This is a genomic window from Antarctobacter sp., from assembly GCF_034670325.1.
GTDB lineage: Bacteria > Pseudomonadota > Alphaproteobacteria > Rhodobacterales > Rhodobacteraceae > Antarctobacter.
Genome location: NZ_JAXMNR010000002.1, coordinates 1 through 115,343, shown reverse-complemented (window position 1 = coordinate 115,343; position 115,343 = coordinate 1). Strand labels below are relative to the sequence as shown.

Sequence of the window (115,343 nt, the reverse complement as noted above, 5' to 3'; positions counted from 1 at the left end):
TGAAGGTGGAACATTCCGACATGCCGTAGGCCTCATAGATCTCTGTGCCGGTTGCTGAGCGCCAACTGTCGCGCAGCGCGGTCGACAGCTTTTCACCCGCCGCCAGCCCATGTCGCAGGGCGGGCATCGGGGGGATCGGGAACTTCAGCATCTGCCGGTAGACGCCCGGAGCCGCGGCAAAGATCGTCGCTTCGAACCGTTTCATCAACAGGGCCAGTTGCGCGGGATCGCTGCCAGCGGCGGGGATCAGTGCGGTGGCGCCGCGTGTCCAGGGGTCCATCAACCCGGTGCCCAGCGTGTAGGTCCAGTTAAACGCCCCGGCGTGCAGCAGCCTGTCCTCGGCGTTCAGGCCGTACCAGCCGTCCATCATCATCTGCCGCGCCCAGATCGCGCGGTGCGCATGGCCCACCGCGCGCGGCGTCCCGGAGGTGCCAGAGGTGTAGATGATATAGGCCAGCCGCTCCGGGTCGCCCTGCGCATAGTCGGCGGCGGGCAGATCATGCCAGGCCTCATAGGTTTCTGGTCCGAACACAGGCAAATCCGTATCCGGGCAGGGGACGTTTTCGGCACGAAGTATGGCCTTTGGGGCTAGATGGTCGATGATCTTGGTCACTTCCGGCGCGGTTAGCTGTGACGAGGTCGGAACCGGCACGATGCCTGCGGCGATGGCGCCAAGGTAGGCGATCGGGAAATCGACCGTATTGCCCAGCCGCATGAGCAGGATGTCTCCGGGGACAAGCCCCGCCTGCAGCAATCCGGTAGCGGTGCCGCGCACCGCCGCTGTCAGCCGACCGTAGGACCAACGCTGCGCCCCGGTCGGACGCACCACCGCCAGCGCGATCTTGTCGGGCACGGCAGCGCCAGCAGCCAGAACATGGGCGGCCAGGTTGAAGTTGGTCGGGCAGGGGGCACAGGGCCCCTCATCAAAGAGCGAATGGGTCATGGACATGAACCTTCGCCTAGCCCGCTGCGCCCCGGCCTGCAAGAGGCGCGCTTGCAACAGCCCGGACCGCATCCTATAGCACCTGACTATGTCGCGAGATCCCAAATCCCTGATCCGCATCGCCCGCGAGTCCGGCGATGCGCCCCAGCCAGAACCGCTGGACCTTGGCCACCGCGTGCGCGAATTGCGCAAGGAGCGCAAATGGACGCTGGAACAGGCTGCCCGTCAGGCGGGGCTGGCCCGGTCCACCCTGTCCAAGATCGAGAATGGGCAGATGTCGCCCACCTACGATGCGCTGAAAAAGCTGGCCGTGGGGTTGGAGATTTCGGTTCCGCAGCTATTTACGCCGCCGCAGCAGGAAAAGGTCAATGGCCGGATGGCAGTGACCCGCTCGGACGAGGGGCAAAGCCATGCCACCGCGACCTATGAGCATGAATTGCTGGCCGAAAGCCTGACGCGCAAAAAGATGCTGCCGTACCGGGCGCGGGTCCGGGCCCGCAGCATGGAGGAATTCGACGGCTGGGTGCGCCACGATGGCGAGGAATTTCTTTATGTCCTGACCGGCGTCGTCAAGCTGTTCACCGAGTTCTACGAACCCATCGAGATGAAGCGCGGCGACAGCGCCTATTACGACGCGACCATGGGGCACAACGTCGTGTCGGTTTCCCCCGAGGACGCAACGATCCTCTGGGTGACATCGCTGGGCTGACCCCGCTACTGGCTGGACAATTCTGTCGCCCGTCGGGCGAGGTCCTCGCGGTGCATGAAATCCTGAAGCGCGTCGCGGGCCTCTTCGACGGTCAGTTCATGCATGTCTGCGATGTGGCGGGTCAACGCGCGGCTGTCACGGGGTGGATCTGCCAGACGGCTACGATCCAGCCGTGGAAACCGCGACTGCAACCCGACGACCATGTTGTCCCAGTTGGCCGATAGTTCATGCCAGTTCATGTCAGGCGCTCCTTCATGTCCGCCTAATCTGAAATGTATCTTTTTTGACAACGTCAAAAAAGAGGCCAAGCCGCCGCAGGTCAGGTCGCGGTGCACGCGCCCCAAGAGCCTTGGCGTTTCGCGCCGACCTGTCCGTTTGCGGTGGACGGTCGGCGCCGGTGGCAAAGGGGCTCAGCGTTCCGGCAATAGCCCGCGGGGCGAGAAGCGCAGCACCATCAACAGGATCACCCCCATGGTCAGCAGGCGCATGTGCTGCACGCTGTCCAGAAGATGCGCCTTGAGATTGGAATCGTCGGGCATCCAGCTGGTGACCCAGGTCATGAAACCGGGGCCAAGCGTTTCCACCTGCACCCAGAGGAACCAGATCAGAAAGCCGCCCAGCACCGCACCCAGGTTGTTGCCCGACCCACCCACGATCACCATCACCCAGATCAGAAAGGTATAGCGCAGCGGTTGGTAGGAGGTGGGGATCAACTGTCCGTCCAGCGTGGTCATCATCGCACCTGCAATGCCGCAGATGGCAGAGCCAAGGATAAAGACCTGAAGGTGGCGATAGGTGACGTCCTTGCCCATGGCGCGCGATGAGGTCTCATTGTCACGGATCGCCCGCATCATCCGGCCCCAAGGCGAATTCAGCGCGAGTTGCGCCAACACCAGCAGGATCACCAGCACCACGGCGAACATCAGGCCGTAGCTGATCTTGATATAGAGCGTCGACGCCGCCGTTGGCTCCAGTCCGAACCCCGCCGCACGCTCTACAAATGTGGGATCGTTTTGCAGGTCGATGGCGTCGCGGACCGGGCGCGGGAGGCCGGTGACGTTCTTGACGCCACGGGTCAGCCATTCCTCGTTCTTCATGATCGCGATGATGATCTCGGAGATGCCCAGCGTGGCGATGGCCAGATAGTCAGACCGCAGCCCCAGCGCCGTCTTGCCGATGATCCACGCCGCCCCGGCGGCAAGGAAACCGCCGACAACCCAGCCGATGACCACCGGCAGACCCAGCCCGCCCAGAAAGCCGGTGCCGGCAGGGTTCACCGCCTCGATCGCGTCCACGGCGGGATCACGCACCATCCGGTAGAGGACAAAACCGGCGATCAGCAGCGCAGCCGCCAAATAGCGGTTCTTGGTCTTTTTCCATGCAAAGAAGGTCACGATGATGGTGCCCGCGCCAAGGATCAGCGCAAACAGCGCCCGCACGCCCCCTGCGGCCCATGCCTCTTGCACCGGGTCGACAGAGGTCAGCACCACCGCCATGCCGCCAAGGGCGACAAACCCCATGACGCCGACGTTGAACAGACCGGCGATGCCCCATTGCAGGTTCACGCCAAGCGCCATGATGGCGCTGATCAGGCCCATGTTCAGGATGACCAGCGCAAGATCCCAGCTTTGGAACAGGCCGGTGCCGATGATCAGCAGGGCGACAAGGCCAAACAGCGCGGCGGTTCGGATCTGGTTGCTCATACCGATTTCCCTTTGAACAGGCCCGTGGGCTTGAACAGCAGCACCACCACGAGGATCATAAAGCTGACCGCGAATTTGTATTCCGTGGCCATGAGTTGCACGAGGCCGGACGGCTCCAGCGCGTCAGGCATCAGGTAGACCAACACCTTTTTCCACGCGTAGGTGATTGTCACCTCGGAAAAGGCGATGACAAAGCCGCCGGCGATGGCCCCCAGCGGTGAGCCCAACCCGCCGACGATGGCGGCGGCAAAGATCGGCAGCAAGAGCTGGAAATAGGTGAAGGGTTTGTACGACTTGTCCAGCCCATACAGCGTGCCGGCGATTGTGATCAGCGCCGCCACGATCAGCCATGTCACCATGACCACCCGCTCCGGGTTGATCCCCGACAGCAGCGCCAGATCCTCATTGTCGGAATAGGCGCGCATGGATTTGCCGGTGCGGGTCTTGTTCAGGAACCAGAACAGCGCGATCACTACAAGGATCGCGGTGATCACCGTCAGCCCCTGTGTCGTCTTGATGCCCAGGCCCTCTGCGAGGCCGGTCATCTCCTTGAATTCGCGCACGTTGATGATGAACCGCTCACCATCGTCGAACCGCTGGTCATCGGTGCCAAGGATAAAACGCGTCAGCCCGTTGTAGATGAACATCACCCCGATGGAGACGATCACAAAGACCACCGGCTTGGCCTTTTGGCCACGGTAAAAGCGATAGATCCCCCGGTCGGTGATCAGCATCAGCGCGGCTGTTCCGGCGATCCCGAAGGGAATGGCCAGCAGCGCGGTGGGCAGCGGTCCCAGACTGATGCCCCACGACTGGAACAGCCAGGTGAACAGGATCACAACCATCGTGCCAAAGGCCATGGTGTCGCCGTGCGCAAAGTTGGAAAAGCGCAGGATGCCATAGATCAGCGTCACCCCCAGCGCCCCAAGCGCCAGCTGGCTGCCATAGGTCATCGCCGGGATGAGAACGAAGTTGGATAGCGCCACGATGGCGTTGATAAAATCCATCAGGTGTTGCCCTCGTTGGTCGGCCGCGCGGTTGCTCCGGCGGCTCTTGTTGTGTGTATGTCGGTCATGCGCCCAGTCATTTGAACTGTCACTCTGTGACCACGCAATCGCCGTGATAGGTCACGACCATCAGCGGTTCGGCGAAATGGACGCTCAGTTTGGCGATGCCTTCGGGTGTCTGGCTCAGAAGGTAGCTGGCATAGGCATCAGAGGCGTCGATCACCAGCACACCATTGACGACACGCGCGGTGCCCTTGGCCGGGCCGGTGCCCATGTCCAGCACCGCGTCGCCGGGCATCTGTTTAGGCAGATCGACGTCGTGGCCGAACTGGGCAAAGGTGCAGGCCTCTTCTTCCAGACATTCCACCGTGTAGTTGCACGACATCAGCGCCGCGCCCTGTTTTTCGATGATATCGGCGGCGGCCGTCGTTGCGCATCCCGTCAGGGCCATTGCCAGAACCGTTTTTCGCATCACCCGGTCTCCTTGCATCTGCCGAGCCACGGCGCCTGGTCAGCATCGCTCAGCCGCGCCGCGCCGTCCCGGTCCATCGTCAGCAGCCAGCCCCGGTCCGGCGACCAAAACCCGCGCTGCCCGTTCTCGGACAGGATCGCCTCGGCGGTGAAGCCATCGTCGCCAAGGGTCACCCGGCTGACACGCCTGCGCGGTGGCTCATTCGGGTCAAGTGGCGGGGCAAAGCTGGCGGTGTCCAGATCGAACCGCAGCGACAGCCTGTCACCGCCCCGCGCCAGATCACAGTCATATGCCTCGACCGCCGCCCGCGCGGGACTGTGCAGCGCGCCCAGCAAGAGCGAACCCAGTACCGCGTGTTCCACGGCCCGCACCGCTCAGCCCCCCAGAAAGCTCTTGCGCACTTCCGGATCGGCCAAAAGCTCTTTGCCCGTTCCGGTAAAGGCGTTGCGTCCCTGAACCAGAACATAGCCCTTGTCCGCGATCTCCAGCGCCTGCCGTGCGTTCTGTTCCACCATCAGGATGGAAATACCGGTGCGCGCCACTTCGATGATGCGGTCGAACAGTTCATCCATCACGATGGGTGAGACCCCGGCGGTGGGCTCATCCAGCATCAGAACCTTGGGTTTGGTCATCAGCGCGCGGCCCACGGCGACCTGCTGACGCTGACCGCCCGACAGTTCGCCCGCCGGCTGCCGGCGCTTTTCGCGCAGGATCGGGAACAGGTCATAGACCTGCTCCATCGTGGTGCGGAAATCATCCAGCCGGATGAACGCGCCCATCTCAAGGTTTTCCTCGACGGTCATCGAGGTGAAGATATTGCTGGTCTGCGGGACAAAGCCCATGCCCTGCGCCACCCGGTCTTGGGGCGTCAGCGCGGTGATGTCTTGGCCGTCCAGGCGCACACTGCCGGATCGCACATCCAGCATCCCGAACACCGCCTTCATCGCGGTGGATTTGCCTGCGCCGTTGGGGCCGACGATCACCGCGATTTCGCCCTTGTCGACGGCGATGGTGCAATCGTGCAGGATGTCCGGTCCCTTGCCGTAGCCGCCGGTCATTGTGTCGCCGATCAGGAATGGCCCGCCGGGCGCGTCCTTGATCGGGCCGGACTTGCGGGTCGAGTCGATCTCGCTGGGCTTGCTGGCCTTGGTGATCGAGGCGTCCTTGTTGCCGCGGTCGTTGTGGTATGGGTTGTCGCTCATGCCTGCGCCACCTGGTCCTTGTTCTTCAGTCCGGTGCCCAGATAGGCCTCGATCACCGCCTCGTTGGCCTTGATCTCGTCCAGCGTGCCCTCGGCCAGTTTCTTGCCCTCGGCCATGACGATGACCGGGTCGCAGATGCGGCCGATGAAATCCATGTCGTGTTCGATCACGCAGAAGGTGTAGTCGCGTTCCTGATTAAGCCGGACAATGGTATCCGCGATGGTGTTCAGCAGCGTGCGGTTAACACCGGCGCCGACCTCATCCAGAAACACGATCTTGGCGTCGACCATCATCGTGCGGCCCAGTTCCAACAGCTTTTTCTGGCCGCCGGAAATGGCCCCGGCGGGGTGATCCGCCAGATGCGAAATCGTCAGGAAATCGAGGACTTCGTCCGCCTTGGCCCGCAAGGCGCGTTCTTCCTCGGCGATGCGTTTTCGGCCAAACCATGTGTTCCACAGCGCCTCGCCGGATTGCCCGCCCGGCACCATCATCAGGTTCTCGCGGCAGGTCATCGAGTGGAACTCATGCGCGATCTGAAAGGTGCGCAGCAGGCCCTTGTGAAACAGCTCATGCGGCGGCAGGCCGGTGATGTCCTCACCGTCCATCGTTACCGTGCCACTGGTCGGTTCCAGCGCCCCGGCGATCACGTTGAAAAGTGTCGTCTTGCCCGCGCCATTCGGCCCGACAAGCCCGGTGATAGAGCCGGTTGCGATCTCAAGCGACGCGCCGTCTACAGCTCTGAAAGCACCGAAATGCCGGTGCAGGTTGTCCACCTTGATCAAGGATTGTCCCCCAAGCACGCCACCCGCTCGGGCGGCGTCCTCAAATAGAGAAAAGAGCAGCCCGACGGGTGTCGGGCTGCTCTTGTCACGGTTCCGGTTTACTTGAACTCGACGGTTTCCGCAGCGCCACCGGTTATGGCGTAATACTTATAGGAACCAGCAGCTTCGCCGGGTCCGATAAGTTCGACGCCCGATGCACCGACATAGTCGATGTCGCCGCCTGCGGCGAGGATTTCCAGCGCCTTGCCCAGTTCACCCGGCAGGATTTCTTCACCCGGAGCGTTGGCCACGTCCAGCAGGTTGGCGGCAATCGCCTCGGAAGAGGCTGCGCCGCCTTTCATCATCGCCAGTGCCAGCAGCGCCGCGGCGTCATAGGACTCACGCGTGTAAGAGCTGTCACCGTTGATGCCCGCTGCTGCGGTGATCGTCGCAAAGGCATCTGCGCCAGCGCCCTCGGCCCATGGAACCGTGCCAATCGACCCTTCAAGCGCATCGGCGAGTTCGGTGAACAGCGTATCGCCGTACATGCCGTCGCCCATGACATAGGTGTCAAAGGCACCGGTGTCATAAGAGGCCTGAATGATGCCTTTACCGCCTTGGTCGGTATAGCCCAGAACGACCAGAGCCTGACCACCCGCTGACGCCAGTGCGCCGATCTCGGCCGAGTAGTCGGCCTTGCCGTCGTCATGCGGTGCCGACAGGGTGATGGTGCCGTCAAATGACGAGGCGAAGGCATCTGCAAAGCCCTTGCCATAGTCGTTGTTGGTGTAGGTCACGGCAACTTCGGTGATGCCCTTATCGGCGAGTATCTCAGCCAGAACAGCACCCTGACGCGCATCAGACGGCGCGGTGCGGAAGAACAGACCGTTGTCTTCGGCGGTCGACAGCGCCGGCGAGGTGGCGGAGGGCGATACCATCGGCACACCGTTGGCCACGGCCACGTTCGACAGGATCGCGCCGGTCACACCGGAACAGTCCGCGCCCATGATGCCGACCACGCCTTCGGTGGTGACAAGACGTTCCGCCGCGGCAGTGGCGGCGGCGGCGTCGATGCAGGTCGAATCCGCGCGGGTCGGTGCCAGAGACACGCCGTCAAGGAACTTACCGGACGCGTTGATCTCGGTGAGCGCCAGTTCGGCGGCGTCTGCCATTGCGGGTGTGATCGATTCAATCGGCCCGGTGAACCCGAGGATGATGCCGATCTTGGCTTCGGACGCGTGGCTTTCGGCCACTGCGGCAGAGGCGACGAGGGTGCAGGCCGTTGTGGCCATAAGCAGTTTTTTCATTGTTTGTCTCCCGTGTTGGATCTGGTGTCCTGGCGCGAGCCTAAGGAGGGTTTTGGGAAAAGGGAAGGGGCCATGCGTGCAATGGTTTTCCACTTTATCCCCCTTGTTAGACTTGGCTGTGCGGCCATATCGCAAAGGGAACAGGAGGTGAAATCATGATTTTCAAACCTGCCGTAACGGCACTTGCAGTCGGTCTCGCGGGCCCACTTGCCGCAGAGGCGATCCAGACCTCTGCCGGCCCCATGATCGCGGAACCGATGGTCGCGGACCTGGACACACCTTGGGCATTCGACTTCCTTCCGGATGGGGCCATTCTGGTCACCGAAAGGGACGGCCAACTGCTGCTGATCCGGGGCGACACCCGGACAGAGGTGCGAGGCGTGCCCAAGGTCGTGTCGGACGGGCAGGGCGGCCTTTTGGACATCCTCGTGCCGCGCGATTTCGCCACCAGCCGAGAGCTGTTCTTTACCTACGCCAAACGGCAGGGCTTTCGCGGATCGGGAACGGCGGTCTACCGCGCGCGGCTGTCAGAGGATGGCACGCGCCTGCAAAGCGGCACCACCATCTTTGAAATCGCGCGCGGAACGGGGGGCGGCTACCACTTTGGCTCTCGTCTGGTCGAGGCCCCCGACGGGCACCTCTTTGTGACGGTGGGCGACCGGGGAGACGGACCAAAGGCGCAGGACCTGTCGATGCACAACGGGTCGGTTCTGCGGATCACCCGCGACGGCGCGCCCGCGCCGGGCAACCCCCTGATCGACACCGACGGCGCGCTGGCCGAGATTTGGTCCTGGGGCCACCGCAATCCACAGGGCGCGGCGCTGGACGCCAGCGGTCAGCTTTGGGCCGTGGAACACGGTGCCAAAGGCGGCGATGAGGTGAACCGGATCGATCCGGGCGTGAACTACGGCTGGCCGGTGATCTCCTACGGGGTGAATTACGATGGTCGCAAGCTGGGCGAAGGCACGGCCAAAGAGGGCATGGCGCAGCCAATCCATTATTGGGACCCGTCCATAGCGCCCTCGGGCATGACCTTTTACGATGGCTCTGTCGTGGATTGGTCGGGCAATGCCTTTATCGGGTCGCTCAAGTTCGACTATATCTCGCGCCTTTCGGGCGACCCGCTGGCTGAGGTCGAACAGATCAAGGGGGAAGAGACCCTGCGCGTCCGTGATGTGGATCAGGGACCGGACGGGGCATTGTGGTTCCTCAGCGTCGGCAATGGCGCGCTGTACCGACTGGTGCCTGCCGGGGACTGACCTGCGCGCGGTGCGTTTCAATTTGGTCAATCCCTGCGCTGCATCTTCGCCTTTGGTACCAGCGAAAACCGGATCAACGCCCCTCTTGGGGGTCTTTCGATCTGCGCAGACCGAGGGGGCGACGCCCCAAGGGGCCGGGTTTGACAGCCCGGCGGCATGATCCGACCGGCGGCCGCCGTTCTTCGGAACCATTCCAGAGCAAAAACGGACAAACCCGCCCAAGGCCCCGGCCTTGTGGCGGGCGTTAGGCCCGCGCGGGCATCGCCAGACTGTAATAGGCGCTGTCGCAGACCTCATACCCGCCATAGAGGTAATCGCCGATCACCGTGCGATCATGGGTGAAGCCCAGCTTTTCCAGCAGCCGGATCGATCCGGTATTGCGTGGGTCCAGATCGGCGGTCAGCCTAGTCAGATCGGGGCGGCGGCGGGCGATTTCGGTCAGGATGGCGGACATCGCCTCAAAAGCCAGCCCTTGGCCCCAATAGTCGGGATTCAGGATGTAACCAACCTCCGGGTCGCGCCACATCCCCGCTTTACCGATGCAGCGCCCGTCGTATTCAAGAATGAACTCGACCCGCCCGTCGGTGCCATAGCCGTCCATGAAATAGCGCAGAAACTCCGCTGTCTGAGCGATGTCGTCATGCGCAGGACGCGACCAGTAGCGCATGACACTGGGGTCCGACAGAATCCTGTGCAGCGGCTCCAGATCGGTCAACCGACCGGGCCGCAGCAACAGCCGTTCCGTCCGGATCATACCGACAGGCGCGAGGCCTGTGCGCCGCGTTCCCGGTATGGTGTTGTCTTGTAGTGCGCGCGGTAGCATTTCGAGAAATGCGAGGGTGAGGCAAATCCGCAGGCCAGCGCCACGTTGATCACGCTCATTTCTGTCTGCATTAACAGGTTGCGCGCCTTTTGCAGGCGCAACTCCATGTAATACCGTTTGGGCGAGCGGTTCAGGTAGCGCCGGAACAGCCGCTCCAGCTGGCGGGTCGACATACCCACCTCTTTGGCAAGGATCGCGGGGCTGATCGGTTCCTCGATATTGGTCTCCATCATCTGGATGACCTGACTCAGCTTGGGGTGGCGCACGCCGATGCGGGTGGGCACCGACAGCCGCTGGGTGTCCTGATCGGTCCGGATAGAGGAATAAATCTGCTGGTCGGCGACGGCGGTGGCCAGTTCCTCGCCGTGATCGTTGGCGATGATCTGCAGGAACAGGTCAATAGAAGACGTACCGCCCGCGGTGGTGACCCGATTGCCGTCGATGGTGAAGACCGATTTGGTCAGCTCGACCTCGTCGAACTCTTCCGAGAAACTGTCCTGATTTTCCCAGTGGATCGTCGCACGCTTGCCGTCCATCAGCCCGGCCTTGGCCAGAGCATAGGTGGCCGTGCACAGCCCGCCCATGGTCAGGCCCTTGCGGGCCTCGCGCCGCAGCCAGCTGAGCAACCGCTTGGTCGTGGCCTTTTGAACCTCGGCCCCGCCACAGATCACAACGGTATCATCGCGGTGCAACTCGTCCAGCCCGCCGTCCAGATGGAACACCGTTCCGGTGGAACAGGTCGCGGTTTCAACACCCTCGCCAACCACCCGCCATTCATACAGCTTTTTCTGCGACATGCGGTTGGCCAGCCGCAGGCAGTCCAGCGCGGCGGCAAACGACAGCATGGTGAAGTTATCCAGCAGAACAAAGACAAAGCGGCGCGGCTTGGGCGGGACGCTGTCGAGTTCGATGACCTGGCGCTGCGGCGGGGGAAACATGGAAAGCCACCTTCGTGATCGGGTTGCGGTATCCTGTCCGCAATTTTATCGTGGCACATGGGCAGAACTCCCCCGCAGCGTCAAGACATGTCGCAAACTAATGTCCGCCCTACGCGGATGTGCGCGACTCTCCAACCGGACCGGCCTTGTCGATGCCGGTTGCCGAAAAACCTGCAACCGTCTCAGAAACCAGATGCGCCGGGGCCAATTGCCGAAGGAAGAGGCAAAGGAAAAACACGTCTGGTCAGGGGAGGGGACGTGACGTATACCCCTTGACCGTTAGCGCTCAAATTGATGACCGGAGAGAACAGATGACCGAGTGGCAGAAATCGAACTGGCGTGCCAAGCCGCGGGTTCAGATGCCCGAGTATACGGACGCCGAAGCCCTGACCGCTGTCGAGGCGCAAATGGCCAAGTATCCGCCGCTCGTCTTTGCCGGCGAAGCACGCAGGCTGAAACAACATCTTGCCGCCGCTGGCCGGGGTGAGGCGTTCCTGTTGCAGGGCGGCGATTGTGCTGAAAGCTTTGACCAATTCTCGGCCGATGCGATCCGCGACACCTTTAAGGTGATGTTGCAGATGGCGATGGTGCTGACCTATGGCGCCAAGGTGCCGGTGGTCAAGGTTGGCCGCATGGCGGGCCAGTTCGCCAAGCCGCGCAGCGCGCCGACGGAGGTGCAGAATGGCGTCGAGCTGCCCAGCTACCGGGGCGACATCATCAACAAGCTGGCCTTCACGCCAGAGGCGCGCATCCCCGATCCGCGCAACATGTTGCAGGCCTACACGCAGGCGGCCGCGACGCTGAACCTGCTGCGCGCCTTTTCGACCGGCGGTTATGCGGACGTGCACAAGGTCCACCAGTGGACTCTGGGCTTTACCGAAAGCGAAAAGGCCGCGCGCTACCGCGAGATGTCGATGCGCATTCAGGACGCGCTGGATTTCCTGACGGCAGCGGGTGTCACCGGCGATCAGGCGCATACCCTGCACACGGTCGAATTCTACACCAGCCACGAGTCGCTGCTGCTGGAATACGAAGAGGCGCTGTGCCGTCAGGATTCCACATCCGGCAACTGGCTGGCGGGGTCGGGTCACATGATCTGGATCGGCGACCGCACCCGGCAGCCGGACGGCGCGCATGTGGAATACGCCCGCGGCGTGCTGAATCCGGTCGGCCTGAAATGCGGCCCGACGACCACCTCTGAGGATCTCAAGGTCCTGATGCAAACGCTGAACCCGAAGAACGAAGAGGGCAAGCTAACCCTGATCGCACGCTTCGGCGCGGGCAAGGTAGGTGAAAACCTGCCGCGCCTGATCAAGGCGGTGCAGGAGGAAGGTGCCAATGTGACTTGGGTCTGCGACCCGATGCACGGCAACGTCATCAAGTCGGCGACCGGCTACAAGACACGGCCCTTCGACTCGATCCTGCGCGAAGTGCGCGAGTTCTTCTCGATCCACGAGGCCGAGGGCACCATCCCCGGCGGCGTGCACTTCGAGATGACGGGCCTCGACGTGACCGAATGCACCGGCGGCGTGCGCGAAGTCACCGACGAGGATCTGTCGGACCGTTACCACACCGCCTGCGATCCGCGTCTGAACGCATCGCAGTCGCTGGAACTGGCGTTCCTCGTGGCCGAGGAACTGGTGGCGCGCCGGGCCAAGGCGGCAGAGGCGGCCAGCGCCTGATTTCAGCGTTCCAGTTGAACGAATAAATACGCCTCCGCAGGACACTGCGGGGGCGTCTTTCGTTTCTGGGAACTGAGGCTGACGATAGACCTCTAGGTGTCTGGGAGCATCGTTTGTCCAATGCGGGGGACGGCCGACGCTCACCGGCAACAGCCGCTTGCGCCGCCTTCGGAAACAAAAAAGCCCCGACCTTTCGGTCGGGACTTTCCCTCTCTCGCGTCCCTGTCAGAGCCGCAAAATCAGTCGTTGCTAACCACGAGGCGCAGATGGCCCTGCGATCCTTTCGCCGGTTCGGCCAGGGGCGGCGTCGCGGGCGGGCGCGACACAAAACGCGCGGGTTCTTCCTGCAGGGTCTGCGTTTCGGGCTGTTTCACAGGGGCAGGCACAGCGGAGATTTCCTTGCCCGACAGCGCCGGGGTCACTTCGACGTGGCGCAGGGTGAACCGGCGCGGCGTTCGGCCGATGCGGCCTTGGCTGACCAATGCGCCAAGCGCGCGGGTCTGGTCGCCAAAATCAGAGCGCAGCGGCAACAAGATCATATGCGCCTCAAGGTCCGGTTTCCCAAATCCACCCTCGGCTGCCAGATCAAGTCGCACGATGGCCGGGTCGGCAAAAAGTCTGGTCACCGCTTCGCCAAAACGTTCCCGGTCCGTCGGGGCGATCAGGCAGGACAGCGGCATCCCGGCGATCTGCATCCCCATGATGTCATTCAGATGCGTGCCAGCCACGCGAATCTTGGCCATGCTGGCCGCAATGCGCTCCATCAAAAAGGCGTTCTCCAGCGCGTCTTCCATACCGCGCGGGTCGATCTGGCTGCGCATCGGCACCGCATCCTTGGCGCACAGCCCGTGCCAATAGGCCTCAACCTGTCGCAGCGGCGCCAATCGGCGCATTTTCTCGCGCTCCGTCATCGAAACGATGCCCTTGCCCTTACCGCCTTTGCCCAACATGCCTGACTCCTGTCGTCCGGTGCGGCATGGCAAGGCCCGTTGGCCATCCAGCCTGCTTAATTGAAGTTACTGAAACGTTACTAGCAGAGGTTCTTCTCAAATTCGTCCCAATTCTTCGGCGAAGGTTAACGGATCGCCCAAAAACTAACCCTGACTTGCACCCGGCAGCGTCTGCCGATACCCCGGTTCGCAAGACTGCGGAGGGTGCTTGATGCGGCAATCTATGACGGGCTTTGCAAGCCAGAGCGGACAGGGACTGGGCCGCAGCTGGACATGGGAACTGCGCGGGGTCAACGGCAAGGGGCTGGACCTGCGGCTGCGGATACCCGACGGGATCGACGGGCTGGAGGCCGGGGTGCGGGCGCGCTGTGCGGCGGACCTCAAACGCGGCAATCTGCAAATTTCGTTGAAACTGGCCGCCGAAGAGGCCGAGGGCGGCCTGCGGCTGGATGAGGCGCAGTTGAAGGCCGTTTTGGCCGCCATGCACCGAATCGAGGCGGACGCCATGACCGAGGGCCTGTCGCTGGCCCCCTCGACGGCGGCGGACATCGTCGGGTTGCGCGGGGTGCTGACGGCAGAGGTGCCAGAGGCGGACCCGGCGGCGCTGGCCACCGCGCTGTTGGCGGATTTCGATGGTGCGCTGGCAGAGTTTATCGCCATGCGCCGCTCCGAAGGCGCGGCGCTCAGTGCCATTCTGACCGGGCAGTTGGCCGAAATCGCGGCGCTGGTCGATGAGGCGGCCTTGGCCGTGACCGACCGCCAGCCGCAACAGGCGGACCGCCTGCGCGAACAACTGCGCCGTGTCACTGAAAATGCCGATAGTGTCGACGCGGCGCGCATCGCGCAGGAACTGGCGGTCATCGCCGTCAAATCCGACATCACCGAGGAAATCGACCGGCTGCGCGCCCATATCGCCGCCGCGCGCGATCTGCTGGCGGCTGAGGGCGCCGTGGGCCGCAAGTTCGACTTTCTCATGCAAGAGTTCAACCGCGAGGCAAACACGCTATGCGCCAAGTCCGGCGACACGCGGCTGACGCAGGCGGGACTGGCGCTGAAGACGGTCATCGACCAGATGCGCGAACAGGTTCAGAACGTGGAGTGACCCGGACATGAACATGACCCAGACACGGCGCGGCCTGCTGATCATCCTGTCCTCGCCCTCTGGCGCGGGCAAATCCACCCTGTCGCGCCGCCTGCTGGAATGGGACCCGTCGCTCAGCTTTTCGGTCTCGGCCACCACGCGCAAGCCACGCCCGGGAGAGATGGACGGCAAGGACTATCACTTCATGTTCGAGGACGCCTTCAAACGCACCGTCAATGAGGGCGGGATGCTGGAGCACGCGCACGTCTTTGGCCATTTCTACGGCTCGCCCCGCGCGCCTGTAGAAACCGCCATCGGACAAGGGCGGGACGTGCTGTTCGACATTGACTGGCAAGGCGCGCAGCAGATCGTGAACTCCGGTCTGGGGCCGCACACGCTGTCGGTCTTTATCCTGCCGCCCTCGATTGCCGAATTGCGCCGCCGTCTGGTGGGCCGGGGGCAGGACGCCGCCGATGTGATCGCCAAGCGGATGCAGAAAAGCTGGGATGAGATCAGCCATTGGGGCAGCTACGATTACGTTCTGGTCAACGATGATCTGGAGGCGACGCTGGAGCGGCTCAAGACCATCGTGATCGCGACGCGGCTGCGCCGCTCACAGCAACCGGGGCTGGTGGACCACGTCCGCAGCCTGCAAACCGAATTCGAGGAACTGTCATGACGTTGTACGCTTTGGACGGGGTCGCCCCGCAACTGGCTGATGATGCATGGGCCGCACCGGACGCCAATCTGATCGGCAAGGTTGTGCTGGAGGCGCGTGCCTCGGTCTGGTTCGGCTGCACCCTGCGCGGCGACAATGAGGAAATCCGCGTCGGCGTTGGCTCCAACGTGCAAGAGAACGTCGTTTGCCACACCGACATGGGCTATCCGCTGGTGATCGGGCAGGGCTGCACCATCGGGCACAAGGTCATGCTGCACGGCTGCACCATCGGCGACAACAGCCTGATCGGCATGGGGGCCACGATCCTGAACGGCGCGAAGATCGGCAAGAACTGCCTGATCGGGGCCGGATCTCTGATCACCGAGGGCAAGGAAATCCCCGACGGCAGCCTTGTGATGGGGATGCCCGGCAAGGTGGTGCGGCAACTGGACGAGGCCGCCATAGAGGGGCTGCGCAAATCGGCGCTGGGGTATCAAGCGAACGCCGCGCGCTTTGCCGCCGGACTGAAGGCGGTTTAGCACCAGCCTGTCTAAAAAACGGGCCGCAACAGCCCTTGGTCAGTCCCGCGCCTGAACGATCTGATCCGCATGGATCGTCGGCAGCAGGGCCTCGCGCTGTTCGGTGTGCAACCCCTCGGACCGCCACCTGCCATCCCGCAAGACCATCCGCATAAAGCCTTTGAAACGGGGCACGGCAAGCACGCATCCCCGCAGGATATAGGTCTCGTGAAAGCCGACGATCTGCTGTTCATCGAGGTCCACAAAATAGGCACCACGGCAGACGCGATGGTATTCGGAAATGCCCATGGTGTTAAAGCCATGCCGCGCCGCACGGGCCACTGTCAGCCATTCCTCATGGGTGTCGATCAGCCGCGCAGCGTCTAGCGCGGTGATGCGGTTCGGCACGGAAATGCGGGTCGTCAGAGCGGTCCAGTCCCGGTTCCAGAAGTGCTCATTGATCTCGTCAATCACCGCCTGATAGTGGGCCATGGCCTCAGGGACCGAGCTTTCCAGAATCTCTTCACTGGAAAGTCCGTTGTGGATAGGAGTGATCCCTTTGAAGTCTGTTGTCATCCGCAAGGAGTACTCCGAATTCTGTGTCGGCTGGGTCGTAGTTGCTATTCATATTCAAAGATAGACAATCATCGTGATAAATTATGTCGCAGGAGGGGCGGGGCTGGCGGGATCACGCCTATCGACCGTTGCAGGTCGATGCGATAAGGAGCCGTCGCAACGACGGATCCTTCGGGGGATGAGATGAACGTGACACAGCACTGTCCTGCGGACAGGCCGGGACCGGTGTGTATGACCTTGTCTGTAAAGAATTTCTCATGTTCACGGTGCGTCACCGCCGGTCCGGGGAAGCCCTGAAGTGCCGGCGTTTATCTCTGGCTTTGTGGATGCGGTGCCATTGCCCGCGCTGGTGATCCGTTCTGATGAACGGATTGAGGCCGCCAATCCTCTGGCCCAGACCTTGCTGGGATCGGGGATTGTCGGGCGGCATTTCATCACCGCCCTGCGTCAGCCGCAGCTGCTGGACGCGATCGAGAACAGCTTGCGGGACCGCGCACCGCGCGCTGCCGACTACATGGGCAACGACGGGCGGCAGGACACCACCTTTCGAGTGGCGGTGCGCCCGGTGGAGCTGCCCATCGGGGCGGCGGTGCTGGTCAGCTTTGAGGATGTGACCCATGCCGAACAACTGATCCAGATGCGGCGCGACTTTGTGGCCAACGTCAGCCACGAACTGAAAACGCCGCTGACCGCGCTGATCGGCTTTATCGAGACGCTGAAAGGCCCGGCGCGCAACGATCCGGTGGGGCAGGCGCGGTTCCTGAACATCATGGAGGCCGAGGCCCACCGGATGAACCGGCTGGTCAGCGACCTGCTGTCCCTCAGCCGGGTCGAGGCAGATGAACGTGTCCGCCCGACAGAACGTCTGAACCTAGCCGATTTGATCCTTGCCACCATCAGCGGGCTGTCACCGCTGGCGCAAGAGGCGGATGTCACGCTACAGCACGATCTGCCCGACACCCGTGTGGTGATCCCCGGAGATCAGGACCAATTGCATCAGGTGCTGACCAATCTGGTCGAGAACGCGATCAAATATTGCGGTGCGGGCACCAGCGTAACGGTGCGGCTGGGGGCACCGGACTATGCTCCGGGCCTGCGCGAGCAGGCCGTGACGCTGGTCATTCAGGACACGGGGCCGGGGATCGACCCGATCCATCTGCCGCGCCTGACGGAACGGTTCTACCGCATCGACAACCACCGCTCACGCGAGATGGGTGGCACCGGACTGGGGCTGGCCATCGTCAAGCACATCATCAACCGTCATCGCGGGCGGCTGAAGATCGAAAGCGCATTGGGGCAGGGAACCCGATTCACCATCACATTGCCGGTGAAATGACCTCGCTTGCGGGCGTCTCGATCCCAACCATGTAACAGTCTCTGGCCGGTGGGTCCGGGACCGTGTCCTGTCAGATATGGTAGTGCAGGGTCACATGAGGTTGCATTGAGGCTCCCGACACCCGCTGTGGATGAAATTCTTGGGTGACATAACGTCAACTTCGGTGACGTCATAAAACCGTTACATGAACGTCACAAAAGCATAGCGTCGGGCCTTTAGCGGTCCGGGACAAGGTCATCGTGGGGATGATCGATTCCTAAGTTCACGGAGCTTTCCATGAAATTCGCTAAACTGACCGCCTCCACTCTGGCGATTGCCGCTGTGTCCGCCACCTCTGCTGTCGCGCGTGACAACATTCAGGTTGCTGGATCTTCGACCGTTCTGCCCTATGCCTCGATCGTGGCAGAAGCCTTTGGTGACAATACCGACTTCCCGACACCCGTCGTTGAATCGGGTGGCTCCTCCGCCGGGCTCAAGCGTTTCTGCCAGGGCGTTGGCGAAGAGCACACCGACGTTGCCAACGCGTCGCGCAAGATCCGCGAAAAAGAGATCAAGGCCTGCGCCGAAAACGGCGTGACCGACATCATCGAAGTGCGCATCGGCTATGACGGCATCGTCTTCGCCTCGCAGCAAGGCGGCCCCGCCTACACCGCCTTCACCCAGTCCGACATCTTCAACGCTCTGGCCCCCAAGGTCATGGTTGACGGCGCGCTGGTCGACAACCCCTACACCAAATGGTCCGACTTCAACGCTGATCTGCCCGACGCCGAAATCCTCGCTTTCATTCCCGGCACCAAGCACGGCACCCGCGAAGTCTTTGAGGAAAAAGTCATCGCGGTCGGCTGTGAAGCCACCGGCGCAATGGCGGCCATGATCGACGCTGGCATGTCCGAAGACGATGCCGAAGATGCCTGCCTTGAGGTCCGCACCGACGGCCGTTCGGTCGACATCGACGGCGACTACACCGAAACGCTGGCCTCCATCGACGCCAACGTGAACGGCATCGGCGTGTTCGGTCTGGCGTTCTACGAGAACAACACCGACAAGCTGAAGGTCGCCACCATGGCCGGTGTCGCACCCTCGACCGAGACCATCGCATCGGGCGACTATCCGGTGTCGCGTCCGCTGTATTTCTACGTGAAGAAAGCGCACATCGGCGTGATCCCCGGCCTGAAAGAGTATGCCCAGTTCTTCATCTCCGACGAACTGGCAGGCCCCTCCGGCCCGCTTGCCAACTATGGCCTCGTGTCCGACCCCGAGCTGGGCAAGATCCAGCAGATCGTCGCGGACGAAGTCGTCATGGGCGGCGGCATGTAATCGACCCGTACAGGGTCGATAACGCCAGAGATGATCGGAGGCGGCATATTTTCGCCGCCTCCCTTTCCTTTTAGGACCTTTTCACAACTACAGACTTCGGGGGGCATATGCCTGTTTTCTGGCTCATCGTGATCGTGCTCGCGCTGGCGGTCGTAGGATTTATCCTCGGCCGGTCTCGCGCGATGCAAAGCGCCGGGGGCGACAGACGAGAGCTGCACTCGCTGCCGACCTACTATGGCTCGAACGTGGCGCTGAAATCGCTGGTTCCGGCCATGCTGCTGATGATCGTCTGGCTGATCGCTCAGCCCTTTGTCGTCAACAATATCGTGTCCGGCATGATCCCGGACAGCCAGATTTCCGAAGGCTCCAGCCGCGGGCTGGTGCTGGCCGAGGTGCGCCGCACCGCCGACGGGCTGGACAATGCGGTTGCTCTGGGTGCCATGTCCAAAGACATGGCCGATCGCGGCAACGCGGATCTCACCGACATCACCGCCCGTCTGAAAGAGGCGGGGCAGGTTGTGACCAACCAGATCACGCAGCCGGTTCTGCACGCCGCGCAGCGGTATCGCGCGCTGAATGCCACCGGCAACTGGATCATGACCGCGCTTGTCCTGCTGGTCACCGTCGCGGGCGGTCTATGGGGGCTGCGCGAAACCAATGCCGACTTCCGGGCCCGCAACGTGGTGGAACAGGGCGTCATGGCGCTGTTGATGGCCGCCGCCTCTATCGCGGTGCTGACCACCATCGGCATCGTGTTCTCGCTGATCGGCAACACATGGGTGTTCTTCAAGCTCTATCCCGCCGGCGACTTCTTTACCCTGCTGGAATGGGCGCCCAGCTTTTCGGGCCGGGGTGGATCGTCCAGCCTGGGGGTGCTGCCGCTGCTCTGGGGGACGTTCTATATCTCGATCGTGGCGCTGCTGGTGGCGGTGCCCGTGGGCCTGTTCGCCGCCGTCTACCTGTCGGAATATGCCTCTCCGGCGGTGCGCAGCATTGCCAAGCCGATGCTGGAGGTGCTGGCCGGTATCCCGACCATCGTCTACGGTCTCTTTGCCCTGCTGACCATCGGCCCGATGCTGCTGACGGTCTTTGGCCCGGACGCCGCCGGATGGATGGGCGGGCAGCGCGCGGTGATCACCGCCGGTCTGGCGATGGGCATCATGCTGATCCCCTTTGTCAGTTCGCTGTCCGACGACATCATCAACGCGGTGCCACAGGCGATGCGCGACGGCTCTTACGGGCTGGGCGCGACGAAATCGGAAACCATCAAGCAGGTGATCCTGCCCGCCGCCTTGCCGGGCATCGTGGGGGCGATCCTGCTGGCCGCCAGCCGGGCCATCGGTGAAACCATGATCGTGGTGCTGGGGGCAGGGGCCGCCGCGCGGCTGTCGCTCAACCCCTTCGAGGCGATGACCACCGTGACCGCCAAGATCGTCAGCCAGTTGACCGGCGACAGTGACTTTGCCTCGCCAGAGGCGCTGGTGGCCTTCGCCCTTGGTATGACCCTCTTTATCCTGACGCTGGGGCTGAACGTCTTCGCCCTCTTCATCGTGCGCAAATATCGGGAGCAGTACGACTAATGACCGACGCAAGCATGGACACACCGACCCCGCGCCGGAAGAAGATCTCGCTGGTCGCCGAGGACGCGCGCACGAAAAAGCGCAACGCGGCGGAAAAGCGGTTTCAGGCCTACGGCATCGGGGCCATCGCCATCGGCCTTTTCTTCCTGCTGGTGCTGGCCGTCTCGATCCTGCGGTCGGGTATCCCGGCCTTCACCACCACGGTGGTCAGTGTCGAGTTCACCCTGCAACAGGAGGAATACGACGCCGCCGAAAAACAGCTGTTCAAGACCAAGGCCTATTCGAACTACTTCATCACTGCCTTGCAGGCCAACCTTGAAGGGCAGGGCATCAAGGTCTCTTTCGACGAGGCCGCGATCGAGCGCATCATGGGCAAGATCGGCAGCACGCTGCGCGAATACTACCGCGCCAATCCCGACAAGCTGGGAGAGCCGGTCGACTTCAGCCTCAGCGCATCGTCGCGCGTGGATGGCTATTTCAAGGGCCGCGTGACCCGCGAGGGTATGAAGGACAGCCGCTTTCTGATGAAGGCCGACCTTGATCTGGTCGACGCGCTGGCCGAGGCCGGGATCGTCACCACCACCTTTGACTGGAACTTCATCACCGGGGCGGACTCGGGCGTGGACAACCCCGGCGGGGCCGGTATCGGCGCCTCGGTCGTGGGATCGTTCTTCATGATGCTGGTGGTGCTGTTTCTGTCGCTGCCCATCGGTGTCGCCGCCTCTATCTACCTAGAGGAGTTCGCCCCGCAGAACCGCTGGACCGATCTGGTCGAGGTCAATATCTCGAACCTCGCCGCCGTGCCGTCGATTGTCTTTGGTATCCTTGGTCTGGCGGTGTTCATCCAGTTCGCGCACCTGCCGCAGTCCGCGCCGCTGGTGGGTGGTCTGGTGCTGACGCTGATGACCCTGCCAACCATCATCATCTCGACCCGCGCCTCGCTCAAGGCGGTTCCGCCGTCGATCCGCGACGCGGCGCTGGGGGTGGGTGCCTCCAAGATGCAGTCGGTCTTTCACCACGTGCTGCCCTTGGCGATGCCGGGTATCCTGACCGGCACCATCATCGGTCTGGCGCAGGCGCTGGGGGAAACCGCGCCGCTGCTGCTGATCGGCATGGTGGGCTTTGTCGCCCGTGGCTATCCCGACGGGTTCATCAGCGGGTTCATCGATCCCAACTCGGCGATGCCTGCCCAGATCTACACATGGGCCGCGCGCGCCGACGCCAGCTTTTATGAAAAGGCCTGGGGCGGTATCATCATCCTGCTGATCTTTCTGCTGACCATGAACATTATCGCCATCATTCTGCGCCGCCGCTTTGAGCGCCGCTGGTAAGCGCCGGGTGGCAGGACTAGGAGAACACACAATGTACGACGTTTCGAATACGGAGAGCCGCGTGGATCAGCAGGACATCAAGATCAGCGCCCGCAATGTGCAGGTCTACTATGGCACCAGCCAAGCCATCAAAGACGTGAACTGCGAGATTGAGGACAAGACCGTGACCGCCTTTATCGGTCCCTCGGGCTGTGGCAAATCCACCTTCCTGCGCTGCCTGAACCGGATGAACGACACCATCGACATCTGCCGCGTCGAGGGCGACATCTCGATCGACGGTGAGGACATCTACGACAAGCGTGTCGATCCGGTGCAGTTGCGCGCCAAGGTCGGGATGGTGTTTCAAAAGCCGAACCCGTTCCCCAAGTCGATCTACGACAACATCGCCTATGGCCCGCGCATCCACGGTCTGGCCAGAAACAAGGCCGATCTGGACGAGATCGTGGAACGGTCTCTGCGCCGCGGTGCCATCTGGGATGAGGTCAAGGACCGGCTGGACGCGCCGGGCACCGGCCTGTCCGGCGGTCAGCAACAGCGTCTGTGCATCGCGCGCGCCATTGCCACCGAACCCGAGGTTCTGCTGATGGACGAGCCGTGCTCGGCGCTGGACCCCATCGCCACCAGTCAGGTCGAGGAACTGATCGACGAATTGCGGCAGGAGTATTCGGTGGTCATCGTCACCCACTCGATGCAACAGGCCGCACGAGTCAGCCAGAAGACCGCGTTCTTTCACCTTGGACATCTGGTGGAATACGGCGACACCAGCAAGATCTTTACCAACCCGGTGGACAGCCGCACCGAAAGCTACATCACAGGGCGGATCGGATAATGAAAGAGCTCAAGCAACATATCGCCAGCGCGTTTGACCGTGATCTCGAAGGCATTCAGGCCAAGATCATGAAGATGGGTGGCCTTGCCGAGGCCGCCATCATGAGCGCCGCCAAATCGCTGGAAACACGCGACGAGGATCTGGCCAATGAGGTGCGCCGGGGCGACGCCGCCATCGACGCGCTGGAGGAAAGCCTCAACGAAGAGGCCGCCCGCGTGATCGCCCTGCGCGCGCCCACCGCCTCGGACCTGCGGATTGTCCTGTCGGTGATGCGCATGTCGGCCAACCTTGAACGGATCGGCGATCTGTCCAAGAACATGGCCAAGCGCACGACCGTTCTGGTGCAGATGCAACAGATCGGCGGCACCTCGCAATCGCTGCGCCGGATGGCGCGCGAGGTCGAACTGATGCTCAAGGACGCATTGGATTCCTACATTCAGCGTGACGAGGCCAAGGCGCTGGACGTGATCGAACGCGACCGCGACGTCGACCAGATGTACAACACGCTGTTCCGCGAGTTCCTGACCTTCATGCTGGAGGACCCGCGCAACATCACCGCCTGCATGCACCTGCATTTCATCGCCAAGAACATCGAGCGGATGGGCGACCATGTGACGTCGATTGCCGAACAGGTCGTGTTCCTGACCTCCGGGCGCAAGCCCGAGGATATCCGCATCAAAGATGACCGCACCTCGACCGACGTCAGCCTATCCATGGACGCGCTGGACGACGGCGGGGACAGTGAGGACTGAACATATGCCCGCAGATCAGCCAACGGTTCTGGTGGTCGAGGATGAGGCCGCCCAGCGAGAGGTGCTGACCTACAACCTCGAAGCAGAGGGTTTTCGCGTCGCGCGTGCCGAAAACGGGGAAGAGGCGCTTGTCCTGATCGAAGAGGAAAACCCGGACATCATCGTGCTGGATTGGATGCTGCCCAATGTGTCCGGGATCGAGGTCTGTCGCCAGATCAAGACCCGGCCAGATACGCGCAACGTGCCGATCATCATGCTCTCGGCCCGCTCGGAAGAGGTGGACCGGGTGCGCGGGCTGGAAACCGGGGCGGATGATTATGTGGTCAAGCCGTACTCGGTGATCGAACTGATGGCCCGCGTCCGCGCGCAACTGCGCCGCGCGCGGCCTGCGGCGGCGGGTTTGCGGCTGGAGTATGAGGACATCATGCTCGATTCCGAAACCCACCGGGTCACCCGCAACGACAAGCCGCTAAAGCTGGGCCCGACCGAATTTCGCCTGCTGACCACCTTTATGGAAAAACCGGGCCGGGTCTGGTCGCGTGAGCAGCTGCTGGACCGCGTCTGGGGCCGCGACATCTATGTCGATACGCGCACCGTGGACGTCCACATCGGGCGGCTGCGCAAGGCGCTGTGCCAGCAAGGCGGCACCGACCCGCTGCGCACGGTGCGTGGCGCGGGGTATGCACTTGGCTGAGGGCTGATCCCGGAAACGACTAGGGGCCGGACCGCGCGCGGTCCGGCCTTTTGCATTTTTGCCCGTCCACGGTCAGCATTTGCTTGAACTCAGCGGCCACTGCGTCATCTTGCAGGGAAATCCGCTTTTTCGAGGCTCTCATGGTACGCTTTCTTTTCGCTGTTTTCGCACTGCTTGTTTCGATCTCTACCGCCTCCGCGCATGAGGTCCGCCCCGCCATCGGCGATCTGTCCACCAAGGAGGGCGCGGTCTCGCTGGTCCTGCGTCTGAGCATGGAGCCGGTGCTTGCGGGCGTCGATCTGGAGGGCGTCGAGGATACCAACGACACCGACCGCGCCGACGCGGTCGACCGGATGCGCGAACTGGACCCGGCGGCGCTGAAGGCCGAGATCGAGACCGCCATGGACGGCGTGCTGAACCAGATTGGCGTTGCGGCGGACGGAACCGACCTGTCCCTGACGGTGACAGAGATTCAGGTCGACGACGTGCCGCAGATCGACCTGCCGCGCGAATCCCGGCTGTTCCTGACCGGCGACCTGCCCGGCGATGCACAGGTCCTGACCGTCACATGGCCGTCGGACTATGGCACCCTGATCCTGCGCCAGATCGATGTCGAAGACGGCTTTACCGGCTATCTGACCGGCGGCACCTCCGATCCCATCGCCATTGGCGGCGGCGACGCGATGTCCGGTATCGGCACCTTTGGTTACTACATCCCCGTCGGGTTCGAACACATCCTGCCGATGGGTCTGGACCATATCCTGTTTGTGCTGGGGCTGTTCTTTCTGTCCACCCGGCTTGGCCCGCTGCTCTGGCAGATCTCGGCCTTTACGCTGGCCCATACCGTCACGCTTGCGCTTGGCGCGCTGGGATATGTCACCATCCCCGGCAGCATCGTAGAGCCGATCATCGCCGCCTCCATCGTCTATGTCGCGGTCGAAAACATCGTCTCGGACAAGCTGCACCGCTGGCGGCCCTTGGTGATCTTTGTCTTTGGCCTGCTGCACGGACTGGGCTTTGCCTCGGTTCTGGGGGAGTTCGGCCTGCCTGCGGATCAGTTCATCCCGGCGCTCATCGGCTTTAACGTCGGTGTCGAACTGGGCCAGTTGACGGTGATCGCCATCGCCTTTCTGCTGGTGTTCCTCGCGCAGCGTGTCGATGAGGGGCGCACCGACCTGCGCACCGGCCAAGTGGTCTATGGCATCCTTGCGCTGGCCTTTGTCGGCTTTGGCTTTGTGCTGAACGGACCGGGATTCACCGAAACCATGGGCGCGGGCGCACCAGTGTTCCTGTGGCCGCTGGCCGGTCTCAGCGTGCTGTGCCTGCTGTCCGCGACCTTTGTCAACGACGTGCGCGCCTATCGTCATTTCGTCGCTGTTCCGGCCTCTCTGGCCATTGCCTGCGTCGGGGCCTACTGGTTCGTCGAACGGGTTTTCCTGTAATCCGACCGTCGATCGACACTAGCCGGGGCAGGGGGCTTGCGCCCTGCCCGGACCTGCTGTAAAGGCCGCTCCACGTACTCCGCAGGCGGGGGCGGGCGCTTTGGGGGAGACATCCCCAAACGTCCACCGGTTGAGGCATCCGCCTTGATCCCCCGCCAAGGCATAAACCGGAAAGGATAGAAGCATGGCTCTTCCCGAGTTCAACATGCGTCAGCTGCTCGAAGCTGGCGTTCACTTTGGCCACCAGACGCAGCGCTGGAACCCCCGCATGGGTGAGTTCATCTACGGCGCGCGCAACGGCATCCACATCATGGACCTGACGCAGACCGTTCCGATGCTGGACGCGGCGCTGAACGCGATCCGTGACTGCGTTGCCAAAAACGGCCGCGTGCTGTTTGTCGGCACCAAGCGTCAGGCCGCTGTTCCGATCGCCGAAGCCGCTGAAAAATGCGCCCAGTATTACATGAACCACCGTTGGCTGGGCGGTACGCTCACCAACTGGCAGACCGTTTCCAAATCGATCAACCGCCTGCGGGAAATCGACGAAAAGATGGAAACCGGCGCCGAGGGCCTGACCAAGAAAGAGCGTCTTGGCATGGAACGCGATCAGGCAAAGCTGCAGGCGTCGCTGGGCGGTATCCGTGAAATGGGCGGCGTGCCGGACATGCTGTTTGTCATCGACGTCAAGAAAGAAGCATTGGCCGTGGCCGAGGCGAACAAACTGGGCATCCCGGTTGTCGCCATCGTCGACACCAACTGCTCGCCCGCTGGCATCGACTACATCATCCCCGGCAACGACGACGCGGCCCGCGCCATTGCGCTGTACTGCGACCTTGTCAGCCGCGCTGCGCTGGACGGCATGACCGGCCAGATGGAAGCCGCAGGCATCGACCTTGGCGCGCTCGAAGACGCACCTGTCGAAGAGACGCTGGTTGAGGCTGGCGAGAAGGCGGAAGGCTGATAGCCTTTCCCGGGCCGTGTCGCAAAAGCGATACACGCCCATGACATGAGGGGTGGCCAAAGCCGCGGGTTTCAGACCGGCGGCGGCCACCCGACCTCCTGCAATGAGACGATGAGGAGAGCCAACCATGGCGATCACTGCTGCACAGGTTAAAGAACTGCGCGAAATGACTGGCGCAGGCATGATGGATGCCAAGAAGGCGCTGGTAGAAACTGACGGCGACATGGAAGCGGCCATTGACTGGCTGCGCACCAAGGGTCTGGCCAAGGCGGCCAAGAAATCCGGTCGTACCGCAGCCGAGGGCCTTGTGGCCGTCGAGGTTGCCGGTGGCAAGGGTGTGGCTGTCGAGGTCAACTCGGAAACCGACTTTGTCGCCAAGAACGCCGACTTCCAGAAGATGGTTGGCGGAATCGCCAAGGCCGCGCTGGGTGTTGCGGACGTCGAGGCGCTCAAGACCGCCGACATGGGTGGCAAGCCCGTGGCCGACGTGATCACCGACAAGATCGCCACCATCGGCGAGAACATGTCCCTGCGCCGCATGGCGTTGGTCGAGGGTGACGTTGTGGCGGCCTATGTCCACAACGCGGCCACCGACGGCATGGGCCAGATCGGTGTTCTGGTTGCGCTCAAGGGCGGCACCGAAGAGTTCGGCAAGCAGGTCGGCATGCACATCGCAGCCATGAACCCGGCGGCCCTGAACGAATCCTCGCTCGACCCGGCTGTGGTCGAGAAGGAAAAGCAGATCCAGATCGACATCGCCAAGGAATCGGGCAAGCCCGACGCCGTGATCGAAAAGATGATCGTTGGCCGCATGAAGAAATTCATGGCCGAAGTGACCCTGATGGGCCAGCAGTTCGCGCTGGACACCGACAAGACCGTCGAGCAGGCCGCCAAGGACGCGGGCGCAGAGGTTCTCGGCTTTGTCCGTATGCAGGTCGGCGAAGGCATCGAAAAGGTCCAAGAGGACTTTGCCGCCGAAGTGGCCAAGGCCGCACAGGGCTAAGCCTGAGGCTGCAACCTGCCTGATCTTTGAAAAACCAAAAGCGCCCCGGACATGGTCCGGGGCGTTTTTGAGTCCGGGTCAGATCGAACTGCGCAAGCGCTAGGCAATCTCCCGCCGGTATGTGGCTCTGCGGCAAAGCAGGGTTGCGGGACGGCCTGTGGCCCATCATGTTGACTGTAACAGCGTTGGAAATTGACCGGACCCCGGACCGGCCAACAGGCGCAAAGGACAGGGCAGGGCGCAGGAATTGGATTCGGGGCCCCCGGTGAGACATTGGGGATGAGATCCAGGGACCCCGAAAAGGTGCTGGCCGACGGAAGCGGTAATTGCCCCGTCGAACCAGCGTCCGGCTTACACCGGTGGCGCCACATGGCCCGGAAATTCGCGGGTTGCGGCTCCTTCGTTCCATGGCCAAAGCCACCACTCACGGAACAAGTGAACAATCGCAATTAACCTTTGGTAAAGGAAGTACGGATTTCCTGACCAAAGAGTAAACTGCCCTGAGTCACGCAAAAATCACGCAACGGCGCCGGATAAAGCCCCATTGTGTCAAGGGATTACCCCTAAGTTCGCCCTGTTCCACCGCACGCGCGGTCACAGACCGCTTATTGTGCTGCGAGGATATACATTTGGTTGTGAAACGCCGCTTTGGCCACAGCCTGCGCCGTTGTCTCGACGTTCAGCGTCTCTCGCGCAAGGCGCAGGTGCTTTTCGATGGTGGCCTGCGTCAGCCCCATGATCGTCGCGATGTCCTGCATCGTCTTGCCGTCGCCGACCCATTCCAGCGCCTCGCGCTGGCGCGGCGTCAGGTTCTGTCCCGCCAACGGCAGCGGCAGAGTCATGATCTTGAGATGCACCAGATTGTTCAGCAGGATGATGTCCTGCCCATGCTTCTCCCAGATCGCATCGGCCTCATCCTGATTGAGTTCCGGTCGCGTGGTCAGTGAGATCGCCCCCTTGGCGCGGTGTGACACCGACTGAAAGCTGATCGTATAGCCCGCGTGGACCTTGTGCTGCAGGTTGAAGGCGACAACCTTGGCCGCCTTGTCGTCCAGCGTGCCCTTGTTGATCTGCTCGGCCAGCGCGCGCCAGCTACAGTGGCCTTCGTTCTCCAGAGCCCAGCGGACCATTGGCGCGTACCGATACAGCCCGTCCTCGACAAAGCCCTTGCGGTAGGCGGGCGTGTGGTTGGTCAGCACGATAAAATCGTTCGGATCGCCAAAGCTGGTCGCCGTCATGAAACGCGTAAAGCCATAGATCAGCCGATCAAAGCCATAGCTGTCCATCCGCGCGCAGTGCATTTCCCATAGTTCCTGCACGTCATGGGCGTTGGTCACTTCGATCAGGTAATCTCTCAGCTCGGGGGTCATGACCGCGTCTCCAGAAAGCCCAGCAGGGCGTCGATGGCCAGCTTATAGCCGTTTGCACCAAATCCCGCTATGACGCCGATGGCCACGGGCGCGATATAGGATGTGTGGCGAAAACTCTCGCGGGCATGAACGTTCGACAGGTGCAATTCCACCGTCGGCATGTCCGTTCCTTTGATCGCGTCCATCAGTGCAATCGAGGTGTGCGTATAGGCACCGGCATTCAACACGACGCCGGCGTGTTTACCGCGCGCCTCGTGGATATGAGTCACCAGAGCGCCCTCATGGTTGGATTGCGCGCAGGTCACATCGACACCCAGCGTCTTGCCATGGGCGACACACATCGCTTCGACATCGGCAAGGGTTGTATGCCCGTAGATCTCCGGCTGGCGCGTCCCCAGCAGGTTGAGATTGGGGCCATTCAGGACAAGGATCGAGGTCATGCGCGTCTCCGGTGTTTCACAGTCTGGTAAAGACTGCGGGACGGGGCTGTCCAGTGTCCCGCTTGGGTCCGGTTCGATCTGCTGTCAATCGTTGCGCTGGTGTCGCGAAATTTTTCGTATTTCCTGCTTCTTTTCAGTCGCTTCGCTACCATTCAACCCTAGAGATAAACTTGGGCCGTCAATGCACGCTGGTTTTGGCGCGACCCGGCGGTGCGCTGGCGATTCTCGAAGGTATCAACAACCATGCACTAAGGTCAGGAAACGAGCGTCCGGGGGGCTCTCCGGACGCATCCAATATTTACATAATACTGATTATAAGAGTTCCTGACATCACCTTGGCGCCATCTCCTCTACCTGCCGCTTGCGCAAGGCAACCACATCCAGATCCTCGGTGAACCGGACATCGGACATGCGCACGATCTGATCGCGCGGCACGTCCCGGACCAATTGCACATGATGCGCCAGCCCCATCGGCAAGGCATCCACCGCCACCGATTGCGCCGCCGGGATCGCCTTGGCCCATGTGGCAAAGCCGCCTTCGCCGTCCAGGTATTCGCCAGCTTTCAGATCGCGCTTGGCTGTGGCAACGGCGTCGCCCCGGAAGGTCATGGAACTGCCTGTCGGTTCCCCCCGCAACACGGCAGACAGCACCGAAACGCTGGTTTCCAGCCCGATCAGGTGGAACGGCCGCCACATAGAGCCATACCACCCGCTGTCATCGGTCAGCAGCCCGTATTGCTCGAAACAGCCGCGCGCATAGTTATCCGGTGCGCGGAACGTCACGAACATGCCGTACTGGATGTTGTTCATCACGCGGCGGCCGTCCGGCTCCATGCTGGCGGCAATGTCCACAAGCCCCGCTTTCGGCAGTCGCCCGCCCTCGCTGGCCGGTTTGAAAACGCCCGCCAGATCGTGCAGCCCGGACGGGTAAAACGCCAACCCGTCATCAGGGCAATCCAGCCCGGTGCCATTGGCCACCGCGGCCATTTCGATCGCCGCCTTGGTGCCGTCGGTGAACGAATTGTACATCTTGGGGTTAAAGTCGCCCTTGGCGACAAACTCTTCGGACCAGCCGAAATAGCCCCAGACCGTATCGGGCGTACTATAACGGTATTCCGGTCTAAAATTCATACCCTTACCGGCGGATGTTAATTCAAACCCGCAGGACCGGACCCAATCCACCAGCTCACAGATAAAGGCGGGTTGATCGCCGTAGGCCATGGAATAGACCAGCCCCCGCTCCCGTGCCATGCGTCCAAGGATCGGGCCGACCATCACGTCTGCCTCGACGTTGACCATGACGATATGCTTCATCCCCTCGATGGCCGCCAGCGCATGGCGCGTGCCCGCCAGCGGATGGCCGGTCGCCTCGATGATGCAGTCGATCCCGTCGAAATCGCAGAGCGCCTTGGCGTCATCCGTCACAAAGGTGCGTCCGGTATCCATCGCGTCGGACAAGGAGGTGGCGGCGTATTCCTCGGCCTCCCAACCGGTGCGCGCCAGCGATGCGCGCACCTTGCCCGGATCAAGATCGGCCACGCCGACAACGTGATAGCCGTCGATCTTGCGCGCCTGCGCCAGCACCATCGACCCGAACTTTCCGGCGCCGATCAGGCCCACACGCACCGGTTTTCCCTGACCCGCCCGCGCGGTCAGCATTGCATGCAAATTCATCGCCTGTCCTCCCTGTGGCAGGCCGATAACACGCCCTCAAACGCAAAAGGGCAAGGCCTGCGCCCTGCCCTTTTTTCAACGAACCACGCGCACCGAGGTCAGAAAAACGCCTGCAACCCGGTTTGTGCCCGGCCAAGGATCAGCGCATGCACGTCATGGGTGCCCTCGTAGGTATTCACGGTCTCTAGGTTCATCATGTGGCGGATCACCTGAAACTCGCCAGAGATGCCGTTGCCGCCGTGCATGTCCCGCGCCATCCGCGCGATGTCCAGCGCCTTGCCGCAGTTGTTGCGCTTCAGGATCGAGATCATCTCGGGTGCGGCCTTGGCCTCATCCATCAGTCGGCCCAGCCGCAGGCAGCCTTGCAGCCCAAGCGCGATTTCGGTCTGCATGTCGGCCAGTTTCTTCTGGAACAATTGCGTCTGCGCCAGCGGTTTGCCGAACTGTTTGCGGTCCAGACCGTATTGCCGCGCCGCGTGCCAGCAGAACTCCGCCGCGCCCAGAGCGCCCCAACTGATGCCGTAACGGGCTCGGTTGAGACATCCAAAAGGCCCTTTAAGCCCTTGAACATGCGGCAACAACGCCTCTTCACCCACCTCGACGCCTTCCAACACCACTTCGCCGGTCACAGAGGCGCGCAGGCTGAGTTTGTTGCCCACCTTGGGCGCGGACAGACCTTTGGTGCCTTTCTCCAGCACAAAGCCGCGGATCTTGCCGTCATGGGCGTCGGATTTGGCCCAGATCACAAAGACATCCGCGATCGGGCTGTTGGAAATCCACATCTTGGAGCCGGTCAGACGATAGCCGCCGTCGATCTTTTCAGCGCGGGTCTTCATGCTGCCCGGATCGCTGCCAGCGTCCGGTTCAGTCAGGCCAAAGCAGCCGATCCATTCGCCGCTGGCCAGTTTGGGCAGGTATTTTTTGCGCTGCTCCTCGGACCCGTAGGCATAGATCGGATACATCACGAGGCTGGACTGCACCGACATCATCGACCGATAGCCGGAATCCACCCGCTCGATTTCTCGCGCGACAAGGCCGTAGGACACGTAGGAACTGCCCAGCCCGCCGTATTCCTCGGGCACGGTGATGCCCAGCAGGCCCATTTCCCCCATCTCGGCAAAGATGCCGGGGTCGACGGTTTCCTGCGCAAAGGCATCAATGATGCGCGGCGCCAGTTTCTCTTGCGCAAAGCTGCGCGCGCCCTCGGCCAGCATCCGCTCTTCGTCCGTCAGTTGATCCGTCAGGCGAAATGGGTCCTGCCAGTCGAACCCGGCCAGATCCGGTGCGTCCTTGGCTTTCAGGGTCGGTTTGGTGGCTGTCATCTCATTCATCGCGGGCTCCTCATGTCCATGTTGCCCGCAGTATAGCTTGCGCGGGCGGAATGAAAAAACGACATTATTGCAGGAATACATGAGGAATCGGAATGCATCTGCCCTCCCTGCCTGCCTTGCGCGCGCTAGAGGCGCTGGACCGTCTGGGCAGCGCCACCGCCGTCGCGCAAGAGTTGAACCTGACGCAAAGCGCCGTCTCGCGGCAGCTCAAGACCCTTGAGGAGCAACTGGGTGCATCGCTTTTCTTGCGCGGAAACAGGGCCTTGCGGCTGACACCTCAGGCGCGCGCCTTTGCCGGGACGGTGCGCGAAACGCTGGACCGGCTGACAGAGGCGGCGATGGCGCTGCGGCTGGACCCGACCGGAGGCGCGCTGAACCTTGCGATCCTGCCCAGTTTCGGGATGCGCTGGCTGGTGCCGCGCCTGCCGGACTTCACCCGCCGCCATCCAGAGGTGACGGTGAACATGACCACCCGCCTGCGGCCTTTCAGCTTCACCACGGAACCCTTTGATGCGGCGCTCCATTTCGGAACCCCGGACTGGCCCGACACCCATCACCTGAGGCTGATGACAGAGACCGTGCAACCGCTGGCCGCGCCCTCACTGCTGCCGGACGGCCCCCTGCCGCTGGAGGCGCTGCGCCGCCTTCCACTGTTGCACATCCAGACCCGGCCAGAGGCCTGGGCGGGCTGGTTCGCGGCGCAGGGCCTACCCCCCGGACCGCTGCCCGGGGCCAGCTTCGACCAGTTCACCGCCATCCTTCAGGCGGCGCTGCACGGCCTCGGCGTGGCGCTGCTGCCCGACTATCTCAGCACGCAGGAACGCGCCGCAGGCACCCTGCGGCCCACGCACCACGCCGCGCCGGTCAGTCTTGGGGCCTATTACCTCGTCTGGCCCGCCGACCGCCCGACGCCCCCGGCGCTGGTGGTTTTCCGCGACTGGCTGGGCCTGTGCGCCGACGAAGACGACCTGTTGCCGCGATGACAGGTCGGATGCGGCTTGCACCGCCCTGCCCTTCGCGCCAAAACCACGCAGTATGACAACCCCTGACCCGGATATCCTTTGCATCGGCTCCGTCCTCTGGGACGTGATTGGCCGTTGCGCAGACCCGATGCTGCAAGGCAATGACAAGCCCGGCCGCATCACCCGTGTGCCCGGTGGCGTGGCGCTGAACATCGCGATGACGCTGGCGGGGCTGGGGATGCGGCCCGCGCTGCTGTCGGTGGTGGGCCGCGATGCCGAGGGCGCGGAACTGGCGCAGGAATGCCGCCGTTTGGGTCTGGACACCACCCACCTGACCTTTGCCGACGATCTGCCCACCGACCGTTACATGGCGATCGAGGCGCCGGGCGGTCTGGTGGCCGCCATCGCCGATGCCCATTCGCTGGAGGCGGCGGGCGCGCGGATCCTGTCGCCGCTGACCCATGGCCCGCTGGGGCACGCGGACAGGCCCTATACCGGGCTGATCGCGCTGGACGGCAACCTGACAGAGGCACTGCTGACAGAGATCGCCGCCCTGCCCGCCTTTGCGATGGCCGACCTGCGCATCGCCCCCGCCAGTCCGGGCAAGGCGACGCGGCTGCACCCCTTTCTGGGCGCCGGGCGCGGCACGTTGTACGTCAACCTCGAAGAGGCCTGCCTGCTCTGTGCAGAGCCGTTTACCAGCGCCGCGCAGGCCGCCGCCGCCTTGGTGGCGCGGGGCGCATCGCGCGCCCTTGTGACCCACGGCGGCAACACCTGTTGCGATGCCTGCGCCGCCATGACCGTCACCCAAACCCCGCCCGCCGTCACCGTGACCCGCATCACCGGCGCGGGCGACACCTTTATGGCGGCGCATATTGCCGCTGAACGGGTTGGCATGGACCGCCCGACCGCCCTGCGCCGCGCGCTGGACGCCGCCGCCACCTATGTATCCGGAGACCTTTCCACATGACCCAGTACACCCGCTCTGCCGCCGTTGCTCAGGCGCTTGACGCCGGTCGCCCCGTTGTCGCGCTGGAAAGCACCATCGTCACTCACGGTATGCCTTGGCCGCAAAACCTCGAGGTGGCCCGCCGGGTCGAGGCGACGATCCGCGACGCCGGGGCCACCCCGGCGACGATTGCCGTGCTGGACGGCACCCTGCATGTCGGGCTTGAGGACGACCAGCTGGAACAGCTTGCGCAGGCAAAACAGGTGGCCAAACTGTCGCGCGCCGACATGGCGGTCTGCATGGCGCGGGGCGGCACCGGATCGACCACCGTCGCCGCGACGATGATCGCCGCAAAGCTCGCCGGGGTCGAGGTGTTTGCCACCGGCGGCATCGGCGGCGTGCATCGCGGGGCGGAAAATTCCTTTGACATCTCCGCCGATCTTCAGGAACTGGCGCAGACCGCCGTGACGGTCGTGGCCGCCGGGGCCAAGGCGATCCTCGACCTGCCCAAGACGCTGGAAGTGCTGGAAACGCTGGGCGTGCCCGTCATGGCCTACGGGCAGGACCAACTGCCCGCCTTCTGGTCGCGAGAGGCGGGGCTGCGCGCCCCGCTGCGCGCCGACACCGCCTTGCAGATCGCACAGGCGCACCGGATGCGCGCGCGTCTTGGCCTGCCCGGCGGGCAGCTCATCGCCAACCCGATCCCCGCCGAGGCAGAGATCCCCCGCGCCACGCTGGCCCCGATCATCGCCGAGGCGACCCGTGACGCGCAGACCCACGGAATCGCCGGCAAGGCGCTGACACCCTACCTGTTGCAGCGCATCTATGAATTGTCCGATGGCCGCTCGCTCGAGGCGAATATCGCGCTGGTTCTGAACAATGCGCGTCTGGCTGCGGCAATTGCGCTGGAATTGAGCAGCCTGCCCGCCTGATCGCCCGGATTGCGCTTCCGCCCATTGTAGACCGGGCGCGATCCGCCTACCTTCAAACGGATCGTCCCGGGACCTGCGATGACAACGCCATTTGACTCGACTTCCTCTCCGAAACGCGCGGGGCTGCTGACGCGGCTGCGCAATTCGTTCCTGACCGGTATCGTGGTGATCGCGCCGGTTGGCCTGACCGTCTGGCTGATCTGGACGGTCGTCGGCTGGGTCGATGGCTTTGTCTGGCCGTTTGTGCCGGACTCCTATCAGCCCAACGCCCTGCTCAATCGCTGGATGACCGGGCCGGACGGGCCGCGTGTGCCATGGCTGTTTGACCTGCTGGACCGCAATAACGATGGCCGGATAGAGGTCAACGTGCGCGGCCTTGGCGTTGTTGTCTTCCTGATCTTCACCGTGCTGGTCGGCTGGATCGCCAAGGGGCTGATCGGCCGGTCAATGATCACCTTCGCCGAAAGCCTTGTTCAGCGGACACCCGTGGTGCGCTCGATCTATTCCGGGCTCAAGCAACTGGCCGAAACCATCTTTGCACAGAGCGAGCGCAGCTTTGAAAAGGCTTGCCTGATCGAATACCCGCGTACCGGAATCTGGGTGATTGGATTCATTTCGACCCAGGCCAAGGGCGAGGTGGCGAAAAAGGTGCTCCCCGAGGGTGAGCTTATGTCGATCTTCATTCCGACCACGCCCAACCCGACCTCGGGGTTCCTGTTGTTCCTCCCCAAGGAAGACGTGATCGAACTGGAGATGTCGCTGGAGGATGCGGCCAAGCTGGTGATCTCTGCCGGGCTGGTCTACCCCAACGGGCAGGACGCCAAACAGGCGCTGGAGGCGCAGTTCCGACAGGCGTCCTGAGCGGCCATTTCCTAACAGTTTGTGAATCCGTCTCTGGAAGCCATTGATTTTATTCAGGTGGCTTGCTGTCCACATGTGGACAGCAACCAAGGCTGCTCAATTGAACATGGCCCGCAGGTCCGCCGTTTGACGTGCCCCCAGATCGCCCAGATGGACCTCCAGAAACCACCCCGCCGCCCGCCGCCCCGCCTCTTTCAGCTGAGCAATCACCGTGGGCACCGGCACCGATTTCGTGGCCACCGACAGCGAATTCATCAGCGCATCATCTGCGATCATATGGACCCGCACGTCCTTCATCGTGCCCGGCTGCAAGGCTCCGCTGTGCAACAGCCGCTGAACAAATTCGATCGCCCTCAGATCGCGCAGCAACGCCGAATTAAAGCTGATCTCATTGATCCTGTTCTGGATCTCCGGCGGGCTGACCGGCGGCTTGTCCCGCAGCAGAGGGTTGATGTTCACCACCACCACATCATCCGGCAGATGCGGCGCAAAAAACGGAAACAGCGCGGGATTGCCGGTGTAGCCGCCGTCCCAAAAGGGTTCGATATTGCCAGTCAGCGGGTCCTCAAGCTCGACCGCCTGAAACATCGTCGGCAGACAGGCCGAGGCAAGGATCGCCTGCGTGGTGATCGCCTCGCCTTTGAAGACGCGGATCTTGCCGTCTCGGACCTGCGTGGCGCAGACAAAGAACTCTGGCTCGCTGTGGGCGCAGACCTTGCCGAAATCCAGCCGCTCGACAATCCGTTCCAGCGGGTTGCGATAAAGCGGCCCCCAGGCATAGGGCGACACCATACGCGTCATGGCGTCGCCAACGCTGTAGGGCAGCGAATATTCAAGGCTCTTGCTGATCAGGCCGGGCTGCGGCAGCCATGCCTGCATCCAGTCCGGCAGCGCCTCATCCTTGAGCGCGCCGATCTGCTCCCAGACCCAGTCGAGGTTGTCCTTTGCGGCCGTTGCACCGCCACTCAGCAGCCCCGCCTTGACCGCAGCCCCGTTGAGCGCCCCCGCTGAGGTGCCAGAGATAGCCGCGATCTCTATCTCCGGCGCTTCCAGCAGCCGGTCCAGCACGCCCCAAGTGAACGCGCCATGCGCGCCGCCACCCTGAAGGGCGAGATTGATCCTCACCGGCTTTGCCATTGCGCGCTCCACTGTATGTCTGAGTTTTTTATGTCGATCTGCAAACCGGGAGGGATGGACCAAGCGCCCCATCCCCCTGCCCGTTTCAGATCAAAGTGCGGTCCAGCCGCCGTCCACGCTGATCGTGGTGCCGGTGATCTGCGCCGCTGCGTCGGAGCACAGGAAGACCGCCGTGCCGCCCATCTGTGCGACCGTGGCGAACTCCTTGGAGGGCTGCCGCTTCAGCATGACCTCACGGATCACCGTTTCCCGGTCCATGCCGTATTCCTTCATCGTGTCGGGGATCTGCGCCTCGACCAGCGGGGTCAGAACATAGCCCGGACAGATCGCATTGGCGGTAATCGGCTCTTCTGCCGTCTCCAACGCCACGGCTTTGGTCATGCCGACGATGCCGTGTTTGGCGGCGATATAGGCGCTCTTGTAGGGTGACGCCGTCAGGCCATGCGCCGAGGCGATGTTGACCACCCGGCCCCAGCCCGCCTTGCGCATCATCGGCAGTGCTGCGGCGGTGGTGTGAAAGGCGGAATTGAGGTTGATGGCGATGATCGCGTCCCATTTCGCGACCGGGAATTCGTCAATCGGCGCGACATGCTGGATGCCCGCGTTGTTGATCAGGATATCGCAGGTGCCCGCCTTTTCGATCAGCGCGCGCGCCTCGTCGCCCTTGGACATGTCGGCCTGAATATAGCGGACCTCGACGCCATGTTCTTCGGCGATGCTCTTGGCCAGATCGTGATCCTCGGCCCGGTCGGTGAAGGAGTTGATCACCACCGAGGCCCCGGCGCGGGCCATTTCATGCGCGATACCCAGACCGATGCCTGAGTTCGATCCGGTGATGACGGCGGTTTTTCCCTGAAGCGACATGTATGCCCCCGATGTAGTTGAGTTTGCATGTGCAGCATAGGCCCGCGGGCGACGGTATGCACCTGCTCAATCCATGCCCGCTGACACAAAATAGTCAGCGCACTGGCGGGTTGCCGCGGATCGGTCGGCAGTGCGTCACAGACTGCGTTTTGTGGGGGACGGTTGCCTGCCATTTAGGCAGGACGCCGAACAAAAAAAGACCCCGGCACAAGGCCGGGGTTCAGTCATTGAGGCAGGTTTCATACAGGCAAGAAACCTATCGAGCAGTGCCCTTGTTATAAGCGTTTCGTGGTTTGAGTCCAAGCTAAAAGTTTGAAAAGGCGTAAAAGCAGCGGTACGCTTGGCTTCAAGAAAACAAGGGCGGACAAGGATCGTTGCCGAAATGTACATAAATTCTTTCCGAAATCTGACTGCGAAAATCGTCGCTGTCGGAGCGATTCTATCCGCAGGCAGCCTGTGGGCCGAACCGCAGCATGGCATAGCTATGTATGGGGCGCCGCAGCTTCCACCTGATTTTGTGTCACTCCCTTATGCAAATCCGGACGCGCCGACCGGCGGCAAGATCATCACGGGCGAGCTTGGCAGTTATGACAGCCTCAATCCGCTGATCCTCAAGGGCTCTGCGCCCTGGCAATTGCGCTTTCTGGTTTACGAAAGTCTGATGGGCCGGAATTGGGATGAACCATTCGCTTTGTACGGCCTTCTTGCCGAATCGATAGAGGTTGGCCCGAATCGGGAATGGGTCGAATTCACCTTGCGGCCAGAGGCACGGTTCTCCGACGGAAGCCCGGTCACGGTTGAAGACGTGATGTGGTCTTATCAAACCTTGGCCACCAAAGGGCACCCGCGCTACCGCGGTCTTTGGGACAAGATCGAGAGCATGGAGCAGACGGGCGACGCCTCTGTCCAGTTCACCTTTAACGAAGAGAACCCGGAACTGGCGCTGATCGTCGGCATCCGTCCGATCCTGCAAAAAGCGCAGTGGGAGGGACTGGATTTCGAGAACTCCAGCCTCGATCTGGTGCCGATCACCTCTGCGCCCTATGTGATCGGCGATTATGAGGCCGGCCGCTACGTCGAACTGACCCGCAACCCAGACTACTGGGGCAAGGATCTGCCGTTCCGCCGTGGCACCAACAACCTTGATGCGATCCGGCTGGAGTTTTTCGCTGACGACACGGCGCTGTTCGAGGCGTTCAAGGCCGGAATCATCAATACCATCCGCGAGACCAACGCCGAAAAGTGGAAGACACAGTATGACTTCCCGGCGGTTCGCAGCGGTGACATCGTGCTGTCCGAAGTTGGCCATGAGCGCCCCACCGGCATCACCGGGTTCGTGATGAACACCCGCCTGCCGCAATTTGCGGATTGGCGCGTGCGCGAGGCGATGATCCATGCCTTCAACTTTGAGTACATCAACGACACCCTGACCGGCGGCGCGCAGCCGCGCATCACCTCGTATTTCGGCAACTCATTGCTGGGGATGCGCGAGGGCCCGGCGACGGGTCTGGTGAAGGACCTGTTGACGCCCTTCGCCGATGACCTGCTGCCCGGCGCGCTGGAAGGCTATACCCTGCCCGTTTCGGACGGCACCGCCCGCAACCGCAAGAACCTTGCCCGTGCGATCGACCTGATGGCCGAGGCTGGTTGGACGGTGCAAGACGGCGTGATGAAAAATGCCGACGGGACGCCCTTTACCTTCGAGATCCTGCTGCAACAGGGTCAGGGGGAAAATGTCTCGATGGCAGAGATCTTTATCCGGGCGCTGGAACGCATGGGGATCACCGCCGAAGTGAACATGATCGACCCGGCGCAGTACAAGGAGCGCACCACCCGGTTCGAATTCCAGATGACCACCTATCGGCGCGGTCTGTCGCTGAGTCCCGGCAACGAACAAACCTCTTACTGGGGCATTGACGCGGCCGATCAGGAAGGGTCGATGAACTGGATGGGAGTGAAAAGCCCGGCAATCGAGGCGATGATCGCCGCCCTGCTGGGCGCGGAATCCCGCGATGATTTTCTGGCTGCGACCCGCGCGCTGGACCGGGTTCTGACCACCGGACGCTATGTGATCCCGGTGCAGGACAGATACGCCGTCAGCCGGATCGCCCACGCCAAGGAACTGACCTATCCCGACAGCTTGCCGATCTATGGCGACTGGCTGGGCTTTCAGCCCGATGTCTGGTGGTGGGAGGACAAGTAACCCTGCCCCAGTCTGGGCAAGTCAGAGGTGATCGCGCGCGGGGCAGCCCCCCGCGCGCGTTTTACTTTTGGGCCTGTGCCGGGTTCAAAGCATGGCTTTGCAGTGGCTAGGTGAGGCGGGCCTGCCAATGTGATGCGGGTTCTGCACGATGATCCAACGTGCCGGGTGGCCCGGTGCCTGCGTGCGCCGATAGGTACATCCTTTGGGCGTGGTCATGTAGTCACCCTGCGGGCCTGATATGCCTTGGGTGGTGATGAAGGGTTGCGCCTGCGCCATGAACAGCGCCTCTGGCGTGTCCGCCAACGGCGTGGTGAAGGTGGCAAGGCCGATGGTAGCGGCGGCGAGGGTCATGAGGGCCATCTGGGGTCTCCCTTGGAACAACGTTTGACGGGGCCGCTTTGGCGAGCGGCGTGATATTGGCAAATTGCCCCATCGACCTTTCGGCGGGGTGGCCGTGACGCGGCGAAATCGTGGCACCTGCGGTGAATTTTTCGAAAATACCCAGCGTCAGGCGCCGGGACGACGTCAGAGCGCGATGACGATATCGGCCCGCAGCCCGCCCAACGCCTCGCTTTCGCCAAGGCGCAGAACGCCGCCATGCGCCCGGGCTATGTCGGCGGCAATGGCAAGCCCCAATCCAACCCCGGACCCCTTGTCCTGATTGCGCGCCGGGTCCAGCCTGACAAAGGGGCGCAAGGCGTCTTCGCGGCGGTCGGGCGGAATGCCGGGGCCGTCGTCTTCTACCCGCAGTCGCAGGGACCGCTCTGTCAGTTGAACGGAGACCTGACAGGAGGTGGCATAGCGGCCCGCATTGGCGACGAGGTTCTCGACCGCGCGGCGCAGGGCACGCGGGCGCAGCATCACGGTGCCCTGCCCGACCATCTCTCCCAACGCCACCTTCTGACCGCCGCGTTGCGCGTCCTCGACGATCCGCTGCACCAGATCAAACGGATCGATCCGCTCAGAGGTGGCGGTTTCGGCATCCCCCCGGGCAAAATCAAGAAAGGCATCAATCAGGCGCTGCATTTCTTCGACATCATGTTCCAGCGGTTCGCGGTCTTCGTCGTCCAGCAGCGACAATCCCAGCCGCAGCCGTGTCAGCGGCGTCCTCAGATCATGGCTGACGCCCGACAGCATCATGGTGCGTTGATCGATATGCCGTTCGATCCGCGCGCGCATGTCCAGAAAGGCATGGCCGGCGGCGCGCACCTCGACAGCCCCGGCGGGCGAGTAGCGCACGTTGCGCCCTTTGCCAAAGGCCTCTGCCGCAGCGGCCAGCCGGGTGATCGGGCGCAACTGGTTGCGCATGTACAAAAAGGCGATCAGCGTCATCAACGCCCCAAAGAACACCATGTTCACAAACAATTGGTGCGCATTGGCGGCGGAGACCCGGGTACGGTCCAGCGCAATCCGGTACAATTGATCCGCTTTGCGCAGGTACAACACAACCGCGCGGTTGTCCGGCAATTCGATGCGTTCCAGCGTCGGGATGCGCATGAAAAGCTCACGATTCACCACCAGCCCGGTAAAATCATACCATCGCCGCAGGTTTGTCTTTGGCAGGTCGTCGTCGCCGGTCGCCACCGGTTGCAGTCTCAGTCGCGCAGCATTTCCCAATTCCGGCAGGTCCGTCATCACAAGGTTCACCTCACGGGCGAGCTCGGTGCTCATCTGCACGGTCACGCCCTCAAAATGGCGTTGGATGAAGACGATCGACACCACCAGTTGTAGTGTCACAACCGGCAGGACGAGGATCAATGCGGCACGGCCATAGAGGCTGCGGGGCATATATTGTTTGAGCCAGGTGAAGGACATGCGTTAAACCTAGCCCGCGGCGCCCCGGCGTGCCATCGCCAAAAGGACCCCCTGTCATGCTTGATCCGCAACCCGACTTTCACCCTGTTCCCGGGGTGGCCGAGGCGTTGGCACCTGGGCTGCGCCGCGTTCTGGCGCCGAATCCCTCGCCGATGACGTACCGGGGCACCAACAGTTATCTGCTGGGCACACGTGACATCGCCGTGATTGATCCGGGTCCTGACGACCGGAGGCATCTTGAGGCGATCCTGAGCGCGCTCACGCCGGGACAGCGGGTGACACATATCCTTGTGACGCACGCGCATCTGGATCACGCGCCCCTCTCGCGCGCGCTGTCGCAAGAGACCGGCGCGCCTGTTTTGGGGTTCGGTCCGCCAGAGGCAGGTCGCCGCCCGGTCATGCAGGCCCTCGCCGAGGGGGGACTGGTCGGCGGTGGCGAAGGCGTCGATAGCGGGTTTGTTCCGGATCACGTGTTGGCCGACGGAGACATCGTCGAAACTGAGGACTGGCGCATCGAAGCCCTGCACACCCCGGGACACATGGCCAATCATCTCGGTTTTGCCTGGGGTGACGTGCTGTTTTCCGGGGATTTGGTAATGGGCTGGGCAAGCTCACTGGTGTCCCCGCCGGACGGCGACCTGACCGCCTTCATGGCCTCTCTGGAACGCCTGCAATCCCGCAACTGGTCGGTGTTTCATGCAGGCCACGGCGCACCCGTTCAGGATCCCGCCGCGCGACTGGCCGAACTCCTTGCCCATCGTCGCGCCCGAGAGGCCGCAATCCTTGACGCCCTCGCCGATGGACCCGCCACTGCCCGCGCGCTGGCAGACCGGATCTACACCGACACCCCTGCCGCCTTGCTGCCCGCTGCCGCCCGCAACGTTCTGTCACATCTAATTGATATGACAGAAAACTTCCGCGTGGAACCCGAAAGTGCCCTGTCCGAGAACGCGCTCTTTCGCAGGCTGTGACCGGTGGCGTCAGAAATCCCGATTTTTGTGACAAAACCCTCTGGACGCCCGGATTCGACATTGCTATACGGCTGCACGTGTTCCGGCGTAGCTCAGCGGTAGAGCAGTTGACTGTTAATCAATTGGTCGTAGGTTCGATCCCTACCGCCGGAGCCAATATTTCAGAAAATCCAGCGATCTCATAAGGTTGTCCGGATTTCCTGCGATTCCAGACAATTTTAGACGTCCTCTGTGCCCATACCTGTGCCCGCGGCTGTCGCCCGGGCCTGTGCCCGGAGACGACCGAAAATGCCGAAAACCCCCTACCTCGTGAAGCGCGGGCACATGTTCTGGTGGCGCCGGCGCAAGCCGGTTTTCATTCTTCCGCAACCTTTCCATGGCACAGAGAAGTCTTGCACGGACACCGACGGCTCCAGCTTCAGGGCGTCCGGGCATTTCGCCGTCAGCCTGCGCACCACCTGCCCAAAGGACGCTGGCCGGCGCGCAGCACGCATGAACCTCCTGTTCGAGGAGAAGCGCCGCAGTATCGAGACCGCCATGTCGAGGGACGACGGGATGAGTGACCAGAGCTACCTTGACCGCGCGATGGCGGACATGGCGGCGACCCTGCGCGCGCAGGCCGAAATGATGGCCCGTCAGATGGCCTCCGCGACACCGGCGACCGTGTTGGCGGCGCCGCAGGAGCAGGTCGTTGCTCCGGATCAGAAGGCGACGCCAGCCCGAGCACCGGCAGCCAAAACCGCCGCCCCGGCCAAAAGCCGAATCGACGACCCCGAGTTTGAGCGTGCGATCCTCGAGATGGCCGACCGCGAGGGCTGGTGGCACGAGAATCCGGACGAGATCGTCGAGCAGTTCGACATGATGCTCACGGGACTCTTCACGCTCCAGGAGGAATACCTGCGCTACTGCGTGCGCAAAGGCCTCGACCCTGCGGCGGCCCTGCCCACACTGGCGGGACTCGGAAAGACGCTCTCGTCGGTCACCACAGACGTTCAGGAAAGTGCTCCCACCGAGCCAGAGGGACCGGAAAGGTCGCGTGGCGATATAGTCGAGGCAAACAAAGTGCCCCGTCGCCGGAAAAGCAAGGATGGACGCCGCTTCTCTGAGCATGCCCGACGGTTCCTCGATCTCCGCTCGGAGGGGTATGACCTCAAGCGCCGCCACGAGACGCCCGACACCGGATCGGGAGGGCGCTTTACCAGGACCAGCCGTGGCAACTTCGAAGGCACGGTGCGCCTGTTTCTCGAAGCCCATGGTGATATCTTTGTCGAGAACATCGACGAAATCTTGCTCGTCGACTTCTTCTCCCTGCTCGACCGAATCCCGTCCAACCACGGCAAGTCGTCAAAAGACCGTCGTCCCATTCGCCAGGTCATCGAGGAAACGGACCGGGAGGAGCGGAACACGATCGCGCGACGGAAGGCCGAGATGGAACGGGATCGCCTGAGCGCGGCAGAGATCGAGGAGATCCTCGACACATTGCATGTCGACCGGCTTCGGACGAACACCTGCAAGCGCCACATGGATGCCATGGACCAGATAATGGCGTTCGCGCAGTTTGAAGGATTGCGGAACGACAATCCGGTCAAGCAGGTCAAGTGGACCGCGAAGGAGATAAAGCGTCGCCTTGCACACGAAGAGGACAGAGATCGCCTGCCCTGGGGTGATCGTCTGCCTGAGCTTCTCAGCTCTCCAATCTTTCGCACGCCGCTCGAGGAACCCGGGGACCCCGTCTTCTGGGCACCTCTTCTGGGTCTTTTCGCAGGATTCCGGATGGAAGAAGCGTTGCAACTCCGGACGGATGATTTTGACACGATCGAAAGTGTGCCCGTCGTCAAGGTCCAGATCCTCGGCCGCATCCAGGGCAGAAAATCGAAGGCGGCCAAGCGCAACGTTCCGATCCACCGGACGCTGCTTGATCTCGGGATGATGCAGTTGGTCGAGCTGCGTCGAGCGTCCAACCAGACACGCCTGTTCCCACATCTCGAGCGTGGGCAGACGAAGAAAAACTTCACGGAGATCTTCTCGAAGCGGTTCACAAACTACCGGAAGCGATGTGGGATATACGATCCGGTGCGAGGCTTCCACTCGCTCAGGAAGGATTTCCAGACCAAGCTGACACGGGCGGGAGTGCCCTATCACTCAAGAAAGTTGCTGATTGGCCATGAGCTTTCTGACGTGACCCACAAGCACTACTACCCCGAAGGCGATACCATCGAAATGATGCTGGACTTCATCAACCGGATCGACGTTGATTGCTCACAAATCCTGCGGCCATTCGGGTCATCGGACGAAGCGAATGTTCATCGGCTGCCTGCCATTCGATAGTCGCCAGACACACCACATCGCGTCAACCGGCTTATATCCTGCACAGGTGGCAGGATCGGTTCTGCGCGCGCCCAGGGCGCGTTGATGGCATCGCACTTTCGATCAGACGCTCACTAAAGTGAACTTTTTGCCTGATTGCGAATAAATCCGTCGGCACGTTTTTGGTGCGGATCGATCGAACCCACTTTCTTCTTAGCGGCACTGACCGGGACTTTGACAAACGCGATTTCGCAAACTTTTTGCGAAACCCAAGGAAAATTAAGGAAAGACCATGACCGAGAAACGATCCGGCCGCCCGCCGAAATACACCGAAGCTCAGGTTCTCGAAGGCATCGAGATCGTCGAACGCGGCGGCGCGATCCCGACCGGCGACACCGTCAAGAAGGCCATGTGCATTCATCTCGACGTGGCCGGTGGCATCAACGCTCAGAGCCTCGACAAGGAGGTCCAACGGCTCCTCAAACAGCGTGAACAGCAGCGCCGCGAAAACCTGATCGGGGCTTTGCCGGCGGATGCGCGGGATGCCGTCAAGGAGATCGGCGCACTTGTCGAGTCCGCGGTCCTCGGCCATCTGGGCGAGCAATTCGGCTCGCTGAAGATGCTTTCGGGCAAAAAGATCGCCGAGCTGAAAACCGACCTGGGCAACCAGCGTGAGCAGATCCGAGAGCTTCTCACCAGGATCGACGGCAAGGACGCCGAGATTGCGGACCTTGAAGGAAAGAACCACGATCTCAAGCAGAGACTGGATGCAAGAAATACCGAGGTTGCAGCCCTGAAAGCGCGATTGTCCGAGCTCGAACGGGACGAAGATTTTCGAGCCAGGATGATCGAGGTAATGAAGGAAACGCTGGGTCATCACGCCATTTCCGACGAGAAATCGCCGCCTGTTCATGCGTGATTACTGACTGCAGCGATTGTCGCCACAGAATCACAGGCCGTCGAGTCGGCGTGGTTGCCTACCGTGAGGATTCCGATTTTCGCCAGGACATGACAGGTCTGATCCTTGAAGCGCGCATTGAGCGGATCCCTGCGCCCATCGGAATTGGCTTCGAGCCCCAGCAACGTTGCCTTGAAGAACGCCGTCTATTCCGTTCATATTGCGCTGAAAGTTACGCGGGGCTGCAAAAGACATGCGGCACCCGCAGAGGCGAGGCGCAGAATGGCAATCAAGAAATCCGACATTTACCGATCCCTGTGGGACAGCTGCGACCAGCTGCGAGGCGGGATGGATGCCTCGCTCTACAAAGATTACATCCTCACCCTACTGTTCCTGAAATACGTCTCAGACAGGGCCGGGCAGCCGGACGCGCTGATCGAGGTGCCAGAAGGCTGCTCGTTCGGCGATATCCGACAACTCCGCGGCACGAAGGACATCGGCGAAGGCATCGATACGGCGATCGCCGGAATCGCCGAGGCGAACGACCTCAAGAACATCATCGACCGGGCATATTTCAACGACACAGAGAAGTTCGGGCGCGGTGCCAAGATGGTCACCACCCTCACCGCGCTGATCAATATCTTCAGCCGTGAGGAGTTGAACTTCAGCCGCAACCGGGCGGATGGCGATGACATCCTGGGCGATGCCTACGAATACCTGATGCGGAACTTCGCGACCGAGTCCGGCAAGAGCAAGGGGCAGTTCTACACGCCCGCCGAGGTCTCGCGCGTCGTAGCCGCTGTCGCCGGCGTGGACCGCGCCACCAGCCCCAAGCAGACCGTCTACGATCCCACCTGCGGGTCCGGCTCCCTGTTGCTGAAGGCCGCCGACGCGGCCAAGGTCACCCTTACGGTCTACGGCCAGGAAATGGACATCACCACCCGCGGCCTGGCCAAGATGAACATGATCATGCACGGGCGCGAGGATGCCGAGATCGTCCAGGGCGACGTGATTGGTGAGCCGCAGTTCAAAGCATCCGAAACCGAACTCCAGACGTTCGATTTCGTGGTCGCCAACCCGCCCTTTTCGGCCAAGGCTTGGGGTTCGGGCCTGACCAGCGACACACGCTTCGGCCGCTTCGACCTCGGCATGCCGCCCGACAAGAACGGCGATTTCGCCTTCCTGCTCCACATCTTGGGCTCGATGAAGGCCACAGGCTCCGGCGCGGTCATCCTGCCCCATGGCGTCCTGTTCCGTGGGAACAAGGAGGCCGAGCTGCGCGAGAAGATCCTCAAACGCGGCTACATCAAGGCGATTATCGGCCTGCCCGCGAATCTCTTCTACGGCACGGGCATCCCGGCCTCGATCATCGTGCTCGACAAATCCCAGGCTCAGGCCGAGCGTCCGGTTTTCATGATCGACGCCTCGCGCGGCTTCACCAAGGACGGCAACAAGAATCGCCTGCGCGAGCGCGACATCCACAAGATTACCGACGCCTACACCCGGCAGGCCGAGATCAAGGGCTACTCCCGCCTCGTCTCCTACGCCGAGATCACGCGCAACGACTTCAACCTGAACATCCCGCGCTACATCGACGGCTCCGATCCCGAGGATCTTCAGGACATTGAGGCGCACCTGAAAGGCGGCGTGCCGAACCGCGACATCGACCTGCTGGCCGAGTTCTGGGACGTCATGCCGGGCATCCGCGCCACGCTGTTCGGGCCGAACCCGCGCCCGGGCTATTCCGACCCGCTGGTTGCGCCGGAGGAGGTCCGCACCACCATCCGCAACCATCCCGAGTTCGGCGCCTTCCGTGACCGCGTTCACGCGATCCTCGACCGTTGGGCCGGTCCGAGCGCCGATCTGGTGGATGGCATTCAGGTGGGCGACAAGCCCAAGGACCTGATCCACACCATCGCCGAGGACATGCTGGTCCGCTTCGCCGAGGCGCCGCTGATCGACCAGTATGAAGCCTATCAGCGGCTCATGTCCTACTGGGCCGAGGTGATGCAGGACGATGTCTTCATCATCGCGCACAATGGTTGGGACGCTTGCCGCGAAATCCGCGAGGCTCGATACGAGACTGACAAGGATGGCAAGATCAAATGGCTGGAAGCCGGCGATCTCTTCGTGAAACAAGGCCGCAAGACAACCAGGCTGATGTGCGAAGTAATTCCGCCCGCTCTGGTAATTGCAAAGTTCCTGCCTGAGTTGAAAGCAGATCTCGACCACGCAGAAGCTGACTCACAGGAGGTCACGCGGCTGGTGGAAGAAATGGTTGAGGAACAAGGCGGTGAAGGGGGCGACCTGTTTCATGCCGTTGGCGACGACGGCAAAATGACACAAAAGTCCGTAAACGAACGCCTCAAAGCCTCTGGTCTGGACGATGAAGAAAAATCTGCACTCAACAAAGCCAAGAAACTTCTGAAAGATGAGGCGGCGGCGAAAAAGGTTGTGAAAGATACCGAGGCGGCGCTGACCGAGGCCACGCTGAAGAAATACCCCGAACTGACCGTGGAGGAGATCAGCACACTGGTCGTGGATGACAAATGGCTGACCGACATTGCCGAACTGATCGAGGCCGAGATCGAGGCGCGGACGGAGCAGCTGACCGCCCGAGTGCGGGTGCTCACGGAGCGGTATGGGCACACGCTGCCGGAGATGACGGAGAGCTTCGGCAAGCTCGAAAGCAAGGTTGCCAATCACCTGTGTGCCATGGGCTTTGCCAAATGAGAGAGGACAGCGCTGCGACCCTTCCGGAAGGCTGGTCCCTCGTCCCGCTGGGCCAGTTGATGAAGTTCCAGAATGGTTTCAATACGGATAAGACTGCCTATGGACGCGGCCTGCGGTTCGCAAACGTGCTGGAAGTCATCACCAACACCCATCTTTCAGCCCACATGATCCCAGGTCGCGTGGCTACCTCAGCGGCAGAGACCACTCGCTACCATGTGCAGAGGGGTGACGTCCTGTTTAATCGAACTTCTGAAACCCAGGAAGAGGTTGGATTGGCGTCGGTGTATCTTGATGACGAACCGATCCTCTTCGGCGGCTTCGTTCTTCGTGGAAAACCCACCTCTGATATACTCGATCCAATTTTCGCCGGATATGGGCTTCGCTCGCAGATTGTCCGCCAGCAGATTATGGCGGCGGGGCAAGGCGGCATTCGGGCAAACATCGGTCAGCAAAGTCTTTCGAAGATCCAGATTGCGCTCCCTGGAAAATCGGAACAGGAAGCCATCGCCGAGGCGCTTTCGGATGCGGATGCGCTGATCGAGGGGCTGGAGCGGCTGATCGCCAAGAAGCGGCTCATCAAGCAGGGCGCGATGCAGGACCTCCTGACCGCCAAGCGCCGCCTTCCGGGATTCTCGGGGGAGTGGGTGGAAACCACGTTCGGCCAATGTTTCCAGTTCCTGCGCACCGGATCGGCATCGCGTTCCCAACTCGGGACCAACCTCGGCGTTGGCTATATCCACTATGGCGACATCCACGGCATGAGGTCCTCCGTGCTGGATCTGTCGAGGACCCGCCTGCCCGAAATCCACCCACTACAGGTTACCACGCTCTCTCGCGTTCAGGATGGTGACTTGGTCATCGCCGACGCATCGGAGGACGTGATTGACGTTGGCAAGTCAGTTGAGGTTCGCGGTGTCGGCTCCGCTCAAGCTGTCGCCGGTCTGCATACCTTCCTGTTAAGGGGCAATCCTGAGATCGTTGCGGACGGCTTCAAGGCTTACATCCAGTTTCTTGGGGATGTCCGTTCCGGAATTGAAAGCATCGCAACGGGTTCATCAGTCTATGGTATTTCGAAGAAGAACTTGGCCGCATTGCGGTTCCGCGTGCCTCCCGTCGAAGAACAGGCGGCGATTGGCCGGCTATTCGCCGACATGGACGCCGAAATCCAGGCCCTCGAAACCCGCCTCTTAAAGGCGCAGCAGGTGAAGGAGGGCATGATGCAGAACCTTTTGACCGGACAGATCAGGCTGGTTTGACGATATTTTCCAACGAGTGATTTCCAGAACGGAGAGGTCCCCATGAGCAAGATCGGCGAGGCGGAACGCAAGGCGCAGAACCGGGTCATCGACCTGCTGAGCGGCCACCAGACCGACGCGCCCGGCGGCCTCGGCTGGCGCTACCTCGGCGACTGGCTGAAGCGCGACGGCAACGCCAATATCGAGGAGGACCTGCTGCGTCCTTGGCTCCTGTCGCGCAGATATGCGCCCGAGATCGTCACCCAGGCCATCACGCTCCTGAAGCGCGAGGCGCGGATGGAGGGCACGAAGCTCTACGAGGCCAACCAGAGCTTCTACGAGATGCTTCGCTACGGCGTGGCTGTCGCCCCCGGCCCGGGCGAGGCCCCGATCACCGTCCGCTTCATCGATTGGGGCGATCCGGCCGCCAATGACATGGGCGTCGCCGAAGAGGTCGCCATCGAGGGCAAGGACGTCAAGGCGTGGAACAAGCGCCCCGACCTGGTGCTCTACGTCAACGGCATCGCCCTCGGGACGGTCGAGCTGAAGAAATCCACCGTGGGCGTGGGCGAAGGCATCCGCCAGACCCTCGACAATCAGCGGCCTGAGTTCATCCGGCACTTCTTCACCACAGTGCAGATCACCTTTGCCGGGAATGACAGCGAGGGGCTGCGTTACGCCCCGATCCTCACGCCACAGCCCTATTGGCTGGCCTGGAAGGAAGAGAGCGAGATCTCCGCCCGCCTCGACCGGGACGTGACACAGATGATGGCGCCGGCGCGGTTCCTGGAGCTGATCCACGATTTCACCCTGTTCGATGCCGGCATCAAGAAGATCGCCCGCCCGAACCAGTATTTCGCCGTGAAGGCCGCGCAGGAGCGCGTGGCGGCGCACGAGGGCGGGATCATCTGGCAGACCCAAGGGTCCGGCAAGAGCCTGATCATGGTGATGCTGGCGCGCTGGATCAGGGAGGCCCAGCCGGATGCGCGCATCTTGGTGGTGACCGATCGCAAGGAACTGGACCGGCAGATCTCCGAGGACGTGTTCGGTGGGACTGGCGACAAGGTGCGCCGTGCGAAGAGCGGCACAGACCTGATGGCCGCCCTCGCCGATCCGACCGACCGCGTAGTCTGCTCGCTGGTCCACAAGTTCGGCAAGCGCGAAGAGACTGAGATGGCCGAGTTGATCTCGGACATCCAGAGCGCAAAGATCGGTGCGCCGGTGGGTGATTTCTACGTCTTCATCGACGAGGCACATCGGACCCAATCGGGCAAGCTGGCCCGCGCCATGCGGCAGGTGTTGCCCGAGGCCATGTTCATCGGCTTCACCGGCACGCCGTTGCTGAAGTCCGACAAAGAAACGTCGCTGGAGACCTTCGGCCCCTATATCGGCAAGCCCTACCGGTTCGACGAGGCTGTCGAGGATGGCGTGGTGCTGGACCTGCGCTACGAGGCGCGAGACATCGACCAGCGGATCAGTGCCCCGGGCAAGATCGACGCCTGGTTCGAGGCTAAGACCAAGGGGCTGACACCGATCGCCAAGGCGACGCTGAAGGCGCGCTGGGGCACGCTACAGCGGGTGTTGTCGAGCCGTGACCGCCTGGAGCAGATCGCCAACGACATCATCATGGACATGGAGATGAAGCCGCGCCTGAACGCGGGCATGGGTAATTCGATGCTTGTGGCGGGGTCGATCCCCGAGGCCTGCAAGTTCTTCGAGATCTTTCGCAAGTCCGGATCCGTTTTGGCCGACAAATGCGCAATCGTGACCTCCTACAAACGCGCCGCGCCCGAGATCACCGGCGAAGAGACCGGCATGGGCGAGACCGAGAAGCAGTATGTGCACCGCGTCTACACGGACCTGCTGGGCGAGACCTCGGAGGAAGATTACGAGGAGGAAGCGCTTCGGTTGTTCAAGAAGGAGCCGGGGCGCATGAAGCTGCTGATCGTCGTCAGCCGCCTTCTGACCGGCTTCGACGCGCCCACGGCGACATACATCTACATCGACAAGCAGATGCGCGACCACGGACTGTTCCAGGCAATCTGCCGCGTGAACCGGCTGGACGGGGACGACAAGGACTTCGGCTACATCGTGGACTACAAGGACCTGTTCCGGAACATCGAGAGCGCGGTGGACGACTACACGTCAGAAGCCTTCGATGCCTTCGACAAGGAGGATGTGGAAGGGTTGATCACTGATCGTGCTGAACAGGCAGATCAGGACCTGCGGACTGCACGGGACGCATGGCTGGGCCTCATGGACGGCGTGGATCAGCCAAAGTCGGACGACGAGATCTTCGCCTACTTCTCGAGCCCCCAGGGCATCGACATCGACCCTGATTCCGAGGAGAAAGCGCGGCGCCGCCAAGCGCTTTACAAGATCGCCGGACGTTACGCCCGCGCCTACGCTAATATTGCTGCCGAGCCCGAGGGCTCGGGATTCAACGATCTCGAACTCGGCGAAATCCGCCGAGAGGTTGAGAAAGCCATCGGGATCAGGGATGCTGTTCGGCTGCACAGCGGCGACGCAGTTGACATGAAGCTCTATGAGCCGGCGATGCGTCACTTGATCGACAACTACATCCGCGCCGAGGACTCGGAAGTCATCTCGCATCTTGACGATATCAGCCTGATCGATCTGGTAGAGAGCAAGGGTGCCGACGCTGTGAATGATCTGCCGCCTGCATCGAAACGCAAACGGGAAAACGTGGCGGATGCAATCGAAAACAACGTTCGAAAGCTGATCATCGAGGAGACCCCGGTAAACCCGCGCTTCTATGAGAAGATGTCCGAACTGCTCACCGATCTTGTTCGCCAACGGCGGGAAGAAGCTATTGAATACGCAGAATATCTCGAACGGATCGCGGCACTGGTGCGGGATGCGAAAGCCGGACACGGCAAGGAGTATCCAGACTCGATCAAGAGCGCCGGCCTGAAGGCGCTGTTCGACAACCTCGACACTGACGAAGCTATGGCTTTGACGGTTGATCGCGCAGTGCGCGAGACAACACCTTTCGGATGGCGCGGCAACGCAATGAAGGAAAGGAAAGTCCGGCGTTGCCTTCAGCAGATCCTGGATGACCCGGACACAGTGGAGCGGATCTTCGAGATCCTGAAAAACCAAAGTGAATACTGAAGTCTCGCAGATCGGCGGTATCGACGTCGAGATCGTGCGCAAAAAGATCAAGAATCTGCACATCGGCTGCTACCCTCCAGAGGGCCGGGTCAGGGTCGCCGCCCCGGATCACGTGAGCGCCGAAGCCATCCGGCTCGCCGTCTTAACCAGGATGTCTTGGATCCGGCGGAAACAGGCGCAATTCACCAAGCAGGAGCGCCAGCCCACGCGTCGCTACGTCTCTGGAGAAACGCATTTCCTTTTTGGCAGACCGCTGCGGCTCGAAGTTCAGCACTGGGACAAGAAGATCCACAGGATCGCTCGGAGGGCCAACGACAAGCTCGTGTTGAATGCCCCCGTGGACAGCGAACCAGAGCAGCTGCGCCGATGGATGGACTCGTGGTTGAAGGCAGAACTCCGAAAACTGGCCGCGCCGCGCATCGAATGTTGGTCAGCGCGCATGGGCGTTGAGCCCAATAAGTGGGGCATCCGGCCGATGAAGACTAAGTGGGGAAGCTGCAATCCTGACAAGGGCATCGTCTGGCTGAACTCGGAACTTGCGAAGAAACCGGAGCGGATGATCGACTATGTCATCGTTCACGAGCTCGCGCACCTCGTGTCGCCCAGGCATGACGAACGCTTCACGGCCGTTCTGGATCGCGAGATGCCTCGATGGCGACAGACGCGCCGCGAGCTGAATGCACTTCCGTTATCGGCATGGGAAGATTGATTGCTTCGAAATAGGCCGCGTAGATTGATGGACGATTTCAGTCGGGCCACGCGTTTCAGGCGGCGATCCGGAGAGATGGCCATAGAGGATGTCGGCCGGTCTTTCGGTGGCAACCGGTGCGCGTTGGGGCTGTTGGACAGTAACCGCTCCATTGTTACCGCGGTGATTTGGCCTTGATGCGGGCGACAAGTTCAGCGTCATCTACGAAGTCTTCAAGGAACTCATGCCAGGTCTTGGTGCTGATACGGGCGTCGCGGATCATGTCCTTCAGTTCCTCGATGCCGTCGTCGGTCAAGCGTCAGGCAGGCGGTGCCAATGGCGCGGTTACGTTGGACATGGGTCGTGTCATGCGGCCTGTTTCCTCGGTGGCGCGCGTGACATCGGGATCTCGCCCCGCCGGAAGGTTTCGATGATACGCACCGGGCCGCCGTAGCAGGGGCATGCCGAAGCGCGTGAAGGCCGGACTCGCAGTCATCGAAACAGTTCACGGAAAACGAACCTCGATGGAAGAAAGCGAAGGTGCGACGCCAAACAAAACTGAGAAAGCCTGAAGCCGTCGCGCCGAACACGTCCGGTCACGGGCCCATGGTGCCGCTGGCTCTTAACACCAACGCTCTTTCCCCATAGCCTGCTCCAAGACCCCCGCGGCTTCCTCCTTCCGAGGTTCGTCCACGCGAGCCGTCAGCGTATGCCGGCCAAAGACGTGCCGCGGCCCACATCGAAAAACCTTCAGGAAAGCAGATCTTCGCTGCAATGAAGACGAACGTCTGCATTTGATAATATTACGACAGGACGGCCCTCACTCGAAACGCTGGTCCCGCTCTCGGTCTTCCTCCTGCTCGGCCCGACGGATGCGATCAATTCGGGCGCGGATGTCAGGAGCCAGGCGAGAGATCGTATGCCCAACCTCAGGCGCAGGATGGTCCTGTAAGGATTCTATCACGGCGAGACGGCGCTCCATGATAGCCGCTCGGCTACCCGACCAGCTCATTGGGGCAAGATGTTGGAGATATGCCTCGATCACCTCCTCGGGGCGCGGTGCCGCCTCGAGAAACGCGAAAGCGAGCGGAGAAATCTGTCCGGTTTCACCTTCATCATCGATCCCGCGCGAAAAGGGCGAGATATGCGTGGACACTTGTGTCCAACGATCGGGCTTTTGTCTGCACCATTCGATCAGAGCCTCAGTCGGCACGTGCGAGAGTGGCCCAGGACGTCGGCCATCTCGGAACCTTACCGAGGGTTCACCTGCTTCGTCTAAAAAGACGCGGCCGAGAAAGACTTCAGGGGCTCTCTCCGCCAGTGCGGAAAGCGTTCTTTCGACATCATAGGTGCTACCGTATCGTCTTTCGGCACGATCCACGATCGCCTCCATTATGCGGCTCGCACCCGATCCGTCGTCTCCGCGCAGACAAGCCGATATGGCGCGCGCCATACGCGCATCTTTGGTGGAGTTAAAATGTTCTGCGTTGATGATCCCGATGATCGCTTCAAGGCCAACGTCCCGAAGTTCTTCGGGCCAGCGATCCCGGGTGTTCCCTTCGACATGTCGGAGCATCCTCAGCGCATCGACTACTTGCTCCGGACCGCCTGATTTGGCGAGGATGGTGCGCAAAAGACGGACCCGCTCCTCATCACTCAGCTCGCGCTCTTCGCGCCAAGAGACATCGCTGAGTTGCCAAGCTGAAGTTTCCGGCTCCCCTGCGATTTCGATCACGTGTTCCAGCTCTTGTTTGGGCAGCACACCCCTCGCGAGGAAGATACCGTATTCTCGTCGCAAGGCAGGGCTACCTCGACATTCAATCCGAATCTCGTCTGCTACGGCCGAGTTCGAGATATCAAGCTGTTGAATGAACCCCGAGAGGACGCTCGTCTGCCGTGTCTTGGAGGGATCGATAAGGTGCAGGTCTCGAAGGACTACCCATACCTCGACGGGGTCAGCGGCCCCTTGTGCGAGTCCGGCCCCGAGTGGATAGAAAGACCCGCCTTCCGCTTCGAGAAGATCACGACCCACAGCGCGTAGGCTATCGTGGCTCGCCGCCAATTCCCGCCCAAGAAGCTCTAAGCGCTGCGCTCGCCGGGCCTCGGCAGCATTCACGTCTTCGTCTTCGTTTTCGAGGTCGAAATCCCACCCCATGACCATCTCTGCGCGCACCCGAGCTTCGAGGTCTAATGGCTCCATGTGATCGATGAGACGCCGGACATTTTTTGTATCGGCGCAGGGAAATTGTTCGCCGCGGCGTTGGATATAGTGGAGCATCTGATTCAGAGCATGCCGGCCGCCGGCCCAAGGCGCTGCCGCTTGCAGTTGTCGCGCGACTTCGTCGATCCGTGACCTTAGTGCGGGGATGCACCTCCAGATGTCACCGATTTCATCTGCCAGCGCTTTTCGGGCGCTGTCTCTGATCGCAAGAGGGCCATCCAGAGCGATTTCTGCCGCCAGATCGAGCCACTTAGTAAACCACTCGACGACATCTTGCCGATGGGGTTCCCATCCGAACGCATCTGGACGGGCGTCATCGTAAGAGAGGGTGGAAGAGGACCAGTAGCCCGTTCGCAATGCCGAGCGAAGCATGATGATACCGCGCGCGTGGTGGTTCGGGTTGTTCGCCAAAAGATACTGGCGCGCGACACGGATGCGCGTGTCGGTCTGGGCCAGCGTTCCAGATAGGTAGAGGCCGAAAAGGCTGCTCAACGCATCGTCGGCATTCGATGTCCGTTGCTCGGCGACTGCGATGGTTAGCGTCACCATTCTTTCGCAGGCACGAGGGAACATGGCCTCGGAATGAGCGATCCGCGAGATCATGCGGGTCAAGGTGTCGAGGTGATGGAAATCTCCCGGGGCCGCCTGAAGGGCAGCTATCATACCATCGATGACTCGCAGAGCCTCATCGGGGACCAGGTGACACACGGCCTCAAGCACATGCATGTCCGGCGTCGGACCATGCAAGGGTCCTCCTGCCTCCATCCACCGAGTGACGATACGTCGAGCCTCATCTGAATCGTGAAGGTATGAAAGTCGCCGAGCGAACGATCGACGGAGGCGCAGATTGGCAGCAAAGCCATCCGCGATACTCCGCCATGGTATCGACTTTAGAGCCTGTGCAGCGAGACGGTTTGCGAGAGCGTGGGGCAGAACGGCTCTCCACCTGCTTCGGGCCTGGGCGAGTCCCCGGTCGAGAAGGGTAGCGGCGTGCCGATGCATTGCTCCCCGTGACAATTCAGTAAGTGAGCCAAGGAAGGTCAGTTCGTCCGGTTCCTCCTCGCCGTCTACTTCGAAAGAGTAGACCAGCGACAGAACTTCTGCCGCGCGTGCCAGTTCTTCATTCCGTTCCTCGCGTTGCCAGAACAGGCGATCGAAAAGCGCTGAGTCCTCGAAGGCCGAGAGGGTTCCTGTCTGGGGTGCAGCTTGGGCGAGGGCGAATCCCAACCGGGCGTTGCCTTGAGCGAGTTCCGCGAGTCGCCGAGCATCTCCGGAAGACAGGTCAGGGCGGCGACGGCGGAGAAGGACCTCGACAATGTCGGAACCTTCTGCCTCGATGCGGACAACATCGGTTTCCTCTGGCCTATCGGCGCGGACGTCATACTCAACTGTGATCAGTCGAACAGGTCCCGGCCGTTCGGCCAATTTGCGCGCCAATGCTTGGTGGGTTTCTGGTGGACAATTGTCGACAACCAAAATTGCTGGAGAACCACGGTCGACAAGCGCTTCGAGCATGCCCATCGGCGCTGGGTCGGGCGAATGACCCAAATCCGTGTAGATAGCATGTGAGGTAGGTAAGGCAGCCAAATCTCCGATCGGCTCGAAAAGCGCCTGCACGATGCGGCTTTTGCCAATACCGGAAAGCCCGGCGATGCGCACAGAACCAGTTCCATCGCGGACAAGGTCTCTGATTGCATCGAGTGCATTCGGGAGTTCTCGGATCGGATCGTCGCGCCCGATGCGAAATACGAGCCCCGCCTCGCAAATCAGATCGTCAGGTTCTCCTTCCGGTGTTGCCGACCAACGTCCGAAGGGCTGCCAGCCCGCGAGGATGGGAAGTGTCAGGCGCTTTCGTAGCCACACGGCCACCGAAGCATGTGCGCTCACCCATCGACTGATCGCTTTTCGGTCAAGAAAGATCAGGTCCAGATCTGCTCCGTTGGGGTCGTCGGCAACAGCCGCACGCATCGAATCGACACGTCGTCGAAGCATCGTTTCAGAACAGTTCGCACCCGCACTGGCAATGAGATAGGAACCGCTCTTGGCAGCGAGTGCCGATATCGCTGGCCGAAGTGAGCCGCCATAGCGCATCTCGTCCTTGATGGCGGCAGCAGCAAGGTCGGCTGCTTTGACCTGGATTCCTGCGTCTCGCCGTGCGAGCGGGCCAGCGGGCACAAACGATCCGACCGGTTCCACGACAACATCGAGCCCTCCGTCGGCGGCAGTCTGACTGCCTCCCCAACGGACTTCGTTTCGATGACCGCCTTGCCGCTCGCGCTCCGCCTCGCAAAGCCGTGCCAATAATTCGCGAAGCTCCGCATCTGGTAAGTCGACCAAACGGTCAGTCGGAATGTCGAACACTGGCATGTTTAATCTCCCAAATCGGCATCGCCTGCGTCGCCGCAAGACGGAGCACTGCCGTATAGAATAGCCCCTTGTATCATTTTGCGTGTCTGGCGGAAGATTGAACCGTGCCGGGACTGCCGGCGGCTCCGAAATCTGCGCGACATGAAGCGGATTTCGCCCCCGATGCTACGCAGCAAAATCAATGGCAGGTCTTGGGAAGCTGCACCGCGGCACCCATGCGGCAGCTTTAGGCCGTGAGTGGCGATGAAACAACCGCTCGGCATGACGGGTGCCGCGCTTCCGAGATTAGCCCCGAGTCCCTACCGCCCCTTTCAGCGCAATGCGTTCCGACTACCAGCCCCATACCCTTGCATGACGGCGGACGACCAAGCTTTGCCTCGGCGGTTGAGCGCCGAGGTAGCTAAAACCCCGACGAGAAGGCCGCCGCAGCTAACATGACCGCCTACGGTCCACGCAACTCGGAGTCATTTCCGTTGAAATCTTTCCCAGTCTTGGGTCTGCCGATTGCCCGAGTTCGGCGGTGACTCACTCGCAAAAATGAGTGCAAAAGTAGATGTGAGCAACCAGCGGCCATTTTCGCGACGCAAGAGTCTTCCAGGAGACGGTCGGTCAAGATGAGCTTCGCAAATGCAGCAGCAAAGGTTGACGGCAGCCTCTTAGCCTTCCTCGTAGTAGCCCGTGTTGTTGTCTTCATGGCTCGCTATCACCGGTATCAATCCCGTGTTCGGGAGGTTCCCGCCTGGCGCATGAACGATCAGTTTCCCGCGTTGCGCACGATTTTGGGAACACGAACCCGGGGCCTAATTGCCTCTGGCCATGAAGGACCAAGCCCTCACCCGCGACGATCTGGAAGTCTTCTTCTGCATCCGGAAGAATCCAGGATCTGCTGACCGGAGGGCACTGCTCAAGGTGCTGTGCGCGCTGGGAGTCCGGCTGAGGGGCGGCACCACGCGCTGGTCTGTAGTGCTGCCCGCCATCGGACTCTCAGTGACCCAGAACTCGGCGCATTGGGCCGACCTGACAGCGCCCCTGCTTACCGCCAAGGACGTCGCGTCGCTACTCGGTCACGAGGATCCGTCGATCATCTACCGCTGGGAGAAGGGCAAGCTGCCGGCCGACACGCCGCCATTCCCGGCCGCCATCGACCTTTCAAACGGACGCAAGGATGCGCGCGCCAAGCGATGGCGCCGGGCCGAGGTGCTGGCCTGGCATGCGCGCCAACCGCTCCCCCGATACGCCAAAGCCGCACCGGCCTTCGGCTCCATCACCCCCAACAAAAGAGGTCCGGCCCCATGCCTTCACACGCCCGGGACACAGCGAAACGCACCCAGACGACCCGGCACACACGCAAGCGACCGGGACACAGACACCCGCCCGGTTTCACCGGCGGCAACCTCGCAGGCGTGTGTGTCCCGGGCGCATCCAAGCGACCGAGCGTGCACGTAAGCGACCCGCACAGCCCTCATCGAACGATCCATACAAACAACATGAACGGAATGCCCCATGCTTGATCTAACCAGCCGCCCACAGTCCTCCGCACGCGCCCTCGCGGCCGTCGGCGCTGCGCCCACGGCAAGGAACGAAGCTCGCCCCACTCTCGCCGATATCCGCGCCCACGTGTCGGCACGCACCAACCTCACGCCGTCGGTCAGGTCCAGATATCTCGGCACAATCGACGAGGTGGGGCGGATCATCAACAGGCCGCTGGATGCAATCCCGGCCGAGCTGGCACTGGTCGAGGAGCGCTTCCCGCTCGACGGGTTTGATCCCGAGCACTGGTCGACGAACGAGGCCTACCGTCTTTTCCGGCGCCGGCTCCAGGCGCCGCTGCGCGAGTTCCTCGGCGTGCATGCGGCGCAGGCCGCGCTGCGGGCGCAACAGGATGACTGGACCCGCCTCTTCGCCGCCATCGAACCGCTCACCAGGGGCCGGGTCGGCAAGAACGCGAAGTGGCATCCGATGAAGCTCTCGATGCTCAAGACCTTCGCGCTCGTGGCCCGCGCCTATGGCTGGCAACCGCGGGACCTGACGCTGGCCGAGGCGCAGCGGATTGACGCGGATTTCGTGGGCAACAAGCGGGACGCCAATGCCCGAGCGCTCCGGCGGCTCGATGAGTTGCGTGAGTTCCCCCAGCTCCTGCCCCTGCTGCCACCCCGTCCGATCGGGTTTTCGGCCGAGCGGCGCGTGCCACGGCTGGCAGCGATCGAACCCGCTTGGGAGGCCCAGTTCCTGCCCTGGATCGACGCGGTCACGAAGACCAACTGGGACCCGGTCGAGCAGGGGTTCGCGGACGAGCACGCGGGACACGCGCATGTCATGCGGTCCGCGTTCCGCACCGTCCTACGGATCGGGGTGGAGATCGGCGGGATCAGCCCGGATGCAGCCGATCTCAAGATCGTCCTCGCCGACGATGAGATCCTTTGCGCCATCGCCGGCGAGATGTTTGCGCGGCGGACACGGAGCCGCAAGGATAGCCATCTCGAGCCCCGGACATCCCGCAAATATCTCAAGGCGCTGAACCAGGTCCGCGCCCATCTCGGCATCGACACGCACATCATGCAACAGGTTCTTGCCAACAACGCGGTGTCCCGGATGGGCAAGAAGGCCGACCGATGCATGACGCCCGCAAACCGCAAGTTCTGTGAAAGCCTGGTGGAAAAACCCGTGCCGCGCAGGCGGTTTCTCGGCTCGTTCAAGAAACTGCGCGAGACTGCCGAGACCATCCTGGCGCAGATCGCCGCGGAGAAGCGCACGCTCACACCGGCGGAGATCTCGCGCGTGCGCATGCTCGGGACCGCGGCCTGTTTCGCGGCGATCGAGATCGGCGGCGCCCCGATCCGTGTGGAGAACGCCATGAGCCTGACCTGTGTCGGCGAGGACGCGCAGATCCGCGCTCCCCAGACCGGCAAGAAGGCGATCAAGGTGCTCATCCCAGCGGAACTGACCAAGAACGGAGCCGAAATCGAGTTCCCGATCCGCGCCAACAGGCATGGATGCCACGACACGATCCAGTGGTATCTGCGGGTCATTCGGCCGATGTTCCCGCACGCCGCGACGAGCCCGTTCCTCTTCCCGGCGGTGAAGACACCGGGCGCGCATCTCAACCCGGATTTCTTCGGCGCCGAGTTCGCGGGGCTCATGCGGACGGTCGTGAACCTTCCGATGACCCCGCACCAGATGCGGCACGGGCAGACCTCGCTGCTGCTCGACCGGCATCCAAACGAGATCGAGGTGATCGCGAAGCGCATCGACGACACGCCCGGCACGCTGCGTCAGTTCTACGGCTGGCTGAACGCGATGAAGCTCGTCGAGCGCGGCCAGGATCTGCTCACCGGACTCATGGAGGACTGAATGACCTACGACACGAGACCCCGCGAGGAGATCCTCGCAGCGCCCCATTTCGACGCCTTCCGGGAGACCGAAGGACTGGGCAGGGTCGGGCTGCGCGAGCTGCGCACCCTCGACCGGTTCTTCGCCTTCGCCGCCGAACGCGGCATTACCGTGCCCGCCGTTGCCGACTTCCTGGCCTTCGTCGCGGACGACCGCTCGACCCGGCGGCTCGACGATCTGCGCACTGCGTTCGACCGGCTCCTGCCGGACGGGACGCCCGTGCGGGAGACCGTCCGGGAGGCGATCCGGGCGAAGCGTCCCCGTAGCCGGTCCTGCGATCGTCGCAGCCGCGTGCTGCTGCGCGATGATCCCGTGATGGCGCCCTACCGGGATCTGCCCGCCTTCGACGACGTGCCGCTCGAGGATCTGCGCGTGCTCGCGCGCTTCCTCGCCTTCGCCGAAGCGCGGGGCATCACCGTGCCGACCGAGGCGGACTATCTGGCCTTCACGGCCGATACCGGGTCGAGCCGGCGCCTGCGCAGCCTGAAGTCCGCACTCGACCGCCTGCTGCCGGGCAATCCGGCGGTCCATGTGGTGCTGGCAGCGGCGATAGAGACGAAGAGCCCCGCGCGTTCGGGCCAAGGCACTGGCACTCCCCAGACCGTGGCGACGCGACGCGTCGATGCCGCGGAACTTCCAGACGCGTGGCGGACGCTGCTCGCCAGGATGCGACTCGGGGCGCTGCCGATGCACATAGCCACCCCGGCGGAGTCCGTGATAGACAGCATGGAAGACGTGCTGCGTGAATATGCGAAGGTGCAGCGGGAGACTGGTGCGCCCGTCGAGATTACCGTCGAAGGCGTGCGCCGATTGGAGAAATCGCGCGCGGCGCATGCGGCGGCACGCAAGGACCCGGCCTATCGCGACCAGGGCAACCGGCCCGCGACGCGGCATACCGCCGTGATGCGCCTGCGCCAGTTCGGCGCTGCCCTCGGGCTTGATCCACTCCTCCTGGCCGCGCTGCGCAAACATGAGGCCCTGCTCCGGCGGGACATCGGCGCGGTGGTGCCGCTGAAGTTCGCCAAGCTCGACAAGCTGCCCGATCTCAAAGCCACGTGGGGGACGGCCGCGCACCTGCTGGCCAAGAGCGTCGAGGCACCCCGGCGCCAGACCCGGCTGCGTCTGCTCAACGAGGCGGCGGTTGTGGCGCTCTGGACCCTGCTGCCGCTGCGCCTGCGTGACGGACAGCTCCTCTGGGGCCGGGATGTGCTGTTTGACGGCGCGCGTTACCGGGTCGATATCGTCACGGCCAAGGAAGATGAGCCCCTGCGCGGGGCGTTGCATGCCGTGCTGACCCCATTCCTCGACGCGCTGGTTCTGCGCGGGCTCGACCCTGTCTGGCTCGATGAGATGCGGGACAGGGCGGTGGCAGAGGAACTGCCGCTCTTCCGTGCCGTGAATGGCCGCCAACTCGCGGCCAGCTATCCCTCGACCGTATGGCGAACGCATTTCGGAACCGGCGCGCATATCTCGCGCAGCCGCGTGCATACCGAGCTGGGTCAGCTTGGCCCGGGGGGCGTGGAAACCGCTTTGGCGCTCAATGCACAGCGGGACCCGCGCACGGCCGCGCACTACCACGGCAACGCCGTGGCTGCCGCCCGACGACGCAGGGGCCAAGACATGGTCGACGCCCTGCTCGAGGAGTGTTTCGAGTAACGAGATCCGGTCTGGACGATCACGCCGATGGTGCAGTTCGTGCAGACTGAATAAAGTGGAGACAAGAGATCTCCGTTCCGCCGCGCGGTCGCCTGTGACGCGCGGCGGAACGGAGATCCCTGGTCTCGAAGGGTGTTTCGCTGGCGTCGTTTCACACGCCAAGAGGATCCTTCCATGTATCACCAATCCCATCCCATTCTCCCTGACATGACCAATGCTGGTCACCCCGTGCGCGGCGATGTCGTGCTGTTCCGCTTCCCGGTCACCGAAGAAGACGCCGAGCCCGGCGCGCCCAAACGGCGACCCTGCCTGGTGCTCGACACCTTCGAAAGTGGCGGTGAGCGCTATGTCGAGCTCGCCTATGGGACCTCCGTCAGCACGAGGGCGAACCGGGGCTACGAAGTCATGGTCAAGCAGCCGGCCTCCCGCGCCGTCGCGGGGCTTAACAAGCCGACACGCTTCATCGGGGCCCGCAGGATCACCGTGCACATCGACAACAGCGGATTCAACGGCCCGACAGATGGCCCAACCATCATCGGTCGGCTGGACGAAGCGCTCCTGAACAGGATGAACGCCGTCCGGGCGCGCATCCACGCCGAAGCCGACATTGCCGCGCACGACCGCGAAGAGAGACGCAGGGCGAAGCAGGCGCGCAAGGACCGCGGTTTCCGGTAAGGAACCGCGCTCTCGCCGCTGCTCCCCCACTTCGACCAAGCAACCCACCCAAAGGACTCAACCTCATGAACATGCGATTCAAATCACCCGCCGAGATCACCGCCATGGCCGCCTCGTGCTTCCCGCTCGCGCGGGCCGCGGCAACCGGAATAGACCAGGACGTGCTCGACCTCGTCGCGCCAAAACCCAAGCAGGAGGCCAGGAAGCTGGCCGCGCTCCTGCGGGCGGGCAAGATCTTCGACAAGGGCATCCTGGCGATGCTTCACGACCTCGTGGGCGTGCTCGACGCCGAGATCGCCGAAGGCACCTGGGTCGAGACCCGTTACGACCCCAGCCCGGAAAATGTCTCGAGTGACAAGTGCTGGGGCAAGGAGCGGCTGACGCCAGAGGCGGATCGCCTGTCGAACGCGCTCGCCGTGCTCATCGAGCTCTACGCGACGCTGTCGTCGGTCCATGACCTGCTGCGGGCCGAGCAGGTCCTCCGGGAGCTGCGCGCGGCGTCCTGACCCGAACGCGCGGGGCTGGAACAGTCGCAAGGAACCTGAGCGAGGAGGCACCCGTGTATCGACCAAGCGCGGGTGCATTCCATCGCCGTCTAAACGTCCTTGGCAGACATGCACGAATGGCCATCGTTATCCCCTCAGCTCTCTTCCTCGAGACAGGCTACCTCGCCCAGATCAGTCGAAATCGTGAGCCAGGTCGGCCCGCCGGGACCGGTTTCCTCGAAATCCGCGATCAGCGCCACGCTGGCCGGCAGGGTCGAGAACGGTGCGAGGTCCCTGTCGTCATCAGCGATGGCGGTGATCGCATCCTCCGCGGTTGGTCCTGTGGCAAGAACGCTGTTCATGTCGTCGTTGAACGCGATGTAGCCGCCGATGGTGTTCTTCATGGTATCTCCCCCGTCTTTCAGGATCTGCGGTGGACGCGAGCCCGGGTCGGTCCGGTCTTCATCGCCAGTGGCGCAAGGCGAGGCGGATGGCTGTCCTGTTGAACACCGCACCGTCGGACGTCCTCTGGCCGGACAGTTCCTTGCCAAGGATTTCCGCAGCGCGGCCTATCCCGACCTGATCGACGAGGTCGCAGGTCATAAGATAGAGGCCCTGGTCATTGCTGAACTCCACGGCGATGCGCCACGCGTTCCAGTTCCTGTGTCCGTTGTAATCGCTTCGCTTTGTCTCGGGTTTCATTCCTCGATCTCCTTTACGTTTTCTGAAAAGGAAATCGCTTCGATGGCCGCTCCGCGGAAACGCATCGGATGTCAATTTGGGGATACAGATTGTTTCCGGTTCTCCTCGGGTTCCAACCCAACGGTGAATAGGGGCGAAGAGGGTTGGCACCTGGAAATCGACCGCGCTTCGGCGCGTGTTGACACAGCGACATTCGAGGGCAGATACTACTCAGTAGCACAAACGGAGTCGACATGAGCGTGAAAGCATCAATTTCCCTCACAGAGGCCCAGGAGGCCTACGCGCGTGATCTCGTGGCCCAGGGCAGGTATTCCAGCCTGAGCGCGGTTCTCCAACAGGGGCTGGAGCTACTGCGCGAGCAGTCTGAAACCACAGATGCACTTCGGGAACTCCTCGACCGACGCCGTTCGGGCCCCTTTGTATCCCTGGACCAGGGGCGGCAGGCGACACGCGACATGATCGCACGAAAGCGGAGCGACCGTGGCCTATGAGGTTATCCGCGCCGCGGCTGTCACTCTTGACCTCGAACTGATCTTCGATTTCCTCGTCGATGCCGCCGAAGGGTTCGGCGAGGACGCCGAGACGGCCTTTCGGCGCGCCGAGCAACGCCTCGACGAGATCGAAAGCAACATGGACGGTCTGGGCGAAGTCCCCCATCAAGGGACGATGAGGCCGAAGCTTGGCGATGGGATCCGCAATGTCACGAAGGGCCGCGCGGTCTACTATTTCGAGGTCGACGATGACCGGCAGGTCATGCGCGTGCTGGCAGTGTTCTTCGGCGGTCAGGATCACGAGGCACGCATCCTGTTGAGACTGCTTAACCAGTCCTGACAGGGACCCGGGCACATCGTCCACCTCGTTCGATTGAGCCGGTGTGGATTTCACCGGTCCAGGCCCTTGCTTCCGAAGACGCTCGCGGCATCCAGCGTCGGGATTGGTGCGAAATCGCGCAACGGCCCATGCGCCGCCTCGATGACGCTCCGCGGGTCTTCCCCGGTCCGGACGAGGACAAGACATATCTCGACCCTTGCGCGCGCCACATCCCTGCGGATCCGGGCGGCGTGCAGGTCAAAACCCCTCACACCGCTATTGATATCATTCATAGCGGCGCGAGGGTTTTCCCGAGTGCGGGCCAGCCAGGATTCCGCTGCCTTCGTATTCGAGAAGGTGTCAGGGGCGCATTTCGGCAGTTCCTTGGCTGTCAGGATCAGGGTCCGGTTTCCGCGTGTGGCCTCCTGCAAGGCCTCGCCCAGCCGATCAGTCTGCAGGATGAGTTCATCGAGCCGCACGAGTTTGTCCACGGGAAGACCGGGAATAGGGATATTGCAGAGCAGGATGACCCGCTTGCGATAGCGCGCCCGGGCGAGCCGCAGGCGCTCGACAAGCTGGCGGGTGCAGCATTCCCGATGCTGCATCTGGATTTCGCGGATCCGCTTGTCAGGGTGCATGCGCACCGGCGCCGCTACACTCTCCCCTGAGGTCATCTCGTAGGGGACATACATCTCGGGCATCTGGCGGCGCCCGTTCTTGTCGGCTTCCACAAACTTCAGCGGCTGGTCGTCCTTGTCACCGAAGAGGCTGCGGCCCTGGTCCTCGAGGGCTTCCACCGGCAGCTCGTTCCGGCCCAGAACGATCACTGTGGAGTAGTCCTCGTAGCGGTTCGAGCCGAGCGCCCGATCCCCGAACCACAGCCAGCTCGCGCCGAAGAGCTTCTCGTTGAGCATGATTGAAATGGCCTCGGCGTCGGGGGTCGTCGGGGAAACCTTGCCGGCTTCCTCAAAGAACTTTCGGGCCACCTTTTTCGTGCAGCCCACGAGGACACCGCCGGCGCGGTCGTTTCGGTCGCGCGCGACCTCAGTCTCGATCAGTGTCTTGCACGTTTTGCGCAGGTTGTCGGATCCGAGCAGGCGCGAAGTGCTCATTCGAAGGTTCGACACCTGGGTGATCTCCGCATTGGGCTTCAACCGCTGAGTGCAGATCTCGATCCCTGGAAAGAAGGTGCCGAGGATGGTCTCGCTGGCATCCGCGTCGAGTATGAGGGTCGGGATATTGCCCTGGACCTCCCTGGCACCGTGAAGAACGACCTCCTCGACCTTCGTCGTGTCGCCGTTTGCGGCCGTGTAGTGGCGAGTGCGCAGTGTGACACGATCCGGTCTCGCCCGGCCGAGCTTCCGCGCATCCGCCAGGGCCTCCCAGATCCGCGCGCAACGTTCGGCGGCGGATTTGCAGGCCTGGATTCGCGCCAACGCCTCGATTTGCGCTTCGATGGTCATGTCCGGCTTGATCGCCGGCAACTGCTCGACATTGTCCCGCTCTTTCTCGGCGAAGCTGCGGTATTGAGCCGCTTGATACGGCAGCTTCGACAAGTCGCGGTCCGCGCGAAGTGCGTCGACCACGGCCTCCGCGGCCAGATGAACGAGGTGGCCCCCAACTGGCGCGCATTCCGGCCCGGGGAACCGTTCCTGCCGGGTGAAAGCCTGCACCGGAACGACAGTCTGGCGGAGCATCTTGGGCCAGAACTTCTCGTCGATCACGCGCAGCGCCTTGTCACGTCCGGTTGGCGTCGGGAGATAAACGAAATTGTGCGCGGCATAGCGATCGACAGGAGTTTCCTCGGGCAAGTCCAAGCTCTGGCGCTGATAGGCGCAGGTATCGAAATACGGGCAGCGCCGCACGGTCTCATCGGCACCCTGCCCCTCGCGCAACTGACACAGCGTGTCGCCGACCTTCAGTCCGGCGCGGGCGACCTTCTCTGCCAGCTCCCACTTCCGGCACATGCGGACGCCGGGCTTATCCGGATCAATCGACGAACGGCCGCGGATCCGCGTTGCAGGGGTCGCGTTCCCTTTGATCGCCTGCGCCCTGTCGCAGGCTTCGGCGGACAGATCTGCAGTGGGGGACAGGAAGAGCACGTCGTCGCCGATAAGTTCGCGCGGCTGGCTGGCGAGGATCGCTTGGGTTCTCGTCGTCTTGCCACTGCCCGGGCTCGGGGCGAGCGCAAGGGCTGCAGCGCGTTCTTTGCTTTTTGAGTCGTGGGCGGCAGCGTCGGCGAGAATGGTGTGCACCGTTTCGTCGATTGTGCGTGCGACCTCATCAAGGCTGGCGAAACGCGTGACCGGTGACGGATGCAGCCAAGGCACAACGTCCGTGCCGGCGAACTGGCCACGAGCGTTGCGGATCGTGGGAGCCGTGCCAGCGTCGGCTTTGGCGGTGGAGGCGGGGGTGGGGTGTGCATAATGTGTCATGCACATGATTTCGGATCGCACGTGCGCGCGTGGTTGGAATCTGACCTATCTCAAAACGGTTATTACCTAAAAGTTTATGCTTATGCTTCGGGCGACGAGTTCGTTTCTCAAGACGTCAACCTGAAATCCGAGACGCGATCGAGCGAGGAGCGGGATGCTTCCGCCTATCGAGTTCGGATGGTAGCGGAGACTGAGACGCGTCGAAGAGCCGTAATGCAATTCAAAGATGGCAACAGGTCATCGCCTTTGTTGGACGCGTAACACTTGCGCGCCGCCTGCGGATGTGCACATATTTAATCATTCGATGCGCTCGCAGAGGCCGCATCTTTGATATTGTTGGATTTTCTCGCTCAGTCTCCGCCCCCTACCGCCGGAGCCATAATCCCCCGATTTATTGATATGATCCAATAGATCCGGGGGTATGGCAGTCCAAAGCGGACCCTTTTTGGACCCTTTTAGGTCAGCAACGGTACCTTTCTCGTCGCGAACGGACTAACTGTCTCAGTTATGACGACCGATGATTCCGGCATGAGAATGCCCCGTTATGTTCAGCAGCGGCCTTCCGGCCTTTTCCGCTACAAGCGAAACGTCCCCACGCGCCTGATTGAGCGTCTTGGGCGCACCCATATCTACCGTAATTTGGGCCACTCCTACGATAACATGATCAAGCTCCTTCCCAAGGCACACGCCGAGGTTGAGGCGTTCTTCAAGCGTGCTGAGGCAGAGACGAGCCGTGAACGCACGCTTGCCGTTGTCGAAGCTCACTTTGGGTCTGAAGCCGCCGAGATGATCGCTGCCGGAAGGGTCGACGAGAACCTGGAGTATGGCCTTTGGGCACTTCATCAGGAGTTGGAAGACGAGGTAGACGGACATGTTATTGGGAATCTGGCTGCCGCAGCGGTGCCCAAGGAAAAGCTGACCTTGGCGCGGGCCTTCGAACTCTATGCCGAGTTCAAGGACGCAGAAGAAAACAAGAAGCTTCTGAATTCGCTAAACAAGGCTCAAGAAGACCTGCAGGCGTCTATCGGGCAGGTCAAGCTCAGCAAGCTCAACATCTCCGACCTAACCCGTGAAGACGCTCTGAAGTACCGGGACCACCTGTTGCAGCGAATCGCGCCAAACAGTGTCACAAGATACATCAACATTGTTCGCGCCGTCGTGAACCACGTCGTTGATGAACGCGGCCTGATCCTGAAAAATCCGTTTCAGAACCTGAAGGTAAAAGGTGCCGGAAACTCAGCCACAGACCGCCTCCCCCTGTCATCGCAGGAAGCCGAGCTGGGCTATGAGGCTATGCGCCCCCGCGCTGACCTGCTGACGATCTACTGGGCGCTCTGGGAGACCGGTGCAAGAATGGCTGAAATAACAGGCCTTGAGGTACAGGATATGAACCTGCAGGAGCGCCAGCTTGAGATCAGGACCAATGCCATACGGGGCCTGAAAACAGCCAGCAGTGCCCGAATACTGCCGATCTCCGATGATCTTCTTCAGGCATTGCAAGTTCACCGACAAGGCAAAAGCGATACTGATCCAATCTTCGAACGGTACGGACGTCAAGGCGGCAATACGGCTGCTTCAGCTCTAATGATGAAGCGCCTCCGGAAGATTATTCCCGAGGAGAAGAAGTCGCTCCACAGCCTGCGACACAAAAAGAAAGACGATCTTCGGAATGTCGGCTGTCCCGAGGAAATCAGCAAGGCGATCATGGGGCACAGCAGTGCCGAGGTCGCGTCTCGCTATGGATCGGGATATGGCCAAGACATCCTGCGCGGCTGGCTGGAGAAAACGTGGCGAGGCCCCCGCAGTGCAGCAAGCTAAGCAACCATACCTAAACGCCCGTCCGTTCGACCCGCACCGGCGTGCAACATCGGATTCCATGCGCAACCTGATCAAGGACGTGATGGTTCAACTCGACGGTTATGAACTCTTCATGAAAGAACGAAAACGAAAACGCAGCGAGAGTGCTCAGAAGATCTATGAACTTACGGTCGAAGCAATACTCTGTGACCTTGTCTACCGTGAACTTGAGCAGCCTAGAGGTCGGGTTCATCTGAGCCAAAGCAATCAGGTTCTGCGAAAAGCGTCACGCTACAAGGGCAAAGCCATGGGCAAGACGCTGCCCTTCATCCTGAAGGTTATGTCTTCCCTGGAGATGGGATTCATAAAGTTGATTCCGGGCAAGGCAAAATTTTCGAGTAGCGAAGGTTCTCCGACAATCGTGGGCGCAGGGAAGCAAACGATCATCGCCGCTGATGGCTCCCTTCTGAGGAATATCGACACATTCGGCGTTTCTGTTACCGACATAGGACGTTCCGAAGACGAAGAGACCATCCTCCTGCGTGGGAAAAAATCAAAGGGCGATCAGCCCGGTCCGCTGATCGAGTATAAAGACACTGAGGAAACTGATCTACTCAGGCAACAGCTCACCGAGATCAACTGTTGGTTGGCACAAGCGGATCTCGACCACGATCACGACGATGTAAAGCTCACTGACCGGCGCTTGCGACGCATTTTCAACAATGGTGACTTCCAGCAGGGAGGGCGACTTTACGGCGGCTTCTGGCAGCGCATGAAACACAGTGACCGCCTGACTTGGCTCTATATTGATGGTGATACGCCCGTGGAGCTCGACTACGGGCAAACGGCGTTGCTGATCCTCTATGGACTGGAGGACGCCCAAGTTCCTTCCGGCGACTTATATGACCTTAGTGAATTCGGTATCCCCGCTACCTGTCGACCCGGAATCAAAAAGGTCATCCAAGCCTCAATAAACTCTGAGAAACCATTGAAGCGAATGCCAATGGGGGCACGGACGACCCTGCCCAAGACCTTCTCATTGAACCAAGTAATGGATGCGATCCACAAGAAGCACCCGCTGATCTCCCACCGCTTCAATGAGGGTCTCGGGCTGAAGTTAATGCGCGCGGAATCTGATATCCTGATCGAAGTCTTATTGGCACTCAAAAACCAAAAGATCGTGGCCCTCCCTGTGCATGACGCTGTCTTGGTCAACGGAAATTACGAACAGGAGGCAAAGGCTGTCATGGTAGAGACGTTCAAGCGCCACACAGGCCTCGTACCAGAGGTCACAGCTTCCTATGCATAGCCGCTCCCGGAACCAACGCAACGATAGAAAATACGAGGCCGTACTGTCCATCATCTAACTTATATTAGATATTATATATAAGAGGTAGTATGGGGTGGGGTACTATAGGATAAAGACCCCCTCCCCTCATATATGGGACCCGTATCGCATGGTTTTACTACATCTCCTTCAAAAACATCCCTATGTGATCATCCGGGATGGAAAGGGTAGATCTTGGTCGACATCGGGCGGAGAGCCGTCATTCGCTGCGAGACCAGAGGCATCGGATGGCCCAACCAATGCAGACATCTACGAACTATCTAGGTTTGCGTCTTAGTGCCAAAATGAAGGGGTTGCGACGAGCGCGAAAGCCAAAGGAACACGTCCATGTGGCCGACGCGTGTCAATTGGTACTCACTTGAATATTTGGCGCGCCTGTCGGAAGCTGCCCGTTGAATTGATTGGATGCCCAAAGATGCTCTATAAGGATTTGATTTCCACCTATGGCTCTTCGTTAGCTGCCAAGTCTGCACCTCGAGATGATCCGGTCTGGCATGTGGGATGGTCGGAGGAATTACAGTTGTTTCGAGAGTATGCTCTCGGCGCCCTGCAGCTAGCCAAGGTATATTTACTCGATCATTTGGCCGCAACTTATGCTGATACCTTGCACGATGCCGTCCAAGAGAAGGCGGAAGCCATCGGTGTTCCTGCGATGGACATTCTCGGCGAGGTGAAGCTTCCGGCTAAGGTCACATGGGTTGAGTTGGACTATCGGGCGCTTGCGATCGCACGCTTCGAACGGGGATCGCCAACGACCGCTCATGACGACAAGCCAATCGGCTCTGGCCTGCGCGGCTATCTGATTGATGACCGAAACGACGATCATTTGCGCGTCACGATGTTCAGCCGCCCTGAAGGAAGCAAGATCATGGATCCGATTTGCGCTTTGTTGGTCAACCGGACAGCCGAAGGACAACTGGATTACAATAATGTCACCGAGGACCTGAGCCAGTCGATGGTCAACTTTCGCGCGCGCATAGGGGATTCTAAGAAAAAGATCGACGCTCTTCGGTACTTGCATCGCATTGATACCGGGGCCGATCTATTCATTCCATATGCCCTCTTTGCGATGTTGGTTTCCCCCGATTTGGGTGGCATTATCCCCGCCGAAACCGAGACCTTCACGGCCAAAGATGCAAAGACGGCTCGAAAGTTCGGCAAGCCTTGGATCCTCGGCGCGCAGAAATCACATCTAACAATCCGTATAGGTCCGCAGGCCGCAGCGCATATGCGTGAAAGGCAGGCACGCCTTGAATTTGTACGACAAGCACAAAGTGAGCGAAGTGGGCCCGTTCGACATTGGGTAAGTGAGCATGAGCGACGCTACCGCAGCGGCAAAGTTGTGTTGGTCAAAGGGCACCAGCGAGGCCGCGAACCTGAGCCAAATCTGCCAACGCGCGTCATGGGGCCAAGGCCGGACACCCTCGATTTTGTATACACACTAAAGGATTGATGACCGAGAAAAGGGCGGATTCCTGACATTCTCTGCACGTGCGAACCAAGCCTTGCCAAATCGTGGAAGCGGACGCACCGCCAAGATCGTGTCGCCGAACCTCGGCTGACGTCCAAGGAAGGCCGCTGTATACTCGCTTCGATAGCTGAACTGGAGTGTCGCACTCACAAGAGCCGACTTTACCTGAGACTGTTCAGTTCGGGCTCGGAATCGACGATGCAAATGAGTGCCTTTTGCTGAGAGGGTGGAAAAGCTACCTCATGTGCCCACGTTACCCGGAGGTAGTTGAAAAGCAATGGCCCCAGACGGTTCACGCCACCGCGAGGCTCGTGTTTAACTTAGTGACTACGGGCAGTAAGCTGTTTGCCAATGTTTGAAATTTGATACACGTAGCAGCCAGAACTGTTCAAGAGGTGCCAAGTGCAAAACTACAACTTTGACAACTTGAACGACAAGGAGTTCGAAGCTCTAATTAACGATCTTTTATCAAAGCGAGAAGGCGTACGCGTTGATCGCTACAAGCCTGGAAAAGACAAAGGCGTTGATGGCAGATTTTTCACCACCTCATCCGGTGAAGTTATCATTCAAACCAAACACTGGGCGAGAAGCTCCTTTGCCAATTTAGCGCGATCATTAAGGAAAAGCGAAGCCAAAAAGGTCACAGCCCTAAATCCGAAAAGGTATATTTTTGCAACATCTCAGCCACTCTCTAAAGCCAACAAGAAGGAGATCAGAGATATTTTTGCCCCTTACATATCTTCAGACGAAGATGTTATTGGGCAAGAGAATGTAAATGATCTCCTGGATGAATTTTCTGAAGTCGAGAGGCGTCATTACAAGCTTTGGCTTGCAAGCTCAAACGTGCTGCACCGGATGCTTAACTCTGCATTGACGGGGCGGAGTGAGGCTAAGAGGGATGCTATAATTGAGGCAACTAGGCGATATGTCATCACCGAAGCACACGGTGCGGCACTCAAGAAGCTAAACGAAGTTCATTCTGTCGTAATTACCGGGGAAGCCGGCGTAGGGAAGACAACTCTCGCAGATCAAATGGCGCACCACTACGTGGGGCTGGAATATGAGTTATGCGTAATCGAGGACGACCTCTCGGAAGTCGAGGCGGTCTACGAAGCTGGCAAGAAGCAGGTGCTGTACTACGATGATTTTCTTGGGAGAAACTATCTTTTGGCAATTGAGGGGCGTAAAGATAGTCGAGTTCTTGACCTTATAGATCGAGTTGAACGGGACAAAAACAAACGCTTCATCCTGACGTCTCGGTCGACCGTTCTCAATCAGGGGAAGGTCTGGAGCGACCTGTTCGACAATCGAAAAATCGACCGAAAAGAGTTCGAGGTTAAAATTGCGTCACTCAGCCTCTTGGATAAAGCAAATATACTTTACAACCACATATGGTTTAGCGGTTTAGGGGAGGGTTTTGTGGATGAGATATATAGGAAAAAGCGATATCAGGACATGGCGAGTCACAAGAATTTCAATCCGCGCCTCATATCATTTATCACCGACCCGGATAGACTTTCTGAAGTGTCGCCGGATGCGTATTGGGATTACATCAGCTCAAAATTGGAGAATCCGCAAGAAGTATGGTCGGACGTTTATAGCAGGCAAATCGACGATTTTACGCGGATAGTAATAAACTTGGTCGTTTTGAATGGTGGTAGCATATCTGAGATTGACTTGGCGGATGCGTTTAGGAATAGCGCACTGCGAGATGGAACTGCCACGCCAAGCAATGTTGCAGATCACTTTGTGAGGACATTACGGGGCGCAGTCGGGTCCACGCTTTCGCGGAATTTGAACCCACTATTTGGCACGGTTACTGTTGGGTTGTTCAACCCTTCTATTTTGGATTTTGTCTTGCCGAGGCTCGCAGCTGATCGCCATACGCTCTCCACCTTTTTGCAAGCCCTGAAGACCACGAGATCTATTGACAATATTTCCAGCTTGTTAGCAGACAAAAGAGTTTCCAAGGATACGTATTCAACTGTCGTTCGAGATCTGTGCTGCAAAAGTCTAAATTTCGAAGTTGGATCTCAAAAGCCGAGTTACTTCTGGCGTCTCGCCCATTTGGCGTTCGCGGATACGACATTTCGCGTGCCGCTACCGACCGAGAAATTCGCTTCTGAGTTGCGTCACATGTTGGTATCGGAGCTCTGCTCGGGGAGCAGCTTGGAGATGGCTTGCGAGGTGCTTACCAGCTTACTGCAAATGAAGGTTGAAATAATACCAGCCTGCAGTTTGAATTTCTTGACTTGGGCAACCGACGAAGCTGAGGACCTTGCCGAGTTTGAGAAGTTGGGCGTTTTAATTCAAGAGCTGGAGCACGTCAGCCTTGAAGGTTTGCCGGAAGTTAGGCGGCGTTATAGGAAAGCGACCCTCGAGCATTGGGAGGAGAATGTAGAACACTACATTTCTGAAGATAACGTTCTAATAAATTTTCTTAGCGATGAGCAATACAGTGACGCAGTGAATTGGGCGCGTGAGTACATCGACCTACATTGCGGAAACCTATCTTTTACCGATGAGGAGGTGGATAAAATATTGGATGGCATCGACTTCCCTCAGATTCAGTACAAAAATCAAGAATCAGCATATGAAGATCATGAAAATTTCGAACGACCAATGCAAGACCTGAAAGCGGAGGCGCCACTATCTCCGCAGGATAGAATCGATGACCTTTTTGACAGAAGCTGACGGAAAGGTTTCTTGTGCCCACTCAACGCACAAAATATACTGTGTGCCAGTGTATGGAGTGCGTCGTTAGCTCGACGTTCGCCAATTGAGAAAACGAAACGGGCGTCGGAGAGTTTGTGACGCTTGTGCTATGCTCAAGTCTTGCAATCTGGTTAGGATCCAATCCGCTGTTCTGCTTCGATATCAGGCCGTTCTGAGTTTTCCTCTCAGCCGCTCCCCCTCCTTGAGACAATGCTGCAGGATGTCACGAATGGCCGTTTAGCGGAAGCTGCGGAGCGGCGAAGGCACGCCACATGGGTGTCTGGTATGGGCCGTTCGTTGCAGATAGCGACGTGCCGGTTTCGCTAGTAGCCCTGCCTACACCGCTGCCGATTTCAAACATTCCTGTCTACGCTTGGCGAACTACCTTCAGGCCGTTCAAGGGCTGATGTTCACCTTCGGCATTTCCAAAAGGCTCTGATGTAGGGTTCGTCAAACTCTAGCCAAAGAAAACTGAGGAACTCCAAGCATCTATACAAAGAAACCTTCTAGGAGATGTATAGATGTCCTTTACCTTCTTGCTGCTGATGGCAGTCGGAGCAAGCGTTCGGCTGGCTATAAGCTGGGTGCTTAGAAGCCGCTGTGGTGTCACGCTGAGCGTCCCTCAGGGGCTAGCAACCGTACTTATTGTCCTGTCGGCCATGCCCGATTGGCTGAAGATCATTCCTATTCCCCTGCCCTTCAGCGTCGTACTCGGCGCAGTCCTGCCTGACTTCTTTCTTCGGAGAGGCTGAGCGATGGTTGGAAAAAGCGCAAAAGCCCCGCCACTCATCCCCGGAATGCATGTTATTATTCGGGCCTTTGACGATATCCCAGAACATACCTTCGAGGTTTTCGAAGTGTATGGAGATTGTGTTGGCGGTTACTCACGTACCGGCCCGCTTGCTGGGGAGTACGGAGAGCCGGAGCTGTCGATGATCCTACGGGTTGTTGACCCAAAAAGCAAAGACGGCAAGGAACTTCCCTAACGAAGTTACCGCCTGTTTTCATTCAAAAAAATCGAGATGAACACCCAAACGGGGGCGAATGCCCCCAAAAGGAGGACGTGTGTCGACAAATATCAAGTTCGCATACATGCACCGGAAGACTTGGCTCTACCGGCGGAACTATCCTAAACACCTTCAGCCCATCCTCGGACAGGCTCTAAAACAATCCCTTCGGACCGGGGATGCCCGAATTGCCAAGGCGCGGGTTCAAGAAGCCAATGGAAACTACGATCGGATCGTTGCTGAGGCTGAGAGCCGCATAATTTCCGGCGGGCATGACCAAACTCAATCTCTGGTTGCCGCTGTGACGCGGTTTCGCCGGGTTCGGTTGGCGGGGCAAGCAACAGTCAACGAAATCGTGGGAGACTATCTCAAGATGCGATCCCAGCAACTCAGACCGGGAACGTTCAAAGCTGTAAAGTTCAGCATCGGACTGTTTACCTCGGTGTATGGAAACAAAAAGCTCTCCGATCTAGACAGAGAAGATGGCGTGGTTTTCCTTCGTGAAATCAGCCTCCTATGCCCGAATTCGGCAAAATCTTCGATCACAAAAGGCATGGGCTTAAAGGATCTGATCCAGCTGTCCGGCGACAGTTCCAAAAGAATAGGAGCGCAGACGCAAAAGCGAATCTGGAAACAGGTTTGCCACTTTCTCGACTGGTCCGTCGCGACTGGGGAAGCCGAGAAAAATGAACTCGGCATGCTCTGCGTTTCCCTCGGAACAGACGTGCAAAGCTATGCTGTGCTGTCAGACAAGGAGGTTGTTAGTCTGCTACGCAGAGAAGAGCCTATCCTTGAACCGCTGCTGCGTCTCTGTCTTCTGTCCGGTCTCAGGTCGGGCGAAGCCTGTGGACTGACTGGAGAGGACTTTATTGCCAAGGAAAACCTTGGGACGTTCATCAACCTGAGACCCAACGCCCTCAGGCAACTGAAATCGAAGGCTGCTGAACGTGAGGTCCCGTTACACGACAGTTTACTGCCGATCCTCAACCAACTACCCAGTACTGGCGCGTTGTTTCCGGCAGTGAACCCGGACAAGGTAACCAAGCGATTTACGCGTCTCCGGTCCAAGCTCAAACTGGATCGTCCAGGCGTCGTGTTTCACTCAACCCGCAAGTGGTTCATCACCCAATGTGAACGCACGGGAGTTCCGGAACACTTCACTGCAAGCCTAGTCGGCCACCAAGCAGCACGTTCAGAAAACAGGCTGACCTACAGTCTCTATTCTGCCGGGATCAGTGATGAGCAGAAAAGGCAAATCGTAGACCAAATACGGTTGCCGGTCGGGTGCGCGCCTTGACCTCAATCCCTGACATCAATGACTTCGAAGAGAGGGCCGCTATCGCTGAATACGATGGCGGCCTTTCTCGTTCTCGAGCTGAGGACTTGGCCGCGCGCGCTCAGGGCTTCAGGAATGCTGACCATTACTGGCAGTGGCTTGCCGACTACGTCGTCAGCAAAAAGGTTCCTTCGTAACCCTCCCCCGTCCGGGCATCCTCTTGGGTGTTCGGGCGGGGGAACTCCACCACTTTTTTTTGCCCGACATGACGGGCGGGTCGCATCTCTGCGCAACAAATTTCGATTATCGAACATGCGCATGGGCTCTGGAGATGGATCCACCAGCGACCGCCTTCCGCCTACGCATAGAGATTTCGTCTACATATGCGCATTGACGCTTGTTGACATGCCTCGCTTGGTGGAAAACCCTCACATGACCGACGAAGCAATCTCGGACGATGACAACCTTGTAGACGTTCTTGGTGATACCGAGGCGTGCGAACTCAGTGACGAGGATGATCTCCCGTCGTTGACGCGATGGCAGGAGATTGTTCTCGAGCGCCATCAGAAAGATATGCTGTCTGGTGTGGCATGGCATCCTGCGACCCGAAAACCACCAACGGCAAAGAAACCGACTGCGGAGAACCGCCGCGATGAAATCCGCATGGAGTTGGCCAGTTGGTTCGTCAGTTCCGACAACAAGTTCATCAAGGTGGATGATCCAGAGAGCCGACTTGGGTTGATGGACCTCCCCAAAGTCGCTGTTCCAATGCTCCATGATTTCTATCACGACACGCCGTTCGCGCCACAGATTGAAAAGAATTCCTACGACTTGGTTCAAGCGTGTATTGAAGCGGCACCGGCAGACCCTCGGATGAGTTTCGGTCCGTGGTCCGGTAAGACATATCCCGCACCGGGCAATCCGTCCAATCGACTGTACCGGAACAATCTCTGGGACATAAACAGTTGGTCAAAGCCTGATTATCGTCAACACCAAGAGGCGTCCGACTTCGGTGCGTTTCAGCCGTTCCTGAACTTCGCTATCGCCGATGAAAAACAGCAGACCATGCTGCTCGATTGGATAGCGTGGTCGCTCCAGCACGAAGCCGAGAAACCGAACTGGGCGATCCTCCTGTTTTCTGAAGAAAAAGGAACGGGAAAATCGACCATCGGTGTGGTCTTGGAGGCTCTGTTCGGGGCGGCAAACACCGCAAAACTCGACGGTGTTGATAAACTGGTCGCCAAGCACGCCGATAGGGTTCTCGACAAGAAGCTGATCATTGCCGAAGAAGTCCACATCAGCAGTCACTCGCCGACAGGGAACAAGCTAAAAGACCTGATCACCAGTGATCGGACAACGGTCGAGCCCAAGTACCAACCAACCAAGACGATCCCGATCAAGGCGTGCTTCCTCTTCACCACCAACCATAAACCGCTCTGGCTGGAAGGTGGCGAACGCCGATACTACATTATCGAAATGAGCCATGAGGGCCACGCTCAAGGCCCACGCAGCGACGATTTCACCGATCTCGTCGGCGACGTGATGGAGCAGATCAGCGAGCCAGAAAAACTGGCGGCACTCTACGCAGCGTTCATGCACCGTCAGATTTCGCCTGCGTTCAACTCCAAAAGCATGAAGTTCCAAGAAAACGCTACACCTATCATGCAGGAATTGCAGGCGCTGTCCGGCAATGAAAATGACGAAACGCTCGAAGCTCTGCTGGCAGAGTTCAAGGTATCCATCATACCCAGTGCCGACTTCCGCTCACTCGCGAAGTATGTTGGCGCTAGAAATGATAACTCGCTGCGCAATGCTTTGGTTCGCCTCGGCTGGGAGGACGACCGGCTACGCTGGGACAAAAGACAACAACGGATATGGCGCAAAAAAGATCTGCTCATTCAGGACGGGCGCGTACACTCCAGCGACTTGGCAGCAACCCTAGACGGTGCCGTTGAAAACGGGTTCGAATGGTTCCCACTGCTGACGTTCATCAATTCAACTTGGAAAACGCTGCTGGAGAATAAGCTCGATCGCAGCCTCTTGCGTGATCGTGATTCCTTTAATTCGCAGGACCATAGCGAAGAACCCGGCCCTTTCCTCGACAGCTGTTCCCATTCAAGTTACCGCAACTGGCAGCAGTCTGTGGGCGTTGGTGCCAACGCAGCGGGCACGTTCCTCCGGGTCGAAGATGACTTGCAATAGCAGAATACCTTCACTGATCGCGGCCCAAACTCAGCAATCGTGTCTCGAAGCTTGTCGAAATTTCGATGGCGATCCTTTCCCTGATCTCGAGCCCAAAAAAACCAGAGCATGGTGGGCCGAGACTTATACGGATTTTTCTGAAGAATTGGCGTTAAACATACGGCACCAATTGGAAAAATCTATTCTCACCTCGTCCGAATGCCTCACTATGACTGGAAGAAACGGGACCACGACAGCAAGCCAGCCTCAGCGCATTTTCTGGCGGGGTCGTCGCCAAAAGGTCTATCAGCTCGTTGCTTGGGGCATTAGCGGGGAGTTACCCATGAAACGGAGCGTTGTACGCCACAAGTGTCACAATCGCCTCTGCATCCATCCGGCCCACCTGACCATAGGAACACAGGCGCAGAACCTTCTCGATCAACGGTTTCGGCGAGCGGATGATTGGCCCCATCTATAAGAGTTTTCGCGTGTCTCACCGTCTTACTGTCTCACTGTCTTGGCGTGGCAAAGGAGGCCATTTTGCGTCCTCATTGCCCACTCTGGAGCGGACCCTTTTCGGACCCTTTCGCGCCTTCGGTGTGTGAATTTTCCTCATATAAACAAAGTGCTGGACGACTTCACATCCCCTACCGCCGGAGCCAAAATCTCTAAATAAAATCAGAGATATAGGCAGCAGGTCGCTTCAGGCGGCCTCTCGCCTTATGGCAGGACTCATTACGGAGTCATCACCATGCGCACGATTCAACTTCGCGCGGGATTGCACACGGAAAAGGCGCCTCGCTCGGGCGGCTTGACTGCCGCGCAGCCGATTTCCGTTTGAAATTCCGGGCGTTTGTCGAAATCCTGAGAATCCCGCCCAGAAGCGCCGCGCGCAGGAGACCGCATGTCCGAAGTGATGAAAGCCCTGCGAGGAAGCGCCGATCCGTTGGAAAACGATCTAGCCCGGGCTTACGATCATTGGCAGGAGGTCAAGCGCAACCAAGGCCAGCGGGCGGGCCTCGGGTATGAACCCCGGGACATCAACGCATTGGGCGCGGTCTCGGTGATTTCCAGCCGAGTCTTGAACGCCTCCGCCGGGTTCGAGGAGGTTGACCCGGATCATAGCTATGAAGCCTTGGTCATCAAATACCCGGAGCGGTTCACCCCGGACGTGATCGCCGCAGCGCAGGAGCGGTTGAAGCTCGGGGCGAGCAAGGTGCAGGAGTTCCGACAGCAGGACATTCAGTTCTTCGTCAAATCCAGCGCAATCGAGCTATTCGGAGAGCCGGACGTTCGCCCCACGGCCGAAAGCTGGGTCGGTAGGGATACAGCCCTGCCCGAGCTTCACAGAGAGAACAGCTATGCCGATGCGATTCTGACCAAGGGCTTCCGGGGCCTCGTGTGGCTGCATGAGGAGGAGAAGGACGGCGAACGCGGACGGGGTTTGACGGCCGTGGTTGAGTTCGGCCCCATGCAGCCGGATCGCCGCGCCCGGGTGCTGGACGCGGTGTTCTTCGAGCGCCCCGTTGGGAAGGAACTCTTGGAAGCGCACAAGAATGACGGGACGTTCATTGCCAGTATAGGAGCAAGCCGCCACAGCCGGATTTGGCCGATCTTGGATAGCGATGTGGACTCGCTTCTGTCCGCCGTTCGGGAAAAGGCCCACAAGATCGCGCAATATGAAAACCAGAACCCGGACCCGCACGAGCCCCTGAACCTTGAGAAGATCGAAGACGCCACCGCCCTGCGCCAAGTGGTATTGCGGCGATATCAGAGCGCGTTCCGGCAGGCACTATTGCGCAAGCGCCCGAACCGCTGCGCGATCACCGGAACGAGCGAGCTTTCGGTACTGGAAGCCGCCCATATCATCCCCTACGCCGAGCGGTTTGCCGACCGGGACAAGTCTGAGAACGGCCTTCTGTTGCGGAGCGACGTTCACAAGCTCTTTGACGCGCACCTGATTTCGATCAACCCTGAGACCAAGGCTATTGAGGTTTCAGACCGGATCGCATCCCCGGATTACCAGAGCCTTCGCGGCAAAACCGTCACCGATGAAGTATCCCCCAAAAGCCTCGACTTTCACTTCGAAAACTTCTTAAAACAGAAAAGGTAAAAGGCGCGTAGTTACGGGTGCTCGAATTGGCTTCCGAAGTCAGAAGGCAGGTGGAAGGACGAAAAATAACCACAAACTGAGCCCACCGCGCATAGTTGGTCCAGTAGGTTAAATTTCTGACAGAGCCTTTGCGTCGAGCACCCGGAAGGCTTTACGAGGCACCCGCACAACCATACTACTTGCCCCACCCATGCCCGGACCACCGCTGCGCGGCACCCATGAAGCCCACTGAGCGAGTTGGTCGAACTCGGTTACAAGCCACTGTTTGAATAAGCGGGTTTTCTGATCCTCAATCTCTCTCACGACAAAGAGAGAGTGCAGATTTCCTTTTCTCGCCGCATAGTGTGCCAACTTCACAAATGGCCCCGTATCCAGACCAAACCACTCGCCAATATCATTATCTTGCGCAACCACCTTCTCCTTGATTTCCATCGGATAAGTATATCGGTCGCCCCAGACAATCGCGTCTATATCAGAGGTCTCGGCCATGAATTTGTTCTCAATAAAAATTCTGACGCTTTCGTGGGAGAACTGCACCATGCAATCCGAACTTGATAGCGAAGAAACGTTCGTTTTGTAGCGAAGGTAGTTATATTTTTTCGACCGAACGAGGAATCCCGAAAATGCATCATCAACGAGAACAAAGTTGGTTAGCCAAGGAACACCCAGTTGGATAAACCGCCACTCAAGCGCCTCCGGACTCGCTCCTTTTGCAAGAACGGGATGGGCGTAGTAACTATTAATTCCAATCTGATGCATCGTCGCACAGATTGTATGAGGCGGAAATGGGACGTCACTCCGACTAGGCAAAGCAGAGTAGTTCTTCCCCGGGATGATCGTGTGTGGAAAGACTGCGACGGTGCTTTCACCAAAATCCAGCTGGCCCTTCTTGCGAAATATCCAGCCACCCGGAGAGACGCGATCCGTTGCTCCGAGAGATTTGATATGAGCGCGAAATGAGGCTTCAGCCCTCATACCATGCAACTTATTGTCATTAAGACTCGAGATGCATTTGGTCAGAAAAGCTTTGGTATCTGAGACAGTTATTGATGACATGATTTTCCGTATTTTTCCATTTAACTCACCATTGTTAGCCGCAAATCGCCCATGAAACTCTCAAGCGTTTGAATGTCGGTACGGATGCTGGCCGGGAACTTGCCGATCAGCGGTTCCGGCACCACGAGTTGCACGTTCGCCTGAGTCATTTCCCGGAACTGCGCCTCGGAAACGCCCTCCTGCAAGGTTAGGAGGTGCTTCACCGCAATCCGGTCTGCCTCGTTCAGAACCTGCCGCCAGCGGTCGCGGCATGTGGTCTTGGTGGCAAGCATCCGCAATCGGGCCGTAGGAAAGCTCGGATCACGATAGGCGGCCTGCGAGGGGAAAAGGAAGTCAGGTCGCTTACCCGGTTCCGATTGCGGCCCGTGCTCGAAATCCGCGCCCTCGCGGAACCGTTCTTCTAGCAGGATTTCCCGGGTGTGTAGTTCAAGCGAGCGCCCTGAGCGTGCCTTGCGCCGTTGAAGGACGGTCTGCGCGCGGGAAATGAAATCGTCCAAGGTGGCGAAGCCCGCCTTGATCGCGGGAAGCTCTATCGCCTCCTCCACGCTGCGGAAGATTTCAAACTCACATTCCCGGCGGCGCAGGAGCCGCCGGTCTGGCGGGGTGCCGTTCTCGGGGCGAAGCTCCACCGTCTTGCGAACGATCTCGGCACCGGTCGGGAACTGCGCCAGCCATGCGGGCGGAATCTCGGCAGGTTCAAGCCAGCAACTCGCGCGCCCGGCGATATAGGGTGGGAACAGTCCGGGTTGTTCGGGGGACCACATGACGAAGCGGCCGGGCTCAATCGGCCCGAACCGCTCCTCGGCAATATCCTCCTCGGTCTCGTGGCGGCACACCCAGACATGGCAGCTTATCGCGGTGCCGTTCTCGTCCAGCGGGAAGGCGAAGACCGCAAGGGCGCCCGTGCTTTCCGGGTCCAAAAGCGCCAAGGCCCCACCCCCGAAATTGGTCAACCGGGTTTCGTCGCGCCCATTCGGTTTCCCCTCGTGGCGCTTCGAGTTGTAATAGATCACCCGTACTTCCCGCGCGTCCATGTGGGAGTCGACGGCCAGTTCAAAGCGGTGATCGGGGTTCTTCTCATCCGTCCGGTTTATCATCGGGAAGATGCGAAACAGAAAGTCTTTTGGGATGTATGGCCCTGCCTGATGAGTCCCGTTTGCCAGCGTGTCGTTGCCCGAAAGGCGCTTCACGAAAAGGGCCACCCCGGGCGCGCAGAAAACACCGAGCCAATCCGTGAAATCAGAAACTGCCAATCGCCCCTCCCGCAACCGTTTCTTCTATCGGGCCATTGGCCAGCCAATCCGCTGCCCGGTCTAGCACCTCGTCCACAGGCAGCCGCTCCCGCCCCTTGAGGGCGCATTCCCAGATTGTCAGCACCCGCCACCCATCAGCCAAAAGGGCGGCCTCGGCGGCCTCGTCCCGGGCGCGGTTGCCCTCTATCTTCGCCTTCCAAAACTCGCGCCGCGTGGCGGGCAGCCGGAACAGGGGGCAGCCGTGCCCGTGCCAGAAGCACCCGTGAATGAAGATCACCGCGCGGCGCCCGGGGAACACCATATCCGGCGAGCCGGGCAAGCGCCGGTCATGCAGCCTGTAGCGGAAGCCCCGGGCATGGAGCCCCCGCCGCAGGATCATTTCGGGCCGCGTGTCCTTGCCCCGGATTCCCGCCATCATCCGGGAGCGGGTCGCGGCGTCCACCACGTCAGCCAACGAGGGGCAACCGCCTTTGCAGGTGCTCTTGATCCTGCGCCGCCTCGGCCGCGATATAGGGCAGCATGTGCCGCGCTACCGCCTCGATTACCGGCACAGCCACCGAATTCCCAAATTGCTTATAAGCCTGCGTGTCAGAAACCGGGATAATGAACTTGGACTCGCCGGGCTTGTCGAACCCCATCAAGCGGGCGCATTCCCGGGGGGTCAGGCGGCGCGGGTTATGTCCTTCGCCCCGGTCAATCAGGATTTCCGAGCCGTCTTTGTAGTAGCGGGCCGAGAGGGTGCGCGCCGCGTCTCCCCGGCCCACGAGCCCGAAGCCGAACCCGTTCCCGGCCGCCCGATGCTTAGCCGCGTAGTCTTGCAGATACTGCCAGAGGTGATCGGTCAGGGTGTATTTTTCGCTCACCCGGCCTTTGGCATCCGTATAGTGCTTGTCCGGCCCCTTCTCGGTGCCGTCTTCGGGGTGCAGGATCGTCCCGAGCTTCGGCCCGTTGAGAGGCGAAGGCACGTCCAGATCATCAAACGAGAAATCGCACTCCTCCCGGAAACCGGCAATCAGGATGCGTTCCCGATGCTGGGGGACATAGCCCTTGGCGTTGATCACGCGCGGCGTGGGGACGTGATATCCGAGGTCACGCAGGGAGCGCATGATCACCTCGAACGTGCGCCCCTTGTCGTGATTCACAAGGTTCTTCACGTTCTCAAGCAGGAACGCCTTGGGCCGGTGCTCGGAAATGATCCGGGCCACATCGAAGAACAGGGTGCCCTGCGTCTCGTCCGCGAAACCGTGGGCGCGGCCCAGCGCGTTCTTCTTGCTTACTCCGGCGATGCTGAACGGCTGGCACGGAAAGCCCGCAAGTAGAAGGTCGTGCTCGGGAATGTCCTTCGCCTCGGTCTTGGTAATGTCCCCCGAAATCTCGTGATCGTCATGGGGGAAGTTCGCCGCATAAGTGGTCTTGGCGAACCGATCCCATTCGGATGTGAAGACGCATTTCCCGCCCAGAGGCTCGAACCCACGGCGAATTCCGCCAATCCCTGCAAAAAGGTCAATGAACCGGAAGGCGGGCTTCTCGGGCTCGGTCGCGCCGCGCTTATTCACGAGGTCTTCCAGCACCACGAGCGCCGCTTGCCGGGGCATGGCCTCGCCCCGCTCCCAGCGGTAGAGGGTTGCGGGCGAATAGCCCATGAGGGGCGCCAGCGCCTCCACAGACAAGCCCGCGCGCTCGCGGAGGCGGGCGAAGTCGGAACGGGGTTCATCTAGCATCTGCGCGGTCCCTCTGGGTCGATTTTTCTCATTTTTGCGACATTCGACACGTGAAAACAAGAACAAAAGCGGAATTTTGATGTGAAGACTGCGCTGACTCGGTAAACAATTGATTGATGGTGCTGCGGGGCTTGTTGCGCTGGGCGCTGGGCAAGGCGGCAGCCGGATCACACGATCCGAAGGGGCGGCGCCGTAGAGTTACAGCACCTCATCCCAATCGTTCACCTTGTCGCCGCAATCTTTGCCGGGCAGAGCGTTGGTTGCAGATTCGAGCACGCGCACGTCCCGGAGAGTGCGGTAGTAAATTCGGATCATCCGGGGCATGAGGTCATCAGCAATCATGCAGTCGAGCGTGTCCACCGTCACACCGACATAAGCGGCAGCCTCGGCGCGGTAGAGCTTCCGGCGCGTCGGGAGCGGGAAAGCTTTCGTACGTTCGGTCATTCGGTCGGTTTTCCTCCCCGGGGCGACGATCATGAGCCGGGTCTACCACACGTCCGGGTTAGCGGGACACCAAGGCGGCAGGGTGCCCAAGGTCGCTCGGGTCCTTCCTAGGTGTGGAGGGTCGTCAGGGGGTGCGCAGAGCCCCGGTGCCCCAAATTTTTTCTAGAAATATGAGAACTCTCCAGATTTTTTTATTTTCCCGGTGGTGGGAATCGGCCGAGTTTCCATGCTTGTCCAAACTTTTTCGATGCTCACGGTAATTTCAGTACCGAGGGTAACTGCGATGAAATCAGCAACCGGGTTCTCGATTCCAATCTTGCCATAAATAGGAGGACGCCGGGGCTCTGCGCCGTGGGTGAGGTCGTTGCTCTCTGCCGGACAGCGTGCCACCACGGGAAAGGGATAGCCAAAACCAAGCGTTTTGGGCCGCCCTCCCGGCACATGCCCCTCCGTGGTAAACCCGGGCCGCATTTCACGCTGTTTCGGGGCAAAAGAAGCGCAAGAAGCGCATTTCAGGGCATTCTCCAATAGTTTTCTATGCTGACTCCTATAGGGCTTAATGGAAAACAGGCCAAAATGCGCTTCTTGCGCTTCCTCGCCACACGGGAGGCCTGAAACACGCCACCACGGCAGCAACCCCACGGCAGCGCGCCGAAACGAATGCCTTCAAATCATGGCGTCGGCCTCGGGATCGCCAGTCGCGGAAAACCCATCGTCCCGGTGGCCCCGGAGCCGGAAACCGACGAAGCGCCGGGTCTTCGTGTCTGCGCTGCGCTTGAACCCCCTGTCAGTCATGATCCGGGAGAAGTTGTTCTTCGAGCCCGGCTTCACGCCCGACTCCCGGCAATGCTCGGCGTAGTCGGCATACGCCTGCATCACTGTCACCATGCCCTCGGGGTCGCGTTCGGTGTTCTCTGCAAGCCATTCGCCAAGGAGGTCGGTATCCTCTCGGTATTGCGCGACAACCGCCTTGATCGCCAGCGGCACCCGGAGCCCCCCGCGCAACCAGTCCACGGCGCCGCGCACCGCCCACGCGAGAACGCCCGGAAGTTCGGCCGCGATGATCTTGTCGTCCAGATCGTCGATTTTCTTTTCGTCCGGGACGCGAACAGTGAAGGGGATCGGGGTGCATCGGCGCCACGCCCGCAATCCCGGGCGACGCAGCCATGTGACGGTGCCTGACCACATGCCGTCCTCTCACCGCCGCTATGCCGAATGGACCCCGGCGCGCATCCTGGCCAGCGCCGAAAAGCTGGGGCCATCCGTCGCCGCGTTTTGCCAGATCGTCATGGAGGACCGCCCCCACCCTGAACAGGGATTCCGCACCTGCCTGGGTGTGTTGTCGCTGGCCAAGAGCTTTGAGCCGGAACGCCTCGACGCGGCCTGTCGCCGGGGCGTGACGATCAAGGCGCGATCGGTGTCCTCCATCCGGTCGATCCTGAAGACCGGCCTCGACCGGGCCTTTCTGGAACCCGAAGCCGAAGAACTTCCCCTGCAGCACCCCAACATCCGGGGTCAGAATTATTACCACTGAGAAGGAGAACCCCTTGCTGACACATCCCACATCCGACCGGCTGGAGGCCCTCGGCTTCACCGGTATGGCCAAGGCGCTGGACGAACAGCGCCGGGCCGGGGCCACGTTCGAGAACCTCAGCTTTGAAGAGCGGTTGTCGGTGCTCACCGCCACCGAACGCCGTGATCTCCTGGAGAAGGGTCAGGAATACATGATCATCAGCCCTTGGGTCGTCGCTGGAACGATTGAGCGGACCGGCCTGTTGGATGCCATGGCGAAAGCGCGCCAACGAGGGGCAGAGATCGACGTCTTTGCCGATCCGCTGCTGAACACCGGCCCGGCCGCAGGGGGACTGAGCCAGATCGAGGCTGTTGAGCGCAGGTTCTCGGAGACCGGCGCCGCGGTACATCGGGTCCCGAAGCTTCACAGCAAGATTGTGACTGTCGACAAAGACCTTCTTTGCGCCGGCTCTTTCAATTGGCTCAGCGCAGATCGAAAGGGCCAATACGCCAGGCACGAAACATCGTTTGTCTATCGTGGTGGGCACCTCGAGGACGAAATCAAAAACATCCGCGATGGCCTCGCGAAACGCGCAAAGTAGTTCCGGCCCAAACCTGCCGTTCGAAGGGACCGTTATTAGGGCATCGCAGCGTCACCGAAGCCGCCATTTGTCGTGGTCGCAGCGTTTTACAGGCTCCGAGGTCGGCCCGGAAGACAGAAATGGATTGCATTGCGGTCGTTCAAGTGTCTGTTTTCCCTCGTATCATAGCGTGTCTTGTGAATAGTGACTGCCCGGCGAACTGGATGCCATTGCCCGTGAGGATCATATGGATGCGATAGGGAACGGCTCTTAGCAGGTGCTCCAAGAACTCCCAGGCAATCTTGCGATCCGCCTTGTCCACGAGCTGGGTGACTGCGAACTTGCTGGTCCGGTCAATGCAGACAAAGAGATAGAGCTTGCCCTCCTCCGTCTGAACCTCGGTGATGTTGCAATGAAAGAATCCGATGGAGTATCGTTTGAAACGTTGTCGCTTTGGCTTGTCTCCGGTGACATCCGGTAAGCGCGGGATGCCATGCCGTTGAAGGCACCGATGCCGTCCCGACCGGGTCGATTGCGGAATCGACGGCTGAAGGGCATAGAGACAATCATCCAACGGCAGCAGCGTGTGTCGCCGGAATGCGACGATTATCGCCTCCTCCGCTTCGGTGAGCATGGGTGAACGCGGCTCCTTCGGGCCCGTCTTCAAATCCTCGACGGTCGCACGATTCCGCCACTTCGCCACCGTCTTGGAATTGATGCCCCAAGAACCTCACGACTGAAAGTCGCGACGCAGCGCCTTCCCCCCGGCGGGCCGTATCCATCCCAAGACGAATGTCCTTGCCATCAGCATGAGGGCCCATCAAACCATCGGGCAAATTCCAGCTGCTCGGTTTGCGTCAGGTGAAGTTGATGCTTGGTGCGCCGCCACAAGACGTCCTGTGCAGTCTGCGACCACTCGTACCGACGCAGGTAAAGTGCTTCGGCCTCGTAGAGCACGCCGCCGAAATGGCGTCCCAGATCCTCGACCGAGGACGCTGTGCCCACCACATGCCGCATCCGGTTGCCATAGAGCCGCGCGTAATGAAGCAGCACCGGACGCGGAAGCCAGGGAAACGCGCCTTTCATCTGGTTCACGAAGAGCTCGAAATCCGCGCCCTCCATGTCGCCGCCCGGCAAGGGCGCCCCTGCCGTCCAGTCTCCTCCCAGTTCGGGAAAGATGGGCTTCAGACGATGCAGGGCCTTTTGCGACAGTTCCCGGTAAGTCGTTATCTTGCCGCCAAAGATGTTGAGCAAGGTCACCCCGCCCGTTTCATCCAGATCGAGAACGTAGTCCCGTGTCACGGCGGAAGGATTGCCCTTTCCGTCGTCGAACAGCGCCCGCACACCGGAATAGGCCGCCTGCACGTCATCGCGCGAAAGCTGCTCCTTGAAGTACCGGTTCACCGCGTCGATCAGGTAGGTGATCTCGCTTTCGTCGGCCTGCACATCCTCGGCGCGGCCTTCGTAGGCAATGTCGGTGGTGCCGATCAGCGCCTTGTCGCCCTGGTATGGATTGACGAAGATTACCCGCTTGTCATGGTTCTGCACGAGGTAGGCCTGTTCGCCCTGCCAGAACTTGGGCACGATGATATGGCTTCCCTTGACCAGCCGCACCTTGCGGCGGCTGGCAGAGGCGGCCACGTTGGTGATGACCTCGCCGACCCAGGGACCGGCGGCGTTGACGAGGACACGCGCCCGGAAGTCCCGGACCTCTCCGGTGACGGCGTTCCGGGTGGTCACGTGCCATGCCCCGTTGTCACGCCGCGCCGCGACACAGGGCGACCGGGTCAGGATGGTGGCCCCGCGCTCGGCCGCATCCATCGCGTTCAGCACCACCAGCCGCGCGTCATCGACCCAGCAATCGGAATACTCGAACCCCCGGCGAAAGTCGTCGCGGATCGCCTGCCCCTCGGGGGCACGGCGCAGGTCCAGCGCCCGCGTTCCGGGCAGCCTGGCGCGTCCGCCCAGGTGGTCATATAGGAACAGGCCCAACCGCACGAGCCACGCCGGGCGATCCTGCCTGGAATGCGGCAGCACAAAGCGCATCGGCCAGATGATATGGGGCGCATTGCGCAGCAGGACCTCGCGCTCGGTCAGGGCCTTGCGGACCAGCGAGAACTCGAAATACTCCAGATACCGCAACCCGCCATGCACGAGCTTGCCCGACCGCGACGACGTGCCTTCGGCCAAGTCGTCCTTTTCGCATAGCACGACGCTCAACCCGCGGCCCGCCGCATCGCGGGCGATGCCTGCCCCGTTTATCCCGCCACCGATCACGAAAAGATCGACCTCTTGCGTGTCCGCCATGCCTTGAATGTCCTGCCTGGAAAGTTCTTGGAATCCCGGACGGCAGGGCGGAAAACCCTGCCGACGGGACGCGCCGCATCAGCGCGTCATTTCTGGTCCTGAAGCCCGTAGCCGCCAAAGGCCTCGTGGGTCTCGGCAATATCCTGCTCGCTCAGAAGCACCGGCCCCCCGATGGACAGCGACAGGTAGTATTGCTGGGCGATTGCCTCCAGCTCAACGGCGCGCCACAGGGCCTTGGGCAGATCCGCCCCCAGGGCCAGGGCGCCGTGATTGGCCATGAGGCACGCGGTCCGGTCCTTCATCGCCTCCTTGACCAGAGTGGACAGTTCTTCCGAGCCAAAGCGCGCATAGCCGGCGCAGCGCACGTCGTCGCCACCAAAGGCCGCGATCATGTAGTGACAGCGCGGAATGGATTTCCGGGCGATGGCAAGTGCTGTGCAATAGGTCGGGTGGCCATGGACCACCGCGTTCACATCCGGACGCGACTGCAACATATCAAGGTGAAAGCGCCACTCGGTCGAAGGCTTCAGCGGGCCAGACCACGTGCCGTCGTTCCGGTCCAGCGGCATTTCGGCGATCAACTCGGGCGTCAGGTCCTCGTAGGGCGTGGCCGAGGGCGAAATCAGCATGCTGTCGCCGCTCCGCACCGACACGTTGCCGGAGGTTCCCTGTGTCAGCCCCAGTTTTGCCAGGCTTTGGCAGGCATCGACAAGCGATTGACGGAGGGTGGTTTCAGTATCTTTCATGATGCTCTCTCAGCAAGGGTTCAGGGGAGGTTCGTCTTCAAGCCAGCGGCGCACTTCTTCTGCCGCCTTGCTTGCCGCGACCCGCACGGTGCGCAGCGACGCGCCGGCGATGTGCGGGGTCAAGGTGACATTGGGCATGGTCAGCAGCGGAGAGTCCGCCGGTACGGGTTCGATCGGAAAGGTTTCGAGCATCGCGCCGCGCAGGTGCCCGCTTTGCAGTGCGGCAATCAAGGCGTCATAGTCGACAAGCGGCCCGCGGGCGGTATTGATCAGCGTGCTGCCCGGCTTCATCGCCGCAAAGGCCGTGGCGTCCATCATGCCCGTGGTCTCCTCGGTCACCCGTGGATGCAGGGTCACGATGTCGGACCCCGCGAGGATCTGATCGAAGGACACCATCTGGACCCCGGCGCGCAGGTCTTCGGCGGTCAGTTGCACGTAAGGGTCGGAGACAATGATCCGGCACCCGAAGGCCCGCAACAACGTGACCACCCGCTTGCCGATCTCGCCGTAGCCGATGACGCCGACGGTCATGTCGCACAGCTCGTCGCCGGTCACGTCCGCCCGATAAAGATCGGTGCGGTAGTCGCCCTTGCGCAGCGCCTCGTGGCCGCGGGCAAGGTTGCGCACCTCGGCGATGATGCCGCCGATGGCAAATTCGGCCACGGCACTGGCATTCCGTCCGGGCGTGTTGACCACGGTGACGCCCTGCGCCTGGGCGGCGGCCATGTCGACGTTGACCGGCCCGCCGCGGCTGACCGCTACCAGTTTCAGATCGGGCAAGGCCTTCATCATCTCGCCCGACAGGGGCGCGTGGTGAATGACGGCAACCTGTGCGCGGCCGATATGGGCCACCACCTCGTCCGGGTCGCCCTGGAATTCCTGGATGCCTTCGATACGCGAGCCCTTGTAGCCCTGCTCCAGCGGAGCGTCGGGCCAGTCATAGTCCATCCGGCGCACGGAAACCTTGTCACCGCAAACCGCGCGGATGTAGGACTCAAAAGTTTCCGACAGCATGAACCTGTCGCCGATGATCGCAACTTCCGTCGTCATGAGATGTCTTTCCTTGTCCTCGCCTGGCTGTGCCAAAGCGGCTGCATGGTGTGTCGTCCGTCCCGAAAGGCCGGGAACAGACCGTCGTAAAGCCTGGTCAGGTCCGGGTCTGGCGGCACGGCGTCGCAAAGAAGCGGCGTGACCCAGACGGTGCTCGCCTCTTCCAGCGAGCCGAAGACCCCGGATTGCACCGCCGCGATCATCGCCGCCCCTGCGGCGCCGGTTTCTTCCTGCGCGACGGCCCGGACAGGCCGGTCGAGGGTGGCGGCCAGGATCCGGACAAGCTGGGCCGACCGCGCCGCGCCCCCTGCCACCCGTATCTCGTCCGGGATGGCGCCCATCGCCGCGTAGCAATCGCGCGCCGCCATCGCCAGGCCTTCGTAGACGCCGCGCACCATCTCGGGCCAGCCGACCGTACGGTCCAGCCCGGTAAAGCTCGCCCGGGCCTCCGCGTCCGAGAACGGCCCGCGTTCGCCGGTGGGCGCAATATAAGGATGATAGGCCGCGGCCCCGGGGCGCGCGCTGGCCACCAGGGCGTCAAAACCGCCCAGGATGTCCGACTGGTCTGTCGGGTGTCCGGCGGATTTCAGCACGTCGCCGGCGATCCCTGCGATCCAGTCGATGTTGATCGCCGCCGCCATGTTGGTCTGGACCTGCCCGAAGGCCCCATCGGCCAGCGCCACGGTATAGCCCGTCCTGTCCGGGTTCAGCACGATGTCATCGACGGTGGCGGCATGGCGGGTGTGGACCCCGGTTGAGCCGAGGATCGACAGGCCCGGACGCACCGCCGCATCGCACAGCCCGGTGGCAATCCCCGAGGTCACGATATCCATGTAGCCAAGGCTGACAGGTAATCCCGCGGGCAACCCGGTTTCGGCGGCGGCGCGTTGGGTGAGCTTGTGCGCGGTCCTGCTGCCATCGACGATCGGTGGCAGAAGGTGGCGCAGGTCATCGAGCCCAAGCGCCGCGATCACGTCGTCGCTATACGCGCGGGTGCGGATATCACCGAAGTTCAGAACCGCTTCGCTGACGTCCGCAACTGCCTCGCCGGTCAGACAACAATACAGCCATTCCTTGCAATGCAGGGCATGGGCCGCCTTGGCCACCGTCCCGGGCGCGGTCCGCCGCAGCCAGGGTAACTGCGCCCGCATCTGGCACAGGTTAACGCCGGTTGCCGTGGCGCGATAGATCGTGTCGTGCCGATCCGATCCGGTGATCGCGCGCGCCTCCTCGACCGCGCGGGAATCGAGCCAGAGCATCGCGTTGTCCACCGCTGCGCCCCCGGCATCGATCAGCCATGTGCCGTCGCCCTGAGCCGTCACACCCATCGCCAGCGCCCGGCTGGCCAGGTCCGGGATCGTCTCTGACAGCTGATAGAGCATCTGCGCGGCCAGTTGCCATGTCTGCGCCATGCCCTGCACGGCGGCCCCGTCCGGCGAGGTCCGGTACCGGTTGCCGACACCCGCCACCCCCAGTTGCCGGCCGGTCAGATCAAAGGCCACGGCCTTGATGACGGAGGTGCCCGCATCCAACCCGATCAGGATATCCTTCTTCATGCGGACCGTCCGTCCGGCGTTCGCGCGGCCGCCTGCAATGCGGTGAACCGTCGATACCGACGCGCCTGCATCTCCCGGGTCGCGCCTGCTGCGGGCGTGAACCGCCGGTCGAGGCTGGACATCTCGGCCATCGCCGTGGCCAGCGTGTCAAAGTGACCGGCGGCGACCGCGCCCAGCATCGCGCTGCCCAGCAGCACCGGCTCGGGCGATGTCGGCTCGGCCGTGGTGATACCCGCCGCATCGGCCAGCACCTGCTTGACGAGGGCACTGGCCCCGGCCCCGCCACTGATGACCACCGTATCGGGGGCCACGCCACAGGCGGCCTGGGCATCGAGGATCTGGCGCAGGCCATAGCCGATCCCGCACAGCCCGGCGATGTAGAGCGCGATATGCGAGGCCAGATCGCGTCGTAGGTCAAGCCCGGCAATGATCGCGCGGGCGGAGGGGTCGGACAGCGGCGCCCGGTTTCCAAGGAAATCCGGCACCACGATCACGTCACCCGCCAGGTGCCCGGCGTCTTCCGGTCGGTCGATCCGCGCGGCCGCTTCCGCCAGCAGGTAGTCGGTGACCGAAAGCCCCCTGTCACGCGCGGCGGCCTCGGTCGCGGGGTAATGGGGATGCATCCGCACCAGGTGCGCGATGGCTTCGCCCGCCGCTGATTGACCGCCTTCGATCAGCCAGTGATCAGGCAGCATCGCGCCGTAATACGGCCCCCAGACGCCGGGCACGATGGTTTCGCGGGACGAGGAGGTCATGGTGCAGGCCGAGGTGCCAAAGACATAGGCCATGCGTGTCTGCGCTGGCGCCCCCTTGGCCCCCACCGTTCCGACACCGCCCGCATGGGCGTCGATCATCCCGGCGGCCACGGGTATCCCCGCCACCAGCCCCAAGGCCCCGGCAGCCGTTTCCGTCAGGCCGGAGCCCAGCGCCTGGCCCGGTGCCACGACCCTGGGGCCGATCCGGGCGAAATCACCGTCACAAAGGTCGGACAGGCCAACCTGCCGGAAGTAACTGGCATCGAAGGCGCCTTCATGCGCGAGATAGGTCCATTTGCACGTCACCGTGCAGCTCGACCGGCTCAGATCGCCGGTCGCCCGCCATGTCAGGTAATCGGCGAGGTCCATGAAATGCCCGGCCCCGGCATAGGTGTCGGGCAGGTTCTCTTTCAGCCACAGCAACTTGGGCGTTTCCATCTCGGGCGAAATGCTGCCGCCCACGTAGTCAAGCACCCGGTGCCCGGTGGCATTGATCCGCGCCGCCTGTGCCGCGGCGCGCTGGTCCATCCAGACGATGATATTGCGGGCAGGATCGCCCGACGGGCTCACGCTGACCGGAGTGCCGTCATCCGATACGGCCACCAGCGAACAAGTCGCGTCAAAGCCGATGCCCGCCACGGCCCCGGCAGGCACATCGGCCGCCTCCAGCGCTTCGCGGACCGCCACGCAGACCGCATTCCAGATATCGTCCGAGGATTGCTCGGCCATGACTCCCTCGCGCCAGATGCGGATCTCGCGCTTGCCGGTGCCCAGCATCCGCCCGTCCGCGGCGAACACACCGGCCCGCGCGCTTCCTGTGCCGACGTCGACGCCCAGAAAGACAGGGGGGTGGTCAGAAGAACCTGTCATCGCGCCCTCACAAATCGACACTGTTGGGCAGGATCACAAGATCGCGGACCGTGACGTTGCGGGGTCGCGTCAGCATAAAATGCACGCAATCGGCAACCTCCCGGGGCTGCATCAGGCTTCCGTTGGCCAGGGCCTCGTCCATCTTGGCCTTAGGCCAGTCGTCCAGCAGCGCTGTCACCACCGGGCCGGGCAGCACCGCGCCGACGCGAATGCCGTGCGGGGCCATCTGGCGCCGCACCGTATGGGTAAAGGCCTGCACGGCGTGTTTCGACGCGGTGTAGATCGGCTCCCACATCACCGGCACGACGCCGGCGATCGAGCTGGTCATGATGATGTCGCCCGTCCGGCGCTCTTTCATGTGCGGCAGGACCGCCCGGACGGTGCGAAAGGCGGCATTGATGTTGAGGTTCAGCACCCGGTCCCAGTCATCCGGGTTGCCTTCGGAGACATCGCCGCCGACATAGCCGCCGGCATTGGCGTGAAACACGTCGAGGTGCCCCAGCCGGTCCAGGATCTGCGGCAGCATCCGGTCGACGCTGGCAGGATCCAGAAGGTCGGTGACTATCGGCACCGCGCCCTCGCCCAGGTCCACACATATGGCCGTCAAAAGATCCTCGGCCCGGTCGACCAGCGCCACCTGTGCGCCGGATGCCAGGCAGACCCGAGCGCATTCCAGCCCGATGCCGGACGCCGCCCCGGTGATGGCGATGGTCTTGCCGTCAAGTTCTTTTCCCATTGGGCCCTCCTGTCAGGGGTGTCGGTTGTCAAGCATCGAAGGCGAGGCGAAAGCCCTGGTGCGCGGTGGTCGATCCGGGCGGCACGCCAATGCGGGCGGCAATCCGGTAGCGGTGGCAGTAGCTGTCATGGCAGAGGAACGATCCTCCCTTGAGCAGCGCCCGCCCCGGGTCATGGCCCATCTCGTTGGAGAAGGTGTCGCGGGTCCATTCCCAGACGTTGCCGCACATGTTGTAGAGGCCGATGGGATTGGGCCGCAGCGCATCCGCGGCAACGGTCCCGCTATCTGACGCCGGGTCTGGAAACCGGCCTTCGAAGATCCGGCAGACTGCTCCGCCGCCTTCCGGCGGCTCGTCATCGCCCCAGGGAAAGGTCTTCTCCCCGGTCCCGCCACCGCGCGCGGCATGTTCCCACTCCGCCTCGCTGGGCAGATGCCCGCCGGCCCATTGCGCAAAGGCCATGGCGTCGGCCTGCGCGACATGCACGACCGGGTGGTCCAAGGGCCCGGGGCTCTCCCCGCCCATCGGAAACCGCCAGTTGGCCCCTTCGGTCAGCCGCCACCATTCCGTGCCCCAGGGCGCGCCCAGAACCCGGGCCGCCCCGGCAACATGGCTGTGAAACACAAAGGAGCTGCCTGCGCGTTCCGCCTCGGTGACATAGCCGGTGTCCTGCACGAAAGCCGCGAATTGCGCGACGGTTGTCGCCGTACAGGCCATCGCGAATGGCGCAACCGCAACCGGACCGCGCCGCCCCTCACCGTCACCGGGGATACGGGGCGTCTTCGTACCGAGCATGACCTCACCCGCAGGAAGTTCCACCCGGTCGATCATGCCCCCACCCCGCGCCCGCCGCACCGGCGTTGACGTCGGAGGGGACGGGCGGTGCAAGGGGGCCGGAGCGGCGCAGCAACTGCGCGGCTCCGATACCATGGCATCAGTCCTGGGATTCATAATCGTTGGGTCCGGCGATATCGTTGCCAAGGGTGATGCGGACGCGGTCGATCTCGCCCGTGAAGGCAAATCCCTGCTGGCCTTCGTAGACCGGGCTGACGGGCGAACCCGCGTCGCGACCAAGGCTGAAACCTTCCCAGTCCATGAAATAGCGATAGGTCTCGGGCAGCGCGGTCCTCGCCGTTTCCTGGCCATTGATGAGCAGCCTGCCCTCGCCCTCGCGCACGCCGGTCTTGTCGAACTTGTAGACGATATCGATCCAGTCGCCGCCCGCCGGAACGTCACCTTCGACGCGGAACATCTTCTGGTAATAGTTGTACTCATGGACGATGCGGCCCTGCTTGACATAGAGCGTATAGCCGCCGCAAAGCCCGCCGCAGGCGGCAATGACACCTTCGCCGCCCTCGGGCACGCGCACCCGCGCGGCAATCTCGTAAGACCGGTCGAGGGTAAAGGGCGCGGCGCCACCGGGAATATTGGTCATCCCCGGGTAGAAGACGAACTCCTGCTGGATCCGTGGCGATTCATCCCGCGGGCGCGACATGGCGCGGCGTTCGGCAAAGCCCCGGTCGTCCAGCGGCAGTACGTCGTAGCGTCCCGCCTCGGCCCACCACAATTCGATCAGCTTGCGCAGGCGCTCGGGCTCCTGCCGGGCCAGGTCGGTGCTTTCCGAGAAGTCTTCGGCGACGTGGTACAATTCCCACTGGTCGTCTTCGTAGTCGGAATAGCGCTTGTGATAGGCAACCGCCTTCCACCCGTCGTGCCAGATGGCGCGGTGGCCGAACATCTCGAAGATCTGCGCGCTCTTGCGGGTGGGGGCGCCCGCGTCGTCAAAGGAATATTTCATGCTGGTGCCATGAATATTCATCTGCGGAATGCCCTTGATCTGGGCAGGGGCCTCCGTGTCGATCACCTCGAGGATGGTGGGCACGATGTCCATCACGTGATGAAACTGGCTGCGGATGCCGGTTTCCTTGAGCCCCTTGGGCCAGTGCACGATCAGCGGATCCTGAACGCCGCCGGCATGAGTGTTCTGCTTGTAGCGGCGCAGCGGCGTGTTCTCGACCTGCGCCCAGCCGATGGGATAGTTGTTCTTGGCATGCATGGTGCCGATCTGGTCGATCCGTTCGAGATTGTAGTCGAAGGATTCCGCATCCATGTTCTCGTAGAAGGTGGTGCTGGTCGATCCGTGGATCTGCCCTTCCTGGCTGGCGCCATTGTCGGACATCAGGAAGATCACCGTGTTGTCCAGCTTGCCCAGTTTTTCAAGGTGGGCAAAAACGCGGCCCAGTTCCTTGTCGGAGTGGTCGAGGAAGGCGGCATAGGCTTCTTCGAACTTGCAATAGAGCCGCTTTTGATCGTCGGAGAGGCTGTCCCAGGGTTCCACGCCCTCGTTGCGCGGCACAAGCTTGGTGCCTTCGGGGACGATGCCCATCTCGATCTGGCGTTCCAGCCGGCGTTCGCGCGCCACGTCCCAGCCTTCGTCGAACCGACCCTTGTACTTGTCGAGGTAGTCCTGCGGCGCCTGATGCGGCGAATGCATCGCCCCCAGCGCGTAATACATGAAGAACGGCTTGTTGGGCGCCAGAGATGCGTGATCGGTCAGGAACTTGCAGGCATTGTCGGCCAGATCCTCGTTCAGCGTATAGCCTTCGTCCGGCGTGCGGGGCGGCTCGATATGCTGGTTGTCGCGCACCAGCGAGGGGCGGAACTGGTCGGTCAGCGCCTCGAGAAAGCCGTAGAACTTGTTGAACCCGCGTCCCAGCGGCCAATGGTCAAAAGGGCCGACGGACGACATCTGGTCGGCGGGGGCAAGGTGCCATTTGCCCACGGCGTAGGAATTGTACCCTTCGGGGGCCAGCATGTCGGCCAGCGTCCCGGCATTGTGCCGGATCGCGCCGCGTTTGCTGGGAAAGCCGCTGTCGGCATTGGCGATGATCGACATGCCGACAGCGTGGTGGTCCCGCCCGGTAAGAAGGGAGGCCCGAGTGGGAGAGCACAAGGCCGTGGTGTGGAAGTTGTTGTAGCGAAGACCCCCCGCGGCCAGTCGGTCGATATTGGGGGTTTCCGCGTCGCCGCCGTAGCACCCCAAGCTGCCGAACCCCAGATCATCAAAAAGGATCACGAGGATATTCGGGCTGTCTTCCTTCGGGCCTTTGGTTTCCGGCCACCAGGGGGTCGAGTCCTTGTAGGTCCGGCCGATCTGGCCCTTGAAAACCTCGTTTACCGTATCGCTCGTGATGCTCATTTGTGATGTCCTTCTGTGGGAATTACGGTCTTATTTTCGCAGGGCTTTTGCCGCCATCAGCACGTCCAGCGCGACGGGCTGCATCGACCTGAGGTCGGGCACCTCGTCATAGGCGCCCGCCGCCACCAGGATCTCGGCCCCGGCGATCAGCGTGTCGATCGTGGCGCCCGATTTCATGTCGGCTATTGCTTCGTCCAGGGTCTGGAAATCGCGCAGGCTGAAGGCATAGGCGGCGGTTTCCTTGGTGCCTTCGATGCCGGTGTCCTTGTAGTACTGGAGCGCGAGGTCGACGGCCTTTTCCGGGTTGGCGCGGATGTATTCGTTCGCGCGATAGGCGGCGTCGACGAATTTTGCGGCGGCCTCCGGATCGTCGTTCCAGAAGCGGCTGGTGATGATCCATGGGGCGATGACGGAGGTGCCCGCGATCTCGCCGTCGCAGATCACCTCGAAGGTGTCCTTGTCCATCACGATGTCGAAATCCGCGCTGGCGGCCGTGGTGCCTGCGCCCACTTCGCCATTGCGCAGCGACTGGCGCGTCACCGGCGGATCAAGCGGCACAATCTCCAGGTCGCCATGCGCCACGCCGAAATGATCGGCGCAGGCAAACAGCACCTGGCTCCAGGTCGAATTGGGCACCGTGCCGATGCGCACCTTGGCCAGCGCTTCGGCCGCGGTCATGCCCTCCATGGCATCCTTGCGCATGATCAGCTTGATGTTGCGGCTTTCCTTCTGCATCGTGCCAAAGGAAATCAGCTTGAACTTGTCCCAGCCCGAGATCGCCGGCGGCCCGCCGGTCCAGCCTGCCTGCCAGTCGCCGGACACGCCGGAGGCCAGCGCCGCACCGCCATTGGGGAAATAGGTGGTTTCCACGTCCAGCCCGTTATCTTCGAAATAGCCAAGGTGGTCGGCCAGCCACATGGGGTATCCGGCCTCGTTCGGTTGGCTGTTCAGGTGCACGCTGGTCTGGGCCAGTGCTCCGCCCGCGGTCAGGGCCAGCACGGCCGCGCCCGCAGCAAGCTGCTTGAGTGAATGGAATGTCATGGTCTTTCTCCTCTGGTTGGATCGTGTCGACGGCGGTCGTGCCGTCAGGCCGCCATGATCTCTTCGCGCACCAGCGCCCAGATCTCGCGCCGGGCTTCGATGAATTCGGGATGTTCGGCGGCCTGTTCGATATCGCCCCGCTTCCACACGACGTCGCGCGGCAGCCGGATTTCCTTCTTGATGCGGCCCGGGCGACGCGACATGACAATCACCCGGTCGCTCAGATAGACGGCCTCTTCCACCGAATGGGTGATGAACAGGACGGTGTAGTGCATCTGGTGACTGAGCCGCTGGACCTCTTCCTGGAGAATGGTCCGCGTCTGGGCGTCCAGCGCGCCGAAGGGTTCGTCCATCAGCAAGATCTCGGGTTGCATCGCCAGCGCCCGGGCAATGGCGACGCGTTGCTGCATGCCGCCCGAAAGCTGGCTGGGATAGCTGTCGCGAAACTGGGTCAGCCCCATGATCTCGAGCTGTTCGCGCAACCGTCGCTCTTGTTCGTCGCGCGGCACTTTGGTCATCTGCAGGCCGAACTTGATGTTCTGGGCCACGGTTTCCGACGGGAACAGGGCGAACTTCTGGAACACCACGCTGCGGCGCGGACCTGGTTTTCCGGCCGGCTTGCCGTCGATCAGGATCTCGCCCCGTGTCGCGTCCTCAAGCCCGGCGCCCACCGTCATCAGGGTGGACTTGCCGCAGCCCGAGGGCCCGACGACGCAGACGAACTCGCCTTTCTGCACCGAGACCGTACAATCGTCGACCGCCAGCACCCCGGACCCTTCGGGCCCGTACCACTTGGTGATGTTGCGCAGTTCCAGCTTGGGGACGGTGGTATCGGGCATGGGGTTTTTCCTTGAAAGGCTTGGGCCGGTTTCGGGCAGGGATTGGAAGGCGGTCACAGACGCTTCCACGGCATCAGGCGGCGTTCGAGCTGTTGCACGGCAAGGTCGATCAGCACCCCCAAGACACCGATGGCGATGATCCCGACAAAGATGGTGGAGACCGAGTCGTTCTGCTGGCCCTGGGCAATCAGGAATCCCAGGCCGGTCTTGCCGACCACCAGTTCCGCGCCCACCAGCGCCATCCAGCCGTTGCTGATGGCGATGCGGATCCCGGTAAAGATGCTGGGCGTGGCGACCGGCACCACGACCCGGCGCAGGGTCTGGTACTGACCGGCCCCAAAGACGCGGGCGGCCCGGATCAAGATGGTGTCCACGTGCTGGACGCCAAGCTGTGCATTGATGACGCAGGCCGGAAAGGCCGCGATGAACACCACCATCGCCTGTGTCGTCGTCGAGGCCCCGAACCACAGGATCGCGATCGGAACCCAGGCAAAGGGCGGGATATAGCGCAGGGTTTCGAAGACCGGGTTCACCACGGCGCGAAACCACGGCGCCCAGGCAAAGAAGATACCGATCGGCACCCCCAGAAGGACGGCCAGGAACACGCCGTAGAACCAGCGCTCAAGCGAGGCCAGGACATGACCCGACAGCGCGGCCCCGGCGAAAGGCTCCGAAATCAGGTTGGCAAAGCGCGCGGCCACTTCGAAGGGCGACGGAAGCACCTCTGAGCCGACCCATCCGAACACGCTGGTGGAAAACACCCAGGCCAGGCCGAGAAGCCCAAGGGAGACCGTCCCATAGACCAGGGGAAGCGGAAGGGGGGACGAAGGGGATATCTTGGCGGTCATGCGACTTATCCTTTCTGCTGGGGAAGCGACCAGGGCGCGAGAAGACGCGTCGCAAGCTTCATCAGGACCGACAGCAGGACACCCAGCAGGCCGATCAACAACATCGCCACGACCAACACATCCGTGTCGAGCATCCGCGAGGCATTGAGCGCCACGTATCCAAGCCCCGCCGTGGCCGCGAGAAGCTCTGCCGCGACGAGCGTTGTCCAGGCATTGCCAAGCGCGATCCGGGCGCCGGCAATCAACGTGGGCAGCGCGGTCCGGCAGACGATCCGCGTCAGGATCTTGCGGTCGCTCGCGCCCAGCGTCCGGCCTGCGTTGATCAGCAACGGATCGACCGAGCCGACGGCCTGCATGGAATTCATCAGCCAAGGCACGAGCGCGGCAATGAAGACCACGAATATCCGCGCCGGCTCACCGATGCCCATCCACACCAGCGTGAGCGGAATCCAGGCCAGCGGGGGCACCGGGCGGATCAATTGGAAAAGCGGGAAGACAAGCCATTTCACCCGCGGCCACCACGCCATCGCCACGCCGAGCGGCACGCCGACGATCCCGCCAAGCGCCCAGCCCGCCAGCACGATGGACAGCGAACTGAACACATGGCCCAGCAAGGTGCTGCCGATGTAAGGCTTGACCCACATGCGTGCGAACCGGTCCACGACATCGCCGGGCGAAGGCAGGAACAGGGACGACACCGGCCCGCTGCTGCGCGTGATCCACGCCCAGAGAGCGATCCAGGCAAAACAGGCCGCCACGCTGACAAAAAACAGGTTTCCGTTGGCTAAACGCCGCATCGGTCTCTCCCCTTACCGATTTCCTCCCGGCCCGACTCCCCAGGCTCGATCGCAAGATGTCAGTAAACCGTTTAACTGTCAACGCGGTTTCCAGCCGGCTGGAGAAATCCGAGCAAGAGCGAAGAAAAAGTAGAATAATAAGTTCTTTATCAATGTGTTAACATTACATTTGGCCAAGTATGCCAAAAGTTTCGGCCTCACGGGTCGCAAGAATATTTACAGGATGCCAGAAACGATATAACTGTTTAACACCCCGAGGAGTATGGCAGAGTGGAACCGGACGAGGCGAAGAAAAGACCATCGATAAAGGATGTCGCACGCGAGGCCGGCGTTTCGACGGCGACGGTTTCCCATGTATTTTCCGGCAAGAAACACGTCAACGAAGCCTCTGCCCGCAAAGTACGCCGTGCCGCCAAGAAGCTTGGCTACACGATTGACCGGGTCGCGGCACAATTGCGAACGCGGCGCACCAAGATCATTGCGGTTCTGGTTCCTAACCTCGAGGATCTCTTTCTCAACCGGTTCATATCGCTGATCGAATCCCGCGCCGAAGATGCCGGCTACCAGGTGATCGTGTCCTGTTCGCGCGACGATCTGAAAGTCGAACAGGACCGCCTGCGGGCGCTGATGGGCTGGCGTCCCAGCGGCCTGATCCTCGTGCCCTGCATCGAAGCGATTCCTGACATGCTGTTGAAAGAATACCCTGATGTGCCGGTAGTCGCCGTTGATCGGGTCAACCCGGCATTGTCGAAGTATGACACCGTCACGACCGACGATTTTGCCTCGGGCCGCGACGTGGCCCGGCACTTGATCGACCTGGACGCGCAAAACATCCTCGTGCTGGCGGCCAGCGATGAAATCTTTACCCAGAAAGAACGTATCCGTGGCATCGAGGACTGCGCGCGGGACGCGGGCAACGTGGTGGTCAACACGCTGGTCGCCGGGCCCGACGCCAAGAAAGCGGCAGGGAAATTGTCGGACTGGCTGGACGACAACCCACAGACCAAGGCGGTCATCGGGTTGACCAATGTCATGACGCTGGCCGCCCTGTCGGCCTTTTCCTCCCGGTCGATCGAGCCGCCAAAGAACATGATGCTGGCCGGGTACCACGATTCCTTGTGGATGACCGCGCGGCGCGTCCCGATAACGACGGTGGCACAACCGGTCGACGCAATTGCCAACGCCGCTTGGGAGCGTATCAGCAGCCGGATCGGCAAGGACGGCGACCAGGTGCTGAACATCATTTACAAAAGTACGCTGATCAAGCGGAAGTCGACATCGGAAGATTGAGCCGTCGCCATAAAGAACAGGATGTCGTCGGATCAACCCGCTTGGCTGCAATCCTGGCACCCAGGGCCTCAAGAGCGGCGAAGCCGCCGCATATAGTCATGCCGAAGACGGTGCGATCGCCGTCTGGCTCAGGATTCCCGCGTCGCGCACGATTGGGTCCGGCATTGCCGGGTCCCACCGCGATTGGTGATCGTCGTGCCTTGGTGTCGCGTTGCCTTTACATCGGTAGGCGTTGTCCCCGCCTCACGCGAGATCAGCTTGACGACTGGAAGTTCCACGGGAGGAGTTCATCGAGCCGGATGGCGGGGTGACCTGCAGCGATGGCTTCGAGGGTGGCCTTGAGGTAGGCGAAGCGTTCGACGTTGCTGATCTTCGCCGTGGCGATGAGCGAAGCGATGCGGCCCCAAGCGCGGCCGCCTTCGTCGTGACCAGCAAAAAGTGCGTTCTTCCTCGTCAGTGCGATAGGGCCCGAAGGACCGACCGAGATTCCGCAGCCACAGCAAGCTCCGGAAACTGCTTCGATTGAATGGCTGCTTCTGCAACGTTGTTATCGTCACCTTGCGGTAGCGGCGAACGACCGAAATCCGCCCTTCTACTAAGATGCACATGTCGCAGCATCTGCCCATTTAGGCTCACAGCCGCCATTTTCCGCACTACAGCAGAACAAGTGGCCTTAGCGCAGAATTCCGTCCCTATCCACAACTGACCCCTTATGGGGATCACTGACCGCTCGGTTCGATCTGTCTGTCTTTCCTGGCCTGGCGCCGAGACGTGAGAAACGGGCCGACATAGCTCGACAGGAAAATTGCCATGGTGACGATGACCGCAGTGATCGCGCCCGTTCCTGCGATGAGAAGACTGCATTAGGGCGCGGGAAAGCTGCGGACGGCAATCCGTCGGGCCCAGATGAAAGCCAGCAGGCCATTGGACCTGTCGCGGTTTGGTGCCTTGAAGCGCATCGGATATCGATCAACACATCATCAAATCCCAATCGGGACGATCAGCCGCTCCGACAATACTCCCTGACTCACCGGTCGCGCACAGCTTCAAATCCGTTCCAGCACCTCAGCCAACAGTCGTTCTGCCGCCCTCGACAGTTTCCGGCTGCCGTCGCGGATCACGAAATAGCTTGGCACGATGATCGGCTGGCGCAGGTTCACAGCATCGATGTTGGCGCCAATATCGGCGTGAACCAGCAGTTCCTTGACCTCTTCGGACTGCGGCGCAATCGCCTGGCCACGGGCGACCTGCGCCAAGGCCACCAGCAGAGACGAACTGTTCAGCACCCGCGGCGGCGTCGGCACACCTTCGGCGTGAAAAGCGGCCTCGACCGCTTGTCGGATCGGCATGCCGCGTTCCTGCATGACCCATGGGAATCCGGTCAGGTCAGACAAAGCCACATCCTCGCGGCGCGCCAGCGGATGTGTGGTATGTACCAGCAGCGCCACCACCTCTGTCCGTGCCGGATGGATATGAAAATTGCGGCTGTCATGGGTCGGCGGAATTCGCCCGAGTATGAAATCGTACCGGCCTTCTTCAAGCTGCCGGATCAACTCGGTCGAAGGTGCGACATCGACGTTGATCTCAAGATCCGGACTGCTTTCAAGAACCGCCTGCACCGCTGGCATCAAACAGCCCGCAGCCGGTCCGGTGACAGAGCCAACCCGAACCTCCCCCAACGCACCGGCCTGCAGAAGCCCCAGTTCATGCTCCAACGTCTCGACCTCACCCAGAATAACCCGGGCATGACGCACAAAGGCCGCCCCGGCGGAAGACAGTTCCATCCCCTTGGGGTGACGGATGAACAGGGGGCTGCCGATGGTTTTTTCGAAATCAGACAAGATGCGCGAGGCGGCTGGCTGCGACATCGCTAGCGCCTGCGCCGCAAGCTGCAATTGCTGCGTCTCTGCGATCTTGAGGATCAGTTCAAGATGCGCCGGTTTCATGCGTCGCGCGATATCCATGCCAATGACATATCACTTTTGATATGAAGATCGTCAATATCAGAATTTTACAGGTATGCTTCTCGTCAGTAACGTGCCGCCACGGATCACCCTGATCCGTGGCACAAAATGGCGTCAACGCGGGAGGCGGGCGCCGATCCTGGGAGGGACATCATGACCATGAAACTTCTGCTCGCTTCGGCGGCAGTGGCGTTGACCGGCTTTGGCGCCATGGCTGAAACCGTCGGCATCGCGATGCCGACCAAATCCTCGTCGCGCTGGATTTCCGACGGCGAGTCGATGGTGGAACAGTTCAAGGCCGCCGGCTACGACACCATCCTGCAATACGCCGAGGACGACATTCCCAACCAGCTGGCCCAGATCGAGAACATGATCACCAACGGGGTCGACGTTCTGGTGATCGCCGCCATCGACGGCACCACCCTGTCGAGCGCGCTGGAAAACGCCCACTTCGCAGACATCCACGTCATCGCCTATGACCGGCTGATCCGCGACAGCGAATATGTCAGCTATTACGCCACCTTCGACAACTTCAAAGTCGGCGTTCAGCAGGCCAGCAGCCTTGTCGCCGGTCTGAAAGAGCGTTTCGGCGACGGCCCCTACAATGTCGAACTGTTCGGCGGCTCGCCCGACGACAACAACGCCTATTTCTTCTACAACGGCGCCATGTCGGTACTGCAACCGCTGATCGACGCGGGCACAGTCAACATCGTCTCGGGCCAGATGGGCATGGACACCGTGGGCACGCTGCGCTGGGACGGCGCGGTGGCGCAGGCGCGGATGGATAACCTGTTGTCGGCGCACTACACCGACCAGCAGGTACATGGCGTTCTGTCGCCATATGACGGCCTGTCCATCGGCATCATTTCGTCGCTCAAGGGCGTCGGTTATGGCTCTGGCGATCAGAAGATGCCGATTGTCTCCGGTCAGGACGCCGAAATCCGCTCTGTCAAATCCATGCTGGCGGGTGAACAGTATTCGACGGTGTTCAAGGACACCCGCGAACTGGCGCGCGTGACCGTCGGCATGGCCGAGGCGCTGCTGGCCGGCGGTGAGCCTGAGATCAACGACACCACCACCTATGACAACGGTGTCAAGGTCATCCCGTCCTACCTGCTGGAACCCGTCTCGGTGGATCTGTCCAACTGGGAAGACGTGATCATCGGCTCCGGCTACTACACCATGGACCAGGTCAAGTAACGACGGTTCCTCCCGGGGTCCGTCCGCCCGATTGCGGACGGGCGGGCCTTGGCAACCACAAAGGGCATGGACATGGCGGCGCTACTCGAAATGCGCGGGATCACCAAGGCGTTCCCGGGGGTCAAGGCGTTGGACGCGGTCAACCTGACCGTCGAGGCCGGAGAGATCCACGCGCTGGTCGGAGAAAACGGGGCGGGCAAATCCACCCTGATGAAGGTGCTCTCGGGCGTCTATCCGGCAGGCAGCTACGACGGCGAAATTCACTATGACGGCGCGCTGGCGGAATTCGCCAACATCTCGGACTCCGAGGCGCGCGGGGTCATCATCATCCATCAGGAACTGGCACTGGTGCCGCTGCTGTCGATTGCCGAGAACCTGTTTCTGGGCAACGAACGCGCCAAGGCGGGTGTGATCAACTGGCGTGAGACCAACCAGCGCACCGGCACGTTGCTGAAAAAGGTCGGCCTGAAAGAACCGCCCAGTACGCTGGTGGACAAGCTGGGTGTCGGCAAGCAGCAACTGGTCGAGATCGCCAAAGCGCTGTCCAAAGAGGTACGCCTGCTGATCCTGGACGAACCCACCGCCGCCCTGTCGGAAAGCGACAGTCAGGCGCTGCTGGACCTGATGCTGGAACTCAAGACCCAAGGCGTCACCCAGATCATCATCAGCCACAAGCTGAACGAGGTGCGCCGCGTGGCGGACACCGTGACCGTGATCCGCGACGGGTCAACCGTGTCCACGATGGACGCCCGCGCCGAGCCAATCACCGAAGACCGCATCGTGCGCGACATGGTGGGCCGCGACATGGCGCACAGGTATCCTGCCCGCGAACGGCGCGCCGGTGACCTGCTGATGGAAGTCAAGGGCTGGAACGTCTGGCACCCGTTGCACACTGACCGGCAGGTCATTCACGACATCAACATGGCGGTCCGCGCCGGTGAGGTTGTGGGCATCGCGGGACTGATGGGCGCGGGCCGCACCGAACTGGCCATGAGCCTCTTTGGCCGCTCCTACGGACGCGCCATCACCGGCAGCGTCGAGATTGGTGGCAAGCCGGTCGATGTCAGCACCGTCAGCCGCGCCATCGATGCTGGGCTGGCCTATGTGACCGAGGACCGCAAATCGCTGGGCCTGATCCTGGATGAGACGATCCAGCGCAACATCACGCTGGCCAACCTCGAAGCGGTCTCTCGTGGCCAGGTCCTGAACGAGACGGCAGAGACCCGCGTAGCCGAGGACTATCGCAAGGCCCTGAACATCCGCACGCCCAGCGTCTTTCAGCAGGTGGTGAACCTGTCTGGCGGCAACCAGCAAAAGGTCGTGCTGTCGAAATGGCTGTTCGCGAAGCCAGAGGTTCTGATCCTCGATGAACCGACCCGGGGCATCGACGTGGGTGCGAAATTCGAGATCTACGGGATCATCAACGACCTGTCCGCAGAGGGCAAAGGCGTGGTGATGATCTCATCCGAGATGCCCGAGTTGTTGGGCATGTGCGACCGCATCTACGTTATGAACGAGGGCGCTTTTGTCGGCGAACTCAGCGCCGAAGTGGCCAGCCAAGAGCGCATCATGTCGCTCATCGTGACCGAGTAGGAGAGCCGGACATGGACATTGCAGAACACGGGGCCGAGACCCCGCAAAAACAGGGCATCGGCGAATACCTTGTGCGCCACCTGCGCGAATACGGGCTGCTGTTTGCACTGATCGCCATCATGGCCTTCTTTCAGATCGTCACCGGCGGCACACTGCTGAAACCGGTGAACGTCACCAACCTGTTGCTCCAGAACAGCTATATCGTGATCATGGCGCTGGGCATGCTGATCGTTATCGTCAGCGGCAACATCGACCTGTCCGTTGGCTCTGTCATGGGGTTTGTCGGCGCGCTGGCCGCTGTCATGATCGTCGAATGGGAGCAATCCACCGCTGTCACCATGATCACCTGCATGATCGCGGGCGGTCTGATCGGCGCGGCGCAGGGATACTGGATCGCCTATTGGAAGATCCCCTCGTTCATCGTGACGCTGGCGGGCATGCTGGTGTTTCGCGGTGCCTCTCTCTGGCTGCTCGAAGGGCAATCGCTTGGCCCCTTCCCGCGTGAATTCCAGATGCTGTCCAACGGCTTTGTTCCCGACATCTTTCCTGCGGGCGTCAGCCAGACCGTGGCGGATCTGTTGGGACAAAAGCGGATCAACGTACTGGCGCTGGGCACCGGCATCGTCGCCGCGGCACTGATCCTTTGGATGGAACTGAAAGCCCGCGCGCAGAATCGCGCCTATGGCGTAGTGGGCGAACCACAGGCGTTTTTCCTTGCCCGCATCGGCATCGTCTCCGTCGCGCTGATCTTTATCCTGTTCAAGTTGTCGACCTTTCGGGGTCTGCCCAACGTGCTGATCACCATGGGTGTTCTGACCATCATCTATGCCTTCTTCACCGAACGCACCGTGACGGGGCGGCGGATCTATGCGCTGGGGGGCAACGAAAAGGCCGCCAAGCTGTCAGGCATCAAGACTGAACGTCTGACCTTTCTCGCCTTCACCAACATGGGGGTTCTGGCTGCAATCGCGGGCATGGTCTTTGCCGCGCGCCTGAACTCTGCCACCCCCAAGGCGGGCTTTGCGCTGGAACTGGACGTGATCGCTGCCGTGTTCATCGGTGGTGCGTCGATGTCTGGCGGCGTGGGCAAGATCGTCGGCGCGGTTGTCGGGGCTTTCCTGATGGGGGTGCTGAACAACGGCATGTCCATCATGGGCATCGGCATCGACTACCAGCAAGTGATCAAGGGGCTTGTGCTGCTCGCCGCCGTGATCTTTGACGTTTACAACAAATCCAGGCAGGCGTGACATGACCTTCAAACCGGCACAATGGCCCCGCAGGCTGCGCAGTCAGGAATGGTACGGCGGCACCTCGCGCGATGTGATCTATCACCGTGGCTGGCTCAAGAACCAAGGCTACCCCGATGACCTGTTCGACGGACGGCCCGTTATCGGCATCCTCAACACATGGTCCGATCTGACGCCTTGCAACGGCCACTTGCGCGAGCTGGCCGAAAAGGTAAAGGCGGGCATCTGGGAGGCCGGTGGTTTCCCGGTCGAGGTGCCGGTGTTCTCTGCATCCGAGAACACCTTTCGCCCCACGGCGATGATGTTCCGCAACCTTGCCGCCCTGTCGATCGAGGAACAAATCCGTGGCCAACCGATGGACGGCTGCGTCCTGCTTGTGGGCTGTGACAAGACCACACCCTCTCTGCTGATGGCGGCGGCCTCCTGCGATCTGCCGTCGATTGTCGTCACCGGCGGGCCGATGCTGAACGGCTGGTTTCAGGGTGAACGCGTCGGCGCAGGCACCCACCTGTGGCGCTTCTCCGAGGCGGTGAAGGCCGGAGAGATGACCCAAGATGAATTTCTGGATGCCGAGGCCGCAGTGACGCGCTCTTCCGGCACATGCAATACGATGGGCACGGCGTCCAGCATGGCCAGCATGGCCGAGGCGCTGGGTATGGCGCTATCCGGCAACGCGGCGATCCCGGCGGTGGACAGTCGCCGCCGAGTCATGGCGCAGTTGTCCGGGCGGCGCATCGTGCAGATGGTCAAAGATGATCTCAAACCGTCCGACATCCTGACGCGCGAGGCGTTTGAGAACGCCATTCGCACCAATGGCGCGGTGGGCGGATCAACCAACACCGTTGTCCACCTGCTGGCCATTGCGGGGCGCACCGGGGTCGACATCACGCTGGACGACTGGGACCGCTGCGGGCGCGACGTAGCCACGATCCTGAACCTGCAACCGTCGGGCAAATACCTGATGGAAGAGTTCTTTTATGCGGGCGGGCTGCCCGTTGTGCTGAAACGGCTTGGCGAGGCGGGCAAACTGCATCGCGAGGCGCTGACCGTGTCGGGTGAACCAATCTGGGACGAGGTCAAGAACGCGACAAACTGGAATGAGGACGTGATCCTGCCGGTGGACAAGGCGCTGACATCGCAGGGCGGCATTGCCGTGCTCAAAGGCAACCTTGCCCCAAAGGGCGCAGTGCTGAAACCCTCCGCCGCGTCGCCCCATTTGATGCAACATCGCGGCCGCGCCGTCGTCTTTGAGGATATCGACGACTACAAGGCCCGGATCGAGGATGACGCGCTGGACATAGATGAGACCTGCATCATGGTCCTGAAAAACTGCGGGCCAAAGGGCTATCCGGGTATGGCAGAGGTGGGCAACATGGGCCTGCCGTCCAAGGTTCTGAAACGCGGGATCAAGGATATGATCCGCATCTCGGACGCGCGCATGTCGGGCACCGCCTATGGCACCGTGATCCTGCATACCTCACCAGAGGCCGCCTCCGGCGGACCGCTGGCGGTGGTCCGCAGCGGCGACATGATTGAGGTTGACGTCCCTGCCCGCCGCCTGCATCTGGATATCCCCGAGGATGAATTGCAGGCCCGTCTGGCCGACTGGAAACCCAGTCATGACCGCGCCGAAAGCGGTTATGCCTGGCTGCACCAGCAACACGTCGAAGGCGCCGACAGCGGTGCCGACCTCGATTTTCTCAAAGGGTGCCGGGGTGCGCCTGTCGGAAAGGACTCGCATTGATGGACATTGCACTCGTCGGAATTGGCAAGATCGCGGTGGATCAACATGTGCCCGCTATTGCCGCCTCGCCGGATTGGGAACTGGCCGCAACCGTGTCGCGCCAAGGCAGCGTGGACGGTGTCGACAGCTATACAGACTTTGCCCGGATGCTGGCCGAGCGGCCGGAAATTCGGGTCGTCTCGCTCTGCCTGCCGCCGGTGCCGCGCTTTGATTATGCCGCCGCCGCTCTGGCAGCCGGTCGCCATGTCATGCTGGAAAAGCCGCCCGGTGCCTCCCTGTCGGAATGCCACCGGCTGATCGACTTGGCGCGTGCGCAGGGGGTTTGCCTGTATGCCACATGGCATTCGCGTGAGGCGGCGATGGTCGCCCCGGCGAAAGCATGGCTGGCCGACAAGACGCTGAAACGGCTGACCGTCACTTGGAAAGAAGACGTGCGCCGCTGGCATCCCGGTCAGGACTGGATCTGGGAGCCGGGTGGTCTGGGAGTGTTTGATCCGGGCATCAACGCCCTGTCCATCGTGACGGAGATCCTGTCCGATCCGATCCACCTGACCGAGGCGACACTGGAGGTGCCGGAAAACAAGCAAGGCCCGATAGCGGCCAGCCTGCGGTTCGCCCACCCGGCCGGAGCCGATGTCAGTGCGATCTTCGACTGGCGGCAGGACGGCGACCAGATCTGGACCATCCACGCCGAGACCGATGGCGGCTCCCTGGCCCTGCACGACGGCGGCGCGCGAATGGTTATCGGTGGGCAGGAACAAACCGCCGAAGGACCGGCGCTGACCGGCGAATATCCCCGTCTTTACGCCAACATGGCCCGACTGGTTTCGACCGGCGACAGCGACGTGGATCTGTCCCCCATGCGCCATGTGGCCGATGCCTTCTTGTTGGGACGGCGCATGACCGTCGCCCCGTTTCACGACTGACCTTGCCACCCCCGAAAGGACCCGACATGAAATCGCCCCTGACCGGCATCCTGCCAGTGGCCCCCACGCCGTTCCACGACGATGGCCGCGTTGATGAGGACGGCATGCGCCGCGTTCTGGACTGCATCATCGACCAGGGCGTCGATGCCATCTGCATCCTCGCCAATTACTCTGAACAGTTCCTGTTGTCCGACGACGAACGCGCCACGCTGATGCGGGTCAGTCTGGAACACGTCGCGGGCCGGGTCCCGGTGATCGTCACCATCAGCCATTTCCACACCGGCATCGTCGTGAACCGCGCCAAGGCGGCACAGGCGCTGGGGGCGGCCATGGTGATGGTGATGCCGCCCTATCACGGTGTCGGGCTTGTCCCCGGCGAGGCCGGAATTTACGAGCATTATCAGGCGATATCCGACGCAGTCTCTATCCCGATCATGGTGCAGGACGCGCCGCTTTCAGGGTGCCAACTGTCTGTGCCCCTGCTGGTCCGCATGGCGAAAGAGCTGGAAAACGTCAGCTATTTCAAGATGGAGATGCCCTTTGCAGCCGACAAGCTGGCGGCGCTGATCGAGGCGGGCGGCGATCATATCGTTGGCCCCTTCGACGGCGAAGAGGCGGCCACCCTGCTGGCCGATCTGGACGCAGGCTGTACCGGGACCATGACCTCGGGGCTGCAATGCGAACATATCGGCGGCATCATCCGCAGTTATTTGGCCGGGGACACCGACTCCGCTCTGGCGCAATGGACCCGTTGCCTGCCGCTGATTAACCACGAAAATCGTCAATGTGGGTTGCGCGCCACCAAGGTGGTGATGAAAGAAGGCGGTGTGATCGGGTCGGACCATGTACGCCACCCGCTCAAACCCATGTCCCCGCGCACGCGGGACCGTCTGCTGCAACTGGCAGGCGACCTAGACCTCATTGCCTTGAAATGGGGCAAATAAGGAGATCCGATATGCCCGACACGTTTACCCCCCACGGCCAGCACCTGATTGCGGGTGAGTGGGTTGCCAGCGCGGCCACATTTGCCTCTGACCCGGCGCACGGACCGGCGCATGCCTTTGCCACCGGCACGCCCGACC

Annotated in this window: 97 protein-coding genes, 1 tRNA gene and 3 pseudogenes (1 of these 101 running past the window's edge); 53 read left to right on the top strand and 48 right to left on the bottom strand. The window is 61.3% G+C overall.

All coding sequences use genetic code 11. From position 1 onward, the window contains the following. Window positions 1-943, bottom strand: the 5' portion of a protein-coding gene (locus tag VOI21_RS05730; protein ID WP_323769262.1) for a class I adenylate-forming enzyme family protein. It extends 572 nt beyond the left edge of the window; 943 of the gene's 1,515 nt are visible here — the first part of the coding sequence; its start codon is at window positions 941-943; the stop codon falls past the left edge of the window. A gap of 88 nt (window positions 944-1,031) precedes the next feature. Between VOI21_RS05730 and VOI21_RS05725 the strand changes: the two genes are divergently transcribed. Further along, window positions 1,032-1,652 carry an XRE family transcriptional regulator gene (locus tag VOI21_RS05725; protein WP_323768627.1) on the top strand — a complete coding sequence of 207 codons (621 nt, stop codon included), beginning with the start codon at window positions 1,032-1,034 and terminating at the stop codon, window positions 1,650-1,652. Between the two features lie 5 nt (window positions 1,653-1,657). On the opposite strand, the gene VOI21_RS05720 is transcribed toward VOI21_RS05725, so the two are convergent. The 8 genes from VOI21_RS05720 to VOI21_RS05685 form a co-directional block, all read right to left on the bottom strand. After that, window positions 1,658-1,891: a hypothetical protein gene (locus tag VOI21_RS05720; protein ID WP_323768625.1), complete on the bottom strand. Its 234-nt coding sequence runs from the start codon at window positions 1,889-1,891 to the stop codon at window positions 1,658-1,660. Between the two features lie 171 nt (window positions 1,892-2,062). Further along, window positions 2,063-3,355 carry a branched-chain amino acid ABC transporter permease gene (locus VOI21_RS05715; RefSeq protein ID WP_323768623.1) on the bottom strand — a complete coding sequence of 431 codons (1,293 nt, stop codon included), beginning with the start codon at window positions 3,353-3,355 and terminating at the stop codon, window positions 2,063-2,065. After that, entirely contained in the window at window positions 3,352-4,362 is a 1,011-nt protein-coding gene (locus tag VOI21_RS05710; protein WP_323768621.1) for a branched-chain amino acid ABC transporter permease, read from the bottom strand. The genes VOI21_RS05715 and VOI21_RS05710 overlap by 4 nt, the downstream gene beginning before the upstream one ends. 88 nt (window positions 4,363-4,450) lie before the next feature. Further along, window positions 4,451-4,834: a hypothetical protein gene (locus VOI21_RS05705; protein ID WP_323768619.1), complete on the bottom strand. Its 384-nt coding sequence runs from the start codon at window positions 4,832-4,834 to the stop codon at window positions 4,451-4,453. Then, window positions 4,834-5,196 carry a hypothetical protein gene (locus tag VOI21_RS05700; protein WP_323768617.1) on the bottom strand — a complete coding sequence of 121 codons (363 nt, stop codon included), beginning with the start codon at window positions 5,194-5,196 and terminating at the stop codon, window positions 4,834-4,836. Before VOI21_RS05700 ends, VOI21_RS05705 begins: the two co-directional genes overlap by 1 nt. Window positions 5,197-5,208: 12 nt before the next feature. Continuing rightward, on the bottom strand, window positions 5,209-6,036 hold the full coding sequence (locus VOI21_RS05695) for an ABC transporter ATP-binding protein (protein ID WP_323768615.1): 828 nt from the start codon (window positions 6,034-6,036) through the stop codon (window positions 5,209-5,211). After that, window positions 6,033-6,818: an ABC transporter ATP-binding protein gene (locus tag VOI21_RS05690; protein ID WP_323768613.1), complete on the bottom strand. Its 786-nt coding sequence runs from the start codon at window positions 6,816-6,818 to the stop codon at window positions 6,033-6,035. The genes VOI21_RS05695 and VOI21_RS05690 overlap by 4 nt, the downstream gene beginning before the upstream one ends. Before the next feature lie 98 nt (window positions 6,819-6,916). Continuing rightward, window positions 6,917-8,104 (bottom strand): ABC transporter substrate-binding protein, encoded by a 1,188-nt coding sequence (locus VOI21_RS05685; protein WP_323768611.1) that lies wholly within the window; start codon window positions 8,102-8,104, stop codon window positions 6,917-6,919. Between the two features lie 155 nt (window positions 8,105-8,259). Between VOI21_RS05685 and VOI21_RS05680 the strand changes: the two genes are divergently transcribed. After that, complete coding sequence (locus VOI21_RS05680) at window positions 8,260-9,363, top strand: PQQ-dependent sugar dehydrogenase (protein ID WP_323768609.1); 1,104 nt, start codon at window positions 8,260-8,262, stop codon at window positions 9,361-9,363. 244 nt (window positions 9,364-9,607) lie between these two features. Here the strand turns inward: VOI21_RS05680 and VOI21_RS05675 are convergent, their stop codons facing one another. Further along, entirely contained in the window at window positions 9,608-10,117 is a 510-nt protein-coding gene (locus VOI21_RS05675; protein ID WP_323768607.1) for a GNAT family N-acetyltransferase, read from the bottom strand. Further along, window positions 10,114-11,124, bottom strand: coding sequence for a GlxA family transcriptional regulator (locus VOI21_RS05670; protein WP_323768604.1), 1,011 nt, complete (start codon window positions 11,122-11,124; stop codon window positions 10,114-10,116). Before VOI21_RS05670 ends, VOI21_RS05675 begins: the two co-directional genes overlap by 4 nt. Before the next feature lie 311 nt (window positions 11,125-11,435). Here VOI21_RS05670 and VOI21_RS05665 point away from each other — a divergent pair, with 311 nt between their 5' ends. Then, complete coding sequence (locus VOI21_RS05665; protein WP_323768602.1) at window positions 11,436-12,806, top strand: class II 3-deoxy-7-phosphoheptulonate synthase; 1,371 nt, start codon at window positions 11,436-11,438, stop codon at window positions 12,804-12,806. A 239-nt stretch (window positions 12,807-13,045) separates the two neighbouring features. Here the strand turns inward: VOI21_RS05665 and VOI21_RS05660 are convergent, their stop codons facing one another. Continuing rightward, window positions 13,046-13,756: a PAS domain-containing protein gene (locus VOI21_RS05660; RefSeq protein WP_323768599.1), complete on the bottom strand. Its 711-nt coding sequence runs from the start codon at window positions 13,754-13,756 to the stop codon at window positions 13,046-13,048. A gap of 211 nt (window positions 13,757-13,967) precedes the next feature. Between VOI21_RS05660 and VOI21_RS05655 the strand changes: the two genes are divergently transcribed. Genes VOI21_RS05655 through VOI21_RS05645 form a run of 3 tightly spaced genes read left to right on the top strand, consistent with a single transcriptional unit; the run spans window position 13,968 to window position 16,034 of the window. Continuing rightward, window positions 13,968-14,858: a YicC/YloC family endoribonuclease gene (locus VOI21_RS05655; RefSeq protein ID WP_323768597.1), complete on the top strand. Its 891-nt coding sequence runs from the start codon at window positions 13,968-13,970 to the stop codon at window positions 14,856-14,858. 7 nt (window positions 14,859-14,865) lie between these two features. Continuing rightward, window positions 14,866-15,516, top strand: coding sequence for a guanylate kinase (gene gmk, locus VOI21_RS05650; protein WP_416358957.1), 651 nt, complete (start codon window positions 14,866-14,868; stop codon window positions 15,514-15,516). Further along, window positions 15,513-16,034 (top strand): gamma carbonic anhydrase family protein, encoded by a 522-nt coding sequence (locus tag VOI21_RS05645; protein WP_323768594.1) that lies wholly within the window; start codon window positions 15,513-15,515, stop codon window positions 16,032-16,034. Before gmk ends, VOI21_RS05645 begins: the two co-directional genes overlap by 4 nt. A gap of 39 nt (window positions 16,035-16,073) precedes the next feature. On the opposite strand, the gene VOI21_RS05640 is transcribed toward VOI21_RS05645, so the two are convergent. Next, a complete protein-coding gene (locus tag VOI21_RS05640; protein ID WP_323768592.1) occupies window positions 16,074-16,589 on the bottom strand; it encodes a hypothetical protein in 516 nt (171 codons plus the stop codon). A gap of 298 nt (window positions 16,590-16,887) precedes the next feature. Between VOI21_RS05640 and VOI21_RS05635 the strand changes: the two genes are divergently transcribed. From VOI21_RS05635 to tsf, 10 genes are all read left to right on the top strand, one after another. Further along, window positions 16,888-17,925 (top strand): sensor histidine kinase, encoded by a 1,038-nt coding sequence (locus VOI21_RS05635; RefSeq protein WP_323768590.1) that lies wholly within the window; start codon window positions 16,888-16,890, stop codon window positions 17,923-17,925. 276 nt (window positions 17,926-18,201) lie between these two features. Continuing rightward, a complete protein-coding gene (locus VOI21_RS05630) occupies window positions 18,202-19,242 on the top strand; it encodes a substrate-binding domain-containing protein (RefSeq protein WP_323768588.1) in 1,041 nt (346 codons plus the stop codon). A 107-nt stretch (window positions 19,243-19,349) separates the two neighbouring features. Beyond that, on the top strand, window positions 19,350-20,822 hold the full coding sequence (pstC, locus tag VOI21_RS05625) for a phosphate ABC transporter permease subunit PstC (RefSeq protein ID WP_323768586.1): 1,473 nt from the start codon (window positions 19,350-19,352) through the stop codon (window positions 20,820-20,822). Then, complete coding sequence (gene pstA / locus VOI21_RS05620) at window positions 20,822-22,153, top strand: phosphate ABC transporter permease PstA (RefSeq protein WP_323768584.1); 1,332 nt, start codon at window positions 20,822-20,824, stop codon at window positions 22,151-22,153. Before pstC ends, pstA begins: the two co-directional genes overlap by 1 nt. A gap of 31 nt (window positions 22,154-22,184) precedes the next feature. After that, window positions 22,185-22,982 (top strand): phosphate ABC transporter ATP-binding protein PstB, encoded by a 798-nt coding sequence (gene pstB / locus VOI21_RS05615; RefSeq protein WP_323768582.1) that lies wholly within the window; start codon window positions 22,185-22,187, stop codon window positions 22,980-22,982. Then, window positions 22,982-23,734 carry a phosphate signaling complex protein PhoU gene (gene phoU / locus VOI21_RS05610; protein WP_323768580.1) on the top strand — a complete coding sequence of 251 codons (753 nt, stop codon included), beginning with the start codon at window positions 22,982-22,984 and terminating at the stop codon, window positions 23,732-23,734. The genes pstB and phoU overlap by 1 nt, the downstream gene beginning before the upstream one ends. Before the next feature lie 4 nt (window positions 23,735-23,738). Then, complete coding sequence (gene phoB, locus VOI21_RS05605; RefSeq protein WP_323768578.1) at window positions 23,739-24,428, top strand: phosphate regulon transcriptional regulator PhoB; 690 nt, start codon at window positions 23,739-23,741, stop codon at window positions 24,426-24,428. A 140-nt stretch (window positions 24,429-24,568) separates the two neighbouring features. Further along, window positions 24,569-25,870: a HupE/UreJ family protein gene (locus tag VOI21_RS05600; RefSeq protein WP_323768576.1), complete on the top strand. Its 1,302-nt coding sequence runs from the start codon at window positions 24,569-24,571 to the stop codon at window positions 25,868-25,870. A 184-nt stretch (window positions 25,871-26,054) separates the two neighbouring features. Continuing rightward, complete coding sequence (gene rpsB, locus VOI21_RS05595; protein ID WP_323768574.1) at window positions 26,055-26,831, top strand: 30S ribosomal protein S2; 777 nt, start codon at window positions 26,055-26,057, stop codon at window positions 26,829-26,831. Between the two features lie 127 nt (window positions 26,832-26,958). Then, the gene (tsf, locus tag VOI21_RS05590; protein WP_323768572.1) at window positions 26,959-27,834 is read left to right on the top strand and encodes a translation elongation factor Ts; all 876 of its coding nucleotides are present in this window, start codon (window positions 26,959-26,961) and stop codon (window positions 27,832-27,834) included. Window positions 27,835-28,439: 605 nt separating this feature from the next. Here the strand turns inward: tsf and VOI21_RS05585 are convergent. From VOI21_RS05585 to VOI21_RS05570, 4 genes are all read right to left on the bottom strand, one after another. Next, on the bottom strand, window positions 28,440-29,204 hold the full coding sequence (locus VOI21_RS05585; protein WP_323768570.1) for a LuxR family transcriptional regulator: 765 nt from the start codon (window positions 29,202-29,204) through the stop codon (window positions 28,440-28,442). Beyond that, window positions 29,201-29,644, bottom strand: a complete 444-nt coding sequence (aroQ, locus tag VOI21_RS05580) for a type II 3-dehydroquinate dehydratase (RefSeq protein WP_323768568.1) — start codon at window positions 29,642-29,644, stop codon at window positions 29,201-29,203. The genes VOI21_RS05585 and aroQ overlap by 4 nt, the downstream gene beginning before the upstream one ends. 330 nt (window positions 29,645-29,974) lie before the next feature. Continuing rightward, a complete protein-coding gene (locus tag VOI21_RS05575; RefSeq protein WP_323768566.1) occupies window positions 29,975-31,318 on the bottom strand; it encodes a flagellar biosynthesis protein FlgA in 1,344 nt (447 codons plus the stop codon). Window positions 31,319-31,416: 98 nt separating this feature from the next. Continuing rightward, window positions 31,417-32,640, bottom strand: a complete 1,224-nt coding sequence (locus VOI21_RS05570; protein ID WP_323769261.1) for an acyl-CoA dehydrogenase — start codon at window positions 32,638-32,640, stop codon at window positions 31,417-31,419. Window positions 32,641-32,741: 101 nt separating this feature from the next. Here VOI21_RS05570 and VOI21_RS05565 point away from each other — a divergent pair, with 101 nt between their 5' ends. The 4 genes from VOI21_RS05565 (at window position 32,742) to VOI21_RS05550 (ending at window position 36,353) form a co-directional block, all read left to right on the top strand. After that, on the top strand, window positions 32,742-33,632 hold the full coding sequence (locus tag VOI21_RS05565) for a LysR substrate-binding domain-containing protein (protein ID WP_323768564.1): 891 nt from the start codon (window positions 32,742-32,744) through the stop codon (window positions 33,630-33,632). Window positions 33,633-33,684: 52 nt separating this feature from the next. Next, window positions 33,685-34,581, top strand: a complete 897-nt coding sequence (locus VOI21_RS05560; protein WP_323768562.1) for a PfkB family carbohydrate kinase — start codon at window positions 33,685-33,687, stop codon at window positions 34,579-34,581. Next, window positions 34,578-35,492, top strand: a complete 915-nt coding sequence (locus tag VOI21_RS05555) for a pseudouridine-5'-phosphate glycosidase (RefSeq protein WP_323768560.1) — start codon at window positions 34,578-34,580, stop codon at window positions 35,490-35,492. Before VOI21_RS05560 ends, VOI21_RS05555 begins: the two co-directional genes overlap by 4 nt. 78 nt (window positions 35,493-35,570) lie before the next feature. After that, window positions 35,571-36,353: a DUF502 domain-containing protein gene (locus VOI21_RS05550; protein WP_323768558.1), complete on the top strand. Its 783-nt coding sequence runs from the start codon at window positions 35,571-35,573 to the stop codon at window positions 36,351-36,353. 96 nt (window positions 36,354-36,449) lie between these two features. On the opposite strand, the gene VOI21_RS05545 is transcribed toward VOI21_RS05550, so the two are convergent. Together VOI21_RS05545 and VOI21_RS05540 are read right to left on the bottom strand one after the other, a co-directional pair. Beyond that, window positions 36,450-37,490, bottom strand: coding sequence for a patatin-like phospholipase family protein (locus VOI21_RS05545; protein WP_323768556.1), 1,041 nt, complete (start codon window positions 37,488-37,490; stop codon window positions 36,450-36,452). A 90-nt stretch (window positions 37,491-37,580) separates the two neighbouring features. Next, window positions 37,581-38,354: a 3-hydroxybutyrate dehydrogenase gene (locus tag VOI21_RS05540; protein WP_323768554.1), complete on the bottom strand. Its 774-nt coding sequence runs from the start codon at window positions 38,352-38,354 to the stop codon at window positions 37,581-37,583. A 484-nt stretch (window positions 38,355-38,838) separates the two neighbouring features. Here VOI21_RS05540 and VOI21_RS05535 point away from each other — a divergent pair, with 484 nt between their 5' ends. Further along, window positions 38,839-40,557 (top strand): extracellular solute-binding protein, encoded by a 1,719-nt coding sequence (locus VOI21_RS05535; RefSeq protein ID WP_323768552.1) that lies wholly within the window; start codon window positions 38,839-38,841, stop codon window positions 40,555-40,557. Window positions 40,558-40,641: 84 nt separating this feature from the next. Here the strand turns inward: VOI21_RS05535 and VOI21_RS05530 are convergent, their stop codons facing one another. Together VOI21_RS05530 and VOI21_RS05525 are read right to left on the bottom strand one after the other, a co-directional pair. After that, on the bottom strand, window positions 40,642-40,917 hold the full coding sequence (locus VOI21_RS05530; protein ID WP_323768550.1) for a hypothetical protein: 276 nt from the start codon (window positions 40,915-40,917) through the stop codon (window positions 40,642-40,644). A 165-nt stretch (window positions 40,918-41,082) separates the two neighbouring features. Beyond that, a complete protein-coding gene (locus VOI21_RS05525; RefSeq protein ID WP_323768548.1) occupies window positions 41,083-42,372 on the bottom strand; it encodes an ATP-binding protein in 1,290 nt (429 codons plus the stop codon). Between the two features lie 56 nt (window positions 42,373-42,428). Between VOI21_RS05525 and VOI21_RS05520 the strand changes: the two genes are divergently transcribed. The 8 genes from VOI21_RS05520 (at window position 42,429) to VOI21_RS05485 (ending at window position 54,360) form a co-directional block, all read left to right on the top strand. Continuing rightward, complete coding sequence (locus tag VOI21_RS05520; RefSeq protein WP_323768546.1) at window positions 42,429-43,343, top strand: MBL fold metallo-hydrolase; 915 nt, start codon at window positions 42,429-42,431, stop codon at window positions 43,341-43,343. Between the two features lie 81 nt (window positions 43,344-43,424). Further along, a tRNA-Asn gene (locus VOI21_RS05515) sits at window positions 43,425-43,499 on the top strand. Window positions 43,500-43,631: 132 nt separating this feature from the next. Next, window positions 43,632-45,671, top strand: a complete 2,040-nt coding sequence (locus VOI21_RS05510) for a site-specific integrase (RefSeq protein ID WP_323768544.1) — start codon at window positions 43,632-43,634, stop codon at window positions 45,669-45,671. A gap of 271 nt (window positions 45,672-45,942) precedes the next feature. Beyond that, window positions 45,943-46,569, top strand: coding sequence for a hypothetical protein (locus VOI21_RS05505; protein ID WP_323768542.1), 627 nt, complete (start codon window positions 45,943-45,945; stop codon window positions 46,567-46,569). Window positions 46,570-46,830: 261 nt separating this feature from the next. After that, entirely contained in the window at window positions 46,831-49,281 is a 2,451-nt protein-coding gene (locus tag VOI21_RS05500; RefSeq protein WP_323768540.1) for a type I restriction-modification system subunit M, read from the top strand. Next, entirely contained in the window at window positions 49,278-50,537 is a 1,260-nt protein-coding gene (locus VOI21_RS05495) for a restriction endonuclease subunit S (RefSeq protein ID WP_323768538.1), read from the top strand. Before VOI21_RS05500 ends, VOI21_RS05495 begins: the two co-directional genes overlap by 4 nt. Before the next feature lie 42 nt (window positions 50,538-50,579). Further along, window positions 50,580-53,651, top strand: a complete 3,072-nt coding sequence (locus VOI21_RS05490; RefSeq protein ID WP_323768536.1) for an HsdR family type I site-specific deoxyribonuclease — start codon at window positions 50,580-50,582, stop codon at window positions 53,649-53,651. Next, window positions 53,641-54,360, top strand: a complete 720-nt coding sequence (locus tag VOI21_RS05485) for a SprT family zinc-dependent metalloprotease (protein ID WP_323768534.1) — start codon at window positions 53,641-53,643, stop codon at window positions 54,358-54,360. Before VOI21_RS05490 ends, VOI21_RS05485 begins: the two co-directional genes overlap by 11 nt. 154 nt (window positions 54,361-54,514) lie before the next feature. Here the strand turns inward: VOI21_RS05485 and VOI21_RS05480 are convergent, their stop codons facing one another. Together VOI21_RS05480 and VOI21_RS05475 are read right to left on the bottom strand one after the other, a co-directional pair. Then, the gene (locus tag VOI21_RS05480; RefSeq protein WP_323768532.1) at window positions 54,515-54,655 is read right to left on the bottom strand and encodes a hypothetical protein; all 141 of its coding nucleotides are present in this window, start codon (window positions 54,653-54,655) and stop codon (window positions 54,515-54,517) included. Window positions 54,656-55,159: 504 nt separating this feature from the next. Next, on the bottom strand, window positions 55,160-58,927 hold the full coding sequence (locus VOI21_RS05475; RefSeq protein WP_323768530.1) for a hypothetical protein: 3,768 nt from the start codon (window positions 58,925-58,927) through the stop codon (window positions 55,160-55,162). An 816-nt stretch (window positions 58,928-59,743) separates the two neighbouring features. Here VOI21_RS05475 and VOI21_RS05470 point away from each other — a divergent pair. From VOI21_RS05470 to VOI21_RS05450, 5 genes are all read left to right on the top strand, one after another. Beyond that, the gene (locus VOI21_RS05470; protein ID WP_323768528.1) at window positions 59,744-60,373 is read left to right on the top strand and encodes a hypothetical protein; all 630 of its coding nucleotides are present in this window, start codon (window positions 59,744-59,746) and stop codon (window positions 60,371-60,373) included. Window positions 60,374-60,430: 57 nt separating this feature from the next. Then, window positions 60,431-62,278: a hypothetical protein gene (locus tag VOI21_RS05465; protein WP_323768526.1), complete on the top strand. Its 1,848-nt coding sequence runs from the start codon at window positions 60,431-60,433 to the stop codon at window positions 62,276-62,278. Then, window positions 62,279-63,973 carry a hypothetical protein gene (locus tag VOI21_RS05460; RefSeq protein WP_323768524.1) on the top strand — a complete coding sequence of 565 codons (1,695 nt, stop codon included), beginning with the start codon at window positions 62,279-62,281 and terminating at the stop codon, window positions 63,971-63,973. A 174-nt stretch (window positions 63,974-64,147) separates the two neighbouring features. Next, the gene (locus VOI21_RS05455) at window positions 64,148-64,648 is read left to right on the top strand and encodes a hypothetical protein (RefSeq protein ID WP_323768522.1); all 501 of its coding nucleotides are present in this window, start codon (window positions 64,148-64,150) and stop codon (window positions 64,646-64,648) included. Between the two features lie 65 nt (window positions 64,649-64,713). Then, window positions 64,714-65,154, top strand: a complete 441-nt coding sequence (locus VOI21_RS05450; RefSeq protein ID WP_323768520.1) for a hypothetical protein — start codon at window positions 64,714-64,716, stop codon at window positions 65,152-65,154. 134 nt (window positions 65,155-65,288) lie between these two features. Here the strand turns inward: VOI21_RS05450 and VOI21_RS05445 are convergent, their stop codons facing one another. After that, the gene (locus VOI21_RS05445; protein ID WP_323768518.1) at window positions 65,289-65,537 is read right to left on the bottom strand and encodes a hypothetical protein; all 249 of its coding nucleotides are present in this window, start codon (window positions 65,535-65,537) and stop codon (window positions 65,289-65,291) included. 58 nt (window positions 65,538-65,595) lie between these two features. Continuing rightward, window positions 65,596-65,835 (bottom strand): hypothetical protein, encoded by a 240-nt coding sequence (locus VOI21_RS05440; RefSeq protein ID WP_323768516.1) that lies wholly within the window; start codon window positions 65,833-65,835, stop codon window positions 65,596-65,598. A gap of 233 nt (window positions 65,836-66,068) precedes the next feature. Between VOI21_RS05440 and VOI21_RS05435 the strand changes: the two genes are divergently transcribed. Further along, a complete protein-coding gene (locus VOI21_RS05435) occupies window positions 66,069-66,326 on the top strand; it encodes a type II toxin-antitoxin system ParD family antitoxin (protein ID WP_323768514.1) in 258 nt (85 codons plus the stop codon). After that, window positions 66,316-66,666, top strand: coding sequence for a type II toxin-antitoxin system RelE/ParE family toxin (locus VOI21_RS05430; protein ID WP_323768512.1), 351 nt, complete (start codon window positions 66,316-66,318; stop codon window positions 66,664-66,666). Before VOI21_RS05435 ends, VOI21_RS05430 begins: the two co-directional genes overlap by 11 nt. A 50-nt stretch (window positions 66,667-66,716) precedes the next feature. Here VOI21_RS05430 and VOI21_RS05425 read toward each other — a convergent pair whose 3' ends face one another. After that, the gene (locus VOI21_RS05425; protein WP_323768510.1) at window positions 66,717-69,080 is read right to left on the bottom strand and encodes a hypothetical protein; all 2,364 of its coding nucleotides are present in this window, start codon (window positions 69,078-69,080) and stop codon (window positions 66,717-66,719) included. Between the two features lie 507 nt (window positions 69,081-69,587). On the opposite strand from VOI21_RS05425, the gene VOI21_RS05420 reads away from it, so the two are divergent. The 8 genes from VOI21_RS05420 to VOI21_RS05385 all read left to right on the top strand — a co-directional run bounded on the left by VOI21_RS05420 (window position 69,588) and on the right by VOI21_RS05385 (window position 82,988). Then, window positions 69,588-70,898, top strand: coding sequence for a tyrosine-type recombinase/integrase (locus VOI21_RS05420; protein WP_323768508.1), 1,311 nt, complete (start codon window positions 69,588-69,590; stop codon window positions 70,896-70,898). Continuing rightward, window positions 70,831-72,186, top strand: a complete 1,356-nt coding sequence (locus VOI21_RS05415; protein WP_323768506.1) for a hypothetical protein — start codon at window positions 70,831-70,833, stop codon at window positions 72,184-72,186. Before VOI21_RS05420 ends, VOI21_RS05415 begins: the two co-directional genes overlap by 68 nt. A 454-nt stretch (window positions 72,187-72,640) precedes the next feature. Beyond that, window positions 72,641-73,678: a hypothetical protein gene (locus VOI21_RS05410; RefSeq protein WP_323768504.1), complete on the top strand. Its 1,038-nt coding sequence runs from the start codon at window positions 72,641-72,643 to the stop codon at window positions 73,676-73,678. Window positions 73,679-74,098: 420 nt separating this feature from the next. Next, complete coding sequence (locus VOI21_RS05405; protein ID WP_323768502.1) at window positions 74,099-76,390, top strand: restriction endonuclease; 2,292 nt, start codon at window positions 74,099-74,101, stop codon at window positions 76,388-76,390. Between the two features lie 1,086 nt (window positions 76,391-77,476). Then, on the top strand, window positions 77,477-78,715 hold the full coding sequence (locus VOI21_RS05400) for a tyrosine-type recombinase/integrase (RefSeq protein ID WP_323768500.1): 1,239 nt from the start codon (window positions 77,477-77,479) through the stop codon (window positions 78,713-78,715). 411 nt (window positions 78,716-79,126) lie between these two features. Beyond that, window positions 79,127-80,896 (top strand): primase-helicase family protein, encoded by a 1,770-nt coding sequence (locus tag VOI21_RS05395; protein WP_323768498.1) that lies wholly within the window; start codon window positions 79,127-79,129, stop codon window positions 80,894-80,896. Further along, a complete protein-coding gene (locus VOI21_RS24210) occupies window positions 80,883-81,353 on the top strand; it encodes an HNH endonuclease (RefSeq protein WP_416358956.1) in 471 nt (156 codons plus the stop codon). The genes VOI21_RS05395 and VOI21_RS24210 overlap by 14 nt, the downstream gene beginning before the upstream one ends. A gap of 426 nt (window positions 81,354-81,779) precedes the next feature. Next, complete coding sequence (locus VOI21_RS05385) at window positions 81,780-82,988, top strand: HNH endonuclease signature motif containing protein (protein WP_323768494.1); 1,209 nt, start codon at window positions 81,780-81,782, stop codon at window positions 82,986-82,988. Between the two features lie 108 nt (window positions 82,989-83,096). Here the strand turns inward: VOI21_RS05385 and VOI21_RS05380 are convergent, their stop codons facing one another. The 7 genes from VOI21_RS05380 to VOI21_RS05350 form a co-directional block, all read right to left on the bottom strand. Further along, window positions 83,097-83,963 (bottom strand): hypothetical protein, encoded by an 867-nt coding sequence (locus tag VOI21_RS05380; protein WP_323768492.1) that lies wholly within the window; start codon window positions 83,961-83,963, stop codon window positions 83,097-83,099. A 101-nt stretch (window positions 83,964-84,064) separates the two neighbouring features. Then, complete coding sequence (locus tag VOI21_RS05375; RefSeq protein ID WP_323768490.1) at window positions 84,065-85,297, bottom strand: type II restriction endonuclease; 1,233 nt, start codon at window positions 85,295-85,297, stop codon at window positions 84,065-84,067. Continuing rightward, the gene (locus VOI21_RS05370) at window positions 85,284-85,742 is read right to left on the bottom strand and encodes a very short patch repair endonuclease (protein ID WP_323769260.1); all 459 of its coding nucleotides are present in this window, start codon (window positions 85,740-85,742) and stop codon (window positions 85,284-85,286) included. The genes VOI21_RS05375 and VOI21_RS05370 overlap by 14 nt, the downstream gene beginning before the upstream one ends. A 1-nt stretch (window position 85,743) precedes the next feature. Continuing rightward, window positions 85,744-87,018: a DNA (cytosine-5-)-methyltransferase gene (gene dcm / locus VOI21_RS05365; RefSeq protein ID WP_323768488.1), complete on the bottom strand. Its 1,275-nt coding sequence runs from the start codon at window positions 87,016-87,018 to the stop codon at window positions 85,744-85,746. Between the two features lie 198 nt (window positions 87,019-87,216). Next, window positions 87,217-87,462, bottom strand: a complete 246-nt coding sequence (locus VOI21_RS05360; protein ID WP_323768485.1) for a hypothetical protein — start codon at window positions 87,460-87,462, stop codon at window positions 87,217-87,219. 162 nt (window positions 87,463-87,624) lie between these two features. Next, a complete protein-coding gene (locus VOI21_RS05355; RefSeq protein WP_323768483.1) occupies window positions 87,625-88,104 on the bottom strand; it encodes a hypothetical protein in 480 nt (159 codons plus the stop codon). A gap of 24 nt (window positions 88,105-88,128) precedes the next feature. Further along, window positions 88,129-88,650: a hypothetical protein gene (locus VOI21_RS05350; RefSeq protein ID WP_323769275.1), complete on the bottom strand. Its 522-nt coding sequence runs from the start codon at window positions 88,648-88,650 to the stop codon at window positions 88,129-88,131. Between VOI21_RS05350 and VOI21_RS05345 the strand changes: the two are divergent. Beyond that, a pseudogene (locus tag VOI21_RS05345) lies at window positions 88,601-88,996 on the top strand (IS21 family transposase); the annotation flags it as partial. The gene VOI21_RS05350 and the pseudogene VOI21_RS05345 overlap by 50 nt on opposite strands. Before the next feature lie 13 nt (window positions 88,997-89,009). Next, entirely contained in the window at window positions 89,010-89,576 is a 567-nt protein-coding gene (locus tag VOI21_RS05340) for a phospholipase D-like domain-containing protein (RefSeq protein ID WP_323768481.1), read from the top strand. 187 nt (window positions 89,577-89,763) lie between these two features. Here the strand turns inward: VOI21_RS05340 and VOI21_RS05335 are convergent. The 13 genes and pseudogenes from VOI21_RS05335 to VOI21_RS05275 all read right to left on the bottom strand — a co-directional run. Further along, window positions 89,764-90,279, bottom strand: a pseudogene (locus VOI21_RS05335) (IS481 family transposase); the annotation flags it as partial. Window positions 90,280-90,359: 80 nt separating this feature from the next. Then, entirely contained in the window at window positions 90,360-91,862 is a 1,503-nt protein-coding gene (locus tag VOI21_RS05330; protein WP_323768479.1) for a glycerol-3-phosphate dehydrogenase, read from the bottom strand. An 86-nt stretch (window positions 91,863-91,948) separates the two neighbouring features. Further along, window positions 91,949-92,608 carry a class II aldolase/adducin family protein gene (locus VOI21_RS05325; RefSeq protein WP_323768477.1) on the bottom strand — a complete coding sequence of 220 codons (660 nt, stop codon included), beginning with the start codon at window positions 92,606-92,608 and terminating at the stop codon, window positions 91,949-91,951. A 9-nt stretch (window positions 92,609-92,617) separates the two neighbouring features. Continuing rightward, entirely contained in the window at window positions 92,618-93,658 is a 1,041-nt protein-coding gene (locus tag VOI21_RS05320) for a 2-hydroxyacid dehydrogenase (protein WP_323768475.1), read from the bottom strand. Continuing rightward, window positions 93,655-95,214 (bottom strand): FGGY-family carbohydrate kinase, encoded by a 1,560-nt coding sequence (locus tag VOI21_RS05315; RefSeq protein ID WP_323768473.1) that lies wholly within the window; start codon window positions 95,212-95,214, stop codon window positions 93,655-93,657. The genes VOI21_RS05320 and VOI21_RS05315 overlap by 4 nt, the downstream gene beginning before the upstream one ends. Then, on the bottom strand, window positions 95,211-96,839 hold the full coding sequence (locus VOI21_RS05310; protein ID WP_323768471.1) for an FGGY-family carbohydrate kinase: 1,629 nt from the start codon (window positions 96,837-96,839) through the stop codon (window positions 95,211-95,213). The genes VOI21_RS05315 and VOI21_RS05310 overlap by 4 nt, the downstream gene beginning before the upstream one ends. 7 nt (window positions 96,840-96,846) lie before the next feature. Next, a complete protein-coding gene (locus VOI21_RS05305) occupies window positions 96,847-97,575 on the bottom strand; it encodes an SDR family oxidoreductase (protein ID WP_323768470.1) in 729 nt (242 codons plus the stop codon). Window positions 97,576-97,603: 28 nt separating this feature from the next. Further along, window positions 97,604-98,404: an SUMF1/EgtB/PvdO family nonheme iron enzyme gene (locus VOI21_RS05300; RefSeq protein ID WP_323768468.1), complete on the bottom strand. Its 801-nt coding sequence runs from the start codon at window positions 98,402-98,404 to the stop codon at window positions 97,604-97,606. Window positions 98,405-98,507: 103 nt separating this feature from the next. Continuing rightward, window positions 98,508-100,772 carry an arylsulfatase gene (locus VOI21_RS05295; protein ID WP_323768466.1) on the bottom strand — a complete coding sequence of 755 codons (2,265 nt, stop codon included), beginning with the start codon at window positions 100,770-100,772 and terminating at the stop codon, window positions 98,508-98,510. Between the two features lie 30 nt (window positions 100,773-100,802). Beyond that, a complete protein-coding gene (locus VOI21_RS05290; protein WP_323768464.1) occupies window positions 100,803-101,813 on the bottom strand; it encodes an ABC transporter substrate-binding protein in 1,011 nt (336 codons plus the stop codon). Between the two features lie 44 nt (window positions 101,814-101,857). After that, complete coding sequence (locus VOI21_RS05285) at window positions 101,858-102,652, bottom strand: ABC transporter ATP-binding protein (RefSeq protein ID WP_323768462.1); 795 nt, start codon at window positions 102,650-102,652, stop codon at window positions 101,858-101,860. A gap of 53 nt (window positions 102,653-102,705) precedes the next feature. Next, the gene (locus tag VOI21_RS05280; protein ID WP_323768460.1) at window positions 102,706-103,500 is read right to left on the bottom strand and encodes an ABC transporter permease; all 795 of its coding nucleotides are present in this window, start codon (window positions 103,498-103,500) and stop codon (window positions 102,706-102,708) included. A gap of 5 nt (window positions 103,501-103,505) precedes the next feature. Next, window positions 103,506-104,297 carry an ABC transporter permease gene (locus tag VOI21_RS05275; protein WP_323768458.1) on the bottom strand — a complete coding sequence of 264 codons (792 nt, stop codon included), beginning with the start codon at window positions 104,295-104,297 and terminating at the stop codon, window positions 103,506-103,508. Window positions 104,298-104,567: 270 nt separating this feature from the next. Here VOI21_RS05275 and VOI21_RS05270 point away from each other — a divergent pair, with 270 nt between their 5' ends. Continuing rightward, on the top strand, window positions 104,568-105,587 hold the full coding sequence (locus VOI21_RS05270) for a LacI family DNA-binding transcriptional regulator (RefSeq protein ID WP_323768456.1): 1,020 nt from the start codon (window positions 104,568-104,570) through the stop codon (window positions 105,585-105,587). Window positions 105,588-105,840: 253 nt separating this feature from the next. Here VOI21_RS05270 and VOI21_RS05265 read toward each other — a convergent pair. Together VOI21_RS05265 and VOI21_RS05260 are read right to left on the bottom strand one after the other, a co-directional pair. Then, window positions 105,841-106,053 (bottom strand): annotated as a pseudogene (locus VOI21_RS05265) (transposase domain-containing protein); the annotation flags it as partial. 580 nt (window positions 106,054-106,633) lie between these two features. Continuing rightward, the gene (locus tag VOI21_RS05260; protein ID WP_323768454.1) at window positions 106,634-107,551 is read right to left on the bottom strand and encodes a LysR substrate-binding domain-containing protein; all 918 of its coding nucleotides are present in this window, start codon (window positions 107,549-107,551) and stop codon (window positions 106,634-106,636) included. A 153-nt stretch (window positions 107,552-107,704) separates the two neighbouring features. Here VOI21_RS05260 and chvE point away from each other — a divergent pair, with 153 nt between their 5' ends. From chvE to VOI21_RS05230, 6 genes are all read left to right on the top strand, one after another. Further along, a complete protein-coding gene (chvE, locus tag VOI21_RS05255; protein ID WP_323768452.1) occupies window positions 107,705-108,751 on the top strand; it encodes a multiple monosaccharide ABC transporter substrate-binding protein in 1,047 nt (348 codons plus the stop codon). A gap of 72 nt (window positions 108,752-108,823) precedes the next feature. Beyond that, window positions 108,824-110,344 carry a multiple monosaccharide ABC transporter ATP-binding protein gene (gene mmsA / locus VOI21_RS05250; RefSeq protein ID WP_323769259.1) on the top strand — a complete coding sequence of 507 codons (1,521 nt, stop codon included), beginning with the start codon at window positions 108,824-108,826 and terminating at the stop codon, window positions 110,342-110,344. An 11-nt stretch (window positions 110,345-110,355) separates the two neighbouring features. After that, window positions 110,356-111,591, top strand: a complete 1,236-nt coding sequence (mmsB, locus tag VOI21_RS05245; protein ID WP_323768450.1) for a multiple monosaccharide ABC transporter permease — start codon at window positions 110,356-110,358, stop codon at window positions 111,589-111,591. Window position 111,592: 1 nt separating this feature from the next. Beyond that, entirely contained in the window at window positions 111,593-113,335 is a 1,743-nt protein-coding gene (gene araD / locus VOI21_RS05240; RefSeq protein WP_323768448.1) for an L-arabinonate dehydratase, read from the top strand. Then, the gene (locus VOI21_RS05235) at window positions 113,335-114,261 is read left to right on the top strand and encodes a Gfo/Idh/MocA family oxidoreductase (protein WP_323768446.1); all 927 of its coding nucleotides are present in this window, start codon (window positions 113,335-113,337) and stop codon (window positions 114,259-114,261) included. The genes araD and VOI21_RS05235 overlap by 1 nt, the downstream gene beginning before the upstream one ends. Window positions 114,262-114,287: 26 nt before the next feature. Next, window positions 114,288-115,205 carry a dihydrodipicolinate synthase family protein gene (locus VOI21_RS05230; RefSeq protein WP_323768444.1) on the top strand — a complete coding sequence of 306 codons (918 nt, stop codon included), beginning with the start codon at window positions 114,288-114,290 and terminating at the stop codon, window positions 115,203-115,205. Window positions 115,206-115,343: the final 138 nt, after the last annotated feature.

Bases quoted from the DNA above. Each gene is read 5' to 3' on its own strand.
- VOI21_RS05465 (WP_323768526.1), top strand. From the start codon at position 60,431: ATGCTTGATCTAACCAGCCGCCCACAGTCCTCCGCACGCGCCCTCGCG.
- VOI21_RS05575 (WP_323768566.1), bottom strand. From the start codon at position 31,318: ATGAATTTGCATGCAATGCTGACCGCGCGGGCGGGTCAGGGAAAACCG.
- VOI21_RS05520 (WP_323768546.1), top strand. From the start codon at position 42,429: ATGCTTGATCCGCAACCCGACTTTCACCCTGTTCCCGGGGTGGCCGAG.
- VOI21_RS05640 (WP_323768592.1), bottom strand. From the start codon at position 16,589: ATGACAACAGACTTCAAAGGGATCACTCCTATCCACAACGGACTTTCC.
- VOI21_RS05350 (WP_323769275.1), bottom strand. From the start codon at position 88,650: ATGTGGTCAGGCACCGTCACATGGCTGCGTCGCCCGGGATTGCGGGCG.
- VOI21_RS05230 (WP_323768444.1), top strand. From the start codon at position 114,288: ATGAAATCGCCCCTGACCGGCATCCTGCCAGTGGCCCCCACGCCGTTC.
- VOI21_RS05560 (WP_323768562.1), top strand. From the start codon at position 33,685: ATGACAACCCCTGACCCGGATATCCTTTGCATCGGCTCCGTCCTCTGG.
- dcm (WP_323768488.1), bottom strand. From the start codon at position 87,018: ATGCTAGATGAACCCCGTTCCGACTTCGCCCGCCTCCGCGAGCGCGCG.
- VOI21_RS05715 (WP_323768623.1), bottom strand. From the start codon at position 3,355: ATGAGCAACCAGATCCGAACCGCCGCGCTGTTTGGCCTTGTCGCCCTG.
- VOI21_RS05540 (WP_323768554.1), bottom strand. From the start codon at position 38,354: ATGTCGCTTCAGGGAAAAACCGCCGTCATCACCGGATCGAACTCAGGC.
- VOI21_RS05440 (WP_323768516.1), bottom strand. From the start codon at position 65,835: ATGAAACCCGAGACAAAGCGAAGCGATTACAACGGACACAGGAACTGG.
- aroQ (WP_323768568.1), bottom strand. From the start codon at position 29,644: ATGACCTCGATCCTTGTCCTGAATGGCCCCAATCTCAACCTGCTGGGG.
- VOI21_RS05675 (WP_323768607.1), bottom strand. From the start codon at position 10,117: ATGATCCGGACGGAACGGCTGTTGCTGCGGCCCGGTCGGTTGACCGAT.
- VOI21_RS05720 (WP_323768625.1), bottom strand. From the start codon at position 1,891: ATGAACTGGCATGAACTATCGGCCAACTGGGACAACATGGTCGTCGGG.
- VOI21_RS05550 (WP_323768558.1), top strand. From the start codon at position 35,571: ATGACAACGCCATTTGACTCGACTTCCTCTCCGAAACGCGCGGGGCTG.
- mmsB (WP_323768450.1), top strand. From the start codon at position 110,356: ATGGACATTGCAGAACACGGGGCCGAGACCCCGCAAAAACAGGGCATC.
- gmk (WP_416358957.1), top strand. From the start codon at position 14,866: ATGAACATGACCCAGACACGGCGCGGCCTGCTGATCATCCTGTCCTCG.
- VOI21_RS05600 (WP_323768576.1), top strand. From the start codon at position 24,569: ATGGTACGCTTTCTTTTCGCTGTTTTCGCACTGCTTGTTTCGATCTCT.
- VOI21_RS05295 (WP_323768466.1), bottom strand. From the start codon at position 100,772: ATGAGCATCACGAGCGATACGGTAAACGAGGTTTTCAAGGGCCAGATC.
- VOI21_RS05670 (WP_323768604.1), bottom strand. From the start codon at position 11,124: ATGTTTCCCCCGCCGCAGCGCCAGGTCATCGAACTCGACAGCGTCCCG.
- VOI21_RS05555 (WP_323768560.1), top strand. From the start codon at position 34,578: ATGACCCAGTACACCCGCTCTGCCGCCGTTGCTCAGGCGCTTGACGCC.
- VOI21_RS24210 (WP_416358956.1), top strand. From the start codon at position 80,883: ATGACTTGCAATAGCAGAATACCTTCACTGATCGCGGCCCAAACTCAG.
- VOI21_RS05290 (WP_323768464.1), bottom strand. From the start codon at position 101,813: ATGACATTCCATTCACTCAAGCAGCTTGCTGCGGGCGCGGCCGTGCTG.
- mmsA (WP_323769259.1), top strand. From the start codon at position 108,824: ATGGCGGCGCTACTCGAAATGCGCGGGATCACCAAGGCGTTCCCGGGG.
- VOI21_RS05385 (WP_323768494.1), top strand. From the start codon at position 81,780: ATGTCCGAAGTGATGAAAGCCCTGCGAGGAAGCGCCGATCCGTTGGAA.
- VOI21_RS05510 (WP_323768544.1), top strand. From the start codon at position 43,632: ATGCCGAAAACCCCCTACCTCGTGAAGCGCGGGCACATGTTCTGGTGG.
- VOI21_RS05275 (WP_323768458.1), bottom strand. From the start codon at position 104,297: ATGCGGCGTTTAGCCAACGGAAACCTGTTTTTTGTCAGCGTGGCGGCC.
- VOI21_RS05330 (WP_323768479.1), bottom strand. From the start codon at position 91,862: ATGGCGGACACGCAAGAGGTCGATCTTTTCGTGATCGGTGGCGGGATA.
- VOI21_RS05570 (WP_323769261.1), bottom strand. From the start codon at position 32,640: ATGACAGCCACCAAACCGACCCTGAAAGCCAAGGACGCACCGGATCTG.
- VOI21_RS05630 (WP_323768588.1), top strand. From the start codon at position 18,202: ATGAAATTCGCTAAACTGACCGCCTCCACTCTGGCGATTGCCGCTGTG.
- VOI21_RS05445 (WP_323768518.1), bottom strand. From the start codon at position 65,537: ATGAAGAACACCATCGGCGGCTACATCGCGTTCAACGACGACATGAAC.
- VOI21_RS05530 (WP_323768550.1), bottom strand. From the start codon at position 40,917: ATGGCCCTCATGACCCTCGCCGCCGCTACCATCGGCCTTGCCACCTTC.
- pstC (WP_323768586.1), top strand. From the start codon at position 19,350: ATGCCTGTTTTCTGGCTCATCGTGATCGTGCTCGCGCTGGCGGTCGTA.
- phoU (WP_323768580.1), top strand. From the start codon at position 22,982: ATGAAAGAGCTCAAGCAACATATCGCCAGCGCGTTTGACCGTGATCTC.
- VOI21_RS05490 (WP_323768536.1), top strand. From the start codon at position 50,580: ATGAGCAAGATCGGCGAGGCGGAACGCAAGGCGCAGAACCGGGTCATC.
- VOI21_RS05710 (WP_323768621.1), bottom strand. From the start codon at position 4,362: ATGGATTTTATCAACGCCATCGTGGCGCTATCCAACTTCGTTCTCATC.
- araD (WP_323768448.1), top strand. From the start codon at position 111,593: ATGACCTTCAAACCGGCACAATGGCCCCGCAGGCTGCGCAGTCAGGAA.
- VOI21_RS05360 (WP_323768485.1), bottom strand. From the start codon at position 87,462: ATGACCGAACGTACGAAAGCTTTCCCGCTCCCGACGCGCCGGAAGCTC.
- VOI21_RS05300 (WP_323768468.1), bottom strand. From the start codon at position 98,404: ATGATCGACCGGGTGGAACTTCCTGCGGGTGAGGTCATGCTCGGTACG.
- VOI21_RS05525 (WP_323768548.1), bottom strand. From the start codon at position 42,372: ATGTCCTTCACCTGGCTCAAACAATATATGCCCCGCAGCCTCTATGGC.
- VOI21_RS05415 (WP_323768506.1), top strand. From the start codon at position 70,831: ATGGCCAAGACATCCTGCGCGGCTGGCTGGAGAAAACGTGGCGAGGCC.
- VOI21_RS05585 (WP_323768570.1), bottom strand. From the start codon at position 29,204: ATGACCCCCGAGCTGAGAGATTACCTGATCGAAGTGACCAACGCCCAT.
- VOI21_RS05495 (WP_323768538.1), top strand. From the start codon at position 49,278: ATGAGAGAGGACAGCGCTGCGACCCTTCCGGAAGGCTGGTCCCTCGTC.
- phoB (WP_323768578.1), top strand. From the start codon at position 23,739: ATGCCCGCAGATCAGCCAACGGTTCTGGTGGTCGAGGATGAGGCCGCC.
- VOI21_RS05725 (WP_323768627.1), top strand. From the start codon at position 1,032: ATGTCGCGAGATCCCAAATCCCTGATCCGCATCGCCCGCGAGTCCGGC.
- VOI21_RS05645 (WP_323768594.1), top strand. From the start codon at position 15,513: ATGACGTTGTACGCTTTGGACGGGGTCGCCCCGCAACTGGCTGATGAT.
- pstB (WP_323768582.1), top strand. From the start codon at position 22,185: ATGTACGACGTTTCGAATACGGAGAGCCGCGTGGATCAGCAGGACATC.
- VOI21_RS05535 (WP_323768552.1), top strand. From the start codon at position 38,839: ATGTATGGGGCGCCGCAGCTTCCACCTGATTTTGTGTCACTCCCTTAT.
- VOI21_RS05470 (WP_323768528.1), top strand. From the start codon at position 59,744: ATGAAGGACCAAGCCCTCACCCGCGACGATCTGGAAGTCTTCTTCTGC.
- VOI21_RS05545 (WP_323768556.1), bottom strand. From the start codon at position 37,490: ATGGCAAAGCCGGTGAGGATCAATCTCGCCCTTCAGGGTGGCGGCGCG.
- VOI21_RS05665 (WP_323768602.1), top strand. From the start codon at position 11,436: ATGACCGAGTGGCAGAAATCGAACTGGCGTGCCAAGCCGCGGGTTCAG.
- VOI21_RS05455 (WP_323768522.1), top strand. From the start codon at position 64,148: ATGTATCACCAATCCCATCCCATTCTCCCTGACATGACCAATGCTGGT.
- VOI21_RS05325 (WP_323768477.1), bottom strand. From the start codon at position 92,608: ATGAAAGATACTGAAACCACCCTCCGTCAATCGCTTGTCGATGCCTGC.
- VOI21_RS05310 (WP_323768471.1), bottom strand. From the start codon at position 96,839: ATGACAGGTTCTTCTGACCACCCCCCTGTCTTTCTGGGCGTCGACGTC.
- VOI21_RS05285 (WP_323768462.1), bottom strand. From the start codon at position 102,652: ATGCCCGATACCACCGTCCCCAAGCTGGAACTGCGCAACATCACCAAG.
- VOI21_RS05420 (WP_323768508.1), top strand. From the start codon at position 69,588: ATGACGACCGATGATTCCGGCATGAGAATGCCCCGTTATGTTCAGCAG.
- VOI21_RS05280 (WP_323768460.1), bottom strand. From the start codon at position 103,500: ATGACCGCCAAGATATCCCCTTCGTCCCCCCTTCCGCTTCCCCTGGTC.
- VOI21_RS05705 (WP_323768619.1), bottom strand. From the start codon at position 4,834: ATGCGAAAAACGGTTCTGGCAATGGCCCTGACGGGATGCGCAACGACG.
- VOI21_RS05505 (WP_323768542.1), top strand. From the start codon at position 45,943: ATGACCGAGAAACGATCCGGCCGCCCGCCGAAATACACCGAAGCTCAG.
- VOI21_RS05260 (WP_323768454.1), bottom strand. From the start codon at position 107,551: ATGGATATCGCGCGACGCATGAAACCGGCGCATCTTGAACTGATCCTC.
- VOI21_RS05685 (WP_323768611.1), bottom strand. From the start codon at position 8,104: ATGAAAAAACTGCTTATGGCCACAACGGCCTGCACCCTCGTCGCCTCT.
- VOI21_RS05315 (WP_323768473.1), bottom strand. From the start codon at position 95,214: ATGAAGAAGGATATCCTGATCGGGTTGGATGCGGGCACCTCCGTCATC.
- VOI21_RS05395 (WP_323768498.1), top strand. From the start codon at position 79,127: ATGACCGACGAAGCAATCTCGGACGATGACAACCTTGTAGACGTTCTT.
- VOI21_RS05435 (WP_323768514.1), top strand. From the start codon at position 66,069: ATGAGCGTGAAAGCATCAATTTCCCTCACAGAGGCCCAGGAGGCCTAC.
- pstA (WP_323768584.1), top strand. From the start codon at position 20,822: ATGACCGACGCAAGCATGGACACACCGACCCCGCGCCGGAAGAAGATC.
- tsf (WP_323768572.1), top strand. From the start codon at position 26,959: ATGGCGATCACTGCTGCACAGGTTAAAGAACTGCGCGAAATGACTGGC.
- VOI21_RS05425 (WP_323768510.1), bottom strand. From the start codon at position 69,080: ATGACACATTATGCACACCCCACCCCCGCCTCCACCGCCAAAGCCGAC.
- rpsB (WP_323768574.1), top strand. From the start codon at position 26,055: ATGGCTCTTCCCGAGTTCAACATGCGTCAGCTGCTCGAAGCTGGCGTT.
- VOI21_RS05660 (WP_323768599.1), bottom strand. From the start codon at position 13,756: ATGTTGGGCAAAGGCGGTAAGGGCAAGGGCATCGTTTCGATGACGGAG.
- VOI21_RS05380 (WP_323768492.1), bottom strand. From the start codon at position 83,963: ATGAGGGCTGAAGCCTCATTTCGCGCTCATATCAAATCTCTCGGAGCA.
- VOI21_RS05320 (WP_323768475.1), bottom strand. From the start codon at position 93,658: ATGACGACGGAAGTTGCGATCATCGGCGACAGGTTCATGCTGTCGGAA.
- VOI21_RS05655 (WP_323768597.1), top strand. From the start codon at position 13,968: ATGCGGCAATCTATGACGGGCTTTGCAAGCCAGAGCGGACAGGGACTG.
- VOI21_RS05475 (WP_323768530.1), bottom strand. From the start codon at position 58,927: ATGCCAGTGTTCGACATTCCGACTGACCGTTTGGTCGACTTACCAGAT.
- VOI21_RS05680 (WP_323768609.1), top strand. From the start codon at position 8,260: ATGATTTTCAAACCTGCCGTAACGGCACTTGCAGTCGGTCTCGCGGGC.
- VOI21_RS05235 (WP_323768446.1), top strand. From the start codon at position 113,335: ATGGACATTGCACTCGTCGGAATTGGCAAGATCGCGGTGGATCAACAT.
- VOI21_RS05305 (WP_323768470.1), bottom strand. From the start codon at position 97,575: ATGGGAAAAGAACTTGACGGCAAGACCATCGCCATCACCGGGGCGGCG.
- VOI21_RS05450 (WP_323768520.1), top strand. From the start codon at position 64,714: ATGAACATGCGATTCAAATCACCCGCCGAGATCACCGCCATGGCCGCC.
- VOI21_RS05500 (WP_323768540.1), top strand. From the start codon at position 46,831: ATGGCAATCAAGAAATCCGACATTTACCGATCCCTGTGGGACAGCTGC.
- VOI21_RS05565 (WP_323768564.1), top strand. From the start codon at position 32,742: ATGCATCTGCCCTCCCTGCCTGCCTTGCGCGCGCTAGAGGCGCTGGAC.
- VOI21_RS05410 (WP_323768504.1), top strand. From the start codon at position 72,641: ATGCTCTATAAGGATTTGATTTCCACCTATGGCTCTTCGTTAGCTGCC.
- VOI21_RS05460 (WP_323768524.1), top strand. From the start codon at position 62,279: ATGACCTACGACACGAGACCCCGCGAGGAGATCCTCGCAGCGCCCCAT.
- VOI21_RS05695 (WP_323768615.1), bottom strand. From the start codon at position 6,036: ATGAGCGACAACCCATACCACAACGACCGCGGCAACAAGGACGCCTCG.
- chvE (WP_323768452.1), top strand. From the start codon at position 107,705: ATGACCATGAAACTTCTGCTCGCTTCGGCGGCAGTGGCGTTGACCGGC.